The organism is Pseudomonas sp. FBCC-B1565 (assembly GCF_059133265.1).
Genome location: NZ_CP101438.1, coordinates 173,014 through 285,074, shown reverse-complemented (window position 1 = coordinate 285,074; position 112,061 = coordinate 173,014). Strand labels below are relative to the sequence as shown.

107 protein-coding genes and 1 pseudogene (2 of these 108 only partly in view) are annotated in these 112,061 nt (G+C 61.8%); 52 read left to right on the top strand and 56 right to left on the bottom strand.

The genetic code is table 11. The features are described from left to right. Positions 1 to 565, bottom strand: partial view of a DUF1120 domain-containing protein gene (locus NL123_RS01235; protein WP_248485273.1) — the 5' portion only. The gene continues 86 nt to the left of window position 1, outside the view; only the first 565 of its 651 coding nucleotides appear in the window; it begins with the start codon at positions 563 to 565; its stop codon lies beyond the left edge, outside the window. A gap of 442 nt (positions 566 to 1,007) precedes the next feature. Between NL123_RS01235 and ppx the strand changes: the two genes are divergently transcribed. Further along, positions 1,008 to 2,510 (top strand): exopolyphosphatase, encoded by a 1,503-nt coding sequence (gene ppx / locus NL123_RS01230; protein WP_248485274.1) that lies wholly within the window; start codon positions 1,008 to 1,010, stop codon positions 2,508 to 2,510. Between the two features lie 138 nt (positions 2,511 to 2,648). On the opposite strand, the gene ppk1 is transcribed toward ppx, so the two are convergent. Continuing rightward, positions 2,649 to 4,871 carry a polyphosphate kinase 1 gene (ppk1, locus tag NL123_RS01225; protein ID WP_071494573.1) on the bottom strand — a complete coding sequence of 741 codons (2,223 nt, stop codon included), beginning with the start codon at positions 4,869 to 4,871 and terminating at the stop codon, positions 2,649 to 2,651. Between the two features lie 18 nt (positions 4,872 to 4,889). Beyond that, complete coding sequence (gene hemB, locus NL123_RS01220; protein ID WP_494357082.1) at positions 4,890 to 5,903, bottom strand: porphobilinogen synthase; 1,014 nt, start codon at positions 5,901 to 5,903, stop codon at positions 4,890 to 4,892. A gap of 208 nt (positions 5,904 to 6,111) precedes the next feature. On the opposite strand from hemB, the gene NL123_RS01215 reads away from it, so the two are divergent. After that, a complete protein-coding gene (locus NL123_RS01215; protein WP_248488276.1) occupies positions 6,112 to 6,747 on the top strand; it encodes a DedA family protein in 636 nt (211 codons plus the stop codon). On the opposite strand, the gene NL123_RS01210 is transcribed toward NL123_RS01215, so the two are convergent. Then, positions 6,728 to 7,963, bottom strand: a complete 1,236-nt coding sequence (locus NL123_RS01210) for a sterol desaturase family protein (RefSeq protein ID WP_494357081.1) — start codon at positions 7,961 to 7,963, stop codon at positions 6,728 to 6,730. The two genes, NL123_RS01215 and NL123_RS01210, sit on opposite strands and share 20 nt — an antisense overlap. A gap of 116 nt (positions 7,964 to 8,079) precedes the next feature. On the opposite strand from NL123_RS01210, the gene elbB reads away from it, so the two are divergent. Beyond that, positions 8,080 to 8,745, top strand: coding sequence for an isoprenoid biosynthesis glyoxalase ElbB (gene elbB, locus NL123_RS01205; protein ID WP_071490475.1), 666 nt, complete (start codon positions 8,080 to 8,082; stop codon positions 8,743 to 8,745). A gap of 219 nt (positions 8,746 to 8,964) precedes the next feature. Here elbB and NL123_RS01200 read toward each other — a convergent pair whose 3' ends face one another. Together NL123_RS01200 and NL123_RS01195 are read right to left on the bottom strand one after the other, a co-directional pair. Then, positions 8,965 to 9,420, bottom strand: a complete 456-nt coding sequence (locus NL123_RS01200; protein WP_494357080.1) for a YaiI/YqxD family protein — start codon at positions 9,418 to 9,420, stop codon at positions 8,965 to 8,967. Positions 9,421 to 9,422: 2 nt separating this feature from the next. Next, positions 9,423 to 11,318 (bottom strand): FTR1 family protein, encoded by a 1,896-nt coding sequence (locus NL123_RS01195; RefSeq protein WP_248485281.1) that lies wholly within the window; start codon positions 11,316 to 11,318, stop codon positions 9,423 to 9,425. 268 nt (positions 11,319 to 11,586) lie between these two features. On the opposite strand from NL123_RS01195, the gene NL123_RS01190 reads away from it, so the two are divergent. Genes NL123_RS01190 through NL123_RS01175 form a run of 4 tightly spaced genes read left to right on the top strand, consistent with a single transcriptional unit; the run spans position 11,587 to position 14,727 of the window. After that, entirely contained in the window at positions 11,587 to 12,981 is a 1,395-nt protein-coding gene (locus NL123_RS01190) for a COG3014 family protein (RefSeq protein ID WP_494357079.1), read from the top strand. 10 nt (positions 12,982 to 12,991) lie between these two features. Then, positions 12,992 to 13,363: a YcfL family putative periplasmic lipoprotein gene (locus NL123_RS01185; protein WP_008439304.1), complete on the top strand. Its 372-nt coding sequence runs from the start codon at positions 12,992 to 12,994 to the stop codon at positions 13,361 to 13,363. Between the two features lie 32 nt (positions 13,364 to 13,395). Then, positions 13,396 to 13,983 (top strand): penicillin-binding protein activator LpoB, encoded by a 588-nt coding sequence (lpoB, locus tag NL123_RS01180; RefSeq protein WP_071494578.1) that lies wholly within the window; start codon positions 13,396 to 13,398, stop codon positions 13,981 to 13,983. A gap of 3 nt (positions 13,984 to 13,986) precedes the next feature. Beyond that, positions 13,987 to 14,727, top strand: a complete 741-nt coding sequence (locus NL123_RS01175) for a penicillin-binding protein activator LpoB (protein ID WP_494357078.1) — start codon at positions 13,987 to 13,989, stop codon at positions 14,725 to 14,727. Between the two features lie 140 nt (positions 14,728 to 14,867). Here NL123_RS01175 and NL123_RS01170 read toward each other — a convergent pair whose 3' ends face one another. The 3 genes from NL123_RS01170 to NL123_RS01160 form a co-directional block, all read right to left on the bottom strand. Continuing rightward, on the bottom strand, positions 14,868 to 15,500 hold the full coding sequence (locus tag NL123_RS01170) for a LysE family transporter (RefSeq protein ID WP_248485286.1): 633 nt from the start codon (positions 15,498 to 15,500) through the stop codon (positions 14,868 to 14,870). An 88-nt stretch (positions 15,501 to 15,588) separates the two neighbouring features. Beyond that, positions 15,589 to 16,161 (bottom strand): mechanosensitive ion channel family protein, encoded by a 573-nt coding sequence (locus NL123_RS01165; RefSeq protein ID WP_028618427.1) that lies wholly within the window; start codon positions 16,159 to 16,161, stop codon positions 15,589 to 15,591. Beyond that, positions 16,161 to 18,071, bottom strand: coding sequence for an ATP-binding cassette domain-containing protein (locus NL123_RS01160; protein WP_494357077.1), 1,911 nt, complete (start codon positions 18,069 to 18,071; stop codon positions 16,161 to 16,163). Before NL123_RS01160 ends, NL123_RS01165 begins: the two co-directional genes overlap by 1 nt. Positions 18,072 to 18,121: 50 nt before the next feature. Here NL123_RS01160 and NL123_RS01155 point away from each other — a divergent pair, with 50 nt between their 5' ends. Continuing rightward, a complete protein-coding gene (locus NL123_RS01155) occupies positions 18,122 to 18,589 on the top strand; it encodes a TIGR02444 family protein (RefSeq protein WP_494357076.1) in 468 nt (155 codons plus the stop codon). Here the strand turns inward: NL123_RS01155 and NL123_RS01150 are convergent. Beyond that, positions 18,586 to 19,743 carry an AlgP family protein gene (locus NL123_RS01150; protein WP_494357075.1) on the bottom strand — a complete coding sequence of 386 codons (1,158 nt, stop codon included), beginning with the start codon at positions 19,741 to 19,743 and terminating at the stop codon, positions 18,586 to 18,588. The genes NL123_RS01155 and NL123_RS01150 overlap by 4 nt on opposite strands. Before the next feature lie 192 nt (positions 19,744 to 19,935). On the opposite strand from NL123_RS01150, the gene NL123_RS01145 reads away from it, so the two are divergent. Beyond that, positions 19,936 to 20,613 carry an FKBP-type peptidyl-prolyl cis-trans isomerase gene (locus tag NL123_RS01145; protein ID WP_248485291.1) on the top strand — a complete coding sequence of 226 codons (678 nt, stop codon included), beginning with the start codon at positions 19,936 to 19,938 and terminating at the stop codon, positions 20,611 to 20,613. A 54-nt stretch (positions 20,614 to 20,667) separates the two neighbouring features. On the opposite strand, the gene NL123_RS01140 is transcribed toward NL123_RS01145, so the two are convergent. The 7 genes from NL123_RS01140 to NL123_RS01110 form a co-directional block, all read right to left on the bottom strand. Next, positions 20,668 to 21,126 (bottom strand): Rsd/AlgQ family anti-sigma factor, encoded by a 459-nt coding sequence (locus NL123_RS01140; protein WP_058424204.1) that lies wholly within the window; start codon positions 21,124 to 21,126, stop codon positions 20,668 to 20,670. A gap of 210 nt (positions 21,127 to 21,336) precedes the next feature. Beyond that, positions 21,337 to 21,858: a disulfide bond formation protein B gene (locus NL123_RS01135; RefSeq protein WP_248485292.1), complete on the bottom strand. Its 522-nt coding sequence runs from the start codon at positions 21,856 to 21,858 to the stop codon at positions 21,337 to 21,339. A gap of 236 nt (positions 21,859 to 22,094) precedes the next feature. Then, positions 22,095 to 23,336 carry a heme biosynthesis protein HemY gene (locus NL123_RS01130; protein ID WP_248485294.1) on the bottom strand — a complete coding sequence of 414 codons (1,242 nt, stop codon included), beginning with the start codon at positions 23,334 to 23,336 and terminating at the stop codon, positions 22,095 to 22,097. A 5-nt stretch (positions 23,337 to 23,341) separates the two neighbouring features. Continuing rightward, positions 23,342 to 24,454: a uroporphyrinogen-III C-methyltransferase gene (locus NL123_RS01125; RefSeq protein WP_494357074.1), complete on the bottom strand. Its 1,113-nt coding sequence runs from the start codon at positions 24,452 to 24,454 to the stop codon at positions 23,342 to 23,344. An 18-nt stretch (positions 24,455 to 24,472) separates the two neighbouring features. Next, positions 24,473 to 25,231: a uroporphyrinogen-III synthase gene (locus NL123_RS01120; protein ID WP_494357073.1), complete on the bottom strand. Its 759-nt coding sequence runs from the start codon at positions 25,229 to 25,231 to the stop codon at positions 24,473 to 24,475. Next, positions 25,228 to 26,169, bottom strand: a complete 942-nt coding sequence (hemC, locus tag NL123_RS01115) for a hydroxymethylbilane synthase (RefSeq protein WP_248485299.1) — start codon at positions 26,167 to 26,169, stop codon at positions 25,228 to 25,230. The genes NL123_RS01120 and hemC overlap by 4 nt, the downstream gene beginning before the upstream one ends. A gap of 138 nt (positions 26,170 to 26,307) precedes the next feature. Beyond that, complete coding sequence (locus NL123_RS01110) at positions 26,308 to 27,054, bottom strand: LytR/AlgR family response regulator transcription factor (protein WP_179028619.1); 747 nt, start codon at positions 27,052 to 27,054, stop codon at positions 26,308 to 26,310. 506 nt (positions 27,055 to 27,560) lie between these two features. Here NL123_RS01110 and argH point away from each other — a divergent pair. Next, on the top strand, positions 27,561 to 28,955 hold the full coding sequence (gene argH, locus NL123_RS01105; RefSeq protein WP_071488042.1) for an argininosuccinate lyase: 1,395 nt from the start codon (positions 27,561 to 27,563) through the stop codon (positions 28,953 to 28,955). A gap of 159 nt (positions 28,956 to 29,114) precedes the next feature. Here argH and NL123_RS01100 read toward each other — a convergent pair whose 3' ends face one another. Then, positions 29,115 to 29,774: a glutathione S-transferase family protein gene (locus NL123_RS01100; RefSeq protein ID WP_494357072.1), complete on the bottom strand. Its 660-nt coding sequence runs from the start codon at positions 29,772 to 29,774 to the stop codon at positions 29,115 to 29,117. Between the two features lie 126 nt (positions 29,775 to 29,900). Between NL123_RS01100 and NL123_RS01095 the strand changes: the two genes are divergently transcribed. From NL123_RS01095 to NL123_RS01085, 3 genes are all read left to right on the top strand, one after another. Continuing rightward, the gene (locus NL123_RS01095) at positions 29,901 to 30,185 is read left to right on the top strand and encodes a hypothetical protein (protein ID WP_010207441.1); all 285 of its coding nucleotides are present in this window, start codon (positions 29,901 to 29,903) and stop codon (positions 30,183 to 30,185) included. 96 nt (positions 30,186 to 30,281) lie between these two features. Next, complete coding sequence (locus tag NL123_RS01090) at positions 30,282 to 30,536, top strand: TIGR02647 family protein (RefSeq protein ID WP_248485305.1); 255 nt, start codon at positions 30,282 to 30,284, stop codon at positions 30,534 to 30,536. A 168-nt stretch (positions 30,537 to 30,704) separates the two neighbouring features. After that, positions 30,705 to 33,545, top strand: a complete 2,841-nt coding sequence (locus tag NL123_RS01085) for a class I adenylate cyclase (RefSeq protein ID WP_494357071.1) — start codon at positions 30,705 to 30,707, stop codon at positions 33,543 to 33,545. On the opposite strand, the gene rnk is transcribed toward NL123_RS01085, so the two are convergent. The 3 genes from rnk to cyaY all read right to left on the bottom strand — a co-directional run bounded on the left by rnk (position 33,542) and on the right by cyaY (position 34,639). After that, positions 33,542 to 33,955, bottom strand: a complete 414-nt coding sequence (gene rnk / locus NL123_RS01080) for a nucleoside diphosphate kinase regulator (protein WP_058424215.1) — start codon at positions 33,953 to 33,955, stop codon at positions 33,542 to 33,544. The genes NL123_RS01085 and rnk overlap by 4 nt on opposite strands. A gap of 130 nt (positions 33,956 to 34,085) precedes the next feature. After that, on the bottom strand, positions 34,086 to 34,304 hold the full coding sequence (locus NL123_RS01075; protein WP_248485309.1) for a DUF1289 domain-containing protein: 219 nt from the start codon (positions 34,302 to 34,304) through the stop codon (positions 34,086 to 34,088). Positions 34,305 to 34,306: 2 nt separating this feature from the next. Further along, positions 34,307 to 34,639, bottom strand: a complete 333-nt coding sequence (gene cyaY / locus NL123_RS01070) for an iron donor protein CyaY (RefSeq protein WP_248485311.1) — start codon at positions 34,637 to 34,639, stop codon at positions 34,307 to 34,309. Positions 34,640 to 34,877: 238 nt separating this feature from the next. On the opposite strand from cyaY, the gene lptM reads away from it, so the two are divergent. From lptM to NL123_RS01040, 6 genes are read left to right on the top strand one after another with little or no spacing between them, the layout of a single operon-like run. Beyond that, entirely contained in the window at positions 34,878 to 35,048 is a 171-nt protein-coding gene (lptM, locus tag NL123_RS01065) for an LPS translocon maturation chaperone LptM (protein WP_010207449.1), read from the top strand. 9 nt (positions 35,049 to 35,057) lie between these two features. Then, positions 35,058 to 36,305, top strand: a complete 1,248-nt coding sequence (gene lysA / locus NL123_RS01060; RefSeq protein ID WP_494357070.1) for a diaminopimelate decarboxylase — start codon at positions 35,058 to 35,060, stop codon at positions 36,303 to 36,305. A gap of 3 nt (positions 36,306 to 36,308) precedes the next feature. Next, positions 36,309 to 37,139 (top strand): diaminopimelate epimerase, encoded by an 831-nt coding sequence (dapF, locus tag NL123_RS01055; protein WP_248485312.1) that lies wholly within the window; start codon positions 36,309 to 36,311, stop codon positions 37,137 to 37,139. A gap of 13 nt (positions 37,140 to 37,152) precedes the next feature. Beyond that, complete coding sequence (locus NL123_RS01050) at positions 37,153 to 37,869, top strand: DUF484 family protein (RefSeq protein ID WP_071494593.1); 717 nt, start codon at positions 37,153 to 37,155, stop codon at positions 37,867 to 37,869. A gap of 2 nt (positions 37,870 to 37,871) precedes the next feature. Beyond that, positions 37,872 to 38,771, top strand: coding sequence for a tyrosine recombinase XerC (gene xerC / locus NL123_RS01045; protein ID WP_058424219.1), 900 nt, complete (start codon positions 37,872 to 37,874; stop codon positions 38,769 to 38,771). Then, positions 38,768 to 39,463 carry an HAD family hydrolase gene (locus NL123_RS01040; RefSeq protein WP_494357069.1) on the top strand — a complete coding sequence of 232 codons (696 nt, stop codon included), beginning with the start codon at positions 38,768 to 38,770 and terminating at the stop codon, positions 39,461 to 39,463. Before xerC ends, NL123_RS01040 begins: the two co-directional genes overlap by 4 nt. Positions 39,464 to 39,660: 197 nt before the next feature. On the opposite strand, the gene sutA is transcribed toward NL123_RS01040, so the two are convergent. The 4 genes from sutA to glnK all read right to left on the bottom strand — a co-directional run bounded on the left by sutA (position 39,661) and on the right by glnK (position 42,438). Then, complete coding sequence (gene sutA, locus NL123_RS01035) at positions 39,661 to 39,987, bottom strand: dormancy-specific transcriptional regulator SutA (protein WP_015886504.1); 327 nt, start codon at positions 39,985 to 39,987, stop codon at positions 39,661 to 39,663. A gap of 103 nt (positions 39,988 to 40,090) precedes the next feature. Beyond that, complete coding sequence (locus tag NL123_RS01030) at positions 40,091 to 40,516, bottom strand: secondary thiamine-phosphate synthase enzyme YjbQ (RefSeq protein WP_248485316.1); 426 nt, start codon at positions 40,514 to 40,516, stop codon at positions 40,091 to 40,093. 211 nt (positions 40,517 to 40,727) lie between these two features. Then, positions 40,728 to 42,065, bottom strand: a complete 1,338-nt coding sequence (locus NL123_RS01025; RefSeq protein ID WP_248485318.1) for an ammonium transporter — start codon at positions 42,063 to 42,065, stop codon at positions 40,728 to 40,730. Between the two features lie 34 nt (positions 42,066 to 42,099). Next, a complete protein-coding gene (glnK, locus tag NL123_RS01020) occupies positions 42,100 to 42,438 on the bottom strand; it encodes a P-II family nitrogen regulator (protein ID WP_002555808.1) in 339 nt (112 codons plus the stop codon). 422 nt (positions 42,439 to 42,860) lie between these two features. Between glnK and NL123_RS01015 the strand changes: the two genes are divergently transcribed. Together NL123_RS01015 and NL123_RS01010 are read left to right on the top strand one after the other, a co-directional pair. Further along, positions 42,861 to 43,124 (top strand): accessory factor UbiK family protein, encoded by a 264-nt coding sequence (locus tag NL123_RS01015; protein ID WP_071488052.1) that lies wholly within the window; start codon positions 42,861 to 42,863, stop codon positions 43,122 to 43,124. A gap of 155 nt (positions 43,125 to 43,279) precedes the next feature. Continuing rightward, a complete protein-coding gene (locus tag NL123_RS01010; protein WP_248485325.1) occupies positions 43,280 to 44,776 on the top strand; it encodes a YifB family Mg chelatase-like AAA ATPase in 1,497 nt (498 codons plus the stop codon). Here NL123_RS01010 and NL123_RS01005 read toward each other — a convergent pair. Then, positions 44,773 to 45,357, bottom strand: a complete 585-nt coding sequence (locus NL123_RS01005) for a TetR/AcrR family transcriptional regulator (RefSeq protein ID WP_248485327.1) — start codon at positions 45,355 to 45,357, stop codon at positions 44,773 to 44,775. The genes NL123_RS01010 and NL123_RS01005 overlap by 4 nt on opposite strands. A 114-nt stretch (positions 45,358 to 45,471) precedes the next feature. Here NL123_RS01005 and NL123_RS01000 point away from each other — a divergent pair, with 114 nt between their 5' ends. Continuing rightward, entirely contained in the window at positions 45,472 to 46,386 is a 915-nt protein-coding gene (locus tag NL123_RS01000) for an ABC transporter six-transmembrane domain-containing protein (protein ID WP_248485328.1), read from the top strand. A 3-nt stretch (positions 46,387 to 46,389) separates the two neighbouring features. Here the strand turns inward: NL123_RS01000 and NL123_RS00995 are convergent, their stop codons facing one another. Continuing rightward, positions 46,390 to 48,366, bottom strand: a complete 1,977-nt coding sequence (locus NL123_RS00995) for a methyl-accepting chemotaxis protein (protein ID WP_494357068.1) — start codon at positions 48,364 to 48,366, stop codon at positions 46,390 to 46,392. A 177-nt stretch (positions 48,367 to 48,543) separates the two neighbouring features. After that, a complete protein-coding gene (locus NL123_RS00990) occupies positions 48,544 to 49,464 on the bottom strand; it encodes a LysR substrate-binding domain-containing protein (RefSeq protein WP_494357067.1) in 921 nt (306 codons plus the stop codon). Between the two features lie 147 nt (positions 49,465 to 49,611). Here NL123_RS00990 and NL123_RS00985 point away from each other — a divergent pair, with 147 nt between their 5' ends. Further along, on the top strand, positions 49,612 to 51,018 hold the full coding sequence (locus tag NL123_RS00985) for a NorM family multidrug efflux MATE transporter (RefSeq protein ID WP_494357066.1): 1,407 nt from the start codon (positions 49,612 to 49,614) through the stop codon (positions 51,016 to 51,018). Positions 51,019 to 51,129: 111 nt separating this feature from the next. On the opposite strand, the gene NL123_RS00980 is transcribed toward NL123_RS00985, so the two are convergent. Next, the gene (locus NL123_RS00980) at positions 51,130 to 52,794 is read right to left on the bottom strand and encodes a putative bifunctional diguanylate cyclase/phosphodiesterase (protein ID WP_058424227.1); all 1,665 of its coding nucleotides are present in this window, start codon (positions 52,792 to 52,794) and stop codon (positions 51,130 to 51,132) included. Positions 52,795 to 53,050: 256 nt separating this feature from the next. On the opposite strand from NL123_RS00980, the gene rep reads away from it, so the two are divergent. Then, a complete protein-coding gene (gene rep, locus NL123_RS00975) occupies positions 53,051 to 55,060 on the top strand; it encodes a DNA helicase Rep (protein ID WP_248485333.1) in 2,010 nt (669 codons plus the stop codon). Between the two features lie 58 nt (positions 55,061 to 55,118). Then, positions 55,119 to 55,691 (top strand): xanthine phosphoribosyltransferase, encoded by a 573-nt coding sequence (locus NL123_RS00970; protein ID WP_025856334.1) that lies wholly within the window; start codon positions 55,119 to 55,121, stop codon positions 55,689 to 55,691. A 70-nt stretch (positions 55,692 to 55,761) separates the two neighbouring features. Here the strand turns inward: NL123_RS00970 and NL123_RS00965 are convergent, their stop codons facing one another. The 6 genes from NL123_RS00965 to dadA form a co-directional block, all read right to left on the bottom strand. Beyond that, on the bottom strand, positions 55,762 to 57,684 hold the full coding sequence (locus tag NL123_RS00965) for an acetyl-CoA hydrolase/transferase C-terminal domain-containing protein (RefSeq protein WP_494357065.1): 1,923 nt from the start codon (positions 57,682 to 57,684) through the stop codon (positions 55,762 to 55,764). Positions 57,685 to 57,821: 137 nt separating this feature from the next. Further along, entirely contained in the window at positions 57,822 to 58,232 is a 411-nt protein-coding gene (locus NL123_RS00960) for a c-type cytochrome (RefSeq protein ID WP_043293857.1), read from the bottom strand. 181 nt (positions 58,233 to 58,413) lie between these two features. Next, positions 58,414 to 58,962 carry a cupin domain-containing protein gene (locus NL123_RS00955; protein ID WP_003176893.1) on the bottom strand — a complete coding sequence of 183 codons (549 nt, stop codon included), beginning with the start codon at positions 58,960 to 58,962 and terminating at the stop codon, positions 58,414 to 58,416. A 116-nt stretch (positions 58,963 to 59,078) separates the two neighbouring features. Then, the gene (gene alr / locus NL123_RS00950; RefSeq protein ID WP_248485336.1) at positions 59,079 to 60,152 is read right to left on the bottom strand and encodes an alanine racemase; all 1,074 of its coding nucleotides are present in this window, start codon (positions 60,150 to 60,152) and stop codon (positions 59,079 to 59,081) included. Between the two features lie 79 nt (positions 60,153 to 60,231). After that, positions 60,232 to 60,585 (bottom strand): RidA family protein, encoded by a 354-nt coding sequence (locus NL123_RS00945; RefSeq protein ID WP_071494604.1) that lies wholly within the window; start codon positions 60,583 to 60,585, stop codon positions 60,232 to 60,234. Continuing rightward, positions 60,557 to 61,858 carry a D-amino acid dehydrogenase gene (dadA, locus tag NL123_RS00940; protein ID WP_248485338.1) on the bottom strand — a complete coding sequence of 434 codons (1,302 nt, stop codon included), beginning with the start codon at positions 61,856 to 61,858 and terminating at the stop codon, positions 60,557 to 60,559. The genes NL123_RS00945 and dadA overlap by 29 nt, the downstream gene beginning before the upstream one ends. A gap of 156 nt (positions 61,859 to 62,014) precedes the next feature. Here dadA and NL123_RS00935 point away from each other — a divergent pair, with 156 nt between their 5' ends. Continuing rightward, positions 62,015 to 62,503 (top strand): Lrp/AsnC ligand binding domain-containing protein, encoded by a 489-nt coding sequence (locus NL123_RS00935; RefSeq protein WP_003176896.1) that lies wholly within the window; start codon positions 62,015 to 62,017, stop codon positions 62,501 to 62,503. 130 nt (positions 62,504 to 62,633) lie between these two features. Here the strand turns inward: NL123_RS00935 and NL123_RS00930 are convergent, their stop codons facing one another. Next, positions 62,634 to 62,987 (bottom strand): YkgJ family cysteine cluster protein, encoded by a 354-nt coding sequence (locus NL123_RS00930; RefSeq protein ID WP_248485340.1) that lies wholly within the window; start codon positions 62,985 to 62,987, stop codon positions 62,634 to 62,636. A gap of 115 nt (positions 62,988 to 63,102) precedes the next feature. Here NL123_RS00930 and NL123_RS00925 point away from each other — a divergent pair, with 115 nt between their 5' ends. Beyond that, positions 63,103 to 64,395: an NAD(P)/FAD-dependent oxidoreductase gene (locus NL123_RS00925; protein ID WP_248485341.1), complete on the top strand. Its 1,293-nt coding sequence runs from the start codon at positions 63,103 to 63,105 to the stop codon at positions 64,393 to 64,395. Here NL123_RS00925 and NL123_RS00920 read toward each other — a convergent pair whose 3' ends face one another. After that, positions 64,396 to 64,620: a DUF1127 domain-containing protein gene (locus NL123_RS00920; protein ID WP_248488278.1), complete on the bottom strand. Its 225-nt coding sequence runs from the start codon at positions 64,618 to 64,620 to the stop codon at positions 64,396 to 64,398. It abuts the gene before it with no gap. 166 nt (positions 64,621 to 64,786) lie between these two features. On the opposite strand from NL123_RS00920, the gene NL123_RS00915 reads away from it, so the two are divergent. Then, entirely contained in the window at positions 64,787 to 66,211 is a 1,425-nt protein-coding gene (locus tag NL123_RS00915; RefSeq protein WP_248485342.1) for an aminotransferase-like domain-containing protein, read from the top strand. Positions 66,212 to 66,273: 62 nt separating this feature from the next. Next, the gene (locus NL123_RS00910; RefSeq protein WP_248488279.1) at positions 66,274 to 67,839 is read left to right on the top strand and encodes a phospholipase D family protein; all 1,566 of its coding nucleotides are present in this window, start codon (positions 66,274 to 66,276) and stop codon (positions 67,837 to 67,839) included. Here the strand turns inward: NL123_RS00910 and NL123_RS00905 are convergent. Together NL123_RS00905 and NL123_RS00900 are read right to left on the bottom strand one after the other, a co-directional pair. After that, positions 67,836 to 68,978, bottom strand: a complete 1,143-nt coding sequence (locus tag NL123_RS00905) for an MFS transporter (protein WP_248485344.1) — start codon at positions 68,976 to 68,978, stop codon at positions 67,836 to 67,838. The two genes, NL123_RS00910 and NL123_RS00905, sit on opposite strands and share 4 nt — an antisense overlap. Positions 68,979 to 69,128: 150 nt before the next feature. Further along, on the bottom strand, positions 69,129 to 70,622 hold the full coding sequence (locus NL123_RS00900) for an aldehyde dehydrogenase (RefSeq protein ID WP_494357064.1): 1,494 nt from the start codon (positions 70,620 to 70,622) through the stop codon (positions 69,129 to 69,131). Positions 70,623 to 70,851: 229 nt separating this feature from the next. On the opposite strand from NL123_RS00900, the gene NL123_RS00895 reads away from it, so the two are divergent. Beyond that, entirely contained in the window at positions 70,852 to 71,214 is a 363-nt protein-coding gene (locus NL123_RS00895) for a cupin domain-containing protein (protein ID WP_092241680.1), read from the top strand. 65 nt (positions 71,215 to 71,279) lie between these two features. Here the strand turns inward: NL123_RS00895 and NL123_RS00890 are convergent. The 3 genes and pseudogenes from NL123_RS00890 to rpmB all read right to left on the bottom strand — a co-directional run bounded on the left by NL123_RS00890 (position 71,280) and on the right by rpmB (position 73,048). Further along, positions 71,280 to 72,533: pseudogene (locus NL123_RS00890) on the bottom strand (IS3 family transposase). Positions 72,534 to 72,647: 114 nt separating this feature from the next. Beyond that, a complete protein-coding gene (rpmG, locus tag NL123_RS00885; protein WP_003176906.1) occupies positions 72,648 to 72,803 on the bottom strand; it encodes a 50S ribosomal protein L33 in 156 nt (51 codons plus the stop codon). Positions 72,804 to 72,814: 11 nt separating this feature from the next. Next, the gene (rpmB, locus tag NL123_RS00880) at positions 72,815 to 73,048 is read right to left on the bottom strand and encodes a 50S ribosomal protein L28 (RefSeq protein WP_010207494.1); all 234 of its coding nucleotides are present in this window, start codon (positions 73,046 to 73,048) and stop codon (positions 72,815 to 72,817) included. A 458-nt stretch (positions 73,049 to 73,506) separates the two neighbouring features. On the opposite strand from rpmB, the gene NL123_RS00875 reads away from it, so the two are divergent. Next, positions 73,507 to 75,099: an ABC transporter substrate-binding protein gene (locus NL123_RS00875; RefSeq protein ID WP_494357063.1), complete on the top strand. Its 1,593-nt coding sequence runs from the start codon at positions 73,507 to 73,509 to the stop codon at positions 75,097 to 75,099. A gap of 44 nt (positions 75,100 to 75,143) precedes the next feature. Here the strand turns inward: NL123_RS00875 and radC are convergent, their stop codons facing one another. Then, a complete protein-coding gene (radC, locus tag NL123_RS00870) occupies positions 75,144 to 75,818 on the bottom strand; it encodes a RadC family protein (RefSeq protein ID WP_248485347.1) in 675 nt (224 codons plus the stop codon). 152 nt (positions 75,819 to 75,970) lie between these two features. Between radC and coaBC the strand changes: the two genes are divergently transcribed. The 4 genes from coaBC to argB all read left to right on the top strand — a co-directional run bounded on the left by coaBC (position 75,971) and on the right by argB (position 81,011). Then, complete coding sequence (gene coaBC / locus NL123_RS00865; protein ID WP_016970585.1) at positions 75,971 to 77,179, top strand: bifunctional phosphopantothenoylcysteine decarboxylase/phosphopantothenate--cysteine ligase CoaBC; 1,209 nt, start codon at positions 75,971 to 75,973, stop codon at positions 77,177 to 77,179. 5 nt (positions 77,180 to 77,184) lie between these two features. Next, entirely contained in the window at positions 77,185 to 77,640 is a 456-nt protein-coding gene (gene dut, locus NL123_RS00860) for a dUTP diphosphatase (protein WP_071494612.1), read from the top strand. Positions 77,641 to 78,688: 1,048 nt separating this feature from the next. After that, positions 78,689 to 80,086, top strand: coding sequence for a phosphomannomutase/phosphoglucomutase (locus NL123_RS00855; RefSeq protein ID WP_494358360.1), 1,398 nt, complete (start codon positions 78,689 to 78,691; stop codon positions 80,084 to 80,086). Between the two features lie 19 nt (positions 80,087 to 80,105). After that, positions 80,106 to 81,011: an acetylglutamate kinase gene (argB, locus tag NL123_RS00850; protein ID WP_058424243.1), complete on the top strand. Its 906-nt coding sequence runs from the start codon at positions 80,106 to 80,108 to the stop codon at positions 81,009 to 81,011. Positions 81,012 to 81,207: 196 nt separating this feature from the next. On the opposite strand, the gene pyrE is transcribed toward argB, so the two are convergent. Beyond that, complete coding sequence (gene pyrE / locus NL123_RS00845; RefSeq protein ID WP_028618476.1) at positions 81,208 to 81,852, bottom strand: orotate phosphoribosyltransferase; 645 nt, start codon at positions 81,850 to 81,852, stop codon at positions 81,208 to 81,210. Positions 81,853 to 81,934: 82 nt separating this feature from the next. On the opposite strand from pyrE, the gene crc reads away from it, so the two are divergent. Then, positions 81,935 to 82,714: a catabolite repression control protein Crc gene (crc, locus tag NL123_RS00840; protein WP_003195493.1), complete on the top strand. Its 780-nt coding sequence runs from the start codon at positions 81,935 to 81,937 to the stop codon at positions 82,712 to 82,714. A 58-nt stretch (positions 82,715 to 82,772) separates the two neighbouring features. On the opposite strand, the gene NL123_RS00835 is transcribed toward crc, so the two are convergent. Both NL123_RS00835 and rph read right to left on the bottom strand, forming a co-directional pair. Then, positions 82,773 to 83,144, bottom strand: a complete 372-nt coding sequence (locus tag NL123_RS00835; RefSeq protein ID WP_494357062.1) for a DUF4870 domain-containing protein — start codon at positions 83,142 to 83,144, stop codon at positions 82,773 to 82,775. A 22-nt stretch (positions 83,145 to 83,166) separates the two neighbouring features. Then, complete coding sequence (gene rph, locus NL123_RS00830; RefSeq protein ID WP_016975928.1) at positions 83,167 to 83,889, bottom strand: ribonuclease PH; 723 nt, start codon at positions 83,887 to 83,889, stop codon at positions 83,167 to 83,169. 185 nt (positions 83,890 to 84,074) lie between these two features. On the opposite strand from rph, the gene NL123_RS00825 reads away from it, so the two are divergent. The 7 genes from NL123_RS00825 to NL123_RS00795 all read left to right on the top strand — a co-directional run bounded on the left by NL123_RS00825 (position 84,075) and on the right by NL123_RS00795 (position 90,155). Next, positions 84,075 to 84,938 (top strand): YicC/YloC family endoribonuclease, encoded by an 864-nt coding sequence (locus NL123_RS00825; RefSeq protein WP_058424245.1) that lies wholly within the window; start codon positions 84,075 to 84,077, stop codon positions 84,936 to 84,938. 10 nt (positions 84,939 to 84,948) lie between these two features. Beyond that, the gene (gene gmk, locus NL123_RS00820) at positions 84,949 to 85,569 is read left to right on the top strand and encodes a guanylate kinase (RefSeq protein ID WP_010168203.1); all 621 of its coding nucleotides are present in this window, start codon (positions 84,949 to 84,951) and stop codon (positions 85,567 to 85,569) included. Between the two features lie 167 nt (positions 85,570 to 85,736). Continuing rightward, complete coding sequence (gene rpoZ / locus NL123_RS00815) at positions 85,737 to 86,000, top strand: DNA-directed RNA polymerase subunit omega (protein WP_003176920.1); 264 nt, start codon at positions 85,737 to 85,739, stop codon at positions 85,998 to 86,000. A gap of 60 nt (positions 86,001 to 86,060) precedes the next feature. Next, positions 86,061 to 88,166, top strand: a complete 2,106-nt coding sequence (spoT, locus tag NL123_RS00810; protein WP_058424246.1) for a bifunctional GTP diphosphokinase/guanosine-3',5'-bis pyrophosphate 3'-pyrophosphohydrolase — start codon at positions 86,061 to 86,063, stop codon at positions 88,164 to 88,166. Positions 88,167 to 88,188: 22 nt separating this feature from the next. Continuing rightward, on the top strand, positions 88,189 to 88,569 hold the full coding sequence (locus NL123_RS00805) for a RidA family protein (RefSeq protein ID WP_003176922.1): 381 nt from the start codon (positions 88,189 to 88,191) through the stop codon (positions 88,567 to 88,569). A gap of 56 nt (positions 88,570 to 88,625) precedes the next feature. Continuing rightward, positions 88,626 to 89,369 (top strand): hypothetical protein, encoded by a 744-nt coding sequence (locus NL123_RS00800; protein ID WP_248485350.1) that lies wholly within the window; start codon positions 88,626 to 88,628, stop codon positions 89,367 to 89,369. Positions 89,370 to 89,444: 75 nt separating this feature from the next. Beyond that, entirely contained in the window at positions 89,445 to 90,155 is a 711-nt protein-coding gene (locus NL123_RS00795) for a hypothetical protein (RefSeq protein WP_248485351.1), read from the top strand. A gap of 125 nt (positions 90,156 to 90,280) precedes the next feature. Here the strand turns inward: NL123_RS00795 and NL123_RS00790 are convergent, their stop codons facing one another. Continuing rightward, positions 90,281 to 91,132 carry an SDR family oxidoreductase gene (locus NL123_RS00790; protein WP_494357061.1) on the bottom strand — a complete coding sequence of 284 codons (852 nt, stop codon included), beginning with the start codon at positions 91,130 to 91,132 and terminating at the stop codon, positions 90,281 to 90,283. A gap of 187 nt (positions 91,133 to 91,319) precedes the next feature. Between NL123_RS00790 and exbB the strand changes: the two genes are divergently transcribed. From exbB to NL123_RS00745, 9 genes are all read left to right on the top strand, one after another. Beyond that, entirely contained in the window at positions 91,320 to 92,297 is a 978-nt protein-coding gene (gene exbB / locus NL123_RS00785) for a tonB-system energizer ExbB (RefSeq protein WP_494357060.1), read from the top strand. Positions 92,298 to 92,303: 6 nt separating this feature from the next. Further along, the gene (gene exbD, locus NL123_RS00780; RefSeq protein ID WP_003195519.1) at positions 92,304 to 92,729 is read left to right on the top strand and encodes a TonB system transport protein ExbD; all 426 of its coding nucleotides are present in this window, start codon (positions 92,304 to 92,306) and stop codon (positions 92,727 to 92,729) included. Continuing rightward, positions 92,726 to 93,475 (top strand): TonB family protein, encoded by a 750-nt coding sequence (locus NL123_RS00775; RefSeq protein WP_016975935.1) that lies wholly within the window; start codon positions 92,726 to 92,728, stop codon positions 93,473 to 93,475. Before exbD ends, NL123_RS00775 begins: the two co-directional genes overlap by 4 nt. A 182-nt stretch (positions 93,476 to 93,657) precedes the next feature. Then, positions 93,658 to 93,996, top strand: a complete 339-nt coding sequence (locus NL123_RS00770; protein ID WP_494357059.1) for a cupredoxin domain-containing protein — start codon at positions 93,658 to 93,660, stop codon at positions 93,994 to 93,996. A gap of 3 nt (positions 93,997 to 93,999) precedes the next feature. After that, positions 94,000 to 94,842, top strand: a complete 843-nt coding sequence (locus tag NL123_RS00765) for an FTR1 family iron permease (protein ID WP_494357058.1) — start codon at positions 94,000 to 94,002, stop codon at positions 94,840 to 94,842. After that, entirely contained in the window at positions 94,839 to 95,369 is a 531-nt protein-coding gene (locus NL123_RS00760) for an iron transporter (protein WP_071494623.1), read from the top strand. The genes NL123_RS00765 and NL123_RS00760 overlap by 4 nt, the downstream gene beginning before the upstream one ends. 117 nt (positions 95,370 to 95,486) lie before the next feature. After that, positions 95,487 to 96,407, top strand: a complete 921-nt coding sequence (locus NL123_RS00755) for a hydrogen peroxide-inducible genes activator (RefSeq protein ID WP_016975936.1) — start codon at positions 95,487 to 95,489, stop codon at positions 96,405 to 96,407. Between the two features lie 8 nt (positions 96,408 to 96,415). Then, positions 96,416 to 98,491, top strand: a complete 2,076-nt coding sequence (gene recG / locus NL123_RS00750) for an ATP-dependent DNA helicase RecG (RefSeq protein ID WP_494357057.1) — start codon at positions 96,416 to 96,418, stop codon at positions 98,489 to 98,491. A 77-nt stretch (positions 98,492 to 98,568) separates the two neighbouring features. Then, entirely contained in the window at positions 98,569 to 99,969 is a 1,401-nt protein-coding gene (locus NL123_RS00745) for an aminoacyl-tRNA deacylase and HDOD domain-containing protein (protein WP_494357056.1), read from the top strand. A 103-nt stretch (positions 99,970 to 100,072) separates the two neighbouring features. Here the strand turns inward: NL123_RS00745 and NL123_RS00740 are convergent, their stop codons facing one another. The 9 genes from NL123_RS00740 to tssM all read right to left on the bottom strand — a co-directional run. Next, entirely contained in the window at positions 100,073 to 100,447 is a 375-nt protein-coding gene (locus tag NL123_RS00740; RefSeq protein WP_003195530.1) for a hypothetical protein, read from the bottom strand. Between the two features lie 124 nt (positions 100,448 to 100,571). Next, complete coding sequence (tagQ, locus tag NL123_RS00735; RefSeq protein ID WP_494357055.1) at positions 100,572 to 101,498, bottom strand: type VI secretion system-associated lipoprotein TagQ; 927 nt, start codon at positions 101,496 to 101,498, stop codon at positions 100,572 to 100,574. Between the two features lie 83 nt (positions 101,499 to 101,581). Further along, positions 101,582 to 103,291 (bottom strand): formylglycine-generating enzyme family protein, encoded by a 1,710-nt coding sequence (locus NL123_RS00730; RefSeq protein WP_248485359.1) that lies wholly within the window; start codon positions 103,289 to 103,291, stop codon positions 101,582 to 101,584. Then, positions 103,284 to 104,468 carry an ABC transporter permease family protein gene (locus NL123_RS00725; RefSeq protein ID WP_248485360.1) on the bottom strand — a complete coding sequence of 395 codons (1,185 nt, stop codon included), beginning with the start codon at positions 104,466 to 104,468 and terminating at the stop codon, positions 103,284 to 103,286. Before NL123_RS00725 ends, NL123_RS00730 begins: the two co-directional genes overlap by 8 nt. After that, positions 104,468 to 105,172 carry an ABC transporter ATP-binding protein gene (locus NL123_RS00720; protein ID WP_494357054.1) on the bottom strand — a complete coding sequence of 235 codons (705 nt, stop codon included), beginning with the start codon at positions 105,170 to 105,172 and terminating at the stop codon, positions 104,468 to 104,470. The genes NL123_RS00725 and NL123_RS00720 overlap by 1 nt, the downstream gene beginning before the upstream one ends. Next, positions 105,172 to 108,138 carry a serine/threonine-protein kinase gene (locus tag NL123_RS00715; protein ID WP_494357053.1) on the bottom strand — a complete coding sequence of 989 codons (2,967 nt, stop codon included), beginning with the start codon at positions 108,136 to 108,138 and terminating at the stop codon, positions 105,172 to 105,174. Before NL123_RS00715 ends, NL123_RS00720 begins: the two co-directional genes overlap by 1 nt. Beyond that, positions 108,135 to 108,854 (bottom strand): PP2C family protein-serine/threonine phosphatase, encoded by a 720-nt coding sequence (locus NL123_RS00710; RefSeq protein ID WP_248485364.1) that lies wholly within the window; start codon positions 108,852 to 108,854, stop codon positions 108,135 to 108,137. The genes NL123_RS00715 and NL123_RS00710 overlap by 4 nt, the downstream gene beginning before the upstream one ends. Beyond that, entirely contained in the window at positions 108,855 to 109,508 is a 654-nt protein-coding gene (gene tagF, locus NL123_RS00705) for a type VI secretion system-associated protein TagF (RefSeq protein ID WP_494357052.1), read from the bottom strand. Continuing rightward, positions 109,505 to 112,061 carry the 3' portion of a type VI secretion system membrane subunit TssM gene (gene tssM, locus NL123_RS00700; protein ID WP_494357051.1) on the bottom strand. It continues 944 nt past the right edge of the window, so 2,557 of the gene's 3,501 nt are visible here — the last part of the coding sequence; the start codon falls outside the window, past its right edge; it ends in the stop codon at positions 109,505 to 109,507. Before tssM ends, tagF begins: the two co-directional genes overlap by 4 nt.

Genomic DNA, 112,061 nt, shown 5'->3' with positions numbered 1-112,061 from the left:
CTTTCACTTCAAGCATGCCAGTCAGACTGGTGATGAATGCAGGCACCGCAGTGGTACCACTACGCCACGAATACTGGGCAGGCGATTGGGCGACCTTGCCGTCACTGCTTCCCCACGCCGCCCCCTGACTGCTGCGCATGATGGGGTTCAGGGCCCCGCTGGACGATTGCAGGTTTTTGAGAGTAACGGAGTACCCACCGGTACGCTTGCCATTGGCGATACCCAGGCCGTAGTTTTGAGCCTCGGTGAACCCAGCACCGAGGATGCCTGGCACCTTGCTCGCGGATTGCAGGTCACTCAGCGCTACTCGAAACTGCGCGGGCGTTTGGCCGCAACTGATGTTCAAGTTGACCGTTTTTGGTGCAAGAGAAGTGAACTGCGTCGGGGACAGGCTTGCAGCTGGAATTGTCTGGTAATCGACGATGCCGCCGCCGGTGAGGCTAAGGTTGCAGGCCACCGGTTTGATAGTCCCTCGTACAATCAGTTCAGCCACATTCGTTGCATGAGCCCCGATACTCGCGGCCAGGCAAAGAACACCCACTGTCATACCAAGCATTTTTTTCATAGTTAACCTGTCATCTGTAATCAGCAGGTGAATTTACGATGATAAGAATTCTGACCATACATAAATAACACCACGGCGAAATTGCCGGATGACAGTCTGTCGTTTTGGCGCCCGATTAAAGAATCAGATGGGGCGCCAGTTGTTGTGGGAACCGTAAAAACAAACAGTGAGCCATATCAAAACACCGAGTAGGCACAAATACATAACCAATAAATTATTAACCGCCCCCTTGTAGGCAAAATCATAAACAGCATGATGACAATAAAAAGTTAAAGACTCCTACAAAGATAAAACCGCTTTCGTTGATAGCCCTGAAAACCGCCTTACATTTCCCACAAGAATTCCTCACAGACACCCGCAGGAAAATTACCGGCGCACTACGCGTTGGCTCCAGCGGTCGATCGTGGCACGATGGTCAGGTTATCGACCGAGACCCCAAACCATGCCGCAATCCCAAGCCAAGAATCTGTCCCTGATCGCCGCCATCGACCTGGGCTCCAACAGCTTTCACATGGTCGTGGCCAAGGCCCAGAACGGCGAAATCCGCATCCTTGAGCGGCTCGGAGAGAAAGTGCAACTGGCTGCCGGGATCGACGACGAGCGCCAGCTCAATGAAGAATCCATGCAACGCGGGCTCGATTGCCTGAAGCGGTTTGCGCAACTGATCAACGGCATGCCGCTGGGCGCCGTTCGAATCGTCGGCACCAACGCGTTGCGTGAAGCGCGCAACCGTGGCGAATTCATCCGCCGCGCCGAGGAGATCCTCGGGCACCCGGTAGAAGTCATCTCGGGCCGTGAAGAAGCCCGTCTTATCTATCTGGGCGTGTCCCACACCCTGGCCGACACCCCGGGCAAACGCCTGGTCGCCGACATTGGCGGGGGCAGTACCGAATTCATCATTGGGCAAAGATTCGAGCCATTGTTGCGCGAAAGCCTGCAGATGGGCTGCGTCAGCTTCACCCAGCGCTACTTCAAAGACGGCAAGATCACCCCGGCGCGCTACGCCCAGGCCTACACGGCGGCGCGGCTGGAAATCATGAGCATCGAGCACGCCCTGCATCGCCTGACCTGGGATGAAGCCATCGGCTCGTCCGGCACCATCCGCGCCATCGGCCTGGCGCTGAAAGCCGGCGGCCATGGCACCGGCGAGGTCAACGCCGAAGGCCTGGCATGGCTCAAGCGCAAGCTGTTCAAGCTGGGGGATGCCGAGAAAATCGACTTCGACGGTATCAAGCCTGATCGTCGCGCGATCTTCCCGGCCGGTCTGGCGATTCTCGAAGCGATCTTCGATGCTCTTGAACTGCAACGCATGGACCACTGCGACGGCGCCCTGCGTGAAGGCGTGCTCTACGACCTGCTGGGTCGCCATCACCACGAAGACGTGCGTGAGCGCACGCTCACTTCGTTGATGGAGCGTTACCACGTCGACCTGGAACAAGCCGCCCGCGTCGAGCGCAAAGCCCTGCACGCCTTCGACCAGGTGGCCGAAGACTGGGACCTGGAAGACGGCGTCTGGCGCGAGCTGCTGGGCTGGGCCGCGAAGGTGCATGAAGTGGGCCTGGACATCGCCCACTACCATTACCACAAGCACGGCGCCTACCTGATCGAGCACTCGGACCTGGCCGGTTTCTCCCGTGAAGACCAGCAAATGCTCGCCCTGCTGGTGCGCGGCCATCGCCGTAACATCCCCAAGGACAAATTTGCTGAATTCGGCGACGAAGGCATCAAGCTGATCCGCCTGTGCGTGCTGCTGCGCTTTGCGATCCTGTTCCACCACATCCGTGGCACCCAGGAAATGCCCCAGGTGACGCTGCGCGCCGACGGCGACAGCCTGGACGTGGTGTTCCCGAAAGGGTGGCTGGATGAGAACCAACTGACCCAGGCGGATTTTGGCCAGGAAGCGGAGTGGTTGACGCGAGTGGGGTTCAGCCTGAACCTGCGTTGACCTGACCTGAAGAACGCTGCAAAACAAATGTGGGAGGGGGCTTGCCCCCGATGGCGGTGGACCAGTCAATGAATCTGTTGACTGACACTCCGTCATCGGGGGCAAGCCCCCTCCCACATTTTCAGACCGCGTCGGTTTTTAATTCACCGACAGAATCGGGCTACCCAACTTCTCCAACAACGTCGCCTGCGCACTGCGCGGGTTCTGGTTGCCGGTCGGCGTGTTGCGCACGTAGCGACCGTCCGACTGCAGGCTCCAGCTGTGGGTGTTGTCGGTGAGGTAGCTTTCCAGCTCCTTCTTGACCCGCATGATCAACTTCTTGCCTTCGACCGGGAAGCAGGTCTCTACACGCTTATCGAGGTTGCGCTCCATCCAGTCGGCGCTGGAGAGGAACATCTGCTCTTCGCCGCCGTTGAGGAAGTAGAACACCCGCGTGTGCTCCAAGAAGCGGCCGATGATCGAGCGCACATGAATGTTGTGCGAAACCCCGACAATGCCAGGGCGCAGGCAGCACATGCCACGCACCACCAGGTCAATGCGTACGCCGGACTGGCTGGCCTTGTACAGCGCGCGGATGATCTTCGGATCGGTCAGCGAGTTGAACTTGGCGATGATGTGCGCCGGCTTGCCGTCGAGGGCGAACTGGGTTTCGCGGGCAATCATGTCGAGCATGCCCTTCTTGAGCGTGAACGGCGCGTGCAGCAGCTTCTTCATGCGCAAGGTCTTGCCCATGCCGATCAACTGGCTGAACAATTTGCCGACGTCTTCACACAAGGCGTCGTCGGAGGTCAGCAAGCTGTAGTCGGTGTAGAGCTTGGCGTTGCCAGCGTGGTAGTTGCCGGTGCCCAAGTGGGCGTAACGCACGATCTCACCGGCTTCACGGCGCAGGATCAGCATCATCTTGGCGTGGGTCTTGAAGCCGACCACGCCGTAGATCACCACCGCACCGGCTGCTTGCAGGCGGCTGGCCAGTTGCAGGTTGGACTCTTCGTCGAACCGCGCACGCAACTCGATCACCGCGGTGACTTCCTTGCCGTTACGCGCGGCGTCAACCAAGGCATCGACGATTTCCGAGTTGGCACCGGAACGGTACAGGGTCTGGCGTACAGCCAACACATGCGGGTCCTTGGCGGCCTGGCGCAGCAGGTCGACCACGGGCGTGAAGGACTCGAACGGGTGCAGCAGCAGGATGTCCTGCTTGCTCACCACGCTGAAGATGTTCTCGCTGTTTTGCAGCAGTTTCGGGATCTGCGGGGTGAACGGCGTGTATTGCAGCTCCGGATGGCTGTCCAGGCCGGTGATGCTGAACAGGCGCGTCAGGTTCACCGGGCCATTGACTTGATACAGCTCGGTCTCGCCCAGGTTGAACTGCTTGAGCAGGTAGTCCGACAGATGTTTCGGGCAGGTGTCGGCCACCTCAAGGCGCACCGCATCGCCGTAGCGTCGCGAGAACAGCTCGCCGCGCAGGGCACGGGCCAAGTCTTCGACATCTTCGGAGTCCAGCGCCAGGTCGGCGTTACGGGTCAGGCGGAACTGGTAGCAGCCTTTTACCTTCATGCCCTGGAACAGGTCATCGGCATGGGCATGGATCATCGACGACAGGAATACATAGTTATCACCAGCGCCCCCCACCTCTTCCGGTACCTTGATGATCCGTGGCAACAGACGCGGCGCCGGGATGATCGCAAGGCCCGAGTCGCGGCCAAAGGCGTCGATACCTTCCAGCTCCACGATGAAGTTGAGGCTCTTGTTCACCAGCAACGGAAACGGGTGCGTCGGGTCCAGGCCGATCGGTGTGATGATCGGCGCGATCTCGTCGCGGAAGTAACGACGCACCCAGGTCTTGATCTTGGTGGTCCAGTGACGGCGGCGGATGAAGCGGACCTGATGTTTTTCCAGCTCCGGCAGCAGGATGTCGTTGAGGATCGCATACTGGCGGTCCACATGGCCGTGCACCAGCTCGCTGATGCGCGCAAGTGCCTGGTGCGGCTGCAGGCCGTCGGCGCCGGCCTGTTCACGGGCGAAGGTGATCTGCTTCTTGAGGCCGGCAACACGGATCTCGAAGAACTCATCCAGGTTGCTGGAGAAGATCAACAGGAACTTGAGCCGCTCCAGCAGCGGGTAGGACTCATCCAGCGCCTGTTCCAGCACGCGAATGTTGAATTGCAGTTGTGACAGCTCGCGGTGGATGTACAGGCTGCTGTCATCCAGGTTGGTCACCGCCGCTACCGGGGCCGGCACGGGCGGTTCGGCCACCACGACGGGCGCGGCGGGCTCATGCTCCGGCGGGGTCTCGGTGACTTGCTCAACCACCGGGTGAGCGTCTTTTACGGCAACTTCTGTGAGTCCTTCGGTATTCATCGAGTGTTCCTGTGAGGGCTATTGTTGCTCTCTAAGCAATTGGGCGGCGCGGGCGGCGAAGTAGGTCAGGATGCCATCAGCCCCGGCGCGTTTAAAGGCTGTCAGGGATTCAAGGAGCACCCCTTCACTCAGCCATCCATTCTGTATTGCAGCCATGTGCATCGCGTATTCGCCACTGACCTGATAAACAAAGGTCGGCACCTTGAATTCGTCTTTGACCCGATAAAGGATGTCCAGGTACGGCATCCCCGGTTTGACCATCACCATATCAGCGCCTTCGGCCAGGTCGGCCGCCACTTCGTGCAGGGCTTCATGGCTGTTGGCCGGGTCCATCTGGTACGAGGCCTTGTTGGCCTTGCCCAGGTTCAGCGCCGAGCCCACCGCATCGCGGAACGGGCCGTAATAGGCGCTGGCGTATTTGGCCGAGTAGGCCATGATCCTTACGTTGACGTGGCCGGCCAGCTCCAGGGCTTCGCGAATCGCCTGGATGCGGCCGTCCATCATGTCTGACGGGGCAACCACCTGGGCGCCGGCTGCCGCATGGGACAAGGCTTGCTTGACCAGCGCATCGACGGTGATGTCGTTTTGAACATAGCCGTCTTCGTCAAGAATGCCATCCTGCCCGTGGGTGGTGAACGGGTCCAACGCCACGTCGGTGATCACCCCAAGCTCCGGAAAACGCTCGCGCAGGGCACGGGTAGCACGCTGGGCGATCCCGTCCGGGTTCCAGGCTTCGGCAGCATCCAGCGACTTGAGTTCAGCCGGCGTGACCGGGAACAGCGCCAAGGCCGGAATCCCCAATTCAACCCAACCAGCGGCCTCTTCAAGCAGTAGATCAATGGTCAAGCGCTCCACGCCCGGCATCGAAGCCACCGCTTCCCGACGGTTTTCCCCGTCCAGCACAAACACCGGCAGGATCAGATCGTCGGTCGTCAGCACGTTTTCACGCACCAGACGGCGAGAAAAATCATCACGACGATTGCGACGCAGACGGGTGGCGGGGAACAGGCGATTGGCAGGGGTAAAGCTCACGACAGACTCCTGAGCCCGGGTTTACGGGCGAGCGTTGCAGTTATAAGCGGCCATTATGACGAAGGTATGACAGTTGTGCTTAAGGATGCGACCTGTAGTCGCATTCGGCATTTCTGTAGGAATTGTTCACTTCGTGACACATCTCGATACTTTCATGAATCTTCATGAAGGCGTAGGCTGCGCGTTCATTTCGCCAGCACCCCAGACCATGCTTCAACAATTCCTGCATGACTTCGGCTACTTTGCGCTCTTCCTGGGCACCTTCTTTGAAGGCGAGACCATTCTGGTTCTCGCGGGCTTCCTGGCGTTCCGTGGATACATGGATATCAACCTGGTGGTGGTCGTTGCCTTTTTCGGCAGCTACGCCGGCGATCAGCTTTGGTATTACATGGGCCGCAGACACGGCCGCAAGCTGTTGGCGCGCAAGCCACGCTGGCAATTGATGGGCGACAAGGCCCTGGAGCACATCCGCAAGCACCCGGATATCTGGGTACTGAGCTTTCGCTTCGTATACGGGTTGCGCACCGTCATGCCCGTGGCGATCGGCCTGTCCGGCTACCCGCCGTTGCGCTACCTGATCCTCAACGGCATTGGCGCTGCGATCTGGGCTTTGGCTTTGGGCGCTGCGGCCTATCACTTCGGCGCGGTGCTGGAAGGTATGTTGGGCAGCATCAAGAAATACGAGCTGTGGGTATTGGGTGCCTTACTGATACTGGGCTTCGGCCTGTGGCTGCGCCGCCGCATCAAGAATGCGCGCATTGCCCGTGAAGCCTGTGCCGACGCCAAGGCCCGGCTCGCGGCAGAGCCGGTCCCGGTCGAGCCGCCTAAGACGCCAGTCGAGTAAGCCGGCTTCTGCAGCAGTAGAGGCCAATCACACTGAGCAAGCTATAGCTCAGCAGGCCCAGCCAGCCCAGGTTGCTGGCCGGCCATAACCCGACCAACGGTGCCAGCCACACCAGCGGCACATTCAGCACCAGCCGCGAAAGCTCGGCCTTCCACGCCCACGGCCGGTTCTCCAGCGCCACTCCTAAGGTAAACAGGCCCAGTGCCATGGCACTCCAACCCAGGATCAGTGCCGCCGTGGGCATACCCTCGCCAAAATTCATCAGATAGCTGCCAAAGCCCACATACGCCGCAAATTGCAGGGCGATATAGACCTGTTGACGCACATCCAGCGGCACGTCGAATTTACGGAACTGGCTCAGGTCATGCTTGACCATCGGGTACTTGGCCTTCACGTCCGCCGGGCGCCAGCCGGTGCGCATGAACCAGATGCGCAGCTTGTCCCACCAGCGCTCGGTGCGCCGCGCATCACTCCACAACTGGGCATAGAACTGCAGGTTGGCCCACAGCGGGTTCCAACTGGCCAACGGTGTGGTCACGCCGAAAATCACCGGTTCGTTGTCGTCTTCCTCCTGGAAGGTGCCGAACAGCCGGTCCCAAATAATGAACACACCGCCGTAGTTACGATCCATGTAGAGAGCGTTCTGCGCATGGTGAGCCCGATGATTGGATGGCGTGACAAAAAACCACTCGTACCAGCCGAGCTTCGGCACGTGCCGGGTGTGCACCCAGAATTGATAGAGCAAATTAAGCGATGCCACGCTGATAAACACCACCAATGGCACGCCGAGTACGGCCAGGGGCAGGTAGAAAATCCAGCTCAGCAGGAAGCCGGTACTGGTTTGGCGCAGGGCTGTGCTGAGGTTGTAGTCCTCACTCTGGTGATGCACCGAGTGCGCGGCCCACAGGATGTTGCGTTCATGGCCCATGCGATGCAGCCAGTAATAGCAGAAGTCGTAGAACACGAAAGCGAACACCCAGGTCCAGACGCTCTGGGCAGGCAGTTCGATGACGGCGAGATGCTTGAGGGCGAACGCGTAGGTCAAAATCCCCACGCCTTTGGTCAGCAGCCCCGTGGTGGTGGACAGCACCCCGGTGCTGAGGCTGTTGATAGCATCCGCCACCCGGTAGTTGCGCTGGCCGCGCCAGCGATCGGCGAGCAGCTCTACCACGATCAAGGCGATGAAAAACGGTACCGCGTAAGGCACGAAGTCCATGGTCTGGTCCGGTCTATTTTTGTTACATCAAGATTAGGTGCAGCGGCGTGAGATCCCATTGGCAACAGATGACAAATTAGTAGACATTTAACGCCAAGACCCCAGGAGAAATGCCCATGAGCAAAAAGATTGCAGTGATCCTTTCCGGCTGCGGCGTGTACGACGGCGCAGAGATCCACGAAAGCGTGATCACCCTGCTGCGCCTGGACCAGCGTGGCGCTCAGGTCCAATGCTTTGCCCCGGATATTGCGCAACTGCATGTGATCAACCACCTCACCGGCGAAGAGATGCCCGAGTCTCGCAACGTGCTGGTGGAGTCGGCGCGGATCGCCCGGGGTGACGTGAAAGATATCCGCGAAGCCAACGCCGGCGACTTCGATGCGCTGATCGTGCCCGGTGGGTTTGGCGCGGCGAAAAACCTCTCGAACTTTGCCGTGGAGGGTGCTGGCTGCAGCGTCAACCCGCAGGTGCTGGAACTGGCCGAAGCCTTTGCCGAAGCGGGCAAGCCGGTGGGGCTGATCTGCATCTCACCGGCCCTGGCGGCTAAGATCTACGGCCCCGGCGTGACCTGCACCATCGGCAACTGCGCCGACACCGCCGCCGCACTGGACAAGATGGGCGCTACGCACCAGGAATGCGGGGTGGAAGATATCGTCGAAGACAAGGCGCGCAAACTGGTGAGCACCCCGGCCTATATGCTCGGCAAGAACATCAGCGAAGTCGCTTCGGGGATCAACAAACTGGTGGATCGGGTGCTGGAACTGACTCACGAGAACGACTGATAGCCCCCAACTGTGGCAAATCGCTAGTTGTGGTGAGCGGGCTTGTTGTGGTGAGCGGGCTTGCCCCGCGTTGGGTGGCGAAGCCGCCCCAATTCAGGCGATGCGGTGGGTCAATTAGAACATGACTGCAGGGTTTGGGCCTGCTGCGCAGCCCAGCGCGGGGCAAGCCCGCTCACCACAACAAGCCCGCTCGCCACAAGAAACCGGATCACCATAGGGTCAAGCCGGACGCATCAACTTTGTGAGAATGCGGTCCAGCGCATTGGCAAACGCCTGCTTTTCCTTCTCCCCATGGGGCGGTGGCCCGCCGCCCATCTGGCCTTGCTCACGCAGATCAGTGAACAGATTGCGCACGGCCAACCGTTCACTCATGTTCGCCGGGCTGAACTCCTTGCCGCGGGGATCAAGCGCCGTGACGCCCTTCTTCACCAGGCGGTCGGCCAGCGGCACATCGCTGCAGATCACCAGCTCCCCGGGCACCGCGTGCTCCACCAGGTAGTCATCCGCCGCATCCGGGCCGCTGGGCACCACAATCAGCTTCACACACGAGAAGCTCGGCTTGATCTGACTCTGACCGGCCACCAGCACCACCTCGAACTGGCGCTTGAGGGCGAACCTCACCACCTGGTCATTGGCTGCCCTAGGACAGGCGTCGGCATCGATCCACACCCGCATGCTCAGGCAACCACCCGGCGCTTTTCGGCCAGGCGGCTGCGGCCATACAGCACCACAATCGCCAGGATCGCCACCGCCTGTGCACTCAACGAGTACGCATCGGCGTGGATACCCAGCCAGTCAAAGTCAAAGAACGCCACCGGCCGGGTGCCGAAGATGCCGGCTTCCTGCAGCGCCTTCACGCCATGCCCGGCAAACACCACCGACAGCGCACACAGCAACGCCGCGTTGATGCCGAAGAACAACGCCAGCGGCAGCTTCGCCGAACCCCGCAGAATCACCCACGCCAGGCCCACCAACAGCACCAGCGCTGTGGCGCCCCCCGCCAGCACCGCGTTGTGCCCGGCCGGGCCGGCTTGCAGCCACAGGGTTTCGTAGAACAGGATCACTTCGAACAGCTCGCGGTACACCGAGAAGAACGCCAGCACCGCAAAACCGAAGCGCCCACCGCCGCCTACCAGGCTGCTCTTGATGTAGTCCTGCCAGGCGGCGGCGTGGCGGCGGTCATGCATCCACACGCCGAGCCACAGCACCATCACACTGGCAAACAGCGCTGTGCAGCCTTCAAGCAATTCACGCTGGGCGCCGCTCACGTCGATCACATACGCGGCCAATGCCCAGGTCGCCAGGCCCGCCAGCAGCGCCAGACCCCAGCCGACGTTGACGCTACGCACCGCCGATTGCTGGCCGGTATTGCGCAGGAACGCAAGGATCGCTGCCAGCACCAGGATCGCTTCCAGACCTTCACGCAGCAGGATCAGCAACCCGGAGATGTAGCTCAACGACCAGCTCAAGCCATCACCGCCGAGCAGGCCGGCGGATTCAGTGAGCTTGCCCTTGGCGACGTCCAGGCGTTGCTGCACCTGTTCAACCGGCAAACCGTCCTGCAACGACTGCCGGTAGGCCATCAACGCCTTCTCGGTGTCCTTGCGCACGTTGGCGTCGACGTTATCCAGCGAGCTTTCTACCAGCTCGAAACCTTCCAGGTACGCAGCCACGGACAGGTCGTAGGCCTGCTCATGATCACCCTTCTGGAACGCCGCCAGGCTCTTGTCCAGGGTGGCAGCGGTGTAGTCGAGCAACTGCGCCGGGCCACGCTTGACCTGCGGCGGTTGCGCACGCTGGGCGCGGAACGTCGCGGCGGCGGCTGGGCCGTTGGCAGCCAGCACTTCATTGGGGGTCTGGCGGGCCAGGTCGGCAAGGTTGAACGGTTGCTCGCTTTTTGCAGCCACCGGGTCGGCAGTAAAGCCGGCGATGTAGGTGGCCAGGTCCCAGCGCTGGCGGTCGTCCAACTGGTCGGCGAAAGACGGCATGTCGGTGCCTTCAACACCGAGGCCCAGGGTGTTGTAGATCGCGTAGAGGCTCAGGCGGTCCAGGCGCACGGCGTCACGCAGATTGGCCGGTGGTGGCGTCATGCCCACGCTGGCCGGGCCGTCACCCGCGCCAGCGGTGCCGTGGCACACCGAGCAATGCTGGGCATAGAGCGGCGCGCCTCGCGTTGGATCAGGGGTGATCGCCGGGGCCTGACTGACTTCATAGGCCACGGCTAGTTGGGCACCTAACTGACGGGCTTGGCGGGCGACTGTCGTACCGTCCTGATGGGCGGTTACGGCTGCTAACAATTCGTCGACGCCTTTGACCAGCGCCACGCGTTCCGGGCGCTGCGGCAGCTCTGCCACCAGCCCCTGCAATACCCCGAGAAACTCCAGCTGTTCGCGGTATTCGGATTCATCGATAACCTTGCCCGCCTCCACCGTCGCTGGGTAGTCAGCGCCAATGTAATCCAGCAAATGCAGGGCTTGGGGCGCGCCCTCGGCCGTCGCGGCCAACAGGTTGACGCTGCACGACATCAACGCCGGCAATATCAGCCAGGCGAGAAAACGAAGGGGGGCAATCATGAACGAATCTCAAAGGGAAATACGAAGTAACACATTGTTAAGCCTTAAAGGGTTTGACTCAAGGCGTAAGTGATTTGTCGTTGTTTGAGGCGAGGCATTTTCAGGAGCGGACTAGTGGCGCTTTTGTCGACTTAGCCGGGCAAAAAGCCATTGTTTTGCCAGCAATGACGCTTATAATGCCGCGCCCTGTTAGTGCGAAAGGGAATTTCATTCCTGTTTTTTATAAGGAATGACCACATCAGTTGATACTTTCAGGGAAGAAGTCTGCATGGCATTTCGCGCCTTACCTTCGCTCGCGCTCGTGGCGGTGACCTTGCTGTCCGGTTGTTCGATGTTCCGCAGCTACGACACGGAACTGCAAGCCACCAACCAGCAACTGGCCACCGGCAATGTCGATGCAGCCCTGACACTGCTGGAAAAGAACAACACCGGCGACGACAAGGACTTGCTCTATTTCTTCGAGAAGGGCGAGTTGCTGCGTGCCAAGGGTGATTTGACCGGCAGCCAGACCGCCTGGCGCAGCGCCGACCTGCAAGTCTACAAGTGGGAAGAGTCGGTCAAGTTCGACAGCGCAAAATACCTCGCCCAGTTCGGCAGTTTCCTGGCCAACGACAAGGTGCGTCGCTACGAAGGCTATGACTACGAAAAGGTCATGCTGACCACCCAGATGGCGCTGAACCTGCTGGCCCTGAACGACTTCGACGGTGCGCGCACCGAAATCAAGAAGACCCACGAACGCGAAGCGGTGATCGCCGACCTGCGCGACAAGGAATACCTCAAGCGTGAGGACGAAGCCCAGCGCGAAGGCGTAACCACCCAGATGAAAGACCTGCGCGGCTACCCAGTAGAAGCCCTCGACGCACCGGAAGTGGTCGGCCTGAAAAACAGCTACCAGAGTGCGTTCAGCCATTACCTGGCGGGCTTCGTCTACGAAGCACTGGGCGAAAAAGACCTGGCCGCGCCCGGCTATCGCAAGGCTGCCGAATTACGCCCCAATACCCCGCTGCTGGAACAGGCCCTGCTGGACCTGGACAAATCCAGGGTCGGCGCCGATGAAACCGACGTGCTGATCGTGGTGCAAAGCGGCCTGGCACCGGCCCGCGACTCGATTCGCCTGCCGCTGCCGATCCCGATCAATGGCAACCTGGTGATCACCCCGCTGTCGTTCCCGGTGATCAAGGCAGATACATCCACCGCCACGTTTGCCCAGATCGGCGTCGACAGCCAGCAACAGAACCTCACCGCACTCAACAGCACCACGGCCATGTCTCGCCGCGCCCTGCGCGATGACATGCCAGGGATCATCCTGCGCACCACCGTGCGGGCGGTCACCCGTGGCGTGGCGCAGAACAACCTGAACAAGACCAACCCGATGGCCGGCCTGGTGCTGGGTATTGCTTCGGCCGTCACCGAAGGTGCCGACACCCGCACCTGGCGCACCCTGCCGGACATGACCCAGGTGACCCGCCTGCGCCTCAAGCACGGCGAGCACCAGGTCAGCCTGCCCAACGCCCTGGGTGGCACGCTGGTGACGGTCAAGGCCGACCAGCGCTATCAGGTGATCACCCTGCGCGTGGTCGGCAACCAGGTATTCGCCGGTGGCCTGGCCGCCCATGTGGTGCCGAGCACCGCCGCCCAGGCCATCGCCCTCAAACAACCTTAAGGAGCACGCTATGCGTCATTTCATCCTCGGCGCCCTGGCGCTAGTCCTGCTGGCCGGCTGCGCCACCCCGCCACCGCCGGAACCCGGCAGCGCCGCGAGCAAAATCGTGGTGATGGGCAAGTTCAAGGGCATCGCCGTCGGCGCCATCCGTGTGGCCCGCGAGAACGGCTTCCTGACCGCCAAGGTGCAGTTGAGCAACATCACCAGCAGCAACCAGATGATGTACTACCGCTTTGCCTGGCTGGGTGCCGATGGCTTCCCGGTGGGCGATGAAGAAACCTGGAAAGTGCTGAACCTGTACGCCAACCAGGCGACCTTCCTGCCGGCGATTGCCAATTTGCCGCAGGCGGCGGACTTCCGTCTTGAAGTGAAAACCCCTTGAGCCGTCCTTCTTTGCTGCTGAGAGATTTCCCCATGTTTGCACGCTTCTCGATCCTTGCCGTCGTCGCCATCCTGGCCAGCGGTTGCTCCAACACTTCGCCGGTACTGGGCGGTAAGAACATCAGCTACGGCGATACCAAGGCCGTGGAACTGGTGACCAACGAGTTCGGCTCCACCGACCTGCAGATGATCGCCGAAAGCATGACCCGCTCCCTGGCCCAGTCCGGCATCCTGCAAGGCCGCCCGGTGGTGCAGGTGTATGACGTGAAGAACAAGACCAGCGAGTACATCGATACCCGCGAGATCACCACGTCGATCAAGACCCAGCTGATGAAGACCGGCACCGCACGCTTCGCCAGCGACAACACCGACATGCAGAGCCAGGTCGACCAGCTCAAGCTGCAGAACCAGAGCGGCCTGTACAAGAAGTCCACCGTCAGCAAGACCGGCAACATGGTCGCCGCCAAGTACCGCCTGGAAGGCTCCATCAGCTCCATCGTCAAGCGCAGCTCGGACTACAAGGACGTGTTCTACAAATTCAGCCTGCAACTGATCGACGTCGAGAGCGGCCTGGCCGAATGGATGGACGAAAAAGAAATCCGCAAGACCACGGAGCGCTAAGCAATGCGTGCATGGATCGGCATGATCGGCCTGCTGTGCGCCTTCGGCGCCTCGGCCGCCCCGAAGATCGCGGTGACTGACCTGGCCTACGAGGCGCGGGTCGAGGAATACATTCACCAGGTGTCGGCGAGCAACAACTTCCAGGCCAGCGCCTACCACGCCAGCGGTGCGTCGAACTACAGCGAGTACGAAAGCCGCACCAGCTACATCGAACAGACCGAGCTGCGTAAATTCAGCGGGGATATCAAGGGCGAGATCCTCAAGTCCCACCAGTTCCAGCTGGTACAGGGCACGCCCTACACCGCCGATGCCAAGGGTGACGTCTACGACGTGATCAAGCGCATCAAGGCCGGCCACTTCAAGGGTGCGGACTATGTGCTGTTTGGCACGCTGTCGGATATCGACTTCACCCAGGACATCAACGCCCTGGACCACACCAACAGCTACTCGGCGGTGCTGGGCCTGACGCTGGTGGCGGATTTCAGCCTGATCAATACACGCACCTACGAGATCACCTCGGCGTTCACCGCCATGGGTGAAGGTCAGGACACCAAGTTGGTGAACAGCCGCGATGTACGCGTCAGCCTGAACCGGCCGCGGGTGGTGAAGGAAGTGTCGAAAGCGCTGGGTGAAGATGTAGCGCGGCAGTTGGCAGAGCAACTGGGTGGTGGGTATCAAGACCCGGGCAAGCCTGCGTTGCGCAATAACCTGCCAAGGGATGAAGCGCCGAAAATTTTGCGCTGACGCCCTATTCACAAACACCGCAAAACTATTGTGGGAGGGGGCTTGCCCCCGATAGCGGTGGGTCAACTACAAGTTAGCTGACTGACACACCGCCATCGGGGGCAAGCCCCCTCCCACATTTTTTAATCCGGTTGTGTCAGTTATGCCGTGGCACGATGCAAGCTGGCCAGGAAGCCCGCAGCCCCAACGAACAACCCCGCAAACGTACGATTCATCCGCTTCTGCTGCTTAGGCGTACGCAACAGACGCAACACCTTCGACGCCAGCCCCGTATACCCCGCCATCACCACCATATCGACACAGATCATCGTCGCACCCAGGATCAGGTACTGGATCAGCAGCGGCGCCTGCGGGTTCACGAACTGCGGCAGCACCGCCAGCATGAACACCAGGGCCTTGGGGTTGCTGGCGTTGACCAGGAAGCCACGGAACATCATCGCCATCGGCTTGCCGATCGGGCGCACGCTCGCGTCATCGGCCATGTCCATGGGCAAGGCACGCCATTGCTTGATGGCCAGGTACACCAGGTACGCCACGCCAAACCATTTGATCGCATAGAACGCCGTGGACGACGTCGCCAGAATGGCACCCAGGCCGCACGCGACCACGGCAATCTGCATTGCCAGGCCCAGTTGCAGGCCGATGGCATTCCAGTAACCGCGCAGGAAACCGTATTGCAGGCCGCTGGACATCGAGGCGATGGCGCCAGCGCCAGGGGAAAGGGAGATGATCCAACTGGCCAGGAAAAAGGCCAGCCACGTATCGAGTGCCATTACACACCTCAGGAGGGAGTTTGCTGTTGTGCCTTAAGCTAACTCCGCCGACCAAAGGATGGCTATAGATTTTTACAGGATGTGAATGCTAGCGGTCGCCCGGAAAGACATGGGTACCCGGCCAACGGCGCACCGAGCGCTGGAAGAACAGGCTGTTAGGCACCTGCACCATCGCGCTGTCGGTACCGGCCTCGGCCACTTCGACCAGCGTGGTGTAGAGCAGGTTGATCGCCACGACCCGGCCCTTCACGCCCGGTTTGTCGACGGTGTCCACCAGTTCGACGATATCACCCAGGCGGAACGGCCCGACGGTGAAGATCAGAATGGCGCAGAGCAGGTTGGACAACACCGACCACATGGCGAAGAACGCCACCGCGGCGACCGCAACAAACCCCGACAGCGCCGTCCACAACACCGTGGCGGACACGCCCAGGCGCCCCAGCACAAAGATCAGCGCACTGCCCATGATCAACCAGCGCAAGCCGCCACGCAGCGGCATCAGCAGTTGCGGTGGGAACGGGTAGCGCTCGCCCAGGCGAGTCAGGCCTTTGGCGACAAAGCGCTGGGCGAGGTAGCCGGCCAGCAGGATCAGCAGGATTTGCACGCCGACCCATACGGGTTCGACCCACTGCGTCGGGATCGGCAGTTGCAACGCTTCCATCAGGACAGCGCCTCCAGCTGCGCTTGCAGGGTTTCCAGCAGTTCGAGGGCTTCCATCCAGGTTTCCTCCAATTGCCCTTCGCGTACCTTGAGCTTGGCCTGCTCAGCCAGCAGGTCGCGCAATTCATCCTTGCGGGCCGCCTCGTAGACGGCGCTGTCGCCCAGGCTGGCTTCGATCTTGGCCAGGCGCTCGTGCACCTTGCCCAGCTCGGCTTCCAGCTTGTCGGCTTCACGCTTGTGCGGCGCCAACTGCTGACGCAATGCGGCGGCAGCCTGGCGCTGGGCTTTCTTGTCGGTCTTGTCCGGGTTGACCGGGGTGTTGCTGACCGGCGCGTTGCGCAGGCGGTAATCCGTCAGCCAGCGCGCGTAGTCATCCAGGTCGCCGTCGAACTCTTCGACTTTACCGTCAGCCACCAGCAGGAAGTTATCCGTGGTGCTCTTGAGCAAATGGCGATCGTGAGATACCACCAATACCGCACCACTGAATTCCTGCAAGGCCATGGTCAACGCCAGACGCATTTCCAGGTCGAGGTGGTTGGTCGGTTCGTCGAGCAGCAGCAGGTTCGGACGGTCCCAGGCGATCAACGCCAGGGCCAGGCGGGCTTTTTCGCCGCCGGAGAAGTTCAGCACCGGCTCGTCGATACGCGCGCCACGGAAGTCGAAACCACCGAGGAAGTCGCGCAGGGTCTGTTCGCGCTCGGTCGGCGCCAGGCGCTGCAGGTGCAGCAACGGGCTGGCCTTGGAGTCCAGCGAGTCCAGCTGATGCTGGGCGAAGTAACCCACCACCGTGTTCTCGCCACGGGTCAGGCGCCCAGCCAGTGGCGACAGCTCGCCCGACAGGTTCTTGATCAGCGTCGACTTGCCCGCGCCGTTGGGGCCGAGCAAGCCGATACGTGCACCCGGCGTTAGCTGCAGCTTCACTTTTTCCAGGATGGTCTTGTCGCCATAGCCCAGGCGCGCATCGGAAAGATCCAGCAACGGGCTGGAGATCTTCACCGACTCACGGAACACGAAATCGAACGGTGAGTCGACGTGGGCCGCCGACAGCTCTTCCATGCGCTCAAGGGCCTTGATCCGGCTCTGGGCCTGGCGGGCCTTGGTGGCCTGGGCCTTGAATCGGGCGATGTAGCTTTCCATGTGCGCACGTTGCGCCTGCTGCTTCTCGTAGGCCTGTTGTTGCTGGGCCAGGCGTTCGGCGCGGGCGCGTTCGAACGCGGTGTAGCCGCCACGGTAGAGGGTGATTTTCTTCTGTTCGACGTGGGCGATGTTATCGACCACGGCGTCGAGGAAATCCCGGTCGTGGGAAATCAGCAGCAAAGTACCCTGATAGTTCTTGAGGAAGTCTTCCAGCCACAGGATCGCATCGAGGTCCAAGTGGTTGGTCGGTTCGTCGAGCAGCAACAGGTCAGACGGGCACATCAACGCTTGAGCCAGGTTCAGGCGCATGCGCCAGCCGCCGGAGAAGTCGGCGACCGGGCGGTCCATCTGTTCGTTGGTAAAGCCCAGGCCGGCGAGCATTTTGCGCGCGCGGGCGTCAGCCGTGTAGCCGTCGGCGCTGTCGAGTTCCGAGTGCAGGCGCGCCTGTGCGGCGCCGTCCTGGGCTTTCTCGGCCTCGGCCAGGTCGTGTTGCACCTGACGCAGGCGCAGGTCGCCGTCGAGCACGTAGTCGATCGCGATGCGGTCCAGGGTGTCGATCTCCTGGCGCATATGGGCGATGCGCCAGTCGGCCGGCAGCAAGCAGTCCCCGGAGTCCGGGGTCAGCTCACCCAGCAACAGGGCGAACAACGTGGATTTGCCGGCGCCGTTGGCACCGATCAGGCCGGCTTTGTGACCGGCGTGCAGGGTCAGCTCGGCGTCTTCGAGAAGACGTTGCGGGCCACGCTGTAATGTTAGGCTTTGAAGTCGGATCATAATGGCGGCGGAGTCTACCAGCTTCGTTGGCCGCTGGCTTGGGTGTGAATATGTGCGCTGACCTGTGGAGCTTTGCCCTTTCGACTTACGCCCGCTCAGGGTGCGAGGCCGCTTGCCTGCGCTTGCAGGAGCAAGGTGCGGACGTGTGCCTGCTGCTGTGTGGTGCGTGGCTGGAGCAGCGCGCGGTGACAGCGACCGCTGAACGTATGCAGGCACTCAAACAAATCGCCAGACCCTGGCAGGCACAGGTGATTGCACCGTTACGACAGGTGCGCATGCAATGGCGCGCCATGGCGCAGCAGGATGAGGATATGGCGGGGTTACGCGAACGGGTCAAGGCCCTGGAGCTGGACGCCGAACGGCAGTTGCTGGCACGCCTGGAAGCGTTGGCACAAACGTGGCCGACTGGCGATGCGGGGGACCGGCTAGGGTGGCTGGAAGGACTGGCGGCTGAGGATGCCGCCAACCTTGACCACGACGCGCTGCATCAGCTGCGCGTCGTGGCCACCAGCACTTAGGAAGCGCTGGTTGGAGTGGCGCTTGGCGCTACCGGGGCAGGCGTGCTGCTGGCCGGAGCAGTTGGAGCGGTGGATGCAGCCGGGGCGGCAGCAGGAGTTGCTGGCTTGGCAGCAGCCGGTTTGGCGGCTGGCTTAGCGGCTGGTTTCGCAGCAGCAGGTTTAGCCGCTGGCTTGGCGGCTGGTTTTGCAGCAACAGGTTTAGCCGCTGGCTTGGCGGCTGGTTTCGCAGCAGCAGGTTTAGCCGCTGGCTTGGCGGCTGGTTTCGCAGCAGCAGGTTTAGCCGCTGGCTTGGCGGCTGGTTTCGCAGCAACAGTTTTAGCAACTGGCTTGGCGGCTGGCTTTGCAGCAGCGGTTTTAGCAGCTGGCTTGGCGGCTGGCTTTGCAGCAGCGGTTTTAGCAGCTGGCTTGGCGGCTGGTTTCGCAGCAGCAGGTTTAGCCGCTGGCTTGGCGGCTGGTTTCGCAGCAGCGGTTTTAGCAACTGGCTTGGCAGCTGGTTTTGCAGCAGCGGTTTTAGCAGCTGGCTTGGCGGCTGGTTTTGCAGCAGCGGTTTTAGCAGCTGGCTTGGCGGCTGGTTTTGCAGCAGCGGTTTTAGCAGCTGGCTTGGCGGCTGGTTTTGCAGCAGCGGTTTTAGCAGCTGGCTTGGCGGCTGGCTTTGCAGCAGCAGGTTTTGCTACGGCTTTAGCGGGTGCCTTGGCAGCAACAGCTTTGCTCGCCGGCTTCTTCGCCGCGCTCGCTGCAACAGCTTTGGCTGGGGTGCGAGCGCCCAACACCTTAGCCACGGCTTCCTTCACACGACCAACGCCCTGGGCCAGTTTCAGGCTTTCCTGAGCATCTTTTTTCAGTTGGGAAATGTAGGCGCGGGTTTCAGCTTGGCGATCCTTGAGGGCGTCCAGCAGATCCTCAAGTTCTTTGACAGCGTCTTTGGCTTTGGCTTGTGCCTTGGCCTTGCCGGCAGTAGCGGCGTCTTGCAGTTTGGTGCGGGATTTGTGCAGCTTTTCTTGCGCTTTACCGCGTTGTTTTTCCAGCTTGGCGAGCAGTTTTTCTGCATCGGCCAACGCTTGGGAACAGGCGCTTTCCAGATGTTCGAGCAAGCTGCCCGAGAGTTGTTGGAGTAAATGCAACGGGGTATTAACAGGCTTCTGTTTGGCCGACATGGTTTACCTCCTGGCTGACGTGGGTGCGGCTCATACTAGCCCTCTGCTCTTACCGCCGCTAGGGCATGTTGACAGTATCGTTTGCCTTGCGTTGCACCGTGAGAAAATTCTTATCGATATAACGAAAATACGCGGCACTTTTGACGTCACCACACTGGCATAATCCGTTGCACTTTCGGCGGGAGGATGCCCATGTCGCGTTACCTTTTTCTTGTGCTCGGCCTGGCAATTTCGGTGGCCAATGCGAGCGAACAATCGCCGGTAAAAAACCCTGGGCAGAACCAGCACGACCTCGCCTACAGCCTGGGCGCCAGCCTCGGTGAACGCTTGCGCCAGGAGGTTCCCGACCTGCAGATCCAGGCGCTGATCGACGGCCTCAAGCAAGCCTATCAAGGCAAACCCCTGGCGCTGGACAACGCACGCATCGAACAGATTCTGGCCCAGCACGAAGCACAAAACGAAGCTGATGCGCAGGCACCTCAAAGCGAAAAAGCGCTCGCGGCCGAACAACAATTCCTGAGCAAAGAAAAAGCCGCAAAAGGTGTGCGCGAATTGGCGGATGGCGTCCTGCTCACCGAACTCACCCCAGGCACTGGCGACAAGCCGAGGGCCAGCGACCAGGTTCAAGTGAAGTACGTGGGACGGCTACCCGATGGGACAGTGTTCGACCAGAGCGCGCAACCTCAATGGTTTCGCCTGGACAGTGTGATCAGCGGTTGGAGCAGCGCGTTGCAACAGATGCCGGTGGGCGCCAAATGGCGCCTGGTGATTCCATCAGCCCAGGCCTATGGCGCCGACGGTGCCGGCGAATTGATTCCGCCCTATACACCCCTGGTGTTCGAGATCGAATTGCTCGGTACCCGACACTGAGGCAATAAAAAACGGTGCGCCATGCGCACCGTTTTTTTGTACCGCCGTCGTGGATCAAGCTTGAGTAGCAGACTCTTCCTTGTGGGCGTTGTGCAGCACTTCGATCAAGCAGTCTTCGAGTTCGAATCGCTCGTGAAGCAACGCGCCCAATTCTTTGAATTTATCCGCCACGCAGTTACCGGCATCACACAGGTCGGTGAACTCCAGCAGCTTCTCGGTGATGACATCGATACGCGGGTAGATGGTCTCCGCCAAGTCCAGGCCACGCTGATCGTCGAAGGCCTCCGCCTCCTTGGTCAGTTGCTCGTAGACACCGAAATGGCCGGCTGACACGTAGTCAACCAACACACCACAAAAGTCCTGCAACGGTTCACGGTTCTCGGCCAGTGCTTCAGGCTTGGCGCCAAGAGCATCAAAGGCCCGAACCAGTTCGTGACGTGCCTTCAACCAGCTGTCGATCAGCTTGTGCACCCCACCCCAGCGTTCCTGAGCATTCTGACAACTTTCCAGCATGATGATCTCTCTTCCCTAATAGGGGCGCTGCCGCCTGGTGCCCGCGCAACACTTCAAGGATAAAGCAGCAGCCGGACAAGGCCGCATCTGACAAACGGTTTCAACAACACGTGCGGGCCAGATTATGCCCGCATGACTATGGCTTCAAGGTACGCAGGAGAGAAAGTTCATACAAGTGTTTAATCCCGCCCTACAAACTGCGACCCGATATCAGCGCCTCGCCAGACGCAAACGTTGGCTCAAAAACAGCTGTGAAAATTGCATGACGCCCAGTATCAACATCCCAATGAAGAACAGCAGGCTCCACTCCGGCAGGCTCAAGTCAAACAGCGTCCAGTTGATCTCAACGCAGTCGACGGTGCCTTTGACAGTCAATTGCAGAGCCTGCCAAAACGACAGGTTTTCGATCATGTAATGCAGGCTGGGCCAGCAATCAGCCGACTGTCCCGGTGCGGCGTTTTGCAGCAGTACTTGGCGTATGGCGGTAATGGCACCCAGCAGTGCGAAGCCCATGCTCGCCAGCCCATACAGGTAGATAACCAAGCGCTTGGGGTGATGGAGGGCGGCGACCAGATTGACCAATGTGAAACCGGCCAGGAAACCCCGTTGCATCTGGCACAGAAAGCAAGGACGCAACGAGACCCCGAACTCGAGGTAAAACGAGGCGCCCAATGTCAGCGCACCCGCCAGGAACGCAAGGACATACAAGGAGCGTGAAGGGGCCAAAGACATGCTTTATCCGCATCGCGAAAGATAGGTCGCTACGGTAGAGGAAAGGCCTGACCGCTTTCAATACATGCTGGAGCAGACGATTCCGCGAGAGAGTAAGGAGATCCCGCCAGAAGATGGAAGACTTTGGACAACAGAGTGTCGGACTTTGCCCACAATCGCGCTGATAGCCGCTTTCTGAGGTCCTGAGGGATTGGCTGCCAGAACTATCCGAGCCAACCCTCGCCTGTCTTCCTACCTCAAACCCGCGCCGGGACGGGCAGCGGTGAAGCCAGCAAACGGTTATCCAGCAACCCCAGCCCTTCCTGGAACAATTGGTTACTGCGCTCGGTGTCACCCAGTTGGGCCAACAAGCGCGCCAGCTCGGCGCAGGCCTCAGGGTTGCGCTGCACCTGCAGGCTGCTTTCCAGATAATCCCGCGCCTTGCCCCACAAACTGTTTTGCAGGCACAGACGGCCCAACGTCAGCAGCAGGCTGGCATCGCCAGGATGATCCTTCAGCCAACCTTCGGCAAACTTCAGCTGCCGAGCCGGATCGCTGCCACGCAACAGACCGTACAGCCGGATCAGGTGGCTGTCGTAACCACGCTTGATCGCGCCACGCAATGCTTCCTCAGCCTTGGCGTCGGCACCCAGTTGGCGCAATTGCTCGGCGTAAGCCAGGACCAATTGCGGCTCCTGACGCTGTGCGGAGGTGAGTTGTTGCCAAGCCCGTTCAAGGGACTGCAAGCCGGCCTCGCCCTGTTCTTCGCGTTGGGCTGCAAGGCTGAGGTTCTCGCCCCACGCACGACGCTCAAGCTCGGCCAGTTCACTGGCGGGCAAGACTTTATCCTTGCGCAATTCCGGCAACAGGCGGATCACCGATGACCAGTCGCCCCGCTGCTGATGCAAGCGCTGCAATTGGCGCAGCACCTGCGCATTATGGGGATGGCGCTCGTGCATCGCTTGCAAGGTGGTCAGCGCACCCTCTGTATCACCACGGTCCAGTTGCAGCTGGGCATGGCTCAAGGCAACCGCCAGCTCGGCCTGGGGCTGACGCTCCAGGGCACGCTCCAGCAAACCATCAGACTCTTCGTAGCGCCCCTGTTCATTGGCAGCACGGGCTGCGCCGAGGTAGTACAGCAGCGGCTGACGCTCGGCTTCGGCAGCGCGGTGCAGGTGACGCTCGGCGCTGGCCCAGCGGCCTTCGGCGAGGTCCATCTGGCCTTGTTCGATGGCGATCTGCACGCGGCGGCTGCGGTTGCGCCGTGACCACGGGTTGACCACGCCACCGGAAGTGGTGACCAGGCTCAGCAGCACGCGGATCAGATAGATCGTCAAACCCATGGCAAACACCGCCACCACGGTCGCCCACAGGCTCGACTCGTAATGCAGCACGTGCGGATAGGTGACCAGCACGTAGCCAGTGTGTTTCGAAATGCCCACCGCCAGCGCCAGCGCGATGGCAATCGCCAGCACCAGGATCACATAGAAACGTTTCATCGGCTCTACTCCTGCTTCGCCGGCGTCGCCGCCGCCTTGGCTTCGTCGGCAGACAGATGACGCCGCTCAAGGTACGCCTGCACAGCCGCCAGGCTCGCAGCCAGGTCCGGCGTCACTACCGACACCGCCTTGGGCTCAAGCTCGGCGATACGTGCCAGCATCGCCTTGCTCTGCGGGTTGTCCTGGTTGAAGTTGTCCTGCAAGACGCTGCGCGCTTCGCCCAAGGAGCGGCTGTAGACCGCCGACTCACCATTGAGCGCAGCCCATTGTGCTTGCTCCAGGGCCAGGCTCAGGGCCAGGCGCACCTGGTTCAAGCCTTGGCCGGCCAGCAGCGGACGAATGTTGTCGTCCGGGTTGAAGTCGATGCGGAAGTAGCGGGAAATCTGCTCCCACCATTGGCTCCAGCGGCTTTCGGTGTCCGAGGTCGGGCGTCCTTGGGAAGCCGGCTCGGTCAACTGATATTCAGGGGCGATGGCCGCCAACTGCACGACCTGGTCGCGCAAGGCCGCCAGTTGCAGGTACAGCCCGGTGCGGTCCGGCTGCTCGGTGCTGCGCAGCGCGGCAAGGCTCTTGGCCAATTGTTCGCGGGCAGCGTAGGAGCCAGGGTCGCTTTGTTCGCGAAGAATCTCGTCGGCACCCTGCACCAATGCCTGGGCGCTGTTGATATCTTGAAGGGCAGAAAGGCGCAGGCTCGCCAGGCGAATCAAGTGTTCGGCCTCGGCCAGGCGCCAGTCCTTACGGCTGGCGCCCAGCACGGTTTCCAGGCGCTGGCTCAGGCGTTGCTGGTCGCCCTGCAACTGGGCCACCAGGCGACGGCGCTCCTCCAGCTCATCCGCACCCGGTAACTGCGCCAGGCGCGCCGCCAGTTGTTGCTGGCCTTGCTTGAGGGACTGGGACTGGTCATCGAGGGCCTGCACCTGGCCCAACTTCTGTTGGCTGCTGGCCTGCAGGGCGCGGACCTGCCAGATCCCCCAACCGCCGGCGGCAACACCGGCGGCGCCGAGCAGCAGGGCGATGATTGCCAGGCCATTGCCACGGCGCGGCGCGGTGACCGGTGACTCAACCGGCGCATCAAGCGCGGGCTGGGCTTCATCTTTAGGCAAGGCTGTTTCGCTCACGTATCCGTCCTTTGCGTTTCAGAGAGTGGGAACGGTATAGCTCCGTATCGCCACTAACAAAGCCGCGGCACTCGCACCACGACAATCCACAACTTTTTCTGCACCGGCGGCCCGCGCCATCTCCTGGACTCGCGGGCTCGGCACGAACAACGGTAGCTGTGCCACTTGGGGCCAATCGGCTCCGGCCAGGGCTTGCAGGTGTAAAAAACCCTGCCCACTGCTGACCACCAGGCCGTTCAAGCGTTCCAACTGGATGCGTTGCATCAGTACCCCGGCGTCGTAGGCCGGCAGGAAACGGCGATACAACTCCAGGTAGTCGACACTAGCACCTTGCTCACGCAAACGCTCCGCCAGCAGCTCACGCCCCCCCTCGCCTCGCAGGATCAAGACCTGGGCATCAGGGCGTGCGATAGCCTCGCGCAACGCAGGCAATTGAAGCAAGGCCTCGCTGTCGTCGCCAGTGGGGGGATAGTGAACGTTGAGGCCGTGATCAGCCAATACCTGCGCGGTGGCGGCGCCGACACTGAACCATGGCAACTGCGGCCATGCGCGATCCAGCTGCGCGACCGCAAGTCGCGCCGCCGGCTTGCTTACTACGATCACCGCGCAGTAGCGGCTCAGGTCATGGAAGACAGCCTGCTGTTCAGGAGTGACAGGCAGCGGTTCAATATCCAGCAACGGCAAGCTGCTGCTGAAAACCCCCGCATCGGACAACGTGGCCGCCAGGGCCATCGATTCCTCGGCAGGCCGCGTCAGCAGCACACGCCATTCGGTCACTGCGGGCCGGCCTCGCCGTAGACTTTTTGCAGAATGGCACCGGCGCCCTTCTCCAGCAGCGCTTCAGCCACCTGGATACCGAGGGCCGTGGCATCCCGTTGCGGGCCACGGACCTCGGCGGCCAGCAGGGTGCCGCCTTCCGGATCACCCACCAGGCCACGCAACCACAGGTTTTCACCTTCGAGCACGGCGTAGCAAGCGATCGGCACCTGGCAACCACCATTAAGGTGCTTGTTCAGGGCGCGCTCGGCCGTGACGCGCACTTCGGTATCGTGGTGATCGAGGGGTTTGAGCAGGGTATGGATTTCGCTGTCGGCGGTGCGGCATTCGATACCCACGGCGCCTTGTCCACCAGCGGGAAGGCTATCCTCGACGCTAATGGCTGAGGTGATACGGTCTTCAAAGCCCAGGCGGATCAAGCCGGCGGCGGCGAGAATGATCGCGTCATATTCACCGGCGTCCAGCTTCGCCAGGCGGGTGTTGACGTTGCCGCGCAGGAAGCGAATCTGCAGGTCCGGGCGGCGAGTCAGCAGCTGTGCCTGGCGGCGCAGGCTCGACGTACCGACGATGCTGCCCAGGGGCAACTCATCCAACGATGCATACGTGTTGGAAACGAAGGCGTCACGCGGGTCTTCACGCTCACAGATGCAAAACAGGCCCAGGCCTTCGGGAAAGTCCATGGGTACGTCTTTCATCGAATGCACGGCGATGTCGGCTTCATTTTCCAGCAGCGCGGTTTCCAGTTCCTTGACGAACAGGCCCTTGCCGCCGATCTTCGACAGTGGCGAGTCGAGCAGCTTGTCGCCGCGACTGACCATGGGCACCAGGGACACCTTCAGGCCAGGGTGGGCCTGCTCCAGGCGTGCTTTGACGTATTCGGCCTGCCACAAGGCCAGGGCGCTTTTACGGGTGGCGATGCGGATTTCGCGAGAGGACATGGATCAATCCGTACTGAATAGATACGGCAGATAATAACAGCTCAGGCAAATACGCTTTGATTTGAATCAGCAAGTGCGGGGCCTCCCTGGCCACGTCGCACCGGGATATGGAATGCAGGCCTCGCTACAGCCCGTGGGCTAAAGCTGCTGCATCATCTTGCGCACACCGGCCACATGCCGTCGGCTGACGATCAACGCGTCGCCGTTAAGGCCTTTGAGGAATAGCTGGAAATGCCCCAGGGGCGTGCGCTGCAACCGTTCGATGCGCTCACGGGCCACCAGCGCGTTGCGGTGGATACGCACGAAGCGGTCGCCGAATTCATCCTCAAGCGCCTTGAGCGGTTCATCGAGCAACACTTCGCCGCCCTGGTGACGCAGCGTCACGTACTTGTGATCGGCAATAAAATAGACCACTTCACCCAGCGGGATAAGTTCGATGCCTTTGCGGGTACGGGCGCTGATATGACTGCGTGGCCCGTTACCACTTTGGGCGGCAGGCTGAGTCAGGGCGGCAAGCTGGACGCGCGTTGGGCGCTCAGCCTTTTTGAGGGCCTTGAGCAAGGCGTCACCCACCACCGGTTTGGTGAGGAAGCTGACACCGCTGGCTTCCAGCGTTTCCGCGGAAAACTCTTCACCGGCTGCGCAAAACACCACGGCAGGTGGCGACTCTCGTTCGCTCAATCGAGCCGCAACTTGCAAGCCATCGAGGCCCGGCATACGGATATCGAGCAACACCACATCCGGCTTGAGGCTGTCGATCAGCGTCAACGCCTCTTCGCCCGTGGTGGCGCTCGGTTCTAATACTGCGTAACCCTCGAGCTCACTGACCAGACGGCTCAGTCGCTCGCGGGCTTGGGGTTCGTCATCAACGATCAGGACATTCATATTGCGCTGGATTCCTGCGTGAGTCTCGCACAAGGATAGCGTAGACAGGTGCGGTGACTTGCGTCACAGCGATCCACGCTAAGACTAGCGCGAGCGGCAAAAAGTGCCCTGAGAGTGGCACCCATATTTACCCGGACCTGTTCAATAGCGCCCAAGACCTGCTGCCTTCGGGCATCGTCGTAGGGTTTGCTGATACACAATCCGAATACCCCCCTTTTTTAATGGATAGTCTGGGCTCTGACCGCATTACCCGACTTTGGTGCATTCACACACTATCAGTCCAACTGTAGACGCTCGCTGAGACGACATTGCTCAATCGTCAAATATCGTTTCAATAAAGCCCCTTCGCTCAGTCTCGTCCTGGACGCGGTCGGCGGCAAGGCACTTAGCCATCCTTTGCACAAATAAAAATGCCGACGACCCGCAGCACCGCGTCCACGAGCAACCCTGTTATTATCGCCGGAACACTTCCATGCCTCTTTATTAAGCAGATCACGAGCGAATCCATGAGCACCGACAAGACCAACCAGTCCTGGGGCGGCCGCTTCAGTGAACCCGTCGACGCCTTCGTCGCCCGCTTCACCGCCTCCGTCACCTTCGACCAGCGCCTGTACCGCCACGACATCATGGGCTCCATCGCCCACGCGACGATGCTGGCCAAGGTCGGCGTGCTGACCGATGCCGAGCGCGATAGCATCATCGACGGCCTGACCACCATCCGTGGCGAGATCGAAGCCGGCACGTTCGACTGGCGCGTCGACCTGGAAGACGTGCACATGAACATCGAGGCCCGCCTCACCGACCGCATCGGTGTGACCGGCAAAAAGCTGCACACCGGCCGTAGCCGTAATGACCAGGTGGCCACCGATATCCGCCTGTGGTTGCGTGACGAGATCGACCTGATCCTGTCCGAAATCACCCGCCTGCAGAAAGGTTTGCTGGAGCAGGCCGAGCGTGAATCGGACACCATCATGCCGGGCTTCACTCACCTGCAGACCGCGCAACCGGTGACCTTCGGCCACCATCTGCTGGCCTGGTTCGAAATGCTCAGCCGCGACTACGAGCGCCTGGTGGACTGCCGCAAGCGTGCCAACCGCATGCCTCTGGGCAGCGCCGCTCTGGCCGGCACCACTTACCCGATCGACCGCGAGTACACCGCACAATTGCTGGGCTTCGACGCCGTTGGCGGCAACTCGCTGGACGGCGTGTCGGACCGTGACTTCGCCATCGAATTCTGTGCCGCCGCCAGTATTGCGATGATGCACCTGTCGCGCTTCTCCGAAGAGCTGGTGCTGTGGACCAGCGCGCAATTCCAGTTCATCGACCTGCCGGACCGCTTCTGCACCGGCAGCTCGATCATGCCGCAAAAGAAAAACCCCGACGTGCCCGAACTGGTGCGTGGCAAGAGCGGCCGCGTGTTCGGCGCCTTGATGGGCCTGCTGACCCTGATGAAAGGTCAACCCCTGGCCTACAACAAGGACAACCAGGAAGACAAGGAGCCGCTGTTCGACGCCGCCGACACCCTGCGAGACTCGCTGCGCGCGTTTGCCGACATGATCCCGGCGATCAAGCCCAAGCACGCGATCATGCGTGAAGCGGCGCTGCGCGGGTTCTCTACCGCAACCGACCTGGCGGACTATCTGGTGCGCCGTGGCCTGCCGTTCCGCGATTGCCACGAAATCGTCGGCCACGCTGTGAAGTACGGCGTGGACACCGGCAAGGACCTGGCGGAAATGAGCCTGGAAGAACTGCGTCAGTTCAGCGACCAGATCGAGCAGGACGTGTTTGCCGTGCTGACCCTGGAAGGCTCGGTGAATGCCCGTAACCACGTGGGCGGGACTGCGCCGGCGCAGGTAAAAGCCGCAGTGGTGCGCGGCCAGGCCCTGCTCGCCAGCCGCTGATCCTTGTGGCGAGCAGGCTGGCCCCGCGTTGGGCTGCGAAGCAGCCCCAAAAACTGACACCGCGCAATGCCTGACAGAGCGCGGTGTTCTTACTTGGGGCCGCTACGCAGCCCAACGCGGGGCCAGCCCGCTCGCCACAAATTCGCGCAACTTCAGAATCTATTTTTTTGCCGCAATCATCGCCATAAACGCCGGCATTGCCGCCTCTCTGTCCGCTGCAACTCGCTGCGCATTGGGCATCGCATGCAACTTCTCCAGCAACGCCTTGGCCTTCGGCAGTTCAGCCAACAAATCCAGGCCAAACAGTTTCTCGCCCACCGCACAGGCGAGGTTCACGCTGTACATGAAGTACAAATCCGCAATCGTGAAGCTTTCCCCCGCCACATACGGCGCGAACTTGCCGTGCCTGCTCAGCGCACCGACCCCCAGTAGCAACTCGGACCTGGACTTCTCCTTGATCGCCTCCGGCACCGGCATGCCCATAAACGCTTCGGCGTAACACGCGCGGGCCGGCAGCTCGATGTACAACTCGATCTCCCTGCACAGCGCCAGCACCTGGGCTCGCTGGAACGGCTCGGCGGGCAGCAGCGAAGGCCCTTCCTGGGTCTGTTCGATGTATTCGAGGATCACGCTGGTTTCGTTGATAAACCCCTGCTTGACGCCGAGGACCGGCACCTTGCCACGTGGGCTGACCGCAAAGACATCGGGGGTCTGCCCGGAGAAAAAAGGCACCTCTTCGAAAGGCAGCCCTTTCTCCAGCAGCGCCAGCTTGACCATGTTGTAGTAGTTACTGACCGAAAATCCGTAGAGCTTGAGCATTGCAGGTGCCTCCAGGCCGGGAATGGGGTTGGCTGCAAGGGTTATAGCCCCGAGGGCCCGGCCTTGCCAGCAGCATCAGCCGCCTGAATGGGGGTAGACTGGCGCCCTTTCCTTGAGGAGCCTGCCATGAGCGAGCCGACCGATATCGACAACGACGAAGAAGAATTCGCCGAAACCACCCTGATCGAAGCGATCGAAAACCAGATCGAAAGCGAAAACCCACCGGCGGCCAAAGCCACGTTCAACAAGCTGACCCTGGTGGGTTACGAACGTGAAGAGATTCTGCAACTGATGGCCCACGTGCTGGCTGTCGAAATCGATGCGCTGCTGGAAGAAGACCGCGCCTTCAATACCGAATGGTATGAAACTGCACTGCGCGCCCTGCCAGAACTGCCTCCGGAAAAGCAATAATCCAGGGGCGCAGCAACACGCTGGACAGTTCGGCAAAGTGCGTTCACCTTATGGCCTGCTAGCCTCTAATAAATTCTTAGAAAGTCTGGAGTCCTTATGTCGTATACCCCTGAGTTGGTTGCCGAACTGGAAATCCTTGTGCTCTTCCCATTGGACAGCACCAAGGAAGGTCTGAAAGTTCACCAGACCGCTGCGCCCACTGCCATCGCCGCTGCCATGCGCCTGCACGCGAAAGGACTTATCGACCAACCGGACGGGGGCTACCTGACCAGCCTTGGCCGGGACGCTGCAGAACAAGCCCAGACCCTGCTGACTATCTTGACCACCGCCACCACCAAAGAAGCCGCCTGATACCTGACACCGCCCATGGAGTCCGCCCCGTGCGGATTCCGAGGGCGTTGCCGTGCACGCGCAAAAAATCTGACGTCAAAAACCATTTCTCTCTAAACCTCCTACGCTACTGGCTGTAAACTCCTACACGGCTGCCCACGTCGGGCCCTGCGAGCCACCGACCTCGACATGACCCGCACCCATGAAATCCGCCCCGACCTGGACGAAGGCATCGACCGCAAGGTGCTGGCCCAATTGCGTGCGCGTTTCATGGCCCTCAACGAAGGCCGCATGGCCCGGGCTGTCGAAGGGCTGACACCGCGCCAGCAAAGCGTGCTGACCTTGTTGCCGCTGTTCTTCCACGTCAATCACCCGCTGCTGCCTGGCTATGTGTCGGGCAGTACACCGGCCGGCCTCTCGAATTTCGAGCCCGACGCCCAGGCGTTGACCGAAGCCCAGCGCCTGACCCGCTCGTTCTCCTACAAGCCACGCCACGGCAACCCACCACGGCCGATCCACGGCCTGTTCCTCATGGGTAGCCTTGGCACCCTGGCCCAGGCCGACCAGAGCGACATGGACGTGTGGGTGTGTCACGCCCCCGATCTCGGCGAAAACGAACTGGCCGAACTGCGCAAGAAATGCCAGCTGCTGGAAGCCTGGGCCCTGACCATGGGCGCCGAGGCGCACTTCTTCCTGATCGAGCCGACACGCTTCGTGCTCGGTGAGCGCGACACCCAACTGAGTTCCGACGATTGCGGCACCACCCAGCATTACCTGCTGCTGGACGAGTTCTACCGCACCGCCATCTGGCTGGCCGGGCGTACGCCGATCTGGTGGCTGGTGCCGGTATATGAAGAGACTCGTTATGCCGAGTTCACCCACACGCTGATTTCCAAGCGCTTTATCCGCGCCGACGAAACCCTGGACCTTGGTCACCTGGCGCGCATCCCCCCGGGCGAGTTCATCGGCGCCGGGCTGTGGCAACTATTCAAGGGCATCGAGTCGCCCTACAAGTCGGTGCTCAAGCTGCTGCTGACCGAGGTCTACGCCAGCGAGCACCCGAACGTGCACTGCCTGAGCCTGCGTTTCAAGCGGGCGGTATTCGCCAACCAGATGGATCTGGATGAGCTGGACCCGTACATCGTGGTGTACCGCCGCATCGAGGAATACCTCAAGGCCCGCAACGAGCCCGAGCGCCTGGAACTGGTGCGGCGCGCGCTGTACCTGAAGGTCAACCGCAAACTCAGCGCCGGCCAGCGCAGCACCAGCTGGCAACGCCTACTGCTGGAGCGCCTGGCCCATGAATGGGGCTGGGACCAGCGCCAACTGACACTGCTGGACAGTCGCAGTCAATGGAAAGTGCGTCAGGTTGCTTCCGAGCGCCGGGCGCTAGTCAACGAGCTCAATTACAGCTATCGCTTCCTGACCCAGTTCGCCCGCACCGAACAGACCGTCAGCCTGATCAACAAACGCGACCTCAACGTATTGGGCCGGCGCCTGTACGCCGCCTTTGAACGCAAGGCCGGCAAAGTCGAGTTCATTAACCCCGGCATCGCCCCGGACTTGGCCGAAGACACCCTGACCCTGGTGCAATCACCCAATCGCAAGGAGCCGGGCCAGCACCACTGGGGCCTGTACAACGGCAACCTGACAGCCCTGGAGTGGGAGCACTTCGCGCCGATCAAGCGCAGCCGCGACCTGCTGGAGATGCTCACCTGGTGCCATCGCAACGGCGTGATCGACAGCAGCACCCGCCTGGCCCTGCACCCCGGCACCAGCGACATGACCGAGTTCGAGCTGTTCAACCTGCTGGGCAGCCTGCAACAGAGCATCGCCCTGCCCCTGGCCAGCGTCGATGAAGAGCGCCTGCTGCGCTCGGCAGTACCCGAGGAAGTGCTGCTACTGATCAACGTCGGCGTCGACCCGCTCAAGCACCACCGCGACCTGAACATCCTGATGACCACCGAGCGCACCGACTCCCTGAGCTATGCCGGGGTGCGCGACAACCTCGTGCTGACCCTGGACCAAGTCACGCTCAATAGCTGGAACGAGGTGATGGTCAGCCGCTACGACGGCCCTCACGCCCTGCTCGACTGCCTGCGCGACTACCTCAACCAGTTGCCGGCAGACCATCTGCCACGGCTGCGGGTGCGCTGCTTCTGTCACAACCGTGCGCAGTTCATTGCCCAGCGCGTGGAAGAAATCTTCGACACCGCGCAGAACCTGCTGCTGGGCCAGGGCAATCATCGTTACCTGCTCCAGGTGCAGCAGCACTATCACGTGATGGAGTTGATACCGGGCCAGGCCACTCACGTGTCACTGCCGACCCAGGAGGCGCTGATCGCCTACCTCAGCGAAGAACTGGCCAGCTACAGCCCGCTGCACCTGGACGCCATGGCTCTGGAAGACCATGACCTGGCGCTGCTGCTGCCGATGGGCCTGGCCGATTGTGTGCAGGTGTTTTACCGGGTCAACGAGGGCTTCGCCGAGCTGTATGTGCTGGATGAGTTCAACGCGCTGTGGCAACAGCGCTTGCCGTTCCATGACGAACAGAGCCTGCTGGCGCCGTTGCAGCGTTTCTTGCAGTCGATCATTTATCGCCGCGACGCGCTGTCACCGCTGGACCCGCATGAGCCACTGGGCGCAGTGCAAACCTTGTATTACCAACTGTTGCCGTCGGGCAGCGGTCGCGCGCGCGGCATCGAGCCTCGTCCTGCGCCGTTGAACCCGGTGAACAAACCGTTCTATGACGTGCATGCGATTATCGGCAAGGCAGCGCTGGGCCAGGTGGGGATCACCCTGTACTGCAATCAGCGGGAGTTTTCCGAGCTGGAATTTGGCGACCAGTTGTTTGCGGTGGTCGCCCAGGAAATCGTCGGGCAACGCCGGGAGCCCGAACGTTACCGCTGCTACATCACCGACCTCGACCTGTCCGGCCTGCTCGGTGATGTGCAAAGCCCAAGCAACCTGTACCTGCGGTACAAGGCCGAGCTGGAACTGTCGCTCAACGAGGCGCTGGGCCAGATTTAAAGGGGGAAGGCACCGCCGTCTTTAGGCTGGCCTTCAACACTGAGCAATTCCAGCTTGAGCGTCTTGCCACCCGGGGCCGGCCAGTCGATGTGCTGGCCAACCTGCAGACCCAGCAAGGCGCTGCCCACCGGCGCCAGGATCGAAATCTTGCCTTCATCGGCATTGGCGTCTTTCGGGTAGACCAGGGTCAAGTGGTAATCCTTGCCGCTGCCTTGCTCACGGCAATGCACGCTGGAGTTCATGGTCACGACACCCGCAGGCACTTCATCGTGGCCAACCACTTCTTCGGCGCGGTCGAGTTCGGCTTGCAACGCTTCGACGCCGGGAGATTCGTCGCCCAGGCGGTCGATCAGTTGCTCCAGACGCTGCACGTCAAGACGGGTGAGGATGATGGACGGTGCGGTGGTCATGATTCAGGCAGACTCCTTTTTTCTGCACAAAAAAGCAAAACCCCGCCAGGAAAGGCGGGGTTCTCACGGGCCTCGATGAGTTGAGGCGTATCCGGACACTACCACAGCGTCACAAATAAACAAGACAGCCTCAGGCGTGGGCCCGGCGCTGCTCGGCCTCGGCGCAGATGATCCGGCGCCGTGCATCGTCGGCAGAGCGCCATTCACGGATGTCTTCCACATGGCGGAAGCAGCCGAGGCAGACTTTCTGCTCATCCAGGCGACACAAACTGATACAAGGTGACGGCACCGCCGGGCTGACATTACTGAACAGTGGCTTGGGCGGACGTACGGTTGCAGACTGGGTCACGATCAAATCTCGTCGAAGTCCAGCGCTTCGCCGGTATATTCCTCGACCAGGCGCGCGAGCATTTCACCCAACAGCTCCTCACTTTTGTCGCACTGCCATTTGCCGCTTTCTTCGTCATAGTCGAAGTGAACGCCACCGGAACGTGCTGCAAGCCACAGCTGACGCAAAGGCTCCTGGCGGCTGAAGATCAGTTGCTGACCGCTCTCGAACTTGACGGTCAGCACGCCAGCCGAGTTTTCCAGGTCCACGTCCAGGCCGCTGTCATCGAAAATATCTTCCAGCGCCTGCTGGGTCGAATCCACCAGGTCGTGAAAACGGGCTTCGGTCAAACTCATTGTGGCAACCTCAAAAGTGTCTGGTTTTGCTCAAGCGCCGCACGATACGGGCGAGCCCCGCCGATTGCAAAGGATACCGATTCCATCGCGATTGGCGGTACGAAATATCCACGGCCAGCGTAGTCCACTTCGTAACCATGTCGGCAAACCCCCGCCGGACGGGTATTCCAGCGCATAGGCAAGCTGGCGGGTGGTCGGTATACTCGGGCGCAATTAATGCATATTCAAGGATTTCGCCATGAAGCGCCTGATCTCTTCCCTTGCTGCGCTCGTCGCGGTCGCTTGCCTCGTTAGTGCCTGTGGTCAAAAAGGCCCGCTGTACCTGCCTGATGACAGCAAAGACCCGAATGAACAGGCGCAATCGTCGCAAAAACCATCCAAAGCGCATAAGCACGACACCTACGAATAAGGGTACTCCATGGACGCTTTTAACTACCGGGACGGCGAGCTGTTCGCGGAAGGCGTGGCGTTGTCCGCGATTGCCCAGCGCTTTGGCACCCCGACCTATGTGTACTCCCGTGCGCATATCGAAGCCCAGTACCGCTCGTTCACCGATGCGCTCGACGGCGTGCCGCACCTGGTGTGCTACGCGGTCAAGGCCAACTCCAACCTGGGTGTACTGAATGTCCTGGCGCGCCTCGGCGCTGGTTTTGACATCGTCTCCCGTGGCGAGCTGGAACGTGTACTGGCGGCTGGCGGCAAGGCGGACAAGATCGTGTTCTCCGGCGTCGGCAAGACCCGCGAAGACATGCGCCGCGCCCTGGAAGTCGGCGTGCATTGCTTCAACATCGAGTCCACCGACGAACTTGAGCGCCTGCAGGTCGTGGCCGCCGAGATGGGCGTTCGCGCGCCGATCTCCCTGCGCGTCAACCCGGACGTCGACGCCGGCACCCACCCGTACATTTCCACCGGTCTCAAAGAGAACAAGTTCGGCATCGCCATTGCCGACGCCGAAGACGTGTACATCCGCGCCGCCCAACTGCCGAACCTGGAAGTGCTGGGCGTCGACTGCCATATCGGCTCGCAACTGACCAGCCTGCCACCGTTCCTGGATGCCCTCGATCGCCTGCTTGCGCTGATCGACCGTCTCGGTGAATGCGGCATCTACCTGCACCACATCGACCTCGGTGGTGGTGTAGGCGTGCGTTATCGCGACGAAGAGCCGCCGCTGATTGCCGACTATATCCAGGCCGTGCGCGAGCGCATCGAAGGCCGCGACCTGACGCTGATGTTCGAGCCGGGCCGCTATATCGTCGCCAACGCGGGCGTGCTGCTGACCCAGGTCGAGTACCTCAAGCACACCGAGCACAAAGACTTCGCCATCATCGACGCGGCGATGAACGACCTGATCCGCCCGGCGCTGTACCAGGCCTGGATGAATGTCACCGCCGTGACGCCTCGCGCCAGCGAAGCCCGCGCCTACGACATCGTCGGCCCGATCTGCGAGACCGGCGACTTCCTGGCCAAGGATCGTCAGCTGGCCCTGGAAGAAGGCGATCTGCTGGCCGTGCATTCGGCTGGTGCCTATGGGTTTGTCATGAGTTCCAACTACAACACCCGCGGGCGTACCGCCGAGGTGCTGGTGGACGGTGATCAAGCGTTTGAAGTGCGTCGCCGCGAGACGGTAGCCGAGTTGTATGCTGGCGAAAGCCTGCTGCCGGAGTAAGCCATGCTGCTGCGTTTTACCAAGATGCACGGGCTGGGCAATGATTTCATGGTCCTCGACCTGGTCAGCCAGCACGCGCATATCCTGCCCAAGCACGCTAAACAGTGGGGCGATCGTCACACTGGCATTGGTTTCGACCAGTTGCTGATCGTCGAGGCACCGAGCAACCCGGAAGTGGATTTCCGTTATCGGATCTTCAACTCCGACGGTTCCGAAGTGGAACAGTGCGGCAACGGTGCGCGCTGCTTCGCGCGTTTTGTGCTGGACAAGCGCCTGACCGCCAAGCGGCAGATCCGCGTCGAGACCAAGAGCGGCGTGATCGAGCTGGATATCCGCAGCGATGGCCAGATCAGCGTCAACATGGGCGCGCCACGCCTGGTGCCGGCGGATATTCCGTTCCAGGCCACCGAGCAGGCCGTCAGCTATGCGCTGGACGTGGACGGCAAGACCGTCGACATCGCTGCAGTGTCCATGGGCAACCCCCATGCCGTGCTGCGGGTCAACGACATCAACAACGCGCCGGTGCATGAGCTGGGCGCGAAAATCGAACACCACCCGCGCTTTCCGGCACGGGTGAATGTGGGCTTCCTGCAGGTGATCGACCGTACCCGCGCGCAATTGCGCGTGTGGGAACGCGGCGCCGGCGAAACCCAGGCCTGCGGCACCGGTGCGTGCGCCGCTGCCGTGGCCGCGATCAGCCAGGGGTGGATGGATTCGCCACTGCTGATCGACCTGCCCGGCGGACGCTTGTCCATCGAGTGGGCAGGCCCTGGCCACCCGGTGATGATGACCGGGCCGGCCTCGCGCGTATACGAAGGACAGGTCCGTCTATGAGTGAGCCAAGCCAATGACCGATAAGCCTCAAGTACCCGCACCCGCTACCCCGAGCGACAGCCTGGAGGCCGCCACTGTTGCGGCGTACCTTGAGGCTAACCCGGACTTCTTCGTCGAGCACGAAGAGTTGCTGCCGGCACTGCGCATCCCCCATCAACGTGGGGATACCGTATCGCTGGTGGAACGGCAGATGAAGATCCTGCGCGAGCGCAACATTGAAATGCGCCACAAGCTCTCGCACCTGATGGACGTCGCCCGCGACAACGATCGCCTGTTCGAGAAAACCCGCCGCCTGATCCTGACCCTGATGGACGCCACCAGCCTGGAAGAAACGGTGATCGCGGTGGAAGACAGCCTGCGCCAGGACTTCCAGGTGCCATTCGTGAGCCTGATCCTGTTCAGCGACAACCCGATGCCGGTGGGTCGATGGGTCAGCGGCAGCGACGCACAAACCGCAATCGGCGGCCTGCTGTCCGAGGGCAAGACCATCAGCGGCACCTTGCGCGAGCATGAGCTGGACTTCCTGTTCGGCGCCGAACAGCGCAAGCAGATCGGCTCCACCGCCGTCGTCGCCCTCAGTCATCAAGGCCTGCATGGCGTGCTGGCCATCGCCAGCCGCGATCCTCAGCACTACAAAAGCTCCGTGGGCACCTTGTTCCTGACCTACATCGCCGAAGTGCTGGGCCGCGTCCTGCCGCGGTTCACCACCGCCCTGCGCGCGGTGCGCTAGCCATGGAACGGCAACTGGACGCTTACTGCGCTCACCTGCGCAACGAGCGCCAGGTGTCGCCCCATACCCTGGAAGCCTATCGGCGGGACTTGAACAAGGTCCTGGCGTACTGCGAGAAACAACGGATCGACAGCTGGAAGGCCCTGGATATCCAGGGCCTGCGCAGCCTGATCGCGCGCCTGCACCAGGCCGGCCAATCCTCGCGCAGCCTGTCACGCCTGCTCTCGGCGGTGCGCGGGCTCTATCACTACCTGAATCGCGAGGGCCTGTGCGACCACGACCCGGCCAACGGCCTGTCGCCGCCCAAGGGCGAGCGGCGCCTGCCCAAGACCCTGGACACTGACCGTGCCCTGCAACTGCTCGATGGTGCGGTCGAGGATGACTTCCTGGCCCACCGCGACCAGGCGATTTTGGAACTGTTCTATTCCTCGGGCCTGCGCCTTTCTGAGCTGACCGGCCTGAACCTGGATCAACTGGACCTGGCAGACGGCCTGGTGCAAGTGCTCGGCAAGGGCAGCAAGACCCGTGTCCTGCCGGTAGGCCGCAAGGCACGGGAGGCGTTGCAGCTGTGGTTGCCGCTGCGCCTGTTGACCAACCCGGCGGACGATGCGGTGTTCGTCAGCCAGCAAGGCCGGCGTCTTGGACCAAGGGCGATTCAGGTGCGGGTGAAGGCCGCCGGGGAGCGAGAGCTGGGGCAGAACCTGCACCCACATATGCTGCGACACTCTTTCGCCAGCCATCTGCTGGAATCGTCCCAGGACCTGCGCGCGGTGCAAGAGCTACTGGGCCACTCCGATATCAAAACCACACAGATCTATACCCATCTGGATTTCCAACACCTGGCAACGGTGTACGACAGCGCCCACCCACGGGCCAAACGCATCAAGGACGGCGACTCATGAGTATCAAGCTGATCACCTTCGACCTGGACGATACGCTCTGGGACAACGTACCCGTCATCATCAGCGCCGAAGCGTCGATGCGCGAATGGCTGGCGCTTAACGCCGCCAAAGTCGGCGATTTGCCGCTGGAGCACTTCGCCAGTCTTCGCCAGCAGGTGCTGGAGCGCCATCCTGAGCTGAAACACCGCATCAGCATCCTGCGCCACCGGGTGTTGATGCATGCGTTTGAAGAGGCTGGTTATCCACAGCCTGAGGCCACGGAAATGGCGGATGTGTGCTTCGAAGCCTTCATCCACGCGCGCCACCAGCTCACCCCGTTTCCCGAAGCCGAGCCCATGCTCAAGGCACTGCGTCAGCACTTCCTGCTGGGTGTGATCACCAACGGTAATGCGGATGTGCAGCGCGTTGGCCTCGCGGACTACTTCCATTTTGCGCTGCGCGCCGAAGATATCGGCATCGCCAAGCCGGATGCGCGGTTGTTTCAGGAGGCGTTGCAGCGTGGTGGCGTAGACGCTGGTGCGGCGGTGCATGTTGGCGATCACCCGGGGGATGATATTGCCGGGGCGCAGCAGGCGGGGTTACGGGCGGTGTGGTTTAACCCGACGGGTAAGGTATGGGAGGGAGACAAGCGACCGGATGCGCAGATTCGTAGCCTGACAGAGTTGCCGGAACTGCTGCGCAGCTGGAAGTAATACCACAGGTCAAAATGTGGGAGGGGGCTTGCCCCCGATTACAGTGGGTCAGCCAATATATTCGTTGGCTGATACGCCGCTATCGGGGGCAAGCCCCCTCCCACATTTTTTATCGCCGGTGACCTCCAGGCCTTTACTCAAGGCATGAAAAAGCCCACAGCGACGGCGGGCTTTTTCTTACAAGCAGGTGACGGACCTCAAATAGGTCGGCTGCCGTACTTGTTATCCGGCTTCTTCGGTGGGTCTGCCACCACGTTGGCCTCGACTTCCTGCACTTTGCCGCCTTTAGCGAGGAATTCTTCCATCGCACGGGCCAGGGCATCACGCTCTTTGTTCTTGGCTTCAACGCTTGGCAATTCGTCTACCGACACAGCTGCCTTGGCTTTGCCTTTGGCGGCCGGGACAGGTGCATCATCGCCACCGTCGTCGTCGGCAACGTCTTCCGCCGCCGCTTCGAGGCCTTCTTCGGTGTCGTCTTCGTCACCTACTTCGAGTTCGTCGTTTTCCAGATCATCGTCGCTCATGTTCTACCTCATGACTTGCGAAAAGCAGATTAGTTATAGCCCAGCTTCACCCTCTGTCGACGGCTGCCGGAAAAAAATCAACATCCACTGGTTAACCAGTGGCTTATGCCCCATCACCGTGCAAGGTGGCGAGGATTTTACGAGCACCGCCATGATCACGGTGCTCGCCCAGATAAACACCTTGCCAGGTCCCCATCGCCAAGCGGCCGGCCTTCACCGGCAAACTCAGCTGGCAGCCCAGGAGACTGGCCTTGAAGTGCGCCGGCAGGTCGTCCGGACCTTCGTCGTTGTGTTCGAACCCTGCACGGCCTTGCGGCACCAGCGAATTGAAATAACGTTCGAAGTCACGGCGTACCGCCGGGTCGGCATTCTCGTTGACGGTCAACGAGGCCGAGGTGTGCTGCAGCCACAGATGCAACAAGCCCACACGACAGGCCTTCAATTCAGGCAAGCCGGCCAGCAACTCATCGGTTACCAGGTGAAAGCCCCGGGGCTTGGCCCGCAGGGTAATCAGGGTCTGTTGCCACATACAGTTCTCCGCCCATCGGCGCGCATTCTAGCGCGCTCAGGGAAAAAACAAAGTGCCGAATACGCCTACATGCCTGTAAGACATTGGCATGCGGAAAAGTGCCGTGTGCATCCCATCACAAACATCGCTTAAAAACCGCTACAGCGTGTTACGACTGACAAACACCAGGCAAAAAAATGCCCGGCAAGCCGGGCATCTTTTTTTCGCGTACTTACAAGTTGTAGCCGCGTTCGTTGTGTTGCGCCAGGTCGAGGCCGACCGCCTCTTCCTCTTCGGTCACCCGCAGGCCCATGACCATGTCCAGCACCTTGAGGATGATGAACGTCACGATAGCGGTGTAGATCACCGTGAAGCCGACGCCTTTGGCCTGGATCCAGACCTGTGCAGCCACGTCAGTCACCGTGCCGAAGCCGCCCAGTGCTGGGGCTGCGAACACACCGGTGAGGATCGCACCGACGATACCGCCGATACCGTGCACACCGAATGCGTCCAGGGAGTCGTCGTAACCCAGCTTGCGCTTGAGGCTGGTGGCGCAGAAGAAGCAGATCACACCGGCGACCAGGCCGATCACCAGGGCGCCCATTGGGCCTACGGTGCCAGCAGCCGGAGTGATTGCCACCAGGCCCGCCACCACACCCGAGGCGATGCCCAGTGCGCTTGGCTTACCGTGAGTGATCCACTCGGCGAACATCCAGCCCAGCGCCGCAGCAGCGGTAGCGATCTGGGTGACCAGCATCGCCATGCCGGCAGTGCCGTTGGCCGCAGCGGCAGAGCCGGCGTTGAAGCCGAACCAGCCGATCCACAGCATCGCCGCGCCGATCAGGGTGTAACCGAGATTGTGCGGTGCCATCGGGGTGGTCGGAAAGCCTTTACGCTTGCCGAGCACGATGCACGCCACCAGGCCAGCCACACCGGCGTTGATGTGCACCACGGTGCCGCCAGCGAAGTCGAGCACTCCCCAGTCACCCAGCAACGAACCCGGACCGCCCCACACCATGTGGGCAATCGGCGCATACACCAGGGTGAACCAGACGCCCATGAAGATCAGCATCGCGGAGAACTTCATACGCTCGGCGAACGCACCGACGATCAGCGCCGGGGTGATGATGGCGAAGGTCATCTGGAAGGTGACGAACACCGCCTCAGGGAACAGCGCCGCAGGGCCGGTGATGCTCGCCGGGGTCACACCCGCGAGGAACAACTTGGACAAACCGCCCACGAACGAGTTGAAGTTGACGACGCCCGCTTCCATCCCGGTGGTGTCGAACGCCATGCTGTAGCCGTACACGAACCACAGGATGGTGATCAGGCCGGTGATGGCGAAGCACTGCATCATCACGGAAAGAATGTTTTTGGAGCGCACCATGCCGCCGTAGAACAGCGCCAGGCCTGGAATGGTCATGAACAGCACCAGCGCGGTGGATGTGAGCATCCACGCCGTGTCGCCGGAATTGAGGACTGGAGCCGCCACTTCGTCTGCCGCCATGGCCAGGCTTGGCATTACGATGGACAACAGGGCTCCGAGCCCTGCGAATTTACGCAGAGTCATATTGTTTTCTCCTGGGGCGTTGGGGTTTGGCGGCTTAGATTGCGTCGGTATCGGTTTCGCCGGTACGGATGCGAATAGCCTGTTCCAGATTGACCACGAAGATCTTGCCGTCACCAATCTTGCCGGTGTTGGCAGCCTTGGTTATCGCCTCGATAACCCGGTCAAGATCCTTGTCGTCAATGGCGACATCAATCTTCACCTTCGGCAGGAAATCGACTACGTATTCCGCGCCGCGATACAGCTCGGTGTGACCCTTCTGCCGACCGAAGCCTTTGACCTCAGTAACGGTAATGCCCTGCACGCCGATCTCGGACAACGACTCGCGTACATCGTCCAACTTGAACGGCTTGATGATGGCAGTGACTAGCTTCATGAAAACTCTCTCCCGAATTGGTGGACTTGCCCCAGGAAAACAAACCCGTCTCAAGTCTAAGCGCAGTGCCTGGCTTTGTAACGCGTCGTCGCCTCGGCATTTGCCGTTGCGACGCCAGCGAACCACTGGTGACGAAACCTGTACCCCTGATCCGTCGGCGCACTGCATTCGTCACAGCGACTGCATCAGTGCATGGGTCATGATCGTCTAAGCAGAAACCTTGCCAGCTCCGTAAAAATCACTGAAATCAGTCCTTTGCCCACTTTCTCCCAACTGCGGGGCTTTTTGATGGCGGCAATGCGCACAAAAACAGTGCGCCACCGCCCGGCCCGCTGCGCGAAAAGCGTGCGCTCGCCGCCACGGAAAAGACTATAGACGCTGCGTGATACACTGCCGGCCAACAGTTTTCCGGAATATTTCCCATGCTCGCGCCCAAAGACCTCCTCGACGCCCTGAGCGGCCACGCCTCTCGCCTGTTCAGCGGCGACACCCCGCTGCCCCGCAATGAAATCGAAAGCCAGTTCAAGGCGCTGCTGCAAAGCGGCTTCAGCAAGCTCGACCTGGTGAGCCGGGAAGAGTTTGATAGCCAGATGGTGGTGCTGGCCCGCACGCGGGCGCGGTTGGAGAGCCTGGAGGCGAAGGTAGCGGAGTTGGAAGCTAGGTTGACGCCGCCCTCTGCTGAATAAACGCGGTCAGTGTGGGAGCTGGCTTGCCTGCTCCCACATAAAGCGCTGCGAACGACTCTGGATACGTTCTGTAAAACCTCCCTCGCCTCGCATTTCCCCACCTCGTCTACCCTTGAAAAACCCGCAGGAAGCGGCCCTCTTTTCAAGGAACGAGCATGTCCCTCGCCATCGTCCACAGCCGCGCCCAGATCGGCGTCGAAGCGCCTGCCGTCACCGTCGAAGTGCACATGGCCAATGGTTTGCCGTCCCTGACACTCGTCGGCTTGCCGGAAACAGCCGTCAAGGAAAGCAAGGACCGGGTGCGTAGCGCCATTCTCAACTCCGCCCTGCAATACCCCGCCCGACGCATCACCCTCAACCTGGCGCCCGCCGACCTGCCCAAGGACGGCGGGCGCTTTGACTTGGCGATTGCGTTGGGCATCCTGGCGGCCAGCGTGCAGGTGCCAGCCTTGCTGCTCGACGACGTGGAATGTCTGGGAGAATTGGCGCTGTCCGGCGAGGTGCGCGCAGTGAAAGGCGTGTTGCCTGCGGCATTGGCGGCGCGCAAGGCCGGGCGCACCGTGATAGTGCCTCGGGCGAATGCCGAGGAAGCGTGCCTGGCCTCGGGGTTGAAGGTGATCGCGGTGGATCATTTGCTGCAGGTGGTGGCGCACCTGAATGGGCATCAGCCTATAGAACCCTACAAATCCGACGGCTTGCTGTACCTGAACAAGCCATACCCGGACCTGAGCGAAGTACAGGGCCAGCTCGCCGCCAAGCGCGCATTGCTGATTGCAGCGGCGGGCGCGCATAACCTGCTGTTCAGCGGCCCGCCCGGCACCGGCAAGACCTTGCTCGCCAGTCGCCTGCCGGGTTTGTTGCCGCCGTTGAGCGAGCAGGAAGCCCTGGAAGTGGCGGCGATCCAGTCGGTCGTCAGCCTTGCGCCGCTGAGTCACTGGCCACACCGACCGTTTCGCCAGCCGCACCACTCTGCCTCAGGTCCGGCATTGGTGGGCGGCGGGTCGAAACCGCAGCCGGGGGAAATTACCCTGGCCCATCACGGCGTGCTGTTCCTCGATGAGTTGCCTGAGTTCGACCGCAAGGTGCTGGAGGTGCTGCGCGAGCCTCTGGAATCGGGTCACATCGTCATCTCCCGCGCCCGCGATCGCGTCAGCTTCCCGGCCCGCTTCCAACTGGTAGCCGCCATGAACCCCTGCCCTTGCGGGTACATGGGCGAACCCAGCGGGCGTTGTCGCTGCACGCCGGAGCAGATTCAGCGCTATCGCAACAAGCTCTCCGGCCCCTTGTTGGACCGTATTGATTTGCACCTCACTGTGGCGCGAGAAACCACCGCATTGAACCCAACCCAGCAGGCGGGCGATAACACCGCCGAGGCATCGGCACGGGTCGCCCAGGCCCGCGATCGCCAACAGCAACGCCAGGGCTGTGCAAATGCGTTCCTTGATCTGCCGGGGCTGCGCAAGCACTGCAAGCTGACGAAGACCGATGAAGGCTGGCTGGAAACCGCCTGTGAACGGCTGACACTATCCCTGCGCGCTGCCCATCGCCTGCTCAAAGTGGCGCGTACCCTGGCCGACCTTGAGCACGCCGAGAGCATTACTCGACCGCACTTGGCGGAAGCGTTGCAGTATCGGCCCGCGGCCGTCGGCTAGGGTGCCTCTGGGAAGTCCAACAGCAGGCGCGCCACTTCCATCACTTCATCCAAGGCCGCTTCCGCCGACTCCATGGAGGGTTTGAGCATCAGGTCGTCGGCATAGCCCATCGCCACGGCAAAGATCTGGCGGGCAGCGCGTTGTGGCGAGTCACAACGCAGGACATTGGCAGCCACACCCCGCTCGATCACCTCGGCGAGCATGCCTTGCCATTGGGCGTTGATCGCCAGGTAAGCCTGGGCCATTTCCGGGTCCTGCATCGCTTCGTCCCAAGCATCCAGCCACAGTGCCCACCCTGCATCAGCGGTGCTTGGCAGGCAGTCACGCAAAAAACCCACAAAGGCGTCCAGGGGCGCTGCTTCTGCCAGGGGCGCGCGCACTTCGTCCAACTGTTCGTTGGCAAACCGCACGAAGGCTTCGCGGCGCAGTTCCTTCCAGTCGCTGAAGTAGTGATAGACATGGCTGCGGGACAGGCCGGCATGTTCGGCCAGGTCGCGGGTGGACACATCGGCAAAACCCTTGCTGCGAAACAGCTCAAGGGCGGCGGCGATGATCTGGTCTTTACGGTCGATACGCGACATGGGCAATTCCTTCCAGGCACCGGCAGATAAGCGGCGCTTGCTTTTTGAGCGATCGCTCAAGGATACTTGAGCAGTCGCTCAATAATAGCGTCTATCACTCCTTTGGTGCACCCCATGTCATCCGCCACACCTCAAATCCTGATCGAAGAAAGCCGGAAAATCGGCCAGCAATCCGCCGGCCAGACGCTCAAGGCCATTGCCAAAGCCTATCCGGGCAAGCTGTTTGCCACGCTGTCGCTGGTCGCGCTGGAGAACGCGCTGCTGCTGGCCTACCCGTTGTTTGCCGGGTTTGCGGTGGACGCGATCATCCGTGGCGACGCCAGCAACGCGCTGTTCTACGCCGCCGTGGTCCTGGCATTCTGGGTGGTCGGCGCGGCGCGGCGGGCGTTGGATACGCGGACCTTCACACGGATCTACGCCGATCTGGCGGTGCCGGTGATCCTCAATCAACGCCTGCAGAACCACAGCACGTCGAAATCGGCGGCACGGGTGGTGCTCGCCCGGGAGTTCGTCGACTTCTTTGAAAAGCATGTACCGATCATTGCCACGGCGCTGGTGTCGATTATCGGCGCGGCGGTGATGTTGATCGTGATCGAGCCCTGGGTAGGCCTGGCGTGCCTGGGCGCACTGGTGCTGTGCATCACGTTGTTGCCACGCTTTGCCCGGCGCAACCAGGAGCTGCATGAACGGCTGAACAACCGGCTGGAAAAAGAAATCGGCCTGGTGGAAAAGGTCGGCGCACCGACCCTGCGGCGCCACTACCAAGTGCTTTCACGCCTGCGCATCTGGCTGTCGGATCGTGAGGCGGCTGCGTACCTGTTTCTGGGTACGCTGGCCGCCTTGCTGTTTGTGGTCGCCATCAGCCAATTGGCGCTGTCACCCGCGGTCAAGGCTGGCCATATCTACGCGGTCATGACCTACCTGTGGACCTTCGTCACCAGCATGGACGAAGCCCCCGGCATGGTCGACCAACTGGCGCGCCTGAAGGACATCGGCAAGCGCGTTGACCCTGGCCTGGGCGATCGCTAGGCCTCAACGAAACCGGTCCACCTCATGCCGCAAGCCCGCCGCCAGGGTTTCGAGTTCCTTGGCGGTGATCGCCAGGTTCGACACCACTTCCCGCTGCTCGCTGTTGGCCAGCGCAATGCTCTGCAGGTTACTGCTGAGCAAGGTCGCGGTGCTGCTCTGTTCCTGGGTGGCGGTGGTAATCGCAGCAAACTGCTGACCGGCCGAGCGGCTTTGCTCGTCAATACGCGCCAGGGCCGACGCCACGTCGGCGTTACGCGACAGGCCTTCCTGCATCAACACATTGCCGCGCTCCATGGTGCTGATGGCGTTGCCGGTTTCCTGCTGGATGCTCTGGATCATTCCGGAGATTTCGTCAGTGGCCTCCCGGGTACGCGACGCCAGGTTGCGCACCTCATCGGCGACCACGGCAAACCCACGGCCTTGTTCACCGGCGCGGGCGGCCTCGATGGCGGCGTTGAGCGCCAGCAGGTTGGTCTGTTCGGCAATCGAGGTGATCACGCCGACGATTCCGCCGATCTCTTGGGAGCGTTGGCCCAGGGTGTTGATCACCGTGGCCGTGCTGTTGAGCGCGGTGGCGATGTGTTCCAGGGATGACGACGCCTCTTGCATCGAGTTGCGCCCGATGCGGGTCTGTTGGGCGTTTTCCTGGGCAAGGCGTTCGGTGCTGCCCATGTTGTCGGCAATGTTCAGCGAGGTGGCGCTGAACTCTTCCACCGCCCCGGCCATGCTGGTGATCTCGCCGGACTGCTGCTCCATGCCTTCATAGGCGCCACCGGACAAACCGGACAGCGCCTGGGCACGGCTGTTGACCTCTTCGGCCGCCTTGCGGATATGCGAGACCATGGTCGACAGCGCTTCACCCATCTGGTTGAAACTGCGCGCCAGTTGGCCGATTTCGTCATGGCTGGACACGTTCAAGCGTGCGCTCAAGTCGCCCGCGCCCAAGGCTTCGGCCTGGCGCACCAGGTCGCCCAACGGCGCCAGCTTGCTGCGCAGCAGCCACACCGTTGCACCGACCGCCAGCAGCATGGCCAGCACGCTGCCGATCACCAGGCGGATACCGACGTCCCACGTCACCGAGCGGATTTCGGCCTTGGGCATGCTCGCGACCACGGCCCACGGCCCGCCTTCGAAAGGCACCGACACGCTGTAGAAGTCTTCGTTCTTGTCTGCCCAGAAGCGCCCTGTACCCGGCGTCTTGGCCAGGTCCAGCATCACGGGAATGGCTTGATCCAGCGCCTGCACGCCCGCCGGCGGCACCAGCCAGCGCTTCTGTTCATCCAGCAAGGCGAGGGAGCCGGTCTGGCCGATGCGGAAACGCTTGAGGTTGTCGAACTGGGCATTCTGCGCATCGGTGTAGTCGAACCCGATGAACAACACCGCGATCACCTGGCCACTGCTATCGCGCACTGGGCTGTACTGAGTCATGTAGGAACGGTCGAACAACACCGCCCGACCGATATAGGTCTGCCCGCTGAGCACCCGCTGGTAGGCCGGGCCCTGGCGATCCAGCACCGTGCCGATGGCGCGGTTGCCGTCCTGCTTGGTCAACGAGGTGCTGATACGGATAAAGTCCTCGCCGCTGCGCACGAATACCGTGGCCACGCCACCGGACATCTGCTTGAACTCATCCACTTCATTGAAGTTGTTGTTCAGCACCTGATTGCCCAGGTACAGACTTGGGGTCTGCACACCGGCCACAGTCACAGGCTGGTCCGCATGCACGCTCAAACCGGCGCCGAAGCGTTTTTCAAACAGCCCGCTCAAACGCTGGGTACTTTCGCGCAAGGTGCTGTGGAAGGTGTTGAGTTGGTCGGCGAGCAAACGCGCTTCGCTGGCCAGGTGCTCCTCGCGGGTGGCGAGGTTGGCGGAGTCGAGCGAACGCAAGGCAAACACGGTGCTGCCGCTGATGACGACAGCCAGAATCACGGCTAATGCCAGGCCTAACTGGGAGGCTATCCGGGCGCGAGGTTGAGACATGAAGGCTCCTGGCCGAGGCCAGGATCATCCTGATCTCATAGCGCTGCTCGGCAAATTATCTGGTGGGAAACGTTGGTGCACGATGGTTCCAACACACCTACTTCGGCGAGCCGAGGCAATACTTGAGCGATCCGCAGGGGTATCACGCAAACGATTGCACGAACAGTCTGTCGCCCCTCACTCGAGGCGTTCGACCTGGGGCAATTCCATCGCCTTGACTTCCGCCTGCAGAAACTCCGCCAGGCGCCGCAAACGCTCGCCGCCGGGGCGGGTTTTCGGCCATACCAGGTAGTAGTTTTCGCCACTGGCCACCGCCGTTGGCCAAGGCAGGCTCAGGCGCCCCTGGGCCACGTCTTCGGCCACCATCAGCAAGTCGCCCATGGACACACCGTAACCCCGCGCAGCGGCGATCATGCCCAGTTCGAGAGTATCGAACACCTGGCCGCCCTTGAGCGACACCTGGGACGCCAACCCCATGCGTTGCAGCCAATTGCGCCAGTCGCGACGGTCGGGCGTGGGGTGCAGCAGTTCGGCGGTGGCCAGTCGCGCAGCATCCCACGGCCCATCCTCCAACAGGTTCGGTGCACCTACCGGGATCAGCAATTCCGGGAACAGGTAGCTGGCCTCCCAGTCCGCCGGAAAGTGCCCGTAGCTCAGCAACACTGCGCAGTCGAAGGGCTCCTGGTTGAAATCCACCTCGTCCACGCTCATCCAGGCGCTGGTCAGTTGCACTTCATTGCCCGGCTGCAACGCCCGGAAGCGGCTCAGCCGCGCCAGCAGCCAGCGCATGGTCAGGGTAGACGGCGCCTTCATGCGCAGGATGTCGTCTTCGGCGTTCAGGGTATGGCAGGCCCGTTCCAGCGCGGCGAAACCTTCGCGCACGCCCGGCAAGAGCAGGCGCGCCGCTTCGGTGAGCTGCAAGGTGCGGCCGCTGCGCTGGAACAGGCGACAGGCGAAATGCTCTTCCAGCGTGCGGATATGCCGGCTCACCGCACTTTGCGTGATGGAGAGCTCCTCCGCTGCCCGGGTGAAGGAATTGTGCCGCGAGGCGGCCTCGAATGCGCGCAAGGCATACAGCGGGGCAAGACGTCGAGACATCGGCAGATTCCTACAGAGCAATACCGCACCCTACCAGATCAGCAGGCATGAGTTTAAGTCATGTACATCATCGCTTTAATCCTTTTGTGTAATGAACCGAGAGCGCCGAGAATCAAGCCTTCCCAACCTTCTGACTTTTCGAGCGTGATGATCATGCAACATCCGGCACGTACCGAACTCTGGGCCATTCTGCGGCTGTCAGGGCCGTTGATTGCCTCACAGTTGGCGCACATGCTGATGGTGCTGACCGACACCCTGATGATGGCGCGCCTGAGCCCCGAAGCCCTGGCCGGTGGCGGCCTGGGCGCGGCGACCTACTCGTTCGTGGCGATTTTCTGCATCGGCGTGATTGCCGCCGTGGGCACTCTGGTGGCCATCCGTCACGGCGCGGGCGATATCGAAGGCGCCACCCGCCTGACCCAGGCCGGGCTATGGCTGGCGTGGCTGATGGCCCTGGCGGCCGGTTTGCTGCTGTGGAATCTCAAGCCTGTGCTGCTGATGTTTGGCCAGACCGAGACCAACGTGCACTCGGCCGGGCAATTCCTGACGATCTTGCCCTTCGCCCTGCCCGGTTACCTGAGTTTCATGGCCCTGCGCGGCTTCACCAGCGCAATCGGCAAGGCGACGCCGGTGATGGTGATCAGCCTTGGCGGTACGGTAATCAACTACCTGCTCAACCACGCGCTGATCGAAGGCATGTTCGGCCTGCCCAAGCTTGGCCTGATGGGCATCGGCCTGGTCACAGCCATCGTCGCCAACGGCATGGCGCTGACGCTGATGTGGTACATCCGCAGCAACCGCACCTATGCGGCCTACCCACTGAGTACCGGCCTGCTGCGCCTCAACACCCAGTACCTGCGCGAGTTGTGGCGCCTGGGCCTGCCGATCGGCGGCACCTATGCGGTGGAGGTCGGGCTGTTCGCGTTTGCGGCACTGTGCATGGGCACCATGGGCAGCACGCAGTTGGCCGCGCACCAGATCGCATTGCAGATCGTCTCGGTGGCGTTCATGGTGCCGGCGGGGATGTCCTACGCGGTGACCATGCGCATCGGCCAGCACTACGGCGCCGGGCAGTTGCTGCATGCGCGCCTGGCCGGTCGTGTCGGCATTGGCTTTGGCGCGGCGATCATGCTGGGATTTGCTGGCGTGTTGTGGCTCTATTCCGACCCGCTGATCGGCCTGCTCATCGACCACAACGACCCGGCGTTCCACGACGTGATCGTCCTGGCCGTCAGCCTGCTGGCCGTCGCCGCCTGGTTCGAACTGTTCGATGGCGTGCAGACCATCGCCATGGGCTGCATTCGCGGGCTCAAGGACGCCAAGACCACCTTCCTGATCGGCGCGGGTTGCTATTGGTTGATTGGCGCACCGTCGGCCTGGCTGATGGCCTTCACCCTGGGCTGGGGACCGACCGGCGTGTGGTGGGGCCTGGCGTTGGGCCTGGCGTGCGCGGCGGTGAGCCTGACCTGGGCGTTTGAGGCAAAGATGAAGCGGATGCTTCGCCAGGAGCCTGAACCTCAAGGCTCATTCCAAGCCGAGGCCCTGCACGATTAACAATGTGGGAGGGGGCTTGCCCCCGATTGCGGCGTGCCCGTCACTGGTTTTTTGACTGACCCACCGCAATCGGAGGCAAGCCTCCTCCCACTTTTTGATTGGATTGCCACCTCAGCCCAGCAGCGCTTGCTGGCTTTTGCCGAAAGTCAGGTACTCCACCAACTCCGGCAACGGCAGCGGCTTGCTGATCAGGTAACCCTGGGCCTGGTCGCAGCCAAACAAACGCAGCAGCGCCAGTTGCTCAGGCGTTTCAACACCTTCGGCCACCACTTCCAGGTTGAGGTTGTGCGCCAGGTTGATCATAGCATGCACCAGCTTGCGGTTTTCTTCGCGCTCCTCCATACCGCCAACAAAGCTCTTGTCGATCTTCAACAAGGCAATCGGCAGGCTGTTGAGGTGCACGAACGATGAGAAGCCCGTACCGAAGTCATCCAGGGAAAACCGCACACCCAGGCGGCCGAGGGCATCCATGGTCTGCTTGACCAGGTCACTGCGGCGCATCACGGCGGTTTCGGTCAGCTCGAACTCCAGCCATTGCGCCTCCACGCCCCGCTCGGCAATCAGCCGACTGAGGGTCGAGAGCAACTGACTGTCCTGGAACTGGCGGAACGAGAGGTTGACCGCCATGTGCAACGGCGGCAGGCCACGTTCGCGCAGGTCTTGCATGTCGCGCAGGGCCCGGGAGATCACCCAGTAGCCCAGCGGCACGATCAGGCCGCTTTGCTCGGCCAGTGGCACGAACTCACTCGGCGGCAACAGGCCGCGCTCGCCATGGCGCCAGCGCACCAGGGCTTCCAGGCCGACGATATGGCCGTCGTCCAGGTCCAGGCGCGGCTGGTAATGCAGCTCCAGTTCGTCACGGCGCAAGGCGCGGCGCAGCTCGCTTTCCAGGTCGGCGAGGCTGCGCGCGTTGCGGTTGATACGTTCGTTGAAGATATGAAAAGTGCAGCCCTGGGTGCTCTTGGCCTGCTGCATGGCGATATGAGCGTGCCACATCAGCGGGTCGGCACCGGCACGGGCCCTGGCATGGGCCACGCCCAGGCTACAACCGATCAGCAGGCTTTCGCCATCCACCCAATAGGGCTCGGCCATGACTTCGGTGATGCGCTCGGCCATCCACTCGGCACGCTGGGGCGCACGACGGGTGTCGATCAGCAGGGCGAATTCATCGCTGCCCAGGCGCGCCAGTTGGTCGCCGACCTCGAGCTGGCTCTTGAGCCGCGACACCACTTGCAGGATCAACCGGTCGCCGGCCTGGTGGCCGAGGGCATCGTTGGCGTGGCGGAAGTTGTCGAGGTCCAAGTGGCCGAGGGCCAGGCCACGGCCTTCATTCTCGGCCAGGCGCGCGGTCAACAGGGTCTGGAAGCCCTGGCGGTTGGCAATGCCGGTGAGCGGGTCCTGTTCAGCCAGGCGTTGCAGGGTGTTTTCCAGCACCCCACGCTCGCGGACGTGGCGCAGGCAGCGGCGCACTGTATCGGCATCCAATACATCACGCACCAGCCAATCGCTGACGCCAAGCGGTGAAACCAGCGGCTCCTGTTCCAGCAACAACACACACGGCAGGCTGCAACGGCCAGGCCCGGGTTGCAGGCCGGGCGTGGTCAAGAGTACGGCGCTGTGGTCGTCATCGAACAGACGGCTCACGGATTCCCAGTTTGGTGCGCTGATCAGCACAGCCCCATCGCCCATCGGCGCCAGGCACTCGCGCAATAACGCTGCCCACGCGGGCTCATCGGCCAGCAGCAGCAAACGCAAGGGTTCGACAGGCGTAGACAAGCTAGCTCCCTAGACTCTGCAAAAATTCGTGGCGACGCGCATTATGACGTGCGGCCTGAGAATCACCAATGATAGGGGTTATCAAACACGCGAACTGTGAACATTAGCCTCAAAACAACCCTCACATCCTGCGGCAAAGTATCAAAACCGGCAAATTTAGATCGAGTGGTACGTCACACTGTCGTTCTGACAGAGCAGAATCCTGCCAGCCTGTTAAAATGCCCGCCCTTTTGAACAACGACTCCCTGAATTCTGTATGTCCCGACTCAATCCCCGGCAGCAAGAAGCCGTGAACTACGTCGGCGGCCCTCTATTGGTGCTCGCCGGCGCAGGCTCCGGCAAGACCAGCGTGATCACCCGCAAGATCGCGCACCTGATCCAGCAGTGCGGCATCCGCGCCCAGTACATCGTCGCCATGACCTTCACCAACAAGGCTGCGCGGGAAATGAAAGAGCGCGTCGGCACCCTGCTCAAGGGTGGCGAAGGCCGTGGCCTCACCGTGTGTACCTTCCACAACCTGGGCCTGAACATCATCCGCAAGGAGCATGCGCGGCTGGGCTACAAGCCGGGCTTCTCGATCTTCGACGAGACCGACGTGAAGTCGCTGATGACCGACATCATGCAAAAGGAATACGCAGGCGACGATGGCGTGGACGAGATCAAGAACATGATCGGCGCCTGGAAAAACGACCTGATCCTGCCGCCCCAGGCCCTGGAAAATGCACGCAACCCCAAGGAACAGACTGCCGCCATCGTCTACACCCACTACCAGCGCACGCTCAAGGCGTTCAACGCGGTGGACTTCGACGACCTGATCCTGCTGCCGGTAAAGCTGTTCGAGGAACACGCCGACATCCTCGAAAAATGGCAGAACAAGGTGCGCTACCTGCTGGTGGACGAATACCAGGACACCAACGCCAGCCAATACCTGCTGGTAAAAATGCTGATCGGCAAGCGCAACCAGTTCACCGTGGTCGGCGACGACGACCAGTCGATCTACGCCTGGCGTGGCGCCCGCCCGGAAAACCTGATGCTGCTCAAGGACGACTACCCGTCCCTGAAAGTGGTGATGCTGGAGCAGAACTACCGCTCCACCAGCCGCATCCTGCGCTGCGCCAACGTGCTGATCTCGAACAACCCCCACGAATTTGAAAAACAACTGTGGAGCGAGATGGGCCACGGCGATGAGATCCGCGTGATCCGCTGCCGTAACGAAGACGCCGAAGCCGAGCGCGTGGCCGTCGAGATCCTCAGCCTGCACCTGCGCACCGACCGGCCCTACAGCGATTTCGCGATCCTCTATCGCGGCAACTACCAGGCCAAGCTGATCGAGCTGAAATTGCAGCACCACCAGGTGCCGTATCGCCTGTCGGGCGGCAACAGCTTTTTCGGACGTCAGGAAGTAAAAGATCTGATGGCCTACTTCCGCCTGATCGTGAACCCGGACGACGACAACGCCTTCCTGCGCGTAATCAACGTGCCGCGCCGCGAAATCGGCTCGACCACCCTGGAAAAACTCGGCAACTACGCCACTGAACGCAAGATCTCGATGTACGCCGCCACCGACGAAATCGGCCTGGGCGAACACCTGGACTCGCGCTTCACCGATCGCCTGTCGCGCTTCAAGCGCTTCATGGACAAGGTGCGTGAGCAATGCGCCGGCGAAGACCCGATCAGCGCGCTGCGCAGCATGGTCATGGACATCGACTACGAGAACTGGCTGCGCACCAACAGCTCCAGCGACAAGGCCGCGGATTACCGCATGAGCAACGTCTGGTTCCTGATCGAAGCGCTGAAGAACACCCTGGAAAAAGACGAAGACGGCGAGATGACCGTCGAAGACGCCATCGGCAAGCTGGTGCTGCGCGACATGCTCGAACGCCAGCAGGAAGAGGAAGACGGCGCCGAAGGTGTACAGATGATGACCTTGCATGCGTCCAAGGGCCTGGAATTCCCCTACGTGTTCATCATGGGCATGGAAGAGGAAATCCTCCCGCACCGCTCCAGCATCGAAGCCGACACCATCGAAGAAGAACGCCGCCTGGCCTACGTGGGCATTACCCGCGCGCGTCAGACCCTGGCCTTCACCTTTGCCGCCAAGCGCAAACAGTACGGCGAAATCATCGATTGTGCGCCCAGCCGGTTCCTGGATGAACTGCCGCCGGATGACCTGGCCTGGGAAGGCAATGACGACACCCCGACCGAGGTGAAGGCCGTTCGCGGCAACACCGCCTTGGCGGACATACGCGCGATGTTAAAGCGCTAGAATCGACTACTTTTCAATCTACTTTCGGCGCATAGCGCGCCATTAGAGGAAGCTTTCCGTGGAAGCACTGCACAAGAAAATTCGCGAAGAAGGCATCGTGCTTTCCGATCAGGTACTCAAGGTTGACGCCTTTCTGAACCACCAGATCGACCCGGCGCTGATGAAGCTGATCGGCGACGAATTCGCCGCACTGTTCAAGGACTCGGGCATCACCAAGATCGTCACTATCGAAGCATCGGGCATCGCACCGGCGATCATGACCGGCCTGAACCTGGGTGTACCGGTGATCTTCGCGCGCAAGCAACAGTCCCTGACCCTGACGGAAAACCTGCTGTCGGCAACGGTGTATTCCTTCACCAAGAAAGTCGAAAGCACCGTGGCAATCTCCCCGCGCCACCTGACCAGCAGCGACCGGGTGCTGGTGATCGATGACTTTTTGGCCAACGGCAAGGCGTCCCAGGCGCTGATCTCGATCATCAAGCAGGCCGGCGCGACCGTCGCCGGTTTGGGGATCGTGATCGAGAAGTCGTTCCAGGGTGGGCGTGCGGAATTGGATGCACAGGGTTATCGGGTTGAGTCGCTGGCGCGGGTCAAGTCGCTGGAAGGTGGCGTCGTTACCTTCATCGAATAACCCCTGCCTCAAAGTGGTTGTAACAGTGGGAGGGGGCTTGCCCCCTCCCACATTGACCCTGTGTTGCCTGTCAGTGCGCGGTGGCCTGTAGGCCGGCGAGTAGGAGCCGCTGGTACAGATCCTCTTTCAGCCCCTCCGGCTTACCTAACCGCATCCGCTCCAGATGCTTGGGAAACACCTCCGGTTCCGGCGCATCCAACGCCGCCTTGCCCAGCTCCAGAATCTCCGTCAGCTTGAATTTGCTCTTGAGCCAGTTCAGCGCCCGCAACAAATCCCGTTCTTCATCAGTGAAATCACTGCCCAGCGGATACTCCGGAAACAACCGACGATGGCGTGCCTGAATCCCCTGCAAGCGCTCCGGCGTGTTATCGGCAAAGCGCGGATCCAGCTGGAAATCCTTGGGCAGCTTGCCGGCCTTTTGCGCCTCCTTGATCAAATCGTCCTGGAAGCGTGAGTCGGTGATATTGAGCAACGCCTCGATCACCTTGGCATCCGTCTGCCCGCGCAAGTCTGCAATGCCATATTCGGTGATGACAATATCCCGCAGATGCCGGGGAATGGTGCAGTGGCCGTAGTCCCAGACGATATTGGAACTGACCTCCCCCGCTGACTCGCGCCAACTGCGCAAAATCAGAATCGACCGCGCACCTTCCAGCGCATGGCCTTGGGCCACAAAGTTGTACTGCCCGCCCACACCACTGAGCACACGACCGTCTTCCAACTGGTCGGCCACGCCCGCGCCGAGCAGCGTCACCATGATCGCGCTGTTGATAAACCGTGCATCCAACCGCTGCAGGCGCTTGAGTTCTTCCTGGCCGTACAGCTCGTTGATGTAGCTGATGCGGGTCATGTTGAATTCGAGGCGCTTGGCGTGGGTCATTTCCTGCAGGCGCTGGTAGAAACTGCGCGGGCCAAGAAAAAAGCCGCCGTGGATCGAAATGCCGTCAGGCTGCGCCGCATCGTCGAGCGTGCCGGCGTTGGCCTGCTGTTGCGTCGCCACATCCGGGTAGACCTTGCGACGGATAATCCCCGCGTCCGCCAGTACCAACAGGCCGTTGACGAACATTTCGCTGCACCCGTAAAGCCCCCGGGCGAAGGGGTCGACACCGCCTTCACGGCTGATCAGCGGTGCCCACTGGTACACGTCCAGGTCGGTCAGCAGCGAGCGATAGGACTCATTGTCGGCCTGGCGCGCCAGCAACGCGGCGGTCAGCGCATCCCCCATGGAGCCGATGCCGATCTGCAAGGTGCCGCCATCGCGCACCAGGGTGCTGGCATGCAAGCCGATAAAATGGTCCTGGAAACCCACCGGCATATTCGGCGTGGAGAACAACGTGGTGCTGTCTTTTTCATCGATCAGGTAATCGAAGGCATCCATGCCCAGCTCAGAGTCGCCGGGCATATAGGGCAAATCGCTGTGGACCTGGCCAACGATCAGCACGGTTTCACCGGCATCACGGCGCTTGGCGATCATCGGCAACAGGTCGAGGGTGATATCCAGGTTGCAGCTCAGGCTCAGGCGATCCGGATGTTCGCTGCTGCTGGCGACCAGTTGCGCCACCAGGTTCAAGCCCGCTGCGTTGATGTCGCGAGCGGCGTGGCTGTAGTTGCTGCTGACGTAATCCTGCTGCGCCGACTCGCTGTGCAGCAAGCTGCCCGGCTGCATGAAGAACTGCTGCACATGGATATTTTTCGGAAGGCTGTCGTTGTGCAGGTCGGCGAGGAAATCCAGCTCGGGGTAATCGCCGAACACCCGCTCGATAAAGGGTTCGAGAAAGCGTTTCTGCAAACCATCGCCCATCGTCGGGCGGCCCAGGCTCAACGCGGTATAGATGGTCAGCGCCCGCTCCGGCAACTTGGCGATGCGCCGGTACAAGGCATTGGCAAACCGGTTCGGCTTGCCTAGCCCGAGGGGCATGCCCATGTGGATATGCGCCGGCAACCGCGCCAGTACGTCGTCAACTGCTTGCTCGATTGAACACAACTGCACCATCCGACCCTCCTGAACATTCCATGATTAGGGGTTGGACCGAGCTTGCCGGGTCTTTGCTGCAATGAACAGCGCTGAAACACCAATCCCAGGCACAAAAAAGCCGCTCGTAAGCGGCATTTTTGACGAAGATCGGCGGATCAGAGGCCAGACATCTTCTTGATTGCACCCTTGAGGTCATCATCCGAGCAATCGGCACAGGTGCCTTTTGGCGGCATCGCGTTGATACCGGTGATCGCCTTGGCCAGGATGCCGTCAAGGCCGCCCTGGTGATCGGCGCGTTCTTTCCAGGCCGCTGTGTCGCCGATTTTCGGCGCGCCCAACAAGCCGGTGCCGTGGCAAGCGTTGCAGTGCTTGGCGATGATGTCATCTGGCGTCTTCGCAGCGCCGCCGCCTGCGGCGACCGCCACCTCCATGCCCTTGCATTCCTGGCCCTGGACGCAGACCTGGCCGACAGGCTCCAGGCGCTTGGCAATATCATCATTGGTCGCAGCTTGAGCGCTGACAGCCCATAGGGCCAGTACGGTTGCTGGTGCAGCCAGCATTTTCATAATTAGGTTCACGCGTTCACCCTCAATGGTGGCTATTCACGCCTGCGGCCACGGTTTCGCAGGCGGCGAAAGTATAACGGTTAGCCCGCCTGGCCGAAACAACCCTATTAAACAAAGGGAGATTCGACCTCACGGAATACAGCTCGGGTGCCTCTGCGACGCTGGCAGGACGCCTCTTTTCTTAAAAGTTCGCGGGTGTGGCTGCGCTGATTAGTCGCGCCGGCACGTCGAACGGATTGCGAAAACGATGGGGCTTGGTGCTTTCAAAGTAGTAGCTATCGCCCGCTTCGAGCACAAAAGTTTCAAGACCGACCACCAACTCCAGGCGACCTTCCACCAGAATCCCGGTTTCTTCGCCTTCGTGGGTGAGCATTTCTTCGCCTGTGTCGGCGCCCGGCGGGTAGATTTCGTTGAGAAACGCAATCGCCCGGCTGGGGTGCGCCCGTCCTACCAGTTTCATGGTGACGGCGCCGTCGGAGATGTCGATCAGCTCATTGGCTTTATAGACGATCTGCGTCGGTATTTCCTGGAGGATCTCCTCGGAAAAGAACTCGACCATCGACATGGGGATGCCGCCCAGCACCTTGCGCAAGGAGCTGATCGAGGGGCTGACGCTGTTTTTTTCGATCATCGAAATGGTGCTGTTGGTGACACCCGCACGCTTGGCGAGCTCGCGCTGGGAAAGACCCTTCAGTTTACGGATGGATTGCAGTCGTTCGCCGACGTCCAATGCAGGAGCCTCCTAGGATTCAGGCTTTGTTGTAATTGAGCGTTATCATGGCGACAGCGTTCAGTATTTACAACACTTGGGCCTAAATCCCGGGCGGTTGCGTTCGTGCCTGGCGGTCAAGCCCCGGAATAGAGCCTTGGCACGCGGCGCAGGTTGCAGAACAGCTGATACGGAATGGTCTCGGCGGCAACCGCGACGTCACTGGCGAGGATATGTTTACCCCATAGCTCCACGGTGGAACCAAGGCCGGCTTGCGGCACGTCCGTGAGGTCGATGCACAGCATGTCCATGGACACACGGCCCAGCAATTGGCTGCGTTGACCGGCCACCAGCACCGGCGTACCGGTCGGCGCGTGTCGTGGATAGCCATCGGCATAACCCATGGCAACTACACCGATACGCATGGGTTTCGGTGTGATGAACTTGGCGCCGTAACCCACCGGCTCCCCCGCCGGCAGTTCACGCACGCAGATCACCTTGGACTCCAGGGTCATCACCGGCTGCAAGCGCGCAGCCACGGCCTGGTCTTCGCCAAACGGTGTAGCGCCGTAAAGCATGATGCCGGGACGCACCCAATCGCTGGACACAGCCGGCCAGCCCATCACCGACGGCGAATTGCGCAGGCTGACCTCGGCCGCCAAGCCCTGGCGCGCCGCGTCAAACACCGCCACCTGTTCATCGCTGCGCACGCAGTCGAGTTCATCGGCACGCGCGAAATGGCTCATCAAAACGATCTTGGCCACTTTGCCGCTGGCCAGCAGGCGCTGGTAAGCCTCGTGGTAATCCTTCGGATGCAGGCCGACACGGTGCATGCCCGAATCGAGCTTGAGCCAGACAGTCAGCGGCTTGCTCAGTACGGCCTGTTCGATGGCCTCCAGTTGCCACAGCGAATGCACCACGCACCAGAAATCATGCTCGATGATCAGCGGCAGCTCGTCCGCCTCGAAGAAACCTTCCAGCAACAGCACGGGTGCACGAATACCGGCGGCGCGCAGCTCCAATGCCTCCTCGATGCAGGCCACGGCAAACCCGTCCGCCTCGGCTTCCAACGCTTGGGCGACGCGCACGGCACCATGCCCGTAGGCATCGGCCTTGATCACGGCAAGGGCCTTGGCCCCCGTGACTTCACGGGCCAATTGGTAGTTGTGGCGCAGGGCTTGGAGGTCGATCAGGGCACGGGCAGGACGCATGGCGGCAGGCTTCTAGGCGGCAAAGTGAAGAAAAACCGGCACCGACAGACAGCATCGGCACCGGGAGAGGGATCGGTGATTAAGGCAGCGCGGCCACAACGGACAGCTCCACCAGGATTTGCGGTTCGCACAGCTTGGCTTCAACCGTGGCACGGGCCGGGGCGACACCCTTGGGCAGCCACTTGTCCCACACCGCGTTCATGCCGGCGAAATCCGCGTCGATGTCTTTCAGGTAGATCGTCACCGACAGCAGCTTGCTCTTGTCGGTGCCGGCCAGGTCGAGCAAACGCTCGATATTGGCCAGGGTTTCACGGGTTTGCTGTTCAATCCCGGCGTTCATGTCGTCACCGACTTGCCCCGCCAGATACACGGTACCGCTGTGGACAACGATCTGGCTCATGCGCTCATTGGTGAGCTGGCGCTGGATTGACATGTTGTGCGGACTCCTGGTGGTTGCCATAACGGGAAATATCGAGGCCTTCGGCACTGATCTGCGGGGTTTTCTTCGCCATCAGGTCGGCCAGCAAACGACCGGAACCACACGCCATGGTCCAACCGAGGGTGCCGTGGCCGGTATTCAGGAACAGGTTCTTGAACGGGGTGGCACCGACAATCGGAGTGCCATCGGGGGTGGTCGGACGCAGGCCGGTCCAGAAACTGGCTTCGGTCAAATCGCCGCCCTGAGGATAAAGGTCGTTGACGATCATCTCCAGGGTTTCACGCCGACGCGGGTTAAGCGACAGGTCAAAACCGGCTATTTCAGCCATGCCACCGACGCGGATGCGGTTGTCGAAACGGGTGATTGCGACCTTGTAGGTCTCGTCGAGAATCGTCGAAGTCGGCGCCATCGCCGGGTTGGTGATCGGTACGGTCAGCGAATAGCCCTTGAGCGGGTACACCGGCGCCTTGATCCCCAGCGGCTTGAGCAGCTTCGGCGAGTAGCTGCCGAGGGCCAGCACGTAACGGTCGGCGGTCTCCAGCGTGCCGTCGATCCACACGCCGCTGATGCGATCACCGGCGTAGTCGAGACGCTGGATATCCTGTTCGAAGCGAAATTGCACGCCCAGTTGCTTGCACATGTCGGCCAGGCGGGTGGTGAACATCTGGCAGTCACCAGTCTGGTCGTTCGGCAGGCGCAGGGCGCCAGCGAGAATATCCGTGACGCTGGCCAGGGCCGGTTCGACGCGGGCGATACCGGCGCGGTCGAGCAGCTCGAACGGCACGCCGGACTCCTTCAACACGGCGATGTCCTTGGCCGCGCCATCGAGCTGCGCCTGGGTGCGGAACAACTGGGTAGTCCCCAGGCTGCGGCCTTCGTAGGCAATGCCGGTCTCGGCGCGCAGTTCGTCGAGGCAGTCACGGCTGTACTCGGACAGACGCACCATGCGCTCCTTGTTCACCGCGTAACGGCTGGCGGTGCAGTTGCGCAGCATCTGCGCCATCCACAGGTATTGGTCGATGTCGGCGGTGGCCTTGATCGCCAGCGGCGCATGGCGTTGCAGCAGCCACTTGATAGCTTTGAGCGGCACGCCCGGCGCGGCCCATGGCGAGGCATAGCCCGGGGACACCTGGCCGGCGTTGGCGAAACTGGTTTCCATGGCAGCGGCGGGTTGACGGTCGACCACGACCACTTCAAAGCCGGCCCGCGCCAAATAGTAGGCACTGGTCACACCAATGACGCCGCTACCCAAGACCAGAACGCGCATTTTTATATCCTCATCGCGGACGTGGCCGCTGACGTGTGTTGTTCGAGCAATGATGAGCGCAGTGTAAAAAACAATTGCCAGTGCATTTCACTATATAACTGCCTATATTTGGCGACAATTCTCGGCAAAAACCCTTTTCACAGAGGCGTATCCCCTATGCGTACCAACACCCAGACCAAGCGGGAGCTGGACAAGATCGACCGCAACATCCTGCGCATCCTGCAAACCGACGGGCGTATTTCGTTCACGGAGTTGGGGGAAAAGGTCGGGCTGTCGACCACGCCCTGTACCGAGCGTGTGCGCCGGCTGGAGCGTGAAGGGATCATCATGGGCTACAACGCGCGGCTCAATCCCCAGCATTTGAAGGGCAGTTTGCTGGTATTTGTCGAGATCAGCCTGGATTACAAGTCCGGCGACACCTTCGAGGAGTTCCGCCGCGCCGTACTGAAACTGCCCCATGTGCTGGAGTGCCACCTGGTTTCTGGCGACTTCGACTACCTGGTGAAGGCGCGGATTTCCGAGATGGCGTCGTACCGCAAATTGCTTGGCGACATCCTGCTCAAGCTGCCCCATGTGCGGGAGTCCAAGAGCTATATCGTGATGGAAGAGGTGAAGGAGAGCCTGAACCTGCCGATCCCGGACTGACCTGAAACACTCGGGTCAACATGTGGGAGGGGGCTTGCCCCCGATAGCAGTGTGTCAGACGCCAAAGGTGCCGACTGATCCACCGCTATCGGGGGCAAGCCCCCTCCCACATTTGGACTGTGTAAAACCGCTAAACCAACACCTGCCGGGTGCTCGCCATATAGTCGTGGATCTGCTTCTCCACCCGCGGATGAATCAGCTCCACCGGGCGCCGTCCATTCGGGCACGGAAGGGTCTTGGTGGTGCCGAACAACCTGCAGATCAACGGGCGCTCGTCGTACACCGTGCAGCCGTTGGGGCCCAAGTGCACGCAGTTCAGCTCCTCCATGGCCGCGTCCTGCTCAGCCGCAGTCTTACGCGGCAGGCGCGACATTTCCTCGGGCGAGGTGGTTACCGGCCCACAGCAGTCGTGGCAACCGGGGACGCACTCGAACGAAGGAATCTGCCTGCGCAGGGCGCTGACTTTCTGACTGTTGCAACTCATCGAAACACGTACCGAACGGCGAATAGGCGTGGATTCTGCCGCAAAACGCCCTGCGCAGACAGCTTCGTCCGACCGCTGTATCCTGCGTCAAATTTTCCAAACAGGGATGCTCCCCATGACTGCCAGCGCCCGGCACACCGCTTCCTACTACGCCGCCAGCAGCGTGCCGCAACCTGAGTACCCGGTGTTGACCGGCGAACTGACCGCGGATGTGTGCGTGGTCGGCGGCGGTTTCTCGGGGCTGAACACCGCGCTGGAGTTGGCCGAGCGTGGATTCAGCGTGGTGTTGCTGGAAGCGCGCAAGATCGCCTGGGGCGCCAGCGGGCGTAACGGCGGCCAACTGATTCGCGGCGTCGGCCATGGCCTGGACCAGTTCGCCAACGTGATCGGCACCGAGGGCGTACGCCAGATGAAGCTGATGGGCCTGGAGGCGGTGGAGATTGTGCGTGAGCGCGTCGAGCGCTACCAGATCCCCTGCGACCTGGCCTGGGGCTACTGCGACCTCGCCAACAAACCCCGCGACCTGCACGGCCTGGCCGAAGATGCCGAAGAACTGCGCAGCCTTGGCTATCGTCACGACATACGCCTGCTGCAAGCCAACGAAATGCCCAGCGTGATTGGCTCCGACCGCTACGTGGGCGGCATGATCGACATGGGCTCCGGCCACCTGCACCCGCTGAACCTGGCTCTCGGCGAAGCCGCCGCCGCGCAGCATTTGGGCGTGAAGCTGTTCGAGCAGTCCGAAGTCACGCGCATCGACTACGGCCCCGAAGTCAGCGTACACACCGCCCAAGGCAACGTGCGCGCCAAGACTCTGGTGCTGGCCTGCAATGCCTACCTCAATGGCCTCAACCCGCACCTCAGCGGCAAGGTGCTGCCCGCCGGCAGCTACATCATCGCCACCGAGCCGTTGAGCGCAGCCCAGGCCGCCAACCTGCTGCCGCAGAACATGGCGGTGTGCGACCAGCGTGTCACGGTGGATTACTTCCGGCTGTCAGCCGACCGCCGCCTGCTGTTCGGCGGTGCCTGCCACTATTCCGGTCGCGACCCCAAGGATATCGGCGCCTATATGCGCCCGAAAATGCTGCAGGTATTCCCCCAGTTGGCCGACGTAAAAATCGATTTCCAGTGGGGCGGCATGATCGGCATCGGCGCCAACCGTTTGCCGCAGATTGGCCGCCTGGCCGACCAACCCAACGTGTATTACGCCCAGGCCTACGCTGGCCATGGCCTCAACGCCACGCACCTGGCGGGCAAGTTGCTGGCCGAAGCCATCAGCGGCCAGCAACAGGGCCGCTTCGACCTGTTCGCCCAGGTGCCGCACATCACCTTCCCCGGCGGCAAGCACCTGCGCTCGCCGCTGTTGGCGCTGGGCATGCTCTGGCACCGCCTCAAAGAGCTGGTCTGATCAATCGCGCCAGAACGGTTTCAGCCCCTCGTCGCGTGCCTGCTCAGCGGTCAGCCCGACGTCGCGCAATTGCTCCCTGGTCAGGTGCAATAAAGCCTTGCGCGTGTGGCGACGGTGCCAGAACAGACCCCAGCGACTGATATCGCGCGGCGCCGTCGCCCGCTCCTGCCCAGCCTCCAGTTCCTGACTGTGTAACGCCAGCCGCACATCGCTCATGCCGTTCATTTTGCTGCCCCTCAGTTGCTTGTTGCCTTGAGTGACCAGCATGAGCGCGCGGCCAAAACCATTACAGATTCAACCCTGCCTTATTAAATCCATACAGATGCTGCCTTTGGACGGCTGAATCCTGTATTTTCTGCCTATCTGTAATGGTCACTCGGGAGCGACCGCCATGACCCTGTACATAAACCTCGCCGAATTGCTGGGTACCCGCATCGAACAAGGTTTCTATCGCCCCGGTGATCGACTGCCTTCTGTACGGGCCTTGAGCGTGGAACATGGGGTCAGCCTGAGCACCGTGCAGCAGGCTTATCGGTTGCTGGAAGACAACGGCCTGGCGATGCCCAAGCCGAAATCCGGCTACTTCGTACCCGTCGGCCGCGAGTTACCGGCCCTGCCCGAAGTCGGTCGTCCGGCTCAGCGCCCCGTGGACATTTCCCAATGGGACCAGGTGCTGGAGTTGATACGCGCAACGCCGCGCAAGGATGTCATACAGATGGGTCGCGGCATGCCGGATGTATTGTCGCCTACCTTGAAACCCCTGTTGCGCAGCCTGGCGCGCGTGAGTCGCCGCCAGGATCTGCCGGGCTTGTATTACGACAACATCCTCGGCTGTATGGAGCTGCGCGAGCAAATTGCGCGTCTGTCCCTGGATTCCGGCTGCCAACTGACGGCCGAGGACATCGTGATCACCACCGGCTGCCATGAGGCGTTGTCTGCCAGCATCCATGCCATCTGTGAGCCGGGCGATATCGTTGCGGTGGACTCACCGAGCTTTCACGGCGCCATGCAGACGCTCAAGGGCCTGGGCATGAAAGCCCTGGAAATCCCTACCGACCCGATCACCGGCATCAGCCTCGAAGCGTTGGAGCTGGCGCTGGAACAGTGGCCGATCAAAGTCATCCAGCTTACCCCCAACTGCAACAACCCCCTGGGCTACATCATGCCGGAGGCGCGCAAGCGGGCGTTGCTCACCTTGGCACAGCGCTTCGACGTGGCGATCATCGAAGACGATGTCTACGGCGAACTGGCCTTCAGCTACCCGCGCCCGCGCACCATCAAGTCGTTCGACGAAGACGGCCGTGTGCTGCTGTGCAGCTCGTTTTCGAAAACCCTGGCACCCGGTTTGCGCATTGGCTGGGTGGCACCGGGCCGATACCTGGAACGGGTGCTGCACATGAAATACATCAGCACCGGCTCCACAGCGACTCAACCGCAGATTGCCATAGCCGAGTTTCTCAAAGGGGGCCACTTCGAACCGCATTTGCGGCGGATGCGCACTCAATACCAGCGCAATCGCGACTTGATGCTCGATTGGGTCAGCCGCTACTTCCCGACGGGCACCCGTGCCAGCCGGCCACAAGGCAGCTTCATGCTGTGGATCGAACTGCCGGAAGGTTTTGATACGTTGAAGCTCAACCGCGTCCTCGTGGAACAAGGCGTGCAAGTAGCGGTAGGCAGTATCTTTTCCGCTTCCGGCAAATACCGGAACTGCCTGCGCATGAACTACGCTGCCAAGCCAACCGCGCAGATTGAAGAAGCCGTGCGCAAGGTCGGGGCTGCGGCGATCAAGATGCTGGCGGAGACGGCCGACTGACCTTTACCGGAAATTTGCCGTCATATGCCGACAACCGCCCTGATCTGGAAGCCGATCCCTTGATGATTCAACGGCTATTACCGTTTTGCCTGTTAGGGGCCCTGGCCCTGGGCGGCTGCGCCAGCGTGAGCACGCCGCGCGTCCCCAGCGACGCCCTGCCTGCCGCGCAATCGTCGTTCGGCCGCTCGATCCAGGCCCAGGCCGCGCCCTATCAGGGGCGCTCGGGCTTTCGCCTGCTGCCCAACAGCAGCGAGGCGTTCATGGCCCGCGCCGAGCTGATCCGCAACGCCCAGACCAGCCTCGACCTGCAGTACTACATCGTGCACGACGGCATCAGCACCCGCATGCTGGTGGACGAACTGCTCAAGGCCGCCGACCGTGGCGTGCGCGTGCGCATCCTGCTGGACGACACCACCAGCGACGGCCTCGACCAGATCATCGCCACCCTCGCGGCCCACCCCAAGATCGAGATCCGTCTGTTCAACCCGTTGCACCTGGGGCGCAGCACCGGCGTGACGCGGGCCATGGGCCGCCTGTTCAACCTGTCGCTGCAACATCGACGCATGCACAACAAGCTGTGGCTGGCGGACAACAGCGTGGCTATCGTCGGCGGACGCAACCTGGGGGATGAGTATTTCGATGCCGAGCCCAACCTGAACTTCACCGATATCGACATGCTCAGCGTGGGCCCGGTGGCCGAGCAACTGGGTCACAGTTTCGACCAGTACTGGAACAGCGCGCTGAGCAAGCCTATCGATGACTTCATCTCCAACGCGCCGTCCAAGGGCGACCTCGCCGCCGCGCGCGTAAGCCTGGAAGCCTCCCTGGCCGAGTCGCGCCAGCAGAACCACGCGTTGTACAACCGCCTGCGTACCTACAAGACCCAACCGCGCATGGACACCTGGCGCCGCGAGCTGATCTGGGCCTGGAACCAGGCGCTGTGGGATGCGCCGAGCAAGGTGCTGGCCAAGGCCGACCCAGACCCTCGGCTGCTGCTCACAACCCAACTGGCGCCGGAGCTGGAGGGGGTCAATCACGAGCTAATGATGATTTCTGCGTACTTCGTGCCGGGACAGCCAGGCCTGGTGTATCTGACCGGGCGCGCCGATGCGGGCGTGTCGGTGAGCCTGCTGACCAATTCCCTGGAAGCCACCGATGTGCCCGCCGTACACGGCGGTTACGCCCCCTACCGCAAGGCGCTGCTGGAGCATGGGGTGAAGCTCTACGAGCTGCGCCGCCAACCCGGGGATGGCGGCGGCAGTGGCCCGCACCTGTTTCGCCGAGGCACTTTCCGGGGCTCGGATTCCAGCCTGCACAGCAAGGCGATCATCTTTGATCGGGAGAAATCCTTTATCGGCTCGTTCAACTTCGACCCACGCTCGGTGCTGTGGAACACCGAAGTCGGTGTGCTGGTCGACAGCCCCGAGCTGGCGGAACATGTACGCAACCTGGCACTGCAAGGCATGGCGCCCGCCCTGAGCTATGAAGCGAAATTGCAGGACGGCCAGGTCGTGTGGGTGACCGAAGATAACGGCCAGTTGCACACCCTGACCCGCGAGCCCGGGAGCTGGTGGCGACGGTTCAATGCGTGGTTTGCCACCAGTGTTGGCCTTGAGCGCATGCTCTAGGCCGCTTGTGCCGCACCGAATGCGCCCTGGCGCAGCAGCAACATCACCAGGCCAAGCGCACCGGCCGCCATCAGCAGCGGCAGCGCATGCCCGCTGATCCACTGGCTACCCGCCCCTGCCACCAATGGGCCGATCAGGCAGCCGATACCCCACAGCTGCGCCACGTGGGCATTGGCGCGCACCAGCGCGTCGTCGCGGTAACGCTCGCCGATCAAGATCAACGACAGGGTGAACAAGCCGCCAGCACTTGCGCCGAACACGACCCAGATCGGCCAGATCATTGGCGTGTGCATCAATAACGGAATCGCCAGGCTCGACACCAGCAACAGCAGCGCACACCCCAGGAACAACGTGCGCCGCGGCAAGTAGTCGGCCAGTGCACCGATGGGCAATTGCAGTAACGCGTCGCCAACCACCACCGTGCTGACCATGGCCAAGGCGATCTCGGCGGTGAACCCTTGTTGCAGGCAGTACACCGGCAACAACGTCAGGATCATCGCCTCGAACGCAGCGAACAGCGCCACCGCCCAGGCAATCGCCGGCAGGCTCCGGCAGAAGCGCCACAGTTGCGCGAACGTCACGCTGAAGGACTCGGCGCTCGGCGCACCGGAACGTCCCAGCAGCAACAGCGGCGCAACCATCAACAGGCCGACGCCCACCCAGAAACCGTAGTCATGATCGGTGCCGATCAAGCCTAACAGTAACGGACCCGACAGCTGGCTCAAGGCATAGCTGCAGCCGTACAGCGCCACCAGCCGGCCGCGCCACTGCTCCACAACCAACTGGTTGATCCAACTCTCGCCGAGGATAAACACGATGGTCAGGATCACGCCGATCATCAGGCGCAGCACCAGCCACACCGGGTAGCTGGGAAGGATCGCCAGCAGGCCGATGGACACCGCGCCCGCCCACAGGCACAGGCGCATAAGGTTGGCGGTGCCAAGCCATGAGGCCAGGCGACTGGAAACCTTCGCGCCGAGCAATACGCCAAAGGCCGGCATCGCTGCCATCACGCCAATCGCGAAACTGCCGTAGCCCCAGCTTTCCAGGCGCAAGGACACCAGCGGCATGCTGACGCCCAGGGCCAGGCCGACGCTGAGCACCGAGGCCAATACGGCGAAATAAGTCGCCCAACGCATTTCCACGCTCCTGTGGATCATTTTTAAGTTCACACAAACCAGTGTGGGAGGGGGCTTGCCCCCGATTGCGGTGGATCAGTGAGCACCGCTGGCGCCTGACACACTGCTATCGGGAGCAAGCCCCCTCCCACATTTAGCCTGCGGTGTTGCTTAGAGCTTGATCCAGGTCGCCTTCAACTCGGTGTATTTGTCGAACGCATGCAGCGACTTGTCACGACCGTTGCCCGACTGCTTGAAGCCACCAAACGGAGCGGTCATGTCACCGCCGTCGTACTGGTTGACCCACACGCTACCGGCACGCAGCGCCTTGGCGGTCAGGTGGGCCTTGGAGATGTCCGACGTCCACACCGCTGCGGCAAGACCGTAGATGGTGTCGTTAGCAATGGCGACAGCCTCTTCGGCGCTGTCGAAGGTGATCACCGACAGGACTGGGCCGAAGATTTCTTCCTTGGCGATCTTCATCGCATTGGTCACACCGTCGAAAATCGTCGGTTCAACATAGGTACCACCCGTTTCTTCCAAGGTCCGCTTGCCGCCTGCAACCAACTTGGCGCCGTCGGCATGGCCGGCTTCGATGTACGAGAGCACTGTGTTCATCTGCTGGGTGTCCACCAGTGCACCGACGTTGGTCGCAGGGTCCAGCGGGTTGCCTGGTTTCCAGCCCTTGAGGGCCTCGATCACCAGCGGCAGGAATTTGTCCTTGATGGAGCGCTCCACCAGCAGGCGGGAACCGGCGGTGCAGACCTCGCCCTGGTTGAAGGCGATGGCGCCGGCGGCAGACTCGGCAGCGGCTTGCAGGTCCGGAGCATCGGCGAACACGATGTTCGGGCTCTTGCCGCCCGCTTCCAGCCAGACACGCTTCATGTTCGATTCGCCAGAGCGGATCAACAGTTGCTTGGCAATCTTGGTGGAGCCGGTGAACACCAGGGTGTCGACGTCCATGTGCAGCGCCAGCGCGTTGCCCACGGTATGGCCGTAGCCTGGCAGTACGTTGAATACACCTTGTGGAATACCGGCTTCAACGGCCAGTGCCGCGATGCGGATGGCGGTCAGCGGGGATTTTTCGGACGGCTTGAGGATCACCGAGTTACCGGTGGACAGCGCAGGCCCCAGCTTCCAGCAGGCCATCATCAACGGGAAGTTCCACGGCACGATGGCGCCGACAACACCCACGGGCTCACGGGTCACCAGGCCCAATTGGTCGTGCGGGGTCGCGGCGACTTCGTCGTAAATCTTGTCGATGGCCTCGCCGCTCCAGCTCAGGGCATTCGCCGCGCCGGGTACGTCGATGTTCAGGGAGTCGCTGATCGGCTTGCCCATGTCCAGGGTTTCGAGCAGCGCCAGTTCTTCGGCATTGGCCTTGAGCAACGCAGCAAAACGGATCATGGCGGATTTGCGCTTGGCCGGCGCCAGGCGCGACCACACGCCGGAATTGAAGGTGGCGCGGGCGTTTTCAACGGCGCGTTGGGCGTCGGCGGCGTCACAGCTGGCAACAGTGGCCAGCAGGCGACCATCGACCGGGCTGATGCATTCGAAGGTGTCACCGGAAACAGCGGCGGTGTACTCGCCATTGATGTAGGCGCGGCCTTCGATCTTCAGATCCTTGGCACGTTGTTCCCAGTCGGCACGGGTCAGGGTGGTCATGCGAGTGTCCTCCTCTTATTGAATACAAGGGCCACGGGATATCCCACAGCAGCCTTAAAGAATTCTTGCCCGCCAGCCAATGGTTCGGCGCAAGGCAGCTGCCACCCTAAACCAGCGGCTGGGGGTGTTTCAATATATTTGACATAACGCCGGCAAACGCCCTTGCGATGTTCATTTTAATAAACATAGACTTTGGGCTCTCCAACCGCAGGCCAGACGGGACACGCACATGAGCATCCAGGACATCGTCGACTTCAGCCAAGCCAAGACCGCCGCCGAGCGCTACCGCCCTGCCGCCGAGAAAATCCTCAAGGGCGATCCCGAGCAAACGATCTACAACCACTACAACAGCCCCTGCGGCCAGATGAGCGCGGGCGTGTGGGAAGGTGAAGTCGGGCAGTGGACGGTCAATTACACCGAGCATGAATACTGCGAAATTGTGCAGGGCGTGTCCGTGCTGCGTGATGCCGACGGCAACGCCAAGACCTTGCGCGCTGGCGACCGCTTCGTGATTCCCGCCGGTTTCAGCGGCACCTGGGAAGTGCTGGAGGCGTGCCGCAAGATTTACGTGGTGTTTGAACAAAAGGCCTGATCAAGACGGCGGGACGCGGAGCGTCCGAGGCGTCGTTCCCACGCAGAGCGTGGGAACGATCATGTCTAGTCCTGAAATAGGTTTACACCTGTTTCACCCCAACGCCCGATGCACTGCATCGGGCGTTTTGTATTTTAAGGACAAGTGCGGGCGCTCCTGGTTGTAGATCAAGATCGCCTCCCGCACCATTTGCTCCGCTTGAACCAAGTCTGTCGGCCGGTGAAGCAAGAGTTCCGCCTTCAAGATTCCGTTGACCCGTTCTGCCAAGGCGTTTTGGTAGCAATCGTAGCCATCAGTCATCGAGCATGTGATGCCATGCTTGGCATGGATTTTTTGATAGAGCACTGAGCAGTACTGCACGCCGCGATCCGAGTGATGAACCAGTTTCTGGCCCGTTCGACGTGCCTTCAACGCCATGCGTAAGGCTTGGGCTACCGAATCGGCATGTAGACTGCCATGCACGTGATAACCAACTATTTTCCTCGAGAAGGCATCCGTCACCAAACTTAGGTAGGCCGGTTCATCGCGCCCTGTAGATAGGTAGGTGATATCCGCCACCCAGACCTGTTCCGGGCCAGTAGCTACGACTTGTTGCGGGCCAGGCTTTAGCAAATTGGGATGGCAGCGAAAGCGATGATGGCTATCGGTCGTCTTGTGATAGGCCCGTCTCCTGCGCACCAACTGCCGGTGCTCTCGTAAAACCCCAAACAAACGATCTCGTCCGACATGCAATTCTGGCTTGTCATGCTTCGCTTGCATCATCGAGTGCAATTTGCGGGTGCCAATGCACGGTTGGCGCACACGAACTTCCTGCACAAACTGGAGAAGTTTCTGATCTTGATCGGCTCGGGCACGATGGACCCGGTCACGCTTGTAATAGGCTTGGCGACTGATACTCATAAACTGGCAAGCCCTGCTGACACTCAGGGTCTGGGTTTGCGCAACGACTTGCCGGACCGCTTTTTTACAACGGATACACCGTAATCGTTCTTCAGAACATCGACCACGTCTTCAAAGAATTTGGCCTTCTGGTTGGCCAGTGCCAGTTGTTCCTCGAGCTCTTTGATTCTTTGCTCGGGAGTCAACGGCAAGGTAGGTTTGTCCATCGGTCGGCTCCTCTGGGTCCGAATGGAGGCGCCTTGGCTCCAGTCCTGCCGACCATGCTTGCGTAACCACACCAACACCGTCGAACGACCCTGAATCCCATAACGCCGTTGAGCTTCTTTATAACTCAACTCGCCTTTTTCGACTTGGTCGACAACCGACAATTTAAAAGTCAGCGTGTAATCTCGTTGACTGCGTTTTGCGCCCGTATTCATTGCACCTTCCCGATAAGACGTCAGAAGGTGTAAACCTTATTTAGGACGAGACATCAGGCAAAAAAAAGCCCGGATCGTGAGATACGGGCTTTTTTTCACAAGGAGGAAAATCAATTACTTGATTTTGCCTTCTTTGTAGATCACGTGCTTGCGAACGCGCGGGTCGAACATTTTCTTTTCGAGCTTGTCCGGGGTAGTACGCTTGTTCTTGTCGGTAGTGTAGAAGTGACCAGTACCGGCGCTAGAGATCATTCGAATCAATTCACGCATGATATAGCTCCTTAGATTGTGCCAGCGCGGCGCAATTCAGCCAGCACGACAGTGATGCCACGCTTGTCGATGATGCGCATGCCTTTGGCAGATACGCGCAGACGGACGAAACGTTTCTCTTCTTCAACCCAGAAGCGGTGATGCTGCAGGTTCGGCAGGAAACGACGACGGGTTTTGTTATTTGCGTGGGAAATGTTATTCCCAGTCACCGGACCCTTACCGGTAACTTGACAGACTCTCGACATGCCTCAGCCCTCTAAAACCACATGCCCAACCCGGCATGGGTTGGCCGCTTAATCTCTCAGTCATTTGGCGCCAGGCGCCGCGTTTCTTTAGGGTCTTACCGGCTACACCTACAAGCGAAGGAACCGGGCCCCTAGAAAAGAGCGCTGCTTTATACCAGAAAGACCCCAGTGCAACAACAGCCCGCGTGTTTTTACTGGCGTAAATCTTGGCGGCAGACGCCTGAACCGTTGCCAGGAGGGGCCGCTGTCACAGCCGACCGCTCGTCGCACAGAATGATTTACAGCGCGCGCGGGCACAGTGAAGTGCACGACGAAACGCACTGAGGCGCCATCAAAACAGCATTTGGCGCAAAAGCACAGGCAAAAATGGGCTAGTCATTTACCTATCAGACCACTACGGTAGGACTTTTCCAGACTGCACTCGCAGATGGGCCTTCGATCTGCAAAGGAAACCGAACATGCGCCTCGCTGCCCTACCGCTATTGCTAGCCCCTCTCTTTATCGCCCCGCTGGCCTCTGCCGCCAGCACCTTGAGCGTCTGCACCGAGGCCAGCCCAGAAGGGTTCGATGTGGTGCAATACAACTCGCTGACCACCACCAATGCCTCGGCCGACGTGCTGATGAACCGCCTGGTGGACTACGACGCGACCAGCGGCAAGCTGGTGCCCAGCCTGGCGGACAGCTGGGACGTCTCGCCGGATGGCCTGACCTATACCTTCAAGCTGCACCCGGATGTGAAATTCCATCGCACCGAGTACTTCACCCCAAGCCGCACCCTGACCGCCGAAGACGTGCGTTTCAGCTTCGAGCGCATGCTCGACCCGGCCAACCCCTGGCACAAGATCGCCCAGAGCGGCTTCCCTCACGCCCAGTCGCTGCAACTACCGACGCTGGTAAAAAAGATCGACGCTCTCGACCCACTGACCGTACGTTTCACCCTGGATCACGCCGACTCCACCTTCCTCGCCGCGCTGAGCATGGGCTTCGCGTCGATCTACCCGGCCGAATATGCCGACAAACTGCTCAAGGCCGGCACGCCGGAGAAACTCAACAGCCAGCCGATCGGCACTGGACCGTTTATCTTCAGCCGTTTCCAGAAAGATGCCGTGGTGCGCTACAAGGCCAACCCGGACTACTTCGCCGGCAAACCGGCTGTGGATAACCTGATCTTTGCCATCACGCCGGACGCCAACGTACGCCTGCAGAAACTGCACCGCGACGAGTGCCAGATAGCCCTGTCGCCCAAGCCGCTGGACGTGGGTGAGGCCGAAAAGGACCCGGCGCTCAAGGTGGAGAAGACCGCTGCCTTCATGACCGCCTTCGTGGCCATCAACAGCCAGCACCCGCCCCTGGACAAGCCCGAAGTCCGCCAGGCGATCAACCTGGCGTTCGACAAGGGGAGCTACCTCAAGGCCGTGTTTGAAGGCACCGCCGAGGCCGCCAACGGCCCGTACCCACCCAACACCTGGAGCTACGCCAAGGACCTGCCGGGTTATCCACAGGACCTCGCCAAGGCCAAGGCGCTGCTCGACCGCGCCGGGCTCAAGGACGGCTTCAAGACCACTCTCTGGACCCGCCCCACCGGCAGCCTGCTGAACCCCAACCCGAACCTTGGCGCACAACTGCTGCAGGCTGACCTGGCCAAGGTCGGCATCCAGGCCGAGATCCGCGTGATCGAATGGGGCGAACTGATCCGTCGCGCCAAAGCCGGCGAACACGACCTGCTCTTCATGGGCTGGGCCGGTGACAACGGCGACCCGGATAACTTCCTGACCCCGCAGTTTTCCTGCGCGGCGGTGAAATCGGGCACCAACTTCGCCCGCTACTGCGACCCGGCGCTGGACAAGCTGATCAGCGCAGGCAAGACCACCAGCGAGCAAGGCGTGCGCAGCAAGCTGTACCAACAGGCCCAGGCGCAGATCCAGCAACAGGCACTGTGGCTGCCACTGGCCCACCCGACTGCATTTGCGCTGGCCCGCAAAAATGTCGTGGGTTATCAGGTGAGCCCGTTCGGACGTCAGGACTTCTCGAAGGTCAGCGTCCAGCCCTGAGCTGAAAGCTGCAAGCCCGCTTGAGGCTTGCAGCTGCTCCCCTCCTACATCCACCCGTATTCCGCCATCGACAACGGATCGCCATCCCCCACGATAATGTGATCCAGCACCCGCACGTCCACCACTTCCAGCGCCTTCTGCAGCAACTTGGTCAATTTTCGATCAGCGGCGCTCGGCTCCAGGCTCCCGGAAGGATGGTTATGGCACAGGATCAACGCCGCCGCGTTGTAGGCCAAAGCGCGCTTGACCACCTGCCGGGGATACACCATCGCCGCGTCGATGGTGCCTTGGGACAACGCCTCGAAGCCCAGCACCCTGTGCCTTGAATCAAGGAACAGGCAGCCGAAGATCTCATGAGGCTCATGACGCAGCATGGCCTTCAGGTAGTCCCGCACGGCCACCGGGCTTTCCAGCACCGAGTCGCTTCGCAGGCGCTCGGCCATGTGCCGCTTGGCCATTTCCAGCACCGCCTGTAACTGGGCAAACTTCGCCGGCCCCAGGCCCAATTGTTGGTTGAACAATGTTTGGCTGGCCTCCAGCAACGGGCGCAATCCACCGAATTGCGCCAAAAGATGGCGCGCCAGGTCCACCGCGCTCCTGCCGGAAACCCCGGTACGCAGGAAGATCGCCAGCAACTCGGCATCCGACAGGCTCGCCGCGCCCCACTCCAAAAGCTTTTCCCGCGGCCGCTCTGCCGCCGGCCAATCACGAATACTCATCCCTCCTCCCTCTCCCTGTATGCCATGCGTATCGCTGTTGCCTCGCGGACGCTGTGTTATCGTAGGCCCTCTTTTTTGCAGGCGATTTCCCCTGGGGAGGGGGCATCGCAGGCGTCATTGAACTGGCAACACTGAACTGGAAAGGCAAACCAATGCAGCGTCTGTATCGGAAACGCATCGTTCTCGGCGTTGGCGGCGGCATTGCCGCCTACAAGAGCGCAGAGCTGGTCCGCAGGCTCCTGGACCAGGGCGCCGAAGTGCGCGTGGTCATGACGCGCGGTGGCAGTGAATTCATCACCCCGCTGACCATGCAGGCCTTGTCCGGGCACCCGGTTCACCTGGACCTGCTGGACCCTGCGGCCGAAGCCGCCATGGGTCACATCGAGCTGGCCAAATGGGCCGATCTGGTGCTGATCGCCCCGGCCACCGCCGACCTGATCGCGCGCCTGGCCCAAGGCATCGCCGATGACCTGCTGACCACTCTGGTACTCGCCACCGACGCCACCGTCGCCATCGCCCCGGCCATGAACCAGGCCATGTGGCGCGACCCTGCTACCCAGGCCAACACCCAACTTCTGCAAAGCCGAGGCCTCAAGGTGTTCGGCCCGGCATCCGGCAGCCAGGCCTGCGGCGACGTTGGCATGGGCCGCATGCTCGAAGCCACAGACCTGGCGCTGTGCGCCGCCGAGTGCTTCCAGCACCTGGCTCTCACCGGCAAGCACGTGTTGATCACCGCCGGCCCGACCCAGGAAAACATCGACCCGGTGCGCTACATCACCAACCATAGCTCAGGAAAAATGGGCTTTGCCCTGGCCGAAGCGGCGGTCGAGGCAGGCGCACGCGTCACCCTGATCACCGGCCCGGTGCATTTGCCGACCCCGGATCGGGTCACGCGAATCGACGTCGTCAGCGCCCGCGACATGCTGGCGGCCTGTGAGGCAGCCATTCCGTGCGACCTGTTCATCGCCTCGGCGGCGGTTGCGGACTACCGCCCGGAAGTCGTTGCCCCGCAAAAGCTCAAGAAAGACCCTACGAGCGGAGACGGCCTGCTCCTGCAAATGGTGCGCAACCCGGACATCCTGGCCACCATCGCCACGCGCCCGGACCGTCCTTTCAGCGTCGGTTTCGCCGCCGAGACCGAGCATTTGCTGGACTACGCCGCACGCAAATTGAAAGACAAGAACCTCGACCTGATCGTTGCCAATGATGTCGCCAACCCGAGCATCGGCTTCAACAGCGAGGAAAACGCCTGCAGCGTGATCGACCGCGACCTGCACGCCACCCTTTTCGCCCAGACCAGCAAGGGCAAGATTGCCCGCCAACTGATCTCTTTTATCGCCCAACGGCTGAACCAGGTTTAATTTCCATGCACGCTTTGCAAGCCAAGATCCTCGACCCACGCATCGGCAGCGAATTCCCACTGCCGGCCTACGCCACCCCGGGCTCCGCAGGCCTCGACCTGCGCGCCATGCTCAAGCAAGACACCGTCCTTGAACCGGGCCAGACCATCCTGATCCCCACCGGGCTGTCGATCTACGTGGGTGACCCTGGCCTGGCGGCGCTGATCCTGCCGCGCTCGGGCCTGGGCCACAAACATGGCATCGTGCTGGGCAACCTGGTCGGCCTGATCGACTCGGACTACCAGGGCGAGTTGATGGTGTCGTGCTGGAACCGTGGCCAGACCGCGTTCAACATCGCCGTCGGCGAGCGCATTGCCCAGTTGGTATTGGTGCCGGTGGTGCAGGCGCACTTCGAACTGGTCGAGGAGTTCGATGAAACCCAACGCGGCGCAGGCGGTTTTGGGCATTCCGGCAGCCATTGATTGTTCCTACGCGCGTGCCTCGGTGCTGCCGTTATGCTTTTAAGGAACATGACGGGGATTGCGCTTTATGACGAACGATTCGCGAATAAAACGGCACCATGCCGCTGGTCACGCCTCCATCACCCATAACAGCTTGAAACCCGGGCTGTTACTGGCGGCAACCAGCGTGATCGCCGCCGGTGCGCTGTTCTGGTTTGGCGCGTGGGTGCCACTGCACAACGAATACCGCCAGCACGTTGCGCAATCCGCCGCTGCGATTATCAGCAAGTCCGTCGCAACGGCCGCCGATAAACTCGCACTGCAAGCCGAGATCAACGCCAAAACCCCGGCACTCGCGAACGCTGTCCGGTCCAATCGACCGGATATCCGGCAGGCCGCAGAACACCATCTACCCGCACGGGAGGGGTTGACCAGCACTTGGCTCACCCCCCTTCGCCAAGCGCCCCTGGGCGATAGCCTGCCGCCTCAGGTGCTGGACATGATTGGTCGCGCGGAGCGTAACGTGCCGCCAATACCGGAAATTTACAAAAGTGGCGACCGTTGGCTTTTCTATAGCGTAATTGCCTTGCGCGAAGCCACGCACGCCCCGATCATCGGCACCCTGACCCAGGCATACGACCTCCAGCCATTGACCGAACAACTGGCGTCGCTGCCCCCAGAGGTGGGAACCTTTCGTTTGTCCCAGCGCGTCTGGAACGATCCCGAGCAGGTGATCTTCACCCAGGGCCACAGCGCGTCACCAGACACCTACACGCTTGCCGTAGGCGATAATCATCTATCATTGAGCTTCAGCCCCGGGGCGCTGTATCAGTTCGCTTACCCCCGTCAGCAGCTTGTGTTGATGGCGTTGGCCGCGCTACTTGCCCTGGTGGGTGCCATGGCAGGCGTATACCTGTGCTTCAGGCGGTCCCAAATGTTAATCAACAACGGCTGTGGAATAGGTACAGCCCCACGCCACGAACTCTCCTCCCAAAATGCCGTCCAAGCCCCAGGCATGACCCCACTGGTCAGTCCCCAGGATCTTTCAAGACAGGAGCCCCCCCAAGCCATGAGCAATCCAGCCCGTGTAGCCCCGATCTTCCCCGACAGTATCTTCCGCGCTTATGACATCCGTGGCGTGGTGCCCAAAACCCTGACCGCCGAAACCGCCTACTGGATTGGCCGGGCCATTGGCGCCCAGAGCCTGGCCCAGGACGAGCCCAACGTGTCGGTCGGCCGTGACGGTCGCCTGTCCGGCCCGGAGTTGGTGGAACAACTGATCCAGGGCCTGGCCGACAGCGGTTGCCATGTGAGCGACGTGGGCCTGGTGCCGACGCCGGCACTGTACTACGCAGCCAACGTACTGGCTGGCAAGTCCGGGGTGATGCTCACCGGCAGCCACAACCCGTCGGACTACAACGGTTTCAAGATCGTCATCGCCGGCGACACGCTGGCCAACGAACAGATCCAGGCCCTGCACGACCGCCTGAAAAACAACGACCTGACCAGCGGCAAGGGCACCGTCACCAAAGTCGACATCCTGCAACGCTACTCTGATGAAATCACCGGTGACGTCAAACTCGCGCGCCGCCTCAAGGTGGTGGTGGATTGCGGCAACGGCGCGGCGGGCGTGATCGCCCCGCAGTTGCTCGAAGCGCTGAATTGCGAAGTGATCCCGCTGTTCTGCGAGGTCGACGGCAACTTCCCCAACCACCACCCGGATCCAGGCAAGCCGGAGAACCTGGTGGACCTGATCGCCAAGGTCAAGGAAACCGGCGCTGACGTGGGCCTGGCCTTTGACGGTGACGGCGACCGAGTGGGCGTGGTGACTGAAACCGGCGAGATCGTGTTCCCGGACCGCCTGTTGATGCTGTTTGCCCGTGACGTGGTGGCGCGCAATGCCAACGCCGAGATCATCTTCGACGTGAAGTGCACTCGCCGTCTCACCCCGCTGATCAAGGAATATGGCGGTCGCCCGCTAATGTGGAAGACCGGTCACTCGTTGATCAAAAAGAAAATGAAGGAAACCGGCGCCCTGTTGGCCGGCGAAATGAGCGGCCACGTGTTCTTCAAGGAGCGCTGGTTCGGCTTTGACGACGGTATTTACAGCGCCGCGCGGTTGCTGGAGATCCTCAGCAAGGAAAAATCTACCGCCGAAGAGCTGTTCCAGACCTTCCCGAACGATATTTCTACGCCAGAGATCAATATCCATGTGACCGAGGAGAGCAAATTCAGCATCATTGACGCACTGCACGATGCGCAATGGGGCGAAGGCGCCAACCTGACCACCATTGATGGTGTGCGAGTCGATTACGCCAAAGGCTGGGGCCTGGTTCGCGCGTCCAACACCACACCGGTGCTGGTCCTGCGTTTCGAGGCGGATACCGAGGCTGAGTTGCAGCGCATCAAGGACGTGTTCCACGCCCAGTTGAAACGTGTTGCCCCTGATCTCCAATTACCGTTCTGATTTTTTACCGGAGCCCTGAATGACCCTCGAACGCGAAGCCGCTGCCAACACTGCCAAGGTCCTGTCCGAAGCGTTGCCTTACATCCGACGCTATGTCGGCAAGACGCTGGTGATCAAGTACGGCGGCAATGCCATGGAAAGCGACGAGCTGAAAACCGGCTTTGCCCGCGACATCGTGTTGATGAAAGCCGTGGGGATCAACCCGGTGGTGGTGCACGGCGGCGGCCCGCAAATCGGCGACCTGCTCAAGCGCCTGTCGATCGAGAGTCACTTCATCGATGGCATGCGCGTCACTGACGCGCAGACCATGGACGTGGTGGAGATGGTCCTCGGCGGCCAGGTCAACAAAGACATCGTCAACTTGATCAACCGCCACGGCGGCAGCGCCATCGGCCTGACCGGCAAGGACGCGGAGTTGATCCGCGCGAAAAAGCTGACGGTGACCCGTCAGACACCGGAGATGACCCAGCCGGAAATCATCGACATCGGCCAGGTGGGCGAAGTGGTTGGCGTGAACACCGACCTGCTGAACCTGCTGGTCAAGGGCGACTTCATCCCGGTGATCGCGCCGATCGGCGTGGGCGCCAATGGCGAGTCCTACAACATCAACGCCGACCTGGTGGCCGGCAAGGTGGCCGAAGCGCTGAAGGCTGAAAAGCTGATGCTGCTGACCAACATCGCCGGCCTGATGGACAAGCAAGGCAAAGTCCTGACCGGCCTGACCACCCAACAAGTGGACGATCTGATCGCTGACGGCACTATCTACGGCGGCATGCTGCCCAAGATCCGCTGCGCGCTGGAAGCGGTGCAAGGCGGGGTGGGCAGCTCGTTGATCATCGATGGTCGAGTGCCGAATGCGGTACTGCTGGAGATCTTCACGGATACCGGCATGGGTACGTTGATCAGTAACCGCAAACGGCCTTAAGACACCAGAAAACAAAAGGCCCCGTTCAATCTGATTGAGCGGGGCCTTTTTTGTGCTTGAACACACTGTAGATCCAAATGTGGGAGGGGGCTTGCCCCCGATTAGCGGTGTATCAGCCAAATAACTGCAACTGACACTCCGTCATCGGGGGCAAGCCCCCTCCCACACTAGCCTTTACACACAAGGGAGCTCGGGGTCAGACGCCAAACTGCTCGCGATATGCACGCACCGCCGGCAGATGCTGCTTGAGCTGCGGATCATCTTCCAGGAACTGCAACACCTGGTTCAACGAGACGATGCTCACGACTGGAATGCCGAAATCGCGCTCCACTTCCTGGATGGCCGACAACTCACCGTTGCCACGCTCCTGGCGGTTCAGCGCGATCAGCACGCCGGCGGCCTTGGCGCCGTCCTGGGAAGCAATGATCTGCATCACTTCGCGGATAGCGGTGCCGGCGGTGATCACGTCATCGATGATCAGCACATCGCCCTTGAGTGGAGCGCCGACCAGGCTGCCGCCTTCACCGTGGGCCTTGGCCTCTTTACGGTTGAAGCACCAAGGCAGGTCCTGCCCGTGATGCTCAGCCAGCGCCACGGCGGTCGCCGCCGCCAGGGGAATACCCTTGTAGGCCGGGCCAAACAGCACATCGAAGGAAATACCGCTCTCAACGATGGCAGCCGCATAGAAACGACCCAGCTGAGCCAGGGCCGAACCCGAGTTGAACAGACCCGCATTGAAGAAGTACGGGCTGGTGCGTCCTGACTTGAGGGTGAACTCACCGAAGCGCAAAACCCCGCGATCGATGGCAAAACGAATGAAATCGCGTTGATACGCCTGCATGAAAAAAACCTCAGATACCACGGATTTAGCTAATTAGGTAGACGGCGTGTATCATACACGCACGCGATTTTTGGGGCCATTTATGCGGATCATCAGTGTGAACGTTAATGGTATTCAGGCTGCAGTCGAGCGTGGTTTGCTCAGTTGGCTGCAAGCCCAGAATGCCGACGTCATCTGCCTGCAGGATACCCGCGCCTCCGCCTTTGAACTGGACGACCCAGCCTTCCAACTGGATGGCTACTTCCTTTATGCCTGCGATGCCGAAGTGCCCACCCAAGGTGGCGTAGCTTTGTATTCGCGGTTGCAACCCAAGGCGGTCATCAGCGGCCTCGGCTTCGAGACAGCCGACCGCTACGGGCGCTACCTGCAAGCCGATTTCGACAAGGTCAGCATCGCGACCTTGCTGCTTCCTTCGGGGCAGAACGGCGATGAAGACTTGAACCAGAAGTTCAAGCTAATGGACGATTTCGCCCGTTATCTGGATAAACAGCGACGCAAACGTCGCGAGTACATTTATTGTGGCTCGCTGTACGTGGCGCAACAGAAGCTGGATATCAAGAACTGGCGCGACAGCCAGCAATCCCCGGGCTTCCTGGCGCCGGAACGGGCCTGGATGGACGAGATTGTCGGCAACATGGGCTATGTGGATGCCCTGCGCGAAGTCAGCCGCGAAGGCGACCAGTACAGCTGGTGGCCGGACAACGAACAGGCTGAGATGCTCAACCTGGGCTGGCGCTTCGACTACCAGTTGCTGACCCCGGGTCTGCGCCGGTTCGTTCGCAGCGCACGCCTGCCGCGCCAGCCGCGCTTCTCGCAGCACGCGCCGCTGATCGTGGACTACGACTGGACACTGACCATCTGAGGTCTTTTCCCAGGCACAAAAAAACCGACATCGCTGTCGGTTTTTTTGTGGGTGCTCATTATTTGATCACACGCCAGGTCAAGGGATAGCGGTAGGCGATCCCCTTGTTGGCCTTGATGCTGCCAATGATGGTCAGCACCACCGTGGCGATTGCCAGGGCAATCATCAGGAAAAAACCAATCACCGCGAAAGCCAGCAAAATGCAAGCGATCCAGGCGATGGCGACGGTGATCTGGAAGTTCAGGGCTTCCTTGCCCTGATCATCAATGAACGGGTCCACTTCTTTCTTCATCTGCCACAGGATCAGTGGCCCCACGACGCTGCCGAAGGGGAACACAAACCCCAGAAACGCCGCGAGATGACACAACATCGCGCCCTGACGCACTTCGTAGGAAGGTGTCGGCACCGGCATTTGGCTGTTGTCATTCATGGCGATTCTCCTTGAGACGGGCTCAGTCAGCCAGGGCGGCGTTCTGCAGTTCGAAGATCTCGGTCATGCCTTTCTGGGCCAGGGCCAGCATCGCGTTCAGTTCGGCCGGCTGGAATGGCGCGCCTTCGGCGGTGCCCTGCACTTCGATGAAACCACCGGTGCTGGTCATCACCACGTTCAGGTCGGTCTCGGCAGCCGAGTCTTCCAGGTAGTCCAGGTCCAGCACTGGCTCGCCCTGGTACATGCCCACCGAAACAGCGGCGATCATTTGCTTGAGCGGGTCACCGCCCTTGAGGCCGCCACGCTTCTTGATCACTTTCAGCGCGTCAACCAGGGCCACCATGGCACCGGTGATGGACGCAGTGCGGGTGCCACCGTCGGCCTGGATCACGTCGCAATCGACGTACAGGGTCACGTCGCCCAGCTTGGACATGTCCAGGGCTGCGCGCAGGGAACGACCGATCAGGCGCTGGATTTCCAGGGTGCGGCCGCCTTGCTTGCCACGGCTGGCTTCACGCTGGTTACGCTCGCCGGTGGCGCGCGGCAACATGCCGTACTCTGCGGTCAGCCAACCCTGGCCCTGGCCTTTAAGAAAGCGCGGTACGCCGTTTTCGACGCTGACGGTGCAGATCACCTTGGTATCGCCAAACTCGACCAGTACGGATCCCTCGGCGTGTTTGGTGTAGTTGCGGGTGATGCGGATCGAGCGGAGCTGATCGGCAGCGCGACCACTTGGACGTTTCATAGGGGATACCTGTACTGAGGACGAAAAACTGCCGAGCATTATAGAGCCGCGGGCCGATTCGGGGCACTGCTAAAAAATCCGGTTACGAATGCCCGGGTTTGGGCGCACTCGCCCCACTGCGCTACAATCCTGCGCCTTCCCAATCATCAGCCCGCATTTACGGGACTGCAACGCGAGGTACCTCCATGGTGCACAGCATGACCGCCTTTGCCCGCGTCGAAAAAGCCGGCGTACAAGGCACCCTGAGCTGGGAACTGCGCTCGGTCAACAGCCGCTACCTGGAGCCGCATCTGCGCCTGCCGGAGTCGTTCCGCGACCTCGAAGGCGCTGTGCGTGAAGCGCTGCGCCAGGGCATTTCCCGTGGCAAGCTGGAATGCACCCTGCGCTTTACCGAAGAAACCACCGGCAAGCCGCTGCAGGTTGACCGCGACCGCGCCGCGCAATTGGTCGCCGCCGCCGAAACCATCGCCGGCCTGATCAAGCAGCCGGCCGCGCTCAACCCCCTGGAAGTGCTGGCCTGGCCCGGTGTGCTGGTGGCCGACGCCACCGACCCGCAAGCGCTCAACGCCGAAGCCCTCGCCCTGTTCAATCAGGGTTTGAAGGAGCTCAAGGCCGGCCGCGAGCGTGAAGGCGCCGAGTTGGCCCGCCTGATCAGCGAGCGCCTGACCTCGATCGAAGAAGACGTGGTCACCCTGCGCGAGCTGGTCCCGCAGATGCTTGCCGCCCAGCGCCAGAAGGTCCTCGACCGCTTCACCGACATGAAGGCCGACCTCGACCCGGTGCGCCTGGAGCAGGAAATGGTACTGCTGGCGCAAAAGAGCGATGTGGCCGAAGAACTGGACCGCCTGAGCACCCACATCCTCGAAGTACGCCGCGTGCTCAAGTCCGGCGGCGCCGCCGGTCGGCGCCTGGACTTCCTGATGCAGGAACTCAACCGCGAAGCCAATACACTGGGCTCCAAGGCTTTCGATCCGCGCAGCACCACGGCTGCGGTCAACCTCAAGGTGTTGATCGAGCAGATGCGCGAACAAGTACAGAATATTGAGTAAGGCAACCTCCATGACCCACAGCACCGGCACCCTTTACATCATTTCCGCTCCTTCGGGCGCGGGCAAGAGCAGCCTGGTCAAGGCCCTGACCGACGCTGACGAGCAGATCCGCATCTCGGTCTCCCACACCACCCGCGCCATGCGCCCGGGCGAGGTGAACGGGGTGCACTATCACTTCGTCGAGCGCACCGAGTTCGTCAAGATGATCGAACACGGCGACTTCCTGGAGCGCGCCGAAGTGTTCGGCAACCTCTATGGTACTTCGCAAAGCCACTTGCAGCAGACCCTGGATGAAGGCCACGACTTGATCCTGGAAATCGACTGGCAGGGTGCCGAACAAGTGCGCCAGCTGATGCCCAAGGCGCGTTCGATCTTTATCCTGCCGCCGTCGCTTGAAGCGTTGCACCAGCGCCTGACCAACCGCGGCCAGGACAGTGACGAGATCATCGAAGGCCGCATGCGTGAAGCCGTCAGCGAAATGAGCCACTACGTCGACTACGACTACCTGATCATCAACGACGATTTCGCCCACGCACTGGACGATTTGAAAGCGATTTTCCGCACCAATCAGCTCCAGCAAAAGCGTCAGCAACAGCGTTTTGGCAAATTGCTGGCCGAACTGCTCGGTTGATTGGCTCTTCCCAAAACCGCTGCAAGGGCTTTACATTGGCACTTGTAGCGGTTTTGCGAGGGCCTGCGAAAAATCAGCGCTTCCCTAAACGCTGGTGATTTTTTAAACTGTTTAGTCCGCTCGCCCAACCGGGCAGCGCGCATCTTGCATTCGCTCCGAGGAATACCATGGCCCGCGTAACCGTTGAAGACTGCCTAGAACACGTGGATAACCGCTTTGAGCTGGTCATGCTCTCTACCAAGCGTGCCCGTCAACTGGCCACTGGCGGCAAAGAGCCCCTGGTCCAGTGGGAAAACGACAAGCCTACCGTTGTCGCCCTGCGTGAAATCGCTGAAGGCCTGATGAGCTACGAGTTCATCGCCAACGCCGAAATCGTTGAAGACGAACCGCTGTTTGCAGCGTTCGAGGACGAGTCCAACGAGGCCGTCTAAGCCTATGCCTGGTCGACGTAGCACGGCGCGGGGTCACAGCCAACGGCAGGAGTTCACACTTTGCCGAGCATAGACGCCCTCGCCGATCGCTTATCGGCCTACCTCGGCCCAGACCAGGTCAACCTGGTCCGCCGAGCGTATTTCTACGCCGAACAAGCCCACGACGGCCAACGCCGCCGCAGCGGAGAGGCGTATGTCACCCATCCTCTTGCGGTGGCCAACATTCTTGCCGACATGCACATGGACCATCAGAGCCTGATGGCCGCGATGCTGCATGACGTGATCGAAGACACCGGCATCGCCAAGGAAGCGCTCAGCGCGCAATTCGGCGAAACCGTGGCCGAACTGGTCGACGGGGTCAGCAAACTGACCCAGATGAACTTCGAGACCAAGGCCGAGGCCCAGGCGGAAAACTTCCAGAAGATGGCCATGGCCATGGCCCGCGATATCCGCGTGATCCTGGTCAAGCTGGCCGACCGGCTGCACAACATGCGTACGCTGGAAGTGCTCTCCGGCGAAAAACGCCGGCGCATCGCCAAGGAAACCCTGGAAATCTACGCGCCCATCGCCAATCGGCTGGGCATGCACGCCATTCGTATCGAATTCGAAGACCTTGGTTTCAAAGCCATGCACCCGATGCGTTCGGCACGCATCTACCAGGCGGTCAAGCGCGCCCGGGGCAACCGCAAGGAAATCGTCAACAAGATCGAAGAATCCCTGAGCCATTGCCTTGCGATCGACGAGATCGAGGGCGAGGTCAGCGGCCGGCAAAAGCACATCTACGGCATCTACAAGAAGATGCGCGGCAAGCGCCGGGCCTTCAACGAGATCATGGACGTGTACGCGTTCCGGATCATCGTCGACAAGGTCGACACCTGCTACCGCGTGCTGGGCGCTGTGCATAATCTGTACAAACCCCTACCGGGCCGATTCAAGGATTACATCGCGATTCCCAAGGCCAACGGCTACCAGTCGCTGCATACCACGCTGTTCGGTATGCACGGGGTGCCGATCGAGATCCAGATTCGCACCCGCGAAATGGAAGAGATGGCCAACAATGGCATCGCCGCCCACTGGCTGTACAAATCCAGCGGCGACGAGCAGCCCAAAGGCACTCATGCCCGCGCCCGCCAGTGGGTCAAGGGCGTGCTGGAAATGCAGCAACGCGCCGGTAACTCCCTCGAATTTATCGAAAGCGTGAAGATCGACCTGTTCCCGGACGAGGTCTACGTGTTCACGCCCAAAGGCCGGATCATGGAGCTGCCCAAGGGCTCCACCGCCGTCGACTTTGCCTATGCGGTGCACACCGATGTGGGCAACAGCTGCATCGCGTGTCGGATCAATCGTCGTCTCGCACCGCTGTCCGAACCGCTGCAAAGTGGCTCCACGGTCGAGATCGTCAGCGCTCCAGGCGCACGGCCGAACCCGGCGTGGCTCAACTTCGTGGTCACCGGCAAGGCGCGCACGCACATCCGTCACGCACTGAAATTGCAGCGCCGCTCCGAGTCCATCAGCCTGGGCGAACGCCTGCTGAACAAGGTGCTCAACGGTTTCGACAGCGCTCTCGACAAGATCCCGCAGGAACGCGTGCAAGCGATGCTCCACGAGTACCGCCAGGAAACCATCGAAGACCTGCTGGAAGATATCGGCCTGGGCAACCGCATGGCCTATGTAGTCGCCCGCCGCCTGCTCGGCGAAGGCGAACAGTTGCCAAGCCCGGAAGGCCCGCTGGCGATTCGCGGCACCGAGGGCCTGGTGCTCAGCTACGCCAAGTGCTGCACGCCGATCCCGGGCGATCCGATTGTCGGCCACTTGTCCGCAGGCAAAGGCATGGTGGTGCACCTGGACAACTGCCGCAACATCACCGAAATCCGCCACAACCCGGAAAAATGCATCCAGCTCTCGTGGGCCAAGGATGTCACCGGCGAATTCAACGTCGAGTTGCGGGTGGAGCTGGAACACCAGCGCGGCCTGATCGCCCTGCTCGCCAGCAGCGTCAACGCAGCCGACGGCAATATCGAAAAAATCAGCATGGACGAGCGCGATGGCCGCATCAGCGTGGTCCAGTTGGTGGTCAGCGTACACGACCGCGTGCACCTGGCCCGCGTGATCAAGAAACTGCGAGCCTTGACCGGTGTGATCCGCATCACTCGCATGCGCGCCTAACCCACATTACAAGGAGTCATTCATGACCAAGACCGTTATCACCAGCGATAAAGCCCCTGCCGCCATCGGCACTTACTCCCAGGCGATCAAGGCGGGCAACACAGTCTACATGTCCGGCCAGATCCCGCTGGACCCGAAGACCATGGAACTGGTGGAAGGCTTCGAAGCACAGACCGTACAGGTCTTCGAAAACCTCAAGTCCGTTGCTGAAGCCGCCGGCGGTTCGTTCAAGGACATCGTCAAGCTGAACATCTTCCTCACCGACCTGAGCCACTTCGCCAAGGTCAACGAGATCATGGGCAAGTACTTCGAACAGCCGTACCCAGCCCGCGCCGCCATCGGCGTTGCCGCCCTGCCAAAGGGTGCACAGGTTGAGATGGACGCGATCCTGGTCATCGAGTAAAACACCCGGCGCAGCCCCCACAGGCTGCGCCGACTTCGTTTCAGAAGGATTTCATGATGCGCAAAGCGCTTGTAGCCTCATCAATGCTCGCCCTGTTGCTCGGCGGCTGTGCCAGTAACCCTGCCGACAGGGATGTGAGCGGCACCTGGATCAACCAGGTAGCCATCGATGCGGCTGCCAAGGGCGGCCCTTTGCGTGAAGCCTTGCAGAGCTTTGGCCCGAACCTCGAGTGGGAGGTCAATACCAAGGCCGCGCAGGCCCGCTACTACAACGGTTTTGAAGTAGCGGAAGGCAAGTTGCTGGGTGAACAGTCCGGCGCCTGGAGCGTGGATTTCTACGGCAGCTCCGCCACCGAACTCAAGCGCAAAGGCAAGCAACTGCTGCAAGTGGCCAATGACAACGAGCCTGAACAGCTGTTTGCCCGCGCCAAAGACCCCGCCCCGGAAGGCGCACCTTTGGGCGCCAACTTCGAGCGGGCGCTGTACGCGGCCTACCTGGGCGGTGACTGGAAGATCAGCGACGGCTTCGGCAGCGGCGCCATCGTGCAGTTCCAGGCTGACGGCAAAGTCGCCGGCCTGCCTAATGTTGACCGGTACTCGCTATGCCTGGCCGGTGATTGCGCGTCAATGAGCGGCGGCTACGACAGCATCTGGCTGCAACTCAATGGCCAGGGCAACCCGTGGATCTTTGTGCGCAAGGGCAAGCAACTGGAGATTTTCCAGGCGGTGAATACCGCGCAGGCCGACGAGGTGCCCTCATTTACGCCGGGGCCTCGGCAGTGGCTACTGGAAAAACAGTGATACAAAGCAAAGGAGCCCAAGGGCTCCTTTTTCTTTAGCCTGCACCGCGATTGGCACGACTGAAGACATTGCCCCATGCGCACACTCCTTATCCTCGGCCTCTTGCTGCTGAGCGGCTGCATCCCTGCAGATATCAGTGGTGTCTGGATCAATCAGCCAATCATTGATGTGGCCGCGCAAGGCAAACCGCTGAACATCCACGGTACGCATTTGGAGTGGCACATCGACACTCGTGCTGGCAAGGCACAGGTGCGTAACGGCTTTGAGATGAGCGAAGGCCAGTTACTGCTCAAATCCCCCAACGCCTGGATCGTCGACTACGGTGGCGGTCACACCGATGAGCTGCAATTTGATGGCAAGTACCTGACCCAGGCGACCAACCAATACGCCCCACAGGAAGTGTTCAGCCGCCCAACCGAAACGGTGGAGACAGGGGATAATTGGGTCAACACCTTCGTGAAAGCCCTGAACACAGCGTACATGGCCGGCGAATGGAACATCATCGACGGCCCCGGGAAAGGCACGACGGCGATGTTCACCGCGCAGGGTCGCGTTTCAGGGCTTGGGCAAGCAGATCGATACACACTGTGCCTGGACGGCGACTGCCGATCCCAGGGTGCGGGCAATGAAACCCTGCTCTTAGGCCATGCAGGCACCGACGATACATGGATCTTCGTGCGCAAAGGCAAGCAACTTGAGATTTTCCAGGCGGTGAATACCGCGCAGGCCGACGAAGCACCGCAGTTCACCCCCGGCCCCCGCCAATGGCTGCTGGAAAAACAATAGCCGCCATGCCGCAAATCCAAATGTGGGAGGGGGCTTGCCCCCGATGGCAGTGCATCAGCTAATACAACTGTGGCTGACACTCCGCTATCGGGGGCAAGCCCCCTCCCATATTTTTTGACTGCGTTTCAGCCCTTGAGGATCGCAGCATAGCCTTCGCGATAAGTCGGGTAGGTCGGCGTCCAACCCAACGCCTTCACCCGGGCATTGCTGCACTGCTTGCTGCCCGCTCGCCGCACACTCGCATCCTCAGCCCACTCAGTCACACCCAGGTATTCGCGCAACCAGCCCACCACTTCGGCCAGTGGCGCTGGCGCATCGTCGACACCGATGTAGACCTTGTCCAGCGAACCGCCCTCTTCCACATGGCGCAATAAAAAGGCCAGCAGCCCCGCGGCGTCTTCCGCATGAATGCGATTGCCATATAAAGGTGGATCGATTGCGACTCGGTAGCCCTGGCGGACCTGGGTCAGCAGCCATTCGCGTCCCGGACCATAAATGCCGGTCAGGCGCACGATGCTGGCCGGGATGCCGCTATTGAGCGCCACCTGCTCAGCCTCCAGCATCACCTGCCCGGAATATCCCTTCGCCTGAGTCTCCGATGTTTCGTCGACCCACTCGCCATTCTGCTGCCCGTAGACGCTGCTGCTGGATACAAACAGCAGGTGCTTGGGCTCCTGGCCGTAGTCGCCCAACCACTCCAGCACATGTTTCAGCCCTTCTACATAAGCAGCGCGGTAACCGGCCTCATCGTGGTCCGTCGCAGCCGCGCAGTACACCAGGTAATCCACCCCGCCAATTGGCCAGGTGTCGGGGCAATCCTTTTTGAACAGGTCACCGGCAATGCCGATGACGCCCTCAGGAAGCCGCGAAATATCGCGGCGCAGGCCATAAACCTCCCATTCCGAGGCGAGCAACTGGCTAGCCAGCCGACTACCCACATCGCCACATCCGGCAATCACAACAGAAGGCGCTGACATCACAAAACTCCGCGAAGAAAGGTCTAGGTTAGCCTTCGCAGATGACAGACGGCCAGAAAAAGCACAAATAAAGTTACTGTATTACTTCTGTTAACAAGAATTACTTGCAATAATAACCGCCCATTTGTCCTCGACCCCTGGGTCTTGAAGGACGATCACTCATTTTTTTTACTCAGGTCCGGCCAGCATGACACGTAATACAACCCCCGCTTCGCCAACCAAGCGTCACAGCCCATCCCGCGCCTGGCGCGCGATTGCTGCGCTGCTGTTCAGCGTACTGCTGGCACCGACCGCCGCCTTCGCTGATGCCACCGCGCCAGCCACCCCGGCGGCCGCCGAGCACAACACTGCGGCACCGGCAGCACCTGCCGCAGCGCCCGCTGCCACCGACCCGGCCCAGGCTGCTGACCCTGCCGCCGACGACAGCGGTGTGGTGCTGGAAGAAGACAACACCCTGGGCATGGCCCACGACTTGTCGCCCTGGGGCATGTACCAGAACGCTGACGTGGTGGTGAAAGCCGTGATGATCGGCCTGGCCATCGCCTCGATCATCACCTGGACCATCTGGATCGCCAAAGGCTTCGAGCTGCTGGGCGCCAAGCGTCGCCTGCGCACCGAAATCGTCCACCTGAAAAAGGCCACCACCCTCAAGGAAGCCAGCGAAAGCGCGACCAAAAAGGGCACCCTGGCCAATACCCTGGTGCACGACGCGTTGGAAGAAATGCGCCTGTCGGCCAACACCCGCGAAAAAGAAGGCATCAAGGAACGTGTGGCCTTCCGCCTGGAGCGTCTGGTGGCGGCCTGCGGCCGTAACATGAGCAGCGGCACCGGCGTGCTGGCGACCATCGGTTCCACCGCGCCGTTCGTCGGCCTGTTCGGTACCGTGTGGGGCATCATGAACAGCTTCATCGGCATCGCCAAAACCCAGACCACCAACCTCGCCGTTGTTGCCCCAGGCATCGCCGAAGCCCTGCTGGCCACCGCCCTGGGCCTGGTTGCCGCGATTCCTGCGGTGGTGATCTACAACGTCTTCGCGCGTTCGATTGCCGGCTATAAGGCCCAGGTATCCGACGCGTCGGCGGAAGTCCTGCTGCTGGTCAGCCGCGACCTCGATCACCTGCCTACCGAGCGCAGCTCGCAACCGCACATGGTGAAAGTGGGGTAATCGGCCATGGGCCTGCATTTGAATCAAGGCGACGACGAACTCGTCGAGAACCACGAAATCAACGTCACGCCGTTTATCGACGTGATGCTGGTGCTGCTGATCATCTTCATGGTGGCAGCACCGTTGGCCACCGTGGACATCAAGGTCGACCTGCCCGCGTCCAGCGCCAAGCCGGCGCCACGGCCGGAGAAACCGATCTTCCTCAGCGTCAAGGCGGACCAACGCCTGTTCCTGGGCGAAGAAGAGGTCAAGGCTGAAACCCTGGGGCCGGTGCTCGACGCCAAGACCCAGGGCAAGAAGGATACGACGATCTTCTTCCAGGCTGACAAGGGCGTGGACTACGGCGACCTGATGAGCGTGATGGATGCCCTGCGGGCAGCCGGCTACCTCAAGGTAGGCCTGGTCGGACTTGAGACGGCAGCCAAGAAATGATCACGACGCGCCACAAACTGACGCGTTATGGCACCAGCCTCGCCGTCGTACTGGGCGTGCATGCCGTCGCGATCGCTATCGCGCTTCATTGGTCGGCGCCGCGCACGGTGCAGTTGCCACCGGCTGCCATGGTCATCGACCTGGCACCGATGCCAGCCCCACCGCCGCCGGCACCGCCCAAGGTGGTCACGCCGCCGCAACCGCCTGCCCCGGTGGAAGAACTGCCGCTGCCGAAACTGGCCGAGGCACCCAAGCCGACGATCCAGGTGCCCAAGCCGGTCAAGCCCAAGCCCAAACCGCAGCCGCCCAAGCCTGTGGAGAAGAAGATCGAGCCGCCCAAGGAGAAACCTTCCGAGGACCCGCCGAGCGATGCTCCGCCGACCCAGGCACCGGCTGAAAAATCGGCCCAGCCCGTTCCTGGCCCGTCGCCGCAACAGATCGCCGCCAAGGCGTCCTGGGAAGGCACCCTGCTGGCCCACCTGCAGAAGTACAAGAAGTACCCGCCAGGCGCCCAGGCGCGTGGCAAGGAAGGCCTCAACCGCTTGAAGTTCGTGGTGGATGCCGAGGGTAACGTGCTGTCCTACGAGTTGGTGGGCCGCTCCGGCAACGCCGACCTGGACCGCGCCACGCTGGACATGATCCGTCGTGCCCAGCCGCTGCCCAAGCCACCGGCAGACATGCTCAAGGGTGGCAGCATCGAGATCGTTGCACCGTTCGTGTACAACATCGAAAAACGTCGTCGCTGAGCCGCTCCCAATGGGCACCCTCGGGTGCCCATTGCGCTCCCCCTCCCCGGTATTTCAAGCCTTGCAGACCCGCGAGCTGAACCGTTACTGAACGTGAAACCAATGTCATGGTTCTTCACTTGTAACACTTCAATACACCACCAATCATGCGCGAACAATTCTCATTTGAGAGGCTTTTCGCCATGTCCTGCCCTCCCCGCCTGACGCTTGCCCTGCTCGCAATCGCTGGCGCCCCCTGCGCAGCCCATGCGGATCAACTGGTCAGCCTGACCGTGCAAAACCACACCTTCACACCCGCCAGCTTCACCGTGCCGGCTGGGGAGCGCTTTCGCATCCAGCTCACCAACAACGACGACACCGTCGACGAATTCGAAAGCTACGACATGAAATTCGAAAAGATCGTCGTGCCCGGCAACACCATTACCGTCTTCGCCGGCCCGATGCATCCGGGCACCTACAGCTTTTTCGACGACTACCACCCCGACCAGGCCAAAGGCACCGTCGTCGCGGCCAAGGAGTAAGTCATGCTGGCCTGTCTGCTGATCGTGTTTCGTGAAGTGCTGGAAGCCGGCATCGTCATCGGTATCGTCATGGCCGCCACCCAGGGGCTGGCGCGGCGCAGTGCCTACATCATCGGCGGCATCGCTGCCGGTGTTGGCGGCGCGGCGATCCTCGCGCTGTTCACCGGCGCCATCACCCAGGCCCTGGATGGTTTCGGCCAGGAAATCTTCAACGCCACCATCCTTATCGTCGCGGTATGCATGCTCGGCTGGCACAACCTGTGGATGAGCAGCCATGGTCGCGAACTCGCCACTCAACTGCGCGAAAGCGGGACGGCGGTGCAACGCGGCGAGAAGACCCTGTGGGCACTGGCCATCGTAATCACCGTGGCCGTGCTGCGCGAAGGCTCGGAAATCGTGCTGTTCCTGTATGGCATCGCCGCCTCCACCCACACCGAACCCCTGACGATGTTCATCGGCGGCGTGCTCGGGATTGCCGGTGGCGGCGTGCTGTCGTGGCTGCTGTATCGCGGACTGGTGGTGATCAGCCTCAAGCGCCTGTTCTCGGTCACCACATGGATGATCGCCGTACTCGCGGCGGGAATGGCCGGCCGCGCCGCCGCGATCCTGGCCGGTATCAACCTGATCCCGGCCTGGGGCTACGAGTTGTGGGACACCTCTTGGCTAGTCTCCGACGCAAGCCTCACCGGTCGGGCGCTGCAAGCGCTGACTGGCTACACCGACCGCCCCCTGGGCGTTCAACTGTTTGCCTGGGTGGCCACCCTTACCCTGCTGCTACTGGGTAGCCGCCTTGTGCAGTCGCGCACCACTCAACCGTCTTCATCCACCCTGGAGCGTCACCCATGAACCACCTGTCCAAACCCGTGGCCGCTGCGCTGGTCCTGACCAGTGCCCTGGCTTTTTCCGCCGTCAGCCAAGCCCGTGAATACCCGATCGGCGGGCCGGTTCAGACCCACGACATGGAGATCGCCTCCTCGTACCTCACCGGGATCGAGATGGCGCCAATGCCACCAGGCATGGTCATGGACAAGGACTCGGTGCACCTTGAAACCGATGTGCATGCCACCGCCGACAACAAGTACGGACTGTCCAACGGTGAATGGGTGCCTTACCTGAGCATCTCCTATTCCCTGGTCAAGGAAGGCGCTCCGGACTACAAACAAATCGGCACGCTCCTGCCGATGGTTGCCAAAGACGGCGCCCACTATGCGAACAACGTGAAGATGGACGGCCCCGGCACCTATACCGTGGTCCTGCGCTATGAGAGCCCGCAGATCAATGGCTTCTTCCACCACGTCGACAAAGAAACCGGCGTCCCCGAATGGTGGGGCCCGTTCACCGAGACCTTCACCTTCAAATACCCGCAGAAATAACCGGCAAAACACCTGCGGCACCCGATTAGCTGGTGTCGCAAACCCCATCGTGTCTGATAACGTGCGTCTATCGATTGCAGCCGGTATGCTTGGCCCGCAACCTCATGGACGCCCGCTATGACTCTTACAGAATTGCGCTACATCGTCACCCTCGCCCAAGAGCAGCACTTCGGCCACGCGGCCGAGCGTTGCCATGTCAGCCAACCGACGCTGTCGGTGGGCGTGAAAAAGCTTGAAGACGAACTCGGTGTGCTGATTTTCGAGCGCAGCAAGAGCGCCGTGCGCCTCACCCCGGTGGGCGAAGGCATCGTGGCCCAGGCCCAGAAGGTGCTGGAGCAGGCGCAGAGCATTCGCGAACTGGCCCAGGCCGGCAAGAACCAGCTGACCGCGCCGCTCAAGGTCGGCGCCATCTACACCGTCGGCCCGTACCTGTTTCCGCACCTGATCCCGCAACTGCACCGCGTCGCGCCGCAGATGCCGCTGTATATCGAAGAAAATTTCACCCACGTGCTGCGCGACAAACTGCGCAACGGCGAGCTGGACGCGATCATCATCGCCCTGCCGTTCAATGAAGCCGACGTGCTGACCCTGCCGCTCTACGACGAGCCGTTCTACGTGCTGATGCCGGCCTCGCACCCGTGGACCCAGAAAGACACCATCGACGCCGGCCTGCTCAACGACAAGAGCCTGCTGCTGCTCGGCGAAGGCCACTGTTTCCGCGACCAGGTCCTGGAAGCCTGCCCGACCCTGACCAAGGGCAATGACGGTGCCAAGCACACCACCGTGGAATCCAGCTCCCTGGAAACCATCCGCCACATGGTCGCGTCCGGCCTGGGCATTTCCATCCTGCCGCTGTCGGCGGTCGACAGCCATCACTACGCCCCCGGCGTGATCGAAGTACGCCCACTCACGCCGCCGGTGCCGTTCCGCACCGTGGCGATCGCCTGGCGCGCCAGCTTCCCACGACCCAAGGCGATTGAGATCCTCGCCGACTCGATCCGCCTGTGTTCGGTCGCCAAGCCGACTGCCGCGAGCTAAGCCAGGGTATGACTGAGCTGTCGCAGGTGTCGGTGACGGCACTCAAGGGTGTCGGCGAAGCCATGGCCGAGAAGCTGGCCAAGGTTGGCCTGGAGAACCTCCAGGACGTGCTGTTCCACCTGCCCCTGCGCTATCAGGACCGCACCCGCGTAGTGCCCATCGGCCAGTTGCGCCCCGGGCAGGACGCAGTGGTCGAAGGCACCGTCAGCGGCGCCGACGTGGTGATGGGCAAGCGCCGCAGCCTGGTGGTACGCCTGCAGGACGGCACTGGCGGCCTGAGCCTGCGCTTCTACCATTTCAGCAACGCGCAGAAGGAAGGCCTCAAGCGCGGCACCCGCGTGCGCTGCTACGGCGAAGCGCGGCCCGGTGCGTCCGGCCTGGAGATCTATCACCCGGAATACCGCGCCATCACCGGTGACGAACCGCCGCCGGTCGACACCACACTCACGCCGATCTACCCGCTCACCGAAGGCCTGACCCAGCAGCGCCTGCGCCAACTGTGCATGCAGACGCTGACCATGCTCGGCCCGAAAAGCCTGCCCGACTGGCTGCCCCAGGAACTGGCCCGCAACTACCAGCTGGCGCCGCTGGACGATGCAATCCGCTACCTGCATCACCCGCCCGCCGACGCCGATGTCGACGAACTCGCACTCGGTCATCACTGGGCCCAGCACCGTCTGGCCTTTGAAGAACTGCTGACCCACCAATTGTCGCAGCAACGCCTGCGCGAAAGCATGCGCTCCCTGCGTGCACCGGCAATGCCCAAGGCCACGCGCCTGCCCGCGCAGTACCTGGCCAACCTCGGTTTTGCGCCGACCGGTGCCCAGCAACGCGTCGGCAATGAAATCGCCTATGACCTGAGCCAGCAGGAGCCCATGCTGCGGCTGATCCAGGGCGATGTGGGGGCAGGCAAGACCGTGGTCGCCGCCCTCGCCGCACTGCAAGCACTGGAAGCCGGCTACCAGGTGGCGCTGATGGCGCCCACCGAGATCCTCGCCGAGCAGCACTTCATCACCTTCAAGCGCTGGCTCGAACCGCTGGGCCTGGAAGTCGCGTGGCTGGCCGGCAAGCTCAAGGGCAAGAACCGCGCGGCGGCACTGGAACAGATCGCCGGCGGCGCGCCGATGGTGGTCGGCACCCATGCGCTGTTCCAGGACGAAGTGCAGTTCAAGAACCTGGCCCTGGTGATCATCGACGAACAGCACCGCTTCGGCGTGCAACAGCGCCTGGCTCTGCGCCAGAAAGGCGTCGGCGGGCGGATGAACCCGCACCAGTTGATCATGACCGCCACACCGATCCCGCGCACCCTGGCCATGAGCGCCTACGCCGACCTCGACACCTCGATCCTCGACGAACTGCCGCCAGGCCGTACGCCGGTCAACACCGTGCTGGTCACCGACACCCGACGCGTGGAAGTGATCGAACGCGTGCGCGGCGCCTGTGCCGAAGGGCGCCAGGCGTACTGGGTGTGCACGCTGATCGAAGAGTCCGAAGAACTGACCTGCCAGGCCGCCGAGACCACCTACGAAGACCTCACCAGCGCCCTCGGCGAACTCAAGGTCGGGCTGATCCACGGGCGCATGAAACCGGCTGAAAAGGCCGCAGTCATGGCCGAATTCAAGGCCGGCAACCTGCAACTGCTGGTCGCCACCACGGTGATCGAAGTGGGCGTGGACGTGCCCAACGCCAGCCTGATGATCATCGAAAACCCCGAGCGCCTGGGCCTGGCGCAACTGCACCAGTTGCGTGGCCGTGTGGGCCGAGGCAGTGCCGCCAGCCACTGCGTGCTGCTCTACCACCCGCCGCTGTCACAGATCGGCCGCCAGCGCCTGGGCATCATGCGTGAAACCAACGACGGTTTTGTCATCGCCGAAAAAGACCTGGAACTGCGCGGCCCCGGCGAGATGCTCGGCACCCGCCAGACCGGCCTGCTGCAATTCAAAGTCGCCGACCTGATGCGCGACGCCGACCTGCTACCCGCCGTGCGCGATGCCGCACAGGCACTGCTGGAGCGCTGGCCGGATCACGTCAGCCCGCTGCTCAATCGCTGGCTCAGGCATGGGCAGCAATACGGCCAAGTGTGACGCCTGACGCACTTAAGCGACCAACAGTTGTATCAAGCTGGTTATACTTCGGTGACTGTAAGAAATTGGATCAGGCCATGTCAGAAGTTGCCCTCGCCACAGCCCCACTGACCGCCCCGCCGGTCATTCGGGCTCTGCTCGCAAAACTCGCCATCCCCTACACGGAAGTCGCCGACCTCCCGGGCCTGAATCCTGCGCAGAAGGTCCAGGCAGTGCTGCTGGAAGATGCGGTAGGCGCCCTGATGGTGCTGTTCCCGCAGAACCAGTTGCTCGACCTCAACCGCCTCGCCGAACTCACCGGCCGCCGCCTGACCGCTGTGTCGCCGGATCGCGTCAAGCGCATGCTCGACAAACATGACCTGAGCCTGTTGCCAGGTTTGCCACCCCTTACCAGTTCGCCCTGCCTGTACGAAGGCAGCCTGCTCAACGAGCCGAGCCTGCTGGTGCATTCGGGTGAAGCAGGCCTGTTGCTGGAGATTCCCAGCGACGCCTTCAAGACGATGCTCACCAAGGCCAGCGCCGGCCACTTCGGCGAGCCGTTGAGCAATATCCGCCCCAACCTCGACCGCCCCAACGATGACCGCGAGGAAATCACCCAGGCAATGCAGGCGTTCACCGCCCGCCGTATCCAGCAGCGCCTGGAAGCGACCATCGAGATTCCGCCCCTGGCCGATACCGCGCAGAAGATCATCAAGCTGCGCGTCGACCCAAACGCCACCATCGATGACATCACCGGCGTGGTCGAGACCGACCCGGCCCTGGCTGCCCAAGTGGTGAGCTGGGCCGCGTCGCCGTACTACGCCTCGCCGGGCAAGATCCGTTCAGTAGAAGACGCCATCGTGCGCGTGCTGGGCTTCGACCTGGTGATCAACCTGGCGCTGGGCCTGGCCCTGGGCAAGACCCTGAGCCTGCCCAAGGACCACCCGCACCAGTCGACGCCGTACTGGCACCAGTCGATCTACACCGCCGCCGTGATCGAAGGCCTGACCCGCGCCATGCCCCGCGCCCAGCGCCCGGAAGCCGGCCTGACCTACCTCGCCGGCTTGCTGCATAACTTCGGCTACCTGTTGCTGGCCCACGTGTTCCCGCCGCACTTCTCGCTGATCTGCCGGCACCTGGAGGTCAACCCGCACCTGTGCCACAGCTATGTCGAGCAACACCTGCTGGGCATCAGCCGCGAGCAGATCGGTGCCTGGCTGATGCGTTACTGGGACATGCCTGACGAACTGTCCACCGCCCTGCGCTTCCAGCACGACCCGACCTACGATGGGCAATACGCCGAATACCCGAACCTGGTGTGCCTGGCCGTGCGCCTGTTGCGTAGCCGCGGAATCGGCTCCGGGCCGGATGAAGCGATTCCGGATGCGCTGCTGGAGCGCCTGGGCTTGAGCCGTGACAAGGCTGAAGAAGTGGTGGGTAAAGTGCTGGATGCTGAAGTGCTGTTGCGCGAGTTGGCGTCGCAGTTCAGCCAGGGGTGAATCGATAGCCTGTCAGACCGCTATCGGGGGGGCAAGCCCCCTCCCACACTTGAAATGCATTCCCCTGTGGGAGGGGGCTTGCCCCCGATGAATCCACCTCGGTCTACTTCTTTTTCTTCGGCTTCAAATACTTGGTCAACCCCTGGAACCAGATCACCAGCGCCGGGTTGCCCTTGATCTGGATCGACTTGTCCTGGATCCCCGTCATGAACGCCAGTTGCTTGTTCTTCGCCTGCATCGTGGCGAAGCCATAGGCAGCATCTTTGAACGCAATGGCAAACGCCGGCGCCGGGTGCACACCCGAGCGGCTGGTGATGCGCTGGTCTTTGACGATGAAGTGACGGGCAACCTTGCCGTCGAGGGTCTGCAACTGGAACGCCAGGTCTTTATCGCCCAACTGTTGCTGGAAGGCAGGATTGGTGCGGCTGGCTTTGCCCATCATCAGGCCCAGCACCCACAAGAGAAGACGGAATTTCATGCACACGGCCTCGATGTAATTATTGAGTGGCCGCAGCAGTTTAACGATTTGCAAAAAGAACGCCACCGATCTTGCGCATTAGCGGAAGATCGGCTGGCGTTTGACGCTTATAGCAGCATGTTACTTAAACGTTCGGGCAAGGAACCGGCGCCCAGTCGGCCAGATTCGGATCGCGGCAGCTGCCTTCGAGCTGCGCCTTGCCGGCGCTGGCGACCTTCTTGCTTTCATCTTGCTTGGTCTGGGCAGTCTGGAAGGTCTTCTCGGTGCTCACTGCTTCTGTGGGTACGGTTGGCAGAACCGGCTTTTTCGGCGGTTTGGTGCCTGTGCCTTTCTTCTTGCCCGATGTCACAACAGGTGTTGTGTCGGCCTTGGCCACGGTGACCACGTCAGTACGCTGTACGCCAACCTGTTGCAGGTCTTTCTCGTAGGCCTGGGTGTAGTTGTTCAGGTCTTCGGCGGCTTTACCGTTGACCGCAACGATCAGGTCATTGGATTCCTTCAGGCCCGAGACAATTTCCGCCAGGCGCTTACGGCCTTCGGTGTCGTTGACGGTCTTGGCCTTACGGTCGGCCACCAGCTTGGTGAATGCGCTCTGGTAGCACTGTTGCGATGCCTTGGCGTAGGCGGTGCTGCGGTCGATGTCGGAGACGCTTTTGTTCACATCAGCCGCATACGAGGCAATACGCTGGTTGTCATCGGCGATCTGCTTCTGACGCTCGGTGTAGTAACCCGCTGCACCGCCGGCCAGGGCGCCGCCCGCAGCACCGATGGCCGCATTACGGCCACGTTTTTCCTTGTCGCCGGTCAGGGCGCCGAGCAAGGCACCACCGGCAGCGCCGATGGCCGCGCCGGTCACGACCGACTTGGTCATGTTCGAGTCGGTGGCGCGCAAGTGCTGCACCGGCTCGTAGCAGTTCGGGTAGTACTCGACCTTGGTGCTCGACGCGACCTTGGAGGCCGGCGACGTGGCGCAACCGGTCAGCACAGTGCTGAAACCGGCCGCGATCAGCAGCAAGTGACGCTTGGAAACCGCCTTACGGGAAAAAAGCATAGGTGTGTTCTCTTTTAAGTTTGACTTGCCCAGCACGGCCACCGCCGCCTGAGTCCCTTCCAAGCTCGCTATACAGCCAGCGCTCATCGCTGACCGCTCGCTGCGAGCAATTCCTTCAAGATCGTTGCCGGGTCGGCCCGCTGTTGCTTGCGGTAGTTGCCGACATGGCGAACGAACAGTGTTGCGCGCGTCACCAGGCTCTTGCCGAGCACCGGCTTGCGATCCAACTCTTCCTTGATCCGTTGAAACTGCGCCTGGATCACCGCATCGGTGTAACGCGTGCCGGTGGCCAGGTTGTCGATATAGATCGCCACCGCGCCATCGAGGGCGCTGCGGCCATTGGCAATGGCCATGTCGAACAGTTGCGCGCTGGCCGCGTCCTTGTTGTCCAGGGCCTGCTGGCGACTCTTCTGCAGGTTGGCCAGGCGGATGTTGTAGTTGGCGATGGTCTCGGCCACCAGCGCGGCCGACTGAATCAGGTTGCCCGCCGCTTCTTCGCGCTGCTGGGCGATCAGCGAGACGTTGCGCTTGAGCTCTTCATTGACCAGCCCCAGTTCGGCTTGCAGCTTGGGGTCGACGCTGGCGGCGATGATGCTGTCCAGGCGCTTGGTCGGGTCCTGGGCGTCGTCGATGGCATCAGTCAGCGCGGCCAGGCGGCCCTCTTTCTGCCACTGGGCGAACAGCTCCTTGTAGCGTGAACGCGGTGCCGACAGCGCACCGATCGCCACGCGGAAACCGGTGGTCTCGTTGCTCTGCTCGGTGCCATCTGCGGCGAACAGTGGGTATTCGCGGCGCATGCCGGTGAACAGCGTGCCCTCGCCTTCCAGGTAGTTGCCGCCTTTGACCACAAAGCCACCGTAGGTGCCCTGGCGACGCCCGGCGTGGACCAGTTGGAACGATTCCTGGACCATTTCCGCGGCGTTGCCGATCACGTCGAACAGACCGATGGGGTTGGGCAATTTGGTGCCGATGGGCATCAGGCGCGCAGCCTGCCCGGTGCCGCCCGCCACCTGGTTGAACACCGCGTAGTCGCCGAGCGGGCCGTCGCTGTCGCTGCCTTCGACACGGCGCGGGAACAGGCGCCCTTCCAGGTCCTGGCGGCTCACGGCGTGACCGCCGCGTGCGGCAAATTCCCACTCCACTTCGGTAGGGAGGCGCACAAAGCCCAGGCCGCCATCATCCGCCGAGGAGCCACGACCACTCACCGGCAGCAAGTCTCGGTGGTATTTCATCAACCAGGCGCTGTACACCGCCGAGAAGCGTTCAGCCTCAAAGCGCGACAGTTTCACCTTGGGCAAGCGCCCGGCCATGCCGGTCGGTACATCGCACGCCGGTGCCGGCTCGCCGCTGGCCAGCGACTGCGCCTGGGACATCACCTGGGCGTACTGGCGCGCGGTCACTTCGTACTTGCCGATGAAGTACAGCATGGGCTTGAGTGGGGTCTTGGCGTCGGTCTTCGGCATCAAGGGCGCGATGACTTTGTTCCAGTCCTTGGGCAGATCCTTGAGGGTGAACTGGCCGTTGATGAAGTCGCGGCGGTAGCCGGAAATAAACGATTGCTGGTAACCCGCCTCGCCTTCGGCAAAGGGGTAGCCGAGGCTGATCTCGCGGTCATCCAGGGTGCCTTGGGCCAGCACGTAGGCGTAGCGGAACAGCATGTTGCCTTCGCAGGGCAGCGGTAGGCTGACATCGCCTTCCAACGGCTTGGGGTTGTCGAGCTTGTCACTCGCCTCATCGGCCCAGGCCATCGAGGCCAGGGTCAGCGCCATACAGGCGCCCAGTAACTTATACATCTCTGATTCCTTCAGAAGCCTGGACCCGCGCCACTCGCCAACCACCACACGCCGCCGCCACGGCGCTGACGCCGAGGACTGCGACCAGGGCCAGGCCGTAATGGCGCGCCAGCAGGTGGCTGGCGAATTCGCCCGGCACCTGCACGAATAATTCATTCAAGCCCGCCTCGGCCAGCCCATACAGCCCGGCACTGAGTACGGCAGCAAAACCCGCGCTGTACAGCGCCTGTACCACCACGAACAACAGCAGCCCACCGGTGGAAAACCCCAGCAGGCGCAACACCGACAACTCCCGCCGCTTGCGCGCCACAGCGGCCAGGGCGCCGGCAAAAATCGCCGCAAACGCCCCCGCCAACGCCAACCCGCAGATCACCCAGAACACGATCGACAGGTTGCGGCTCAACGACTGCACCTGCGCGATGGTCTGCGCCTGGGTCGACACCAACAGGTTCTGCCCGGCGAAGTACACCCGCAGCGGCTCCACATCGGTGAGGTTGCGGGCGTACAGGCGGAACGCCGGGTACACGCGCTGCTCACTCACACCCACGGCCTCCCCGTCCCAACCCAACGCCGGCACTGCGCGGCCATCGCGGTAATCTTCCGCCGCTTCCAGCAACCCCAGGTCGGCAAACAAACCGTCACGGGCAAAGGCTTCCAGCGGCAACACCGCCAGCACCTGCACCCGCGTGCGCTGGGCTTCGACGCGCCCGGCCACTTGCCGTGCAAAGCTGGTTTCCAGCCAATCGCCAGGCCGCGCCGCGAGCTTTTCGGCGGCGGTGTGGCTCAGCACGATCTGGTCCAGGCCCTTGGGCACCGGCAGGCCGGCCAGCAGTGGGTCACCCGACGCGGTCGGCAGCATCTCCAGGGCCAACGTGCCCACTTGCGCCGTCGCCGCAATCTGCCGCGTACGCGGTATGGCGAACGCCACCTCACCGCGCTCGCCCAGTTGCTCGATAAATGCCCTGCTGAATCGACCACCGCCCAGCGGAATAATTTCACGGGTGGCGGGGTCGGTCTGCAAACGTTCGGTCAAACTGCTAACCAGTCCAAACTTCAGGCCGAATAACACCAGCAGCGGCGCGATCACCGCCACCAGCGCCAGCACCGAACAGGCCGACAGCCAGGCATCATTGCGGTAATCCTGCCAGGCCAGCGACGCCACCAGACCGATGCGCATCAGCACACCTCCCCGAGGGTGGCGGTGACGCCGCCATCGGTGTCGCGACGGCAACTGATGCGCCGCACCTGCAAGCCACTGGCGCGGGCCAGGGGCTCGTCATGGGTGGCGATCACACAGGCCGCACGGTGTTCACGGGCCTGGGCCAGCAATGCCTGCATCACGCGCTCGGCATTCAAGGGGTCGAGGGACGCCGTCGGTTCGTCCGCCAGCACCAGTTGCGGCGCATGGGCCAGGGCACGGGCGCAACTGACACGCTGGCGCTGCCCCACCGACAGCGCCGCCGGCTTCTTGGCCAACTGGTCGCTGATCTCCAACTGCTCGGCCAGGCGCGTCACGCTGCCATCGTCCTTCAAGCCCAGCAGTTGCCGGGACAAGGCGATATTGCCGCGCACATCAAGAAAGCCCAGCAGGCCGCCGGTTTGCAGCACATAGCCCAAGTGCTGGCTGCGCAGCGCGGCCAGGCTGGATTGCTGATCGGCGCGCCACAGCCCGGCGATGTCCTGCTGATGAAACTCAAACTGCCCCACCTGATCCGGCGCCAAGACCAGCGCCAGCAGATCGAGCAAGGTGCTTTTGCCGCAACCGCTGGGCCCGACAATCGCCACTTGCTCGCCCGCACGCAGCGCCAGCGCCGGGATCACCAGGCTATAGCGCTGGCTGCCGACGCCCCGGCTCTTGTGCACCGCGTTCAGGTTCAGCATCACGGCAACGTCGACAACGGCACGCGGTACAACGCGTCGCCCGGCTCGGCATCGCCGAAGCGGACCCAGTTGGCCAGGTCATTGTGGAAGGTTTCGTAGAGGCGGATTTTCGAGTCCAGCTCGTCGATAAAGTCTTCCTGCTCGGCCACGCTCAACGACAACCACAAATCCTGGGTCATGTTCAGCGACTTGCTGCGGTACGGCAGCCCTTCGAGGTATTCGCCGAGGATGCCGCCGTCGGCCAGGTTGCCGCCCTTGCGCAGGGCCTGCGGGTCGCGGCTCATGTAGGCCGAGGCGCTGGCGATTTCCTGGAAGAAGTCTTTCGGTGAGGTCTGGGTCTTGCGCGCCGCGTCGACGATCAGTTTCAGCGACTGCTGCAGGTCGTTGAGCTGCAACTTGGTCAGCATCACGCACACCTGGAACGCCGGCAGCGCCGGATTGGTCAGGTCGCGGTCGGCGGTCCAGGCGCTGACCAGCTGCGGCGCCTGGCTCGCGGTTTTGCGACCGAGGAAATCCATGTGCATGGCATAGCCGACCGCTGCAGACTTGTCCGCCAGGCTCGGTGCGCTGTTCAGCAACGGCACCGGCTGCGGCGTGTTGCTGCGCACCTGGTGCACCAGGTTGGCGAACACCGTGCCGATCTCATCCACCCGCTCGCCGAGCTTGCGCACATCGCCACCGGGCACCGCCGTGTACAGGTCGCCAATCTGTGGGTTGGCGTCGGCGGTGAGGATGCGGTACTGGCTCTCGGCGCCGGCGTGGGTTTTCTTGCCGGCGTCGGTGCGCAGGTGCAAGGCGTAGATCTTGATCTGCTTGCCCAGCGCGGCCTGGCGCACTTCGGCTTCGTTCATCTGGGTGGTGGCGAACGGGTCGTTCTTGCGCAGCGCGCCGGCGTCGGTGACCAGCAGGATGATGCGCCCGCCATAACCGGACCAATCCATGCCGTCTACCGCCTGCATCACCCCGGCGAACGCATCTTCGTTGAAGGAGTGGCTGGACACGGTGGACGCCTTGACCTGGCGCGCCATGTCGAGGAAACGTTGCGGGTCGCGGCCCTGATCGAGGCTGATCAGGGTCTTGGCCACGTACTCCAGGCCCGGGGTTTTCTTGATGCTGTTGCGAAAGCCGACCATGCCGAAGCTGACACTGTCCAACTCGCCGCGCTCGGCGATGCGGGTTTGCAGCTCGTGCACCACATCGCGGATCTGGTCGATATAGGGCTGCATCGACACGGTGGTGTCCACCACCAGCACCACCGCCGTGCGGAAGGCGTCGGCGTTGGCATTCGTCACCGGCGTCGCGGGCTTGGCGGCCGCGCTGCTGCCGGGGTCGATGGAGGCCACATTGAGCAACTGCACTGGCTGGCCGTTTTCGTCGAAGCTCTCCTTGGAGTCGAAGATCGGCAACAGGTAGAACTGGTTCTGCGGGACGGCGCTGGCGGCAGGTTCCAACGCCAGGATCTGGCTGTTGTCTTCGCTGTTTTTCTGCGCCTTGGCCAGCACGCCTTTGGCGGCCGAAGGGTCAGCCAGCAGTTTTTCCACTTCGCCGGATTGGCGCAGGAACATCACCGGTGCCCGGCCCGAGCGCTCGGTGAATTTCAGCACCAGGCTTTGCTTCCAGTCGCTGACCTGGGCGGCCGGCAACCAACCGTCGCTGCGCCCATCGGTGGCCGCGCCGACACGTACCCAAGGGCTGCCGTCGACGTCCTTGCGCTGGTAGACGTAAAGCACGGAGAACGCCGGCAGGGCTTTGCCCGGCGCGCTGCCCGCATCCGCTGAAAGCTTGGCGCCCGGCTTGCTGAGCACGCGCTGGAACAGGGTCTTCTTGCCCGCCATGAGCAGCGGGCGCTGGCCACCATCCACTTCGGCGAGCGCTGGCGGCGGTGGCGTTACTTTCGGCAGCTCGGCAGCGGGCTGTTTGACCACCGGCTCATCGCTGCCGCTCAACCACCAATAGCTCGCGCCACCCATCGCCAATGCAACCGCCACCGCAACCGCCGCCAGCGCCAACACCGGCCCACGGCGCTGCTCGCTGTGCTGGGTCGGCGGCACCACCGGTTGGCGCACCGGCTGGGGTTTGTCGCTGGGAATCTCGATGGATTCCGGGGTGATGCCCCCCAGGTCGAAACTCATCGGAATCGGCAGCGGCCGCACCAGCGTGGCCTCCGGCGAGTCCGCCGGCAGGTTGTCCAAGGCCCGCAACAGCGCCGCCGCATCAGGGAAACGTTCAGCCGGGTCCTTGGCCAACAGCTTGCGCAGCACGTCCTGATAACGGCCATGGTGCACCGGCAGTTCCGGCAGCGGTTCGGTCAGGTGCGCCAGCGCCGTGGAGAGTGCATCGGTGCCGGTGTAAGGCAGCTTGCCGACCAGAATCTCGTACAGCACCACGCCCAGCGCATACAGGTCGGCACGGCCGTCGATCTCCTGGCCTCGCGCCTGTTCCGGGCTCATGTAGCTGGGGGTGCCCACGGCAAACCCGGCCTGGGTGAATTGCGTGCGGTCATCCAGTGACTTGGCGATGCCGAAGTCGGACAGCACCGCCGTGCCATCGGCGCGGAACAGAATGTTCGCCGGTTTTACATCGCGGTGCACCAGGCCCTGGGCGTGGGCATAGCCCAGCGCCGAGGCGATCTGGCGGATCAGCGTCACGCCCTGCTCCGGCGTCATGCCGGCGGCGATGCGCTCCTTGAGCGTGCCGTTGGGCAGGTATTCCATGGCCATGTAGTACAGCTCACCGACATTGCCGATGTCATGGATGGTCACCGTGTGCGGGTGCGACAACCGCGCCAGGGTCTTGCCCTCGCGCAGGAAGCGCTCGCAGAAGGTTGGATCGGCCGCCAGCGCCGCCGCCATCACCTTCAATGCCACCTTGCGCTCCAGCGAGCGCTGGGTCGCCAGGTACACGCTGGCCATGGCGCCTTCGCCGATCTCGCCTTCGATGTCATAACCGGGGATGACGATGTTCATGGCGATACCTTCACGACAATGGCGGTGATGTTGTCCGGCGCGCCCCGGTTGAGCCCCAGGTGCACCAGGCTGCGCACGATTTCGTCCGGCGCGTCGTGGCTGAGCACTTCGCGGATTTCATGGTCTTCGACGGTCTTGTTCAGGCCATCACTGCACAGCAGGTAGCTGTCACCGGGAGCGATCAGCAGGTCGACCACCGCCAGCTCCAGGTGGGCTTCCACGCCAATCGCACGGGTGACGATGTTGGCGCGTGGGTGCGTACGCGCGTCGGCTTCGCTGAGCAGGCCGCTGTCTTGCAGGTCCTGGACGTAGCTGTGATCGCGGGAGATGCCTTCGAGCGCGCCGTCGCGCAGGCGGTACAAGCGACTGTCGCCGGCCCACAGGCACACACCGCGCAGGCCACGGGCGGCCAACACCACCACGGTGCTGCCCATCATGGTCACGCCACGGTTGGCGGTTTCTTCGCGCACGGCTGCGTTGATGCGCTGCAGGTCGTTGCGCAGCGCTGCCGTGTATTCATCCAGGGAGCGCCCCACCGGCACGCTGCGCAGGCTGTCGACGATCAGGCTGCTGACATAGTCGCCCGCCGCGTGCCCGCCCATACCGTCGGCCACCACCCACAGGCGGTTTTCCGGCAGGTCCAGGCAGGCGTCTTCGTTGACCTGGCGGACCATGCCCACATGGCTTTTGCTCGCGGATTTGTACGTCGACCCCATCTACACCACACCTTCTTGTCCGAGCAAAAACTGCGCAAAATCGCTGGCGGCAGGCAAGCCCTGACACCGCAGCAAACCAGGGGAAATACGTTGCGAACCACGGCCCCACCACAGGCTGGCGCCTTCGCAGGCCTGTTCGGCCAGGGCGGTCATACGCCCGTGGGGCGCGGTCGCGGCCACCCGTTGCAGGCCGGCGAAACGGCTGTCCACGGCACGCGGCTCACTCGCCGGCAAGCCCAGGCCATCGAGGCCTTCGTTGAAACCTTCAAAGGTCGCACCGGTATCCAGAGTGCTGAGCAACAGCGCCTCGGCCTGCTCGAACCAAGTGTCCGGCCCGCCCACCAGGGAGGCCGGATTGGTGTCGTGATCGAGCAACGCCACCACCGCCAGCGGGAAGTAGCGCCCCACCCGGTCAATGCTCGGCATCACCACGCCCGCCGCCGCATCCGGCCCGCACACGCCCGGCGCCAGCACAAAGCGCCACAGCGGGCTGACCAGGTAGGTGTTGAGCCAGTCACCACCCAGGCTGTTCTGACTGGCGAGCAATCCCGCCGCCAGCCAGCTGTCCCACGGGCCGATAAAGCTCTGGGGCAAGGCGCGGCTGACAAAGTCGCCACGGCTGGCCAACTTGCCGTAGAAACCCAGCGTCGTCATAGCCGCTCCGGCAGGCTGAAGCCACTGAGCACGCGGCTCTTGAACGGGTTGAAGGCGCTGTTGGCGCGCAACTCGTAGGCAATGCTCGCACCGTCGACGCGCAGGCGCAGGTTGAAGCGGTCCGGTGAATTGCCGGCGGTAAGATCCGACTGCTCCAGCAAGCGGAACCACGCCCACGGCCCGTCCAGGGTCACGCCGGAACGGCCGCTGGCCGAGGGTGGCATGATGGAGATACGCACCACGCCTATGCTGCCGGGGTTCGGCCATTGCATCGCCACCGGGCGGCTGGGGCCGTGGTCGTAGCTCAGCTGCTGGCCGTCCAGGTCCAGCAGGAACTGGGTGATGGTCGGGTCCATCGACACCGGCTTGAGTTCGAAACGCACGATCGGCTGGGTGCCACCGGAGCGGAAGAACGCATCGCGGATCGTCGCGGCACGCTGGAAGGTTTGCAGCACGCCCGGAGCAATCCCCAGCTTCTGCGCCGCGCCCGGCTGCCAGCGCCAGGTCTGCGCGGACGTATCGACGTAAGGCTGCAGGTATTTGCGGAAGTAGTTGTCCATCACTCCGCCCACGCCGAAGAACTGGCCGAAGTCATCCAGGGTGGCGTCCCGTGCACTGCCCGGCGACATCGGGTAGCGCCCGGCCAGGGACTGACGGTACACGTTGACCACTTCGCTGACCCAGGCGGCGTTCAATTGGTTGCGCACGCCGCCCATCATGCTGTTGGTGGTGGAGTTGACCACCGACTTGACCATGCCCTGCACCAGCGGTGGCTGGCGCTCGGCATTCAGGCTGACTCGCGTGGCCGCAGCCGCCGCCTGGTTCTTCGCCTCGCCGAGCAACGCATCGCCGCTGGCCCCGACCATGGCGCTGACCTGCACATACAACGCATTCATGTCGGTGAGCAGGCCGTCGATGGCCGCCGGTTCGCCTTCGTTCTTGCTGACGATGCTGTTGAGCTGGGCGAAGTGCGCGGTCACCGGGTCCTCCGCCGCCGCAGGCGCATTGGCAGTCGGTTGTTCCTGGCCGAGCAGGCTGCCCAGGCGCTCCTTGAGCTTGTCGACGCCGCCTTCCACCGGCACGCCTTTGGCGGCCAGTTGGCGCTCTTCGGCTTGCAGGTCGGTTTCCTTGGCCACCGCCACCAGCAGTTTTTTCAGCGGTGAGGTCGGGCCGGAAATCACCCGCAGCACATCGGCCGCCTGGGCCACGCTGGTGATCGGCACAAAGTCGATGTCCGCCAGCAACGCATCCCACTGGCGCTGGTAATCCTGGAAATACAGGCGCCGCACATCGGCGGCCAGGCTCACCACGTTTTGCTGGTCGGCCTGTTCCTGGCCGAGCACCCACTGCTCTTCCGCGAGGGTGCCGGTCTGGTTCAGGCTGCTCAGCAGGAACGCCTGGCGATAGCCCTTGGCGGTGAAGAACCCACTCAACGGCTCGCCCAGCGGCTTGCCGCTTTTGCGGCTGAACACCAGCGCGGCGTCACGGCCAGCGGCTTCGTTGAGGCGAAAGTCCGGAATGCCCTCGGGCAGTTTCTGGCGCTTGACCCGGTCATACACGCGCTGGGCCACCGGCAGTTGTTGCAACTGGCGGCGCAGGTCGTCGATCAGCCGTTGATCCAGGCGCGCGTTCGGCGGGTGGCGTTCGAACAGCGACTGCAAGTGCCCGGCCAACGCCTGGCGCTGATCCGCCGGCAGGTCGCGGGGCAGGTTGCGGTCCCAGTCCAGGGCGATCCAGGCCTTGATGAAGTCCGGGTCGTAATGCTCGGCGTCAGCCAGCATCAGGTAGGCCTTGAGGCCTTCGTAGAGGAAGTCGGAATTGCCGCCGCCGTGCAGTTGTTCTTCGATGCGCGTCACCAGGCGTGGCGCGAACACCGCGATCAACAGCTTGCGGTAGACGCTGGCAGACTCGGCTTCAAGCATATCGCCCTGATACAGCCCCAGGCCTTCGGACCAGCTCGGCGAATCGCCCGCCAGGTTTTTCACGGCATTGAGCAACGGCAGCACGGCGAGCACTTCGCGCTGCGCCGGGCTCAGGTTCTGCACGGTCTGGCCCAGCGGCGCGACCTTCTGGTCGACCTGGGCGATGTAGGCCTGGTTGGCGCGATAACTCACCCACCACAAACCGCTGACCACCACGACCAACGCCACGGTCGCGGCCAGCACACCCCGCGCAATCCACTTGCGCCGCCGCTCGACCTTCGGGTTCACCCCCACCAGGCCACGCTCGGCAAACGCCACGGCGGTAAAGAGTTTTTCGATGAAGTAGCTGCGCCCGGTGCCGCTCTGGCGCGCCAGGTGCTGGCGGTCCAGGTTCATGCTCTGGGCCATGGCGCCGATCAGGCGGTCAATCGGGCTGCCTTCCTGGGTGCCGCTGGTGAAGTACACGCCGCGCAGCAACACCCGCTCTTCAAAGGCATTGGGTTTGAACACGCCTTCGAGGAAGCTTTGCAGGCAGTCCTTCAACGCGCCGAACTGCTGCGGGAAGCCATAGATCAGGTCGCGCCGCGCCGGGTCGCGTTCCTGTTGCAGGCGTTCGACCAGGCGCTCATTG

What these genes read in the sequence shown, in the direction of transcription:
- ppx (WP_248485274.1), top strand. Translation starts at nt 1,008, where the DNA reads ATGCCGCAATCCCAAGCCAAGAATCTGTCCCTGATCGCCGCCATCGAC.
- ppk1 (WP_071494573.1), bottom strand. Translation starts at nt 4,871, where the DNA reads ATGAATACCGAAGGACTCACAGAAGTTGCCGTAAAAGACGCTCACCCG.
- NL123_RS01215 (WP_248488276.1), top strand. Translation starts at nt 6,112, where the DNA reads ATGCTTCAACAATTCCTGCATGACTTCGGCTACTTTGCGCTCTTCCTG.
- NL123_RS01210 (WP_494357081.1), bottom strand. Translation starts at nt 7,963, where the DNA reads ATGGACTTCGTGCCTTACGCGGTACCGTTTTTCATCGCCTTGATCGTG.
- elbB (WP_071490475.1), top strand. Translation starts at nt 8,080, where the DNA reads ATGAGCAAAAAGATTGCAGTGATCCTTTCCGGCTGCGGCGTGTACGAC.
- NL123_RS01200 (WP_494357080.1), bottom strand. Translation starts at nt 9,420, where the DNA reads ATGCGGGTGTGGATCGATGCCGACGCCTGTCCTAGGGCAGCCAATGAC.
- NL123_RS01195 (WP_248485281.1), bottom strand. Translation starts at nt 11,318, where the DNA reads ATGATTGCCCCCCTTCGTTTTCTCGCCTGGCTGATATTGCCGGCGTTG.
- NL123_RS01190 (WP_494357079.1), top strand. Translation starts at nt 11,587, where the DNA reads ATGGCATTTCGCGCCTTACCTTCGCTCGCGCTCGTGGCGGTGACCTTG.
- NL123_RS01185 (WP_008439304.1), top strand. Translation starts at nt 12,992, where the DNA reads ATGCGTCATTTCATCCTCGGCGCCCTGGCGCTAGTCCTGCTGGCCGGC.
- lpoB (WP_071494578.1), top strand. Translation starts at nt 13,396, where the DNA reads ATGTTTGCACGCTTCTCGATCCTTGCCGTCGTCGCCATCCTGGCCAGC.
- NL123_RS01175 (WP_494357078.1), top strand. Translation starts at nt 13,987, where the DNA reads ATGCGTGCATGGATCGGCATGATCGGCCTGCTGTGCGCCTTCGGCGCC.
- NL123_RS01170 (WP_248485286.1), bottom strand. Translation starts at nt 15,500, where the DNA reads ATGGCACTCGATACGTGGCTGGCCTTTTTCCTGGCCAGTTGGATCATC.
- NL123_RS01165 (WP_028618427.1), bottom strand. Translation starts at nt 16,161, where the DNA reads ATGGAAGCGTTGCAACTGCCGATCCCGACGCAGTGGGTCGAACCCGTA.
- NL123_RS01160 (WP_494357077.1), bottom strand. Translation starts at nt 18,071, where the DNA reads ATGATCCGACTTCAAAGCCTAACATTACAGCGTGGCCCGCAACGTCTT.
- NL123_RS01155 (WP_494357076.1), top strand. Translation starts at nt 18,122, where the DNA reads ATGTGCGCTGACCTGTGGAGCTTTGCCCTTTCGACTTACGCCCGCTCA.
- NL123_RS01150 (WP_494357075.1), bottom strand. Translation starts at nt 19,743, where the DNA reads ATGTCGGCCAAACAGAAGCCTGTTAATACCCCGTTGCATTTACTCCAA.
- NL123_RS01145 (WP_248485291.1), top strand. Translation starts at nt 19,936, where the DNA reads ATGTCGCGTTACCTTTTTCTTGTGCTCGGCCTGGCAATTTCGGTGGCC.
- NL123_RS01140 (WP_058424204.1), bottom strand. Translation starts at nt 21,126, where the DNA reads ATGCTGGAAAGTTGTCAGAATGCTCAGGAACGCTGGGGTGGGGTGCAC.
- NL123_RS01135 (WP_248485292.1), bottom strand. Translation starts at nt 21,858, where the DNA reads ATGTCTTTGGCCCCTTCACGCTCCTTGTATGTCCTTGCGTTCCTGGCG.
- NL123_RS01130 (WP_248485294.1), bottom strand. Translation starts at nt 23,336, where the DNA reads ATGAAACGTTTCTATGTGATCCTGGTGCTGGCGATTGCCATCGCGCTG.
- hemC (WP_248485299.1), bottom strand. Translation starts at nt 26,169, where the DNA reads ATGTCCTCTCGCGAAATCCGCATCGCCACCCGTAAAAGCGCCCTGGCC.
- NL123_RS01110 (WP_179028619.1), bottom strand. Translation starts at nt 27,054, where the DNA reads ATGAATGTCCTGATCGTTGATGACGAACCCCAAGCCCGCGAGCGACTG.
- argH (WP_071488042.1), top strand. Translation starts at nt 27,561, where the DNA reads ATGAGCACCGACAAGACCAACCAGTCCTGGGGCGGCCGCTTCAGTGAA.
- NL123_RS01100 (WP_494357072.1), bottom strand. Translation starts at nt 29,774, where the DNA reads ATGCTCAAGCTCTACGGATTTTCGGTCAGTAACTACTACAACATGGTC.
- NL123_RS01095 (WP_010207441.1), top strand. Translation starts at nt 29,901, where the DNA reads ATGAGCGAGCCGACCGATATCGACAACGACGAAGAAGAATTCGCCGAA.
- NL123_RS01090 (WP_248485305.1), top strand. Translation starts at nt 30,282, where the DNA reads ATGTCGTATACCCCTGAGTTGGTTGCCGAACTGGAAATCCTTGTGCTC.
- NL123_RS01085 (WP_494357071.1), top strand. Translation starts at nt 30,705, where the DNA reads ATGACCCGCACCCATGAAATCCGCCCCGACCTGGACGAAGGCATCGAC.
- rnk (WP_058424215.1), bottom strand. Translation starts at nt 33,955, where the DNA reads ATGACCACCGCACCGTCCATCATCCTCACCCGTCTTGACGTGCAGCGT.
- cyaY (WP_248485311.1), bottom strand. Translation starts at nt 34,639, where the DNA reads ATGAGTTTGACCGAAGCCCGTTTTCACGACCTGGTGGATTCGACCCAG.
- lptM (WP_010207449.1), top strand. Translation starts at nt 34,878, where the DNA reads ATGAAGCGCCTGATCTCTTCCCTTGCTGCGCTCGTCGCGGTCGCTTGC.
- lysA (WP_494357070.1), top strand. Translation starts at nt 35,058, where the DNA reads ATGGACGCTTTTAACTACCGGGACGGCGAGCTGTTCGCGGAAGGCGTG.
- dapF (WP_248485312.1), top strand. Translation starts at nt 36,309, where the DNA reads ATGCTGCTGCGTTTTACCAAGATGCACGGGCTGGGCAATGATTTCATG.
- NL123_RS01050 (WP_071494593.1), top strand. Translation starts at nt 37,153, where the DNA reads ATGACCGATAAGCCTCAAGTACCCGCACCCGCTACCCCGAGCGACAGC.
- xerC (WP_058424219.1), top strand. Translation starts at nt 37,872, where the DNA reads ATGGAACGGCAACTGGACGCTTACTGCGCTCACCTGCGCAACGAGCGC.
- NL123_RS01040 (WP_494357069.1), top strand. Translation starts at nt 38,768, where the DNA reads ATGAGTATCAAGCTGATCACCTTCGACCTGGACGATACGCTCTGGGAC.
- sutA (WP_015886504.1), bottom strand. Translation starts at nt 39,987, where the DNA reads ATGAGCGACGATGATCTGGAAAACGACGAACTCGAAGTAGGTGACGAA.
- NL123_RS01030 (WP_248485316.1), bottom strand. Translation starts at nt 40,516, where the DNA reads ATGTGGCAACAGACCCTGATTACCCTGCGGGCCAAGCCCCGGGGCTTT.
- NL123_RS01025 (WP_248485318.1), bottom strand. Translation starts at nt 42,065, where the DNA reads ATGACTCTGCGTAAATTCGCAGGGCTCGGAGCCCTGTTGTCCATCGTA.
- glnK (WP_002555808.1), bottom strand. Translation starts at nt 42,438, where the DNA reads ATGAAGCTAGTCACTGCCATCATCAAGCCGTTCAAGTTGGACGATGTA.
- NL123_RS01015 (WP_071488052.1), top strand. Translation starts at nt 42,861, where the DNA reads ATGCTCGCGCCCAAAGACCTCCTCGACGCCCTGAGCGGCCACGCCTCT.
- NL123_RS01010 (WP_248485325.1), top strand. Translation starts at nt 43,280, where the DNA reads ATGTCCCTCGCCATCGTCCACAGCCGCGCCCAGATCGGCGTCGAAGCG.
- NL123_RS01005 (WP_248485327.1), bottom strand. Translation starts at nt 45,357, where the DNA reads ATGTCGCGTATCGACCGTAAAGACCAGATCATCGCCGCCGCCCTTGAG.
- NL123_RS01000 (WP_248485328.1), top strand. Translation starts at nt 45,472, where the DNA reads ATGTCATCCGCCACACCTCAAATCCTGATCGAAGAAAGCCGGAAAATC.
- NL123_RS00995 (WP_494357068.1), bottom strand. Translation starts at nt 48,366, where the DNA reads ATGTCTCAACCTCGCGCCCGGATAGCCTCCCAGTTAGGCCTGGCATTA.
- NL123_RS00990 (WP_494357067.1), bottom strand. Translation starts at nt 49,464, where the DNA reads ATGTCTCGACGTCTTGCCCCGCTGTATGCCTTGCGCGCATTCGAGGCC.
- NL123_RS00985 (WP_494357066.1), top strand. Translation starts at nt 49,612, where the DNA reads ATGATCATGCAACATCCGGCACGTACCGAACTCTGGGCCATTCTGCGG.
- rep (WP_248485333.1), top strand. Translation starts at nt 53,051, where the DNA reads ATGTCCCGACTCAATCCCCGGCAGCAAGAAGCCGTGAACTACGTCGGC.
- NL123_RS00965 (WP_494357065.1), bottom strand. Translation starts at nt 57,684, where the DNA reads ATGGTGCAGTTGTGTTCAATCGAGCAAGCAGTTGACGACGTACTGGCG.
- NL123_RS00960 (WP_043293857.1), bottom strand. Translation starts at nt 58,232, where the DNA reads ATGAAAATGCTGGCTGCACCAGCAACCGTACTGGCCCTATGGGCTGTC.
- alr (WP_248485336.1), bottom strand. Translation starts at nt 60,152, where the DNA reads ATGCGTCCTGCCCGTGCCCTGATCGACCTCCAAGCCCTGCGCCACAAC.
- NL123_RS00945 (WP_071494604.1), bottom strand. Translation starts at nt 60,585, where the DNA reads ATGTCAATCCAGCGCCAGCTCACCAATGAGCGCATGAGCCAGATCGTT.
- dadA (WP_248485338.1), bottom strand. Translation starts at nt 61,858, where the DNA reads ATGCGCGTTCTGGTCTTGGGTAGCGGCGTCATTGGTGTGACCAGTGCC.
- NL123_RS00935 (WP_003176896.1), top strand. Translation starts at nt 62,015, where the DNA reads ATGCGTACCAACACCCAGACCAAGCGGGAGCTGGACAAGATCGACCGC.
- NL123_RS00930 (WP_248485340.1), bottom strand. Translation starts at nt 62,987, where the DNA reads ATGAGTTGCAACAGTCAGAAAGTCAGCGCCCTGCGCAGGCAGATTCCT.
- NL123_RS00925 (WP_248485341.1), top strand. Translation starts at nt 63,103, where the DNA reads ATGACTGCCAGCGCCCGGCACACCGCTTCCTACTACGCCGCCAGCAGC.
- NL123_RS00920 (WP_248488278.1), bottom strand. Translation starts at nt 64,620, where the DNA reads ATGAACGGCATGAGCGATGTGCGGCTGGCGTTACACAGTCAGGAACTG.
- NL123_RS00915 (WP_248485342.1), top strand. Translation starts at nt 64,787, where the DNA reads ATGACCCTGTACATAAACCTCGCCGAATTGCTGGGTACCCGCATCGAA.
- NL123_RS00910 (WP_248488279.1), top strand. Translation starts at nt 66,274, where the DNA reads ATGATTCAACGGCTATTACCGTTTTGCCTGTTAGGGGCCCTGGCCCTG.
- NL123_RS00905 (WP_248485344.1), bottom strand. Translation starts at nt 68,978, where the DNA reads ATGCGTTGGGCGACTTATTTCGCCGTATTGGCCTCGGTGCTCAGCGTC.
- NL123_RS00900 (WP_494357064.1), bottom strand. Translation starts at nt 70,622, where the DNA reads ATGACCACCCTGACCCGTGCCGACTGGGAACAACGTGCCAAGGATCTG.
- NL123_RS00895 (WP_092241680.1), top strand. Translation starts at nt 70,852, where the DNA reads ATGAGCATCCAGGACATCGTCGACTTCAGCCAAGCCAAGACCGCCGCC.
- rpmG (WP_003176906.1), bottom strand. Translation starts at nt 72,803, where the DNA reads ATGCGTGAATTGATTCGAATGATCTCTAGCGCCGGTACTGGTCACTTC.
- rpmB (WP_010207494.1), bottom strand. Translation starts at nt 73,048, where the DNA reads ATGTCGAGAGTCTGTCAAGTTACCGGTAAGGGTCCGGTGACTGGGAAT.
- NL123_RS00875 (WP_494357063.1), top strand. Translation starts at nt 73,507, where the DNA reads ATGCGCCTCGCTGCCCTACCGCTATTGCTAGCCCCTCTCTTTATCGCC.
- radC (WP_248485347.1), bottom strand. Translation starts at nt 75,818, where the DNA reads ATGAGTATTCGTGATTGGCCGGCGGCAGAGCGGCCGCGGGAAAAGCTT.
- coaBC (WP_016970585.1), top strand. Translation starts at nt 75,971, where the DNA reads ATGCAGCGTCTGTATCGGAAACGCATCGTTCTCGGCGTTGGCGGCGGC.
- dut (WP_071494612.1), top strand. Translation starts at nt 77,185, where the DNA reads ATGCACGCTTTGCAAGCCAAGATCCTCGACCCACGCATCGGCAGCGAA.
- NL123_RS00855 (WP_494358360.1), top strand. Translation starts at nt 78,689, where the DNA reads ATGAGCAATCCAGCCCGTGTAGCCCCGATCTTCCCCGACAGTATCTTC.
- argB (WP_058424243.1), top strand. Translation starts at nt 80,106, where the DNA reads ATGACCCTCGAACGCGAAGCCGCTGCCAACACTGCCAAGGTCCTGTCC.
- pyrE (WP_028618476.1), bottom strand. Translation starts at nt 81,852, where the DNA reads ATGCAGGCGTATCAACGCGATTTCATTCGTTTTGCCATCGATCGCGGG.
- crc (WP_003195493.1), top strand. Translation starts at nt 81,935, where the DNA reads ATGCGGATCATCAGTGTGAACGTTAATGGTATTCAGGCTGCAGTCGAG.
- NL123_RS00835 (WP_494357062.1), bottom strand. Translation starts at nt 83,144, where the DNA reads ATGAATGACAACAGCCAAATGCCGGTGCCGACACCTTCCTACGAAGTG.
- rph (WP_016975928.1), bottom strand. Translation starts at nt 83,889, where the DNA reads ATGAAACGTCCAAGTGGTCGCGCTGCCGATCAGCTCCGCTCGATCCGC.
- NL123_RS00825 (WP_058424245.1), top strand. Translation starts at nt 84,075, where the DNA reads ATGGTGCACAGCATGACCGCCTTTGCCCGCGTCGAAAAAGCCGGCGTA.
- gmk (WP_010168203.1), top strand. Translation starts at nt 84,949, where the DNA reads ATGACCCACAGCACCGGCACCCTTTACATCATTTCCGCTCCTTCGGGC.
- rpoZ (WP_003176920.1), top strand. Translation starts at nt 85,737, where the DNA reads ATGGCCCGCGTAACCGTTGAAGACTGCCTAGAACACGTGGATAACCGC.
- NL123_RS00805 (WP_003176922.1), top strand. Translation starts at nt 88,189, where the DNA reads ATGACCAAGACCGTTATCACCAGCGATAAAGCCCCTGCCGCCATCGGC.
- NL123_RS00800 (WP_248485350.1), top strand. Translation starts at nt 88,626, where the DNA reads ATGCGCAAAGCGCTTGTAGCCTCATCAATGCTCGCCCTGTTGCTCGGC.
- NL123_RS00795 (WP_248485351.1), top strand. Translation starts at nt 89,445, where the DNA reads ATGCGCACACTCCTTATCCTCGGCCTCTTGCTGCTGAGCGGCTGCATC.
- NL123_RS00790 (WP_494357061.1), bottom strand. Translation starts at nt 91,132, where the DNA reads ATGTCAGCGCCTTCTGTTGTGATTGCCGGATGTGGCGATGTGGGTAGT.
- exbB (WP_494357060.1), top strand. Translation starts at nt 91,320, where the DNA reads ATGACACGTAATACAACCCCCGCTTCGCCAACCAAGCGTCACAGCCCA.
- exbD (WP_003195519.1), top strand. Translation starts at nt 92,304, where the DNA reads ATGGGCCTGCATTTGAATCAAGGCGACGACGAACTCGTCGAGAACCAC.
- NL123_RS00775 (WP_016975935.1), top strand. Translation starts at nt 92,726, where the DNA reads ATGATCACGACGCGCCACAAACTGACGCGTTATGGCACCAGCCTCGCC.
- NL123_RS00770 (WP_494357059.1), top strand. Translation starts at nt 93,658, where the DNA reads ATGTCCTGCCCTCCCCGCCTGACGCTTGCCCTGCTCGCAATCGCTGGC.
- NL123_RS00765 (WP_494357058.1), top strand. Translation starts at nt 94,000, where the DNA reads ATGCTGGCCTGTCTGCTGATCGTGTTTCGTGAAGTGCTGGAAGCCGGC.
- NL123_RS00760 (WP_071494623.1), top strand. Translation starts at nt 94,839, where the DNA reads ATGAACCACCTGTCCAAACCCGTGGCCGCTGCGCTGGTCCTGACCAGT.
- NL123_RS00755 (WP_016975936.1), top strand. Translation starts at nt 95,487, where the DNA reads ATGACTCTTACAGAATTGCGCTACATCGTCACCCTCGCCCAAGAGCAG.
- recG (WP_494357057.1), top strand. Translation starts at nt 96,416, where the DNA reads ATGACTGAGCTGTCGCAGGTGTCGGTGACGGCACTCAAGGGTGTCGGC.
- NL123_RS00745 (WP_494357056.1), top strand. Translation starts at nt 98,569, where the DNA reads ATGTCAGAAGTTGCCCTCGCCACAGCCCCACTGACCGCCCCGCCGGTC.
- NL123_RS00740 (WP_003195530.1), bottom strand. Translation starts at nt 100,447, where the DNA reads ATGAAATTCCGTCTTCTCTTGTGGGTGCTGGGCCTGATGATGGGCAAA.
- tagQ (WP_494357055.1), bottom strand. Translation starts at nt 101,498, where the DNA reads ATGCTTTTTTCCCGTAAGGCGGTTTCCAAGCGTCACTTGCTGCTGATC.
- NL123_RS00730 (WP_248485359.1), bottom strand. Translation starts at nt 103,291, where the DNA reads ATGTATAAGTTACTGGGCGCCTGTATGGCGCTGACCCTGGCCTCGATG.
- NL123_RS00725 (WP_248485360.1), bottom strand. Translation starts at nt 104,468, where the DNA reads ATGCGCATCGGTCTGGTGGCGTCGCTGGCCTGGCAGGATTACCGCAAT.
- NL123_RS00720 (WP_494357054.1), bottom strand. Translation starts at nt 105,172, where the DNA reads ATGCTGAACCTGAACGCGGTGCACAAGAGCCGGGGCGTCGGCAGCCAG.
- NL123_RS00715 (WP_494357053.1), bottom strand. Translation starts at nt 108,138, where the DNA reads ATGAACATCGTCATCCCCGGTTATGACATCGAAGGCGAGATCGGCGAA.
- NL123_RS00710 (WP_248485364.1), bottom strand. Translation starts at nt 108,854, where the DNA reads ATGGGGTCGACGTACAAATCCGCGAGCAAAAGCCATGTGGGCATGGTC.
- tagF (WP_494357052.1), bottom strand. Translation starts at nt 109,508, where the DNA reads ATGACGACGCTGGGTTTCTACGGCAAGTTGGCCAGCCGTGGCGACTTT.